At 71.7% G+C, this 110,373-nt stretch carries 108 protein-coding genes, 2 tRNA genes and 1 riboswitch (2 of these 111 only partly in view); of the genes, 58 read left to right on the top strand and 52 right to left on the bottom strand.

Translation table 11 applies throughout. The features are described from left to right. The 16 genes from ACESM1_RS03675 to ACESM1_RS03600 form a co-directional block, all read right to left on the bottom strand. Window positions 1-2,651, bottom strand: the 5' portion of a protein-coding gene (locus ACESM1_RS03675) for a PAS domain S-box protein (RefSeq protein WP_372617819.1). The gene continues 166 nt to the left of window position 1, outside the view; 2,651 of the gene's 2,817 nt are visible here — the first part of the coding sequence; its start codon is at window positions 2,649-2,651; its stop codon lies beyond the left edge, outside the window. A 177-nt stretch (window positions 2,652-2,828) separates the two neighbouring features. Further along, window positions 2,829-3,626 carry an FAD binding domain-containing protein gene (locus tag ACESM1_RS03670; RefSeq protein WP_372617817.1) on the bottom strand — a complete coding sequence of 266 codons (798 nt, stop codon included), beginning with the start codon at window positions 3,624-3,626 and terminating at the stop codon, window positions 2,829-2,831. A gap of 12 nt (window positions 3,627-3,638) precedes the next feature. Beyond that, window positions 3,639-6,029 carry a xanthine dehydrogenase family protein molybdopterin-binding subunit gene (locus ACESM1_RS03665; RefSeq protein ID WP_372617816.1) on the bottom strand — a complete coding sequence of 797 codons (2,391 nt, stop codon included), beginning with the start codon at window positions 6,027-6,029 and terminating at the stop codon, window positions 3,639-3,641. Between the two features lie 33 nt (window positions 6,030-6,062). Beyond that, window positions 6,063-6,566: a (2Fe-2S)-binding protein gene (locus tag ACESM1_RS03660; RefSeq protein ID WP_372617814.1), complete on the bottom strand. Its 504-nt coding sequence runs from the start codon at window positions 6,564-6,566 to the stop codon at window positions 6,063-6,065. An 87-nt stretch (window positions 6,567-6,653) separates the two neighbouring features. Further along, window positions 6,654-7,256, bottom strand: a complete 603-nt coding sequence (locus ACESM1_RS03655; RefSeq protein ID WP_372617812.1) for a CHRD domain-containing protein — start codon at window positions 7,254-7,256, stop codon at window positions 6,654-6,656. Window positions 7,257-7,370: 114 nt separating this feature from the next. Then, entirely contained in the window at window positions 7,371-8,414 is a 1,044-nt protein-coding gene (locus ACESM1_RS03650; protein WP_372617810.1) for an ABC transporter ATP-binding protein, read from the bottom strand. Further along, window positions 8,411-9,403 carry an ABC transporter ATP-binding protein gene (locus tag ACESM1_RS03645; RefSeq protein WP_372617808.1) on the bottom strand — a complete coding sequence of 331 codons (993 nt, stop codon included), beginning with the start codon at window positions 9,401-9,403 and terminating at the stop codon, window positions 8,411-8,413. Before ACESM1_RS03645 ends, ACESM1_RS03650 begins: the two co-directional genes overlap by 4 nt. Before the next feature lie 5 nt (window positions 9,404-9,408). Then, window positions 9,409-10,338 carry an ABC transporter permease gene (locus ACESM1_RS03640; RefSeq protein WP_411278356.1) on the bottom strand — a complete coding sequence of 310 codons (930 nt, stop codon included), beginning with the start codon at window positions 10,336-10,338 and terminating at the stop codon, window positions 9,409-9,411. After that, entirely contained in the window at window positions 10,335-11,276 is a 942-nt protein-coding gene (locus tag ACESM1_RS03635) for an ABC transporter permease (protein ID WP_372617806.1), read from the bottom strand. Before ACESM1_RS03635 ends, ACESM1_RS03640 begins: the two co-directional genes overlap by 4 nt. A gap of 64 nt (window positions 11,277-11,340) precedes the next feature. Next, window positions 11,341-12,939 (bottom strand): ABC transporter substrate-binding protein, encoded by a 1,599-nt coding sequence (locus ACESM1_RS03630; protein WP_372617805.1) that lies wholly within the window; start codon window positions 12,937-12,939, stop codon window positions 11,341-11,343. A 197-nt stretch (window positions 12,940-13,136) separates the two neighbouring features. Continuing rightward, entirely contained in the window at window positions 13,137-14,732 is a 1,596-nt protein-coding gene (locus ACESM1_RS03625; protein WP_372617803.1) for an ABC transporter substrate-binding protein, read from the bottom strand. A gap of 23 nt (window positions 14,733-14,755) precedes the next feature. Next, window positions 14,756-16,348 (bottom strand): ABC transporter substrate-binding protein, encoded by a 1,593-nt coding sequence (locus ACESM1_RS03620; RefSeq protein ID WP_372617801.1) that lies wholly within the window; start codon window positions 16,346-16,348, stop codon window positions 14,756-14,758. A 139-nt stretch (window positions 16,349-16,487) separates the two neighbouring features. Beyond that, window positions 16,488-18,092, bottom strand: coding sequence for an ABC transporter substrate-binding protein (locus ACESM1_RS03615; protein ID WP_372617800.1), 1,605 nt, complete (start codon window positions 18,090-18,092; stop codon window positions 16,488-16,490). 116 nt (window positions 18,093-18,208) lie between these two features. Further along, complete coding sequence (locus tag ACESM1_RS03610; protein WP_372617798.1) at window positions 18,209-19,822, bottom strand: ABC transporter substrate-binding protein; 1,614 nt, start codon at window positions 19,820-19,822, stop codon at window positions 18,209-18,211. A gap of 56 nt (window positions 19,823-19,878) precedes the next feature. Then, on the bottom strand, window positions 19,879-21,405 hold the full coding sequence (locus tag ACESM1_RS03605) for an aldehyde dehydrogenase family protein (RefSeq protein ID WP_372617796.1): 1,527 nt from the start codon (window positions 21,403-21,405) through the stop codon (window positions 19,879-19,881). Further along, window positions 21,402-22,214 carry an NAD(P)-dependent oxidoreductase gene (locus tag ACESM1_RS03600; RefSeq protein WP_372617794.1) on the bottom strand — a complete coding sequence of 271 codons (813 nt, stop codon included), beginning with the start codon at window positions 22,212-22,214 and terminating at the stop codon, window positions 21,402-21,404. Before ACESM1_RS03600 ends, ACESM1_RS03605 begins: the two co-directional genes overlap by 4 nt. A 178-nt stretch (window positions 22,215-22,392) precedes the next feature. Here ACESM1_RS03600 and ACESM1_RS03595 point away from each other — a divergent pair, with 178 nt between their 5' ends. From ACESM1_RS03595 to ACESM1_RS03580, 4 genes are read left to right on the top strand one after another with little or no spacing between them, the layout of a single operon-like run. Further along, entirely contained in the window at window positions 22,393-22,857 is a 465-nt protein-coding gene (locus ACESM1_RS03595; RefSeq protein WP_372617793.1) for a GtrA family protein, read from the top strand. Window positions 22,858-22,872: 15 nt separating this feature from the next. Further along, window positions 22,873-24,438 carry an exopolysaccharide biosynthesis polyprenyl glycosylphosphotransferase gene (locus tag ACESM1_RS03590; RefSeq protein ID WP_372617791.1) on the top strand — a complete coding sequence of 522 codons (1,566 nt, stop codon included), beginning with the start codon at window positions 22,873-22,875 and terminating at the stop codon, window positions 24,436-24,438. Between the two features lie 11 nt (window positions 24,439-24,449). Further along, window positions 24,450-25,469 carry a glycosyltransferase family 2 protein gene (locus tag ACESM1_RS03585; RefSeq protein ID WP_372617790.1) on the top strand — a complete coding sequence of 340 codons (1,020 nt, stop codon included), beginning with the start codon at window positions 24,450-24,452 and terminating at the stop codon, window positions 25,467-25,469. Further along, entirely contained in the window at window positions 25,466-26,509 is a 1,044-nt protein-coding gene (locus tag ACESM1_RS03580) for a glycosyltransferase family 2 protein (RefSeq protein ID WP_372617788.1), read from the top strand. The genes ACESM1_RS03585 and ACESM1_RS03580 overlap by 4 nt, the downstream gene beginning before the upstream one ends. Here the strand turns inward: ACESM1_RS03580 and ACESM1_RS03575 are convergent. Both ACESM1_RS03575 and ACESM1_RS03570 read right to left on the bottom strand, forming a co-directional pair. Continuing rightward, entirely contained in the window at window positions 26,480-27,220 is a 741-nt protein-coding gene (locus ACESM1_RS03575) for a WecB/TagA/CpsF family glycosyltransferase (RefSeq protein ID WP_372617786.1), read from the bottom strand. The genes ACESM1_RS03580 and ACESM1_RS03575 overlap by 30 nt on opposite strands. 17 nt (window positions 27,221-27,237) lie before the next feature. After that, a complete protein-coding gene (locus ACESM1_RS03570; RefSeq protein ID WP_372617784.1) occupies window positions 27,238-28,470 on the bottom strand; it encodes an outer membrane beta-barrel protein in 1,233 nt (410 codons plus the stop codon). Between the two features lie 353 nt (window positions 28,471-28,823). On the opposite strand from ACESM1_RS03570, the gene ACESM1_RS03565 reads away from it, so the two are divergent. The 5 genes from ACESM1_RS03565 (at window position 28,824) to ACESM1_RS03545 (ending at window position 33,736) form a co-directional block, all read left to right on the top strand. After that, entirely contained in the window at window positions 28,824-29,165 is a 342-nt protein-coding gene (locus ACESM1_RS03565) for a hypothetical protein (protein ID WP_372617782.1), read from the top strand. Window positions 29,166-29,170: 5 nt separating this feature from the next. Further along, entirely contained in the window at window positions 29,171-30,925 is a 1,755-nt protein-coding gene (locus ACESM1_RS03560) for a type I secretion system permease/ATPase (RefSeq protein ID WP_372617780.1), read from the top strand. Window positions 30,926-31,007: 82 nt separating this feature from the next. Next, the gene (locus tag ACESM1_RS03555; RefSeq protein ID WP_372617779.1) at window positions 31,008-32,396 is read left to right on the top strand and encodes an HlyD family type I secretion periplasmic adaptor subunit; all 1,389 of its coding nucleotides are present in this window, start codon (window positions 31,008-31,010) and stop codon (window positions 32,394-32,396) included. Between the two features lie 58 nt (window positions 32,397-32,454). Next, a complete protein-coding gene (locus ACESM1_RS03550) occupies window positions 32,455-32,820 on the top strand; it encodes a hypothetical protein (protein ID WP_372617777.1) in 366 nt (121 codons plus the stop codon). 13 nt (window positions 32,821-32,833) lie between these two features. Then, window positions 32,834-33,736 carry a glycosyltransferase family 2 protein gene (locus ACESM1_RS03545; RefSeq protein WP_372617900.1) on the top strand — a complete coding sequence of 301 codons (903 nt, stop codon included), beginning with the start codon at window positions 32,834-32,836 and terminating at the stop codon, window positions 33,734-33,736. A gap of 16 nt (window positions 33,737-33,752) precedes the next feature. Here the strand turns inward: ACESM1_RS03545 and ACESM1_RS03540 are convergent, their stop codons facing one another. Next, on the bottom strand, window positions 33,753-34,823 hold the full coding sequence (locus ACESM1_RS03540) for an acyltransferase family protein (protein ID WP_372617775.1): 1,071 nt from the start codon (window positions 34,821-34,823) through the stop codon (window positions 33,753-33,755). A 63-nt stretch (window positions 34,824-34,886) separates the two neighbouring features. On the opposite strand from ACESM1_RS03540, the gene ACESM1_RS03535 reads away from it, so the two are divergent. Then, the gene (locus ACESM1_RS03535) at window positions 34,887-36,266 is read left to right on the top strand and encodes an O-antigen ligase family protein (protein ID WP_372617774.1); all 1,380 of its coding nucleotides are present in this window, start codon (window positions 34,887-34,889) and stop codon (window positions 36,264-36,266) included. Beyond that, the gene (locus ACESM1_RS03530) at window positions 36,263-37,312 is read left to right on the top strand and encodes an acyltransferase family protein (RefSeq protein ID WP_372617772.1); all 1,050 of its coding nucleotides are present in this window, start codon (window positions 36,263-36,265) and stop codon (window positions 37,310-37,312) included. Before ACESM1_RS03535 ends, ACESM1_RS03530 begins: the two co-directional genes overlap by 4 nt. 6 nt (window positions 37,313-37,318) lie before the next feature. Here ACESM1_RS03530 and galE read toward each other — a convergent pair whose 3' ends face one another. Both galE and ACESM1_RS03520 read right to left on the bottom strand, forming a co-directional pair. Then, window positions 37,319-38,317, bottom strand: a complete 999-nt coding sequence (galE, locus tag ACESM1_RS03525) for a UDP-glucose 4-epimerase GalE (RefSeq protein ID WP_372617770.1) — start codon at window positions 38,315-38,317, stop codon at window positions 37,319-37,321. A gap of 4 nt (window positions 38,318-38,321) precedes the next feature. Further along, entirely contained in the window at window positions 38,322-40,589 is a 2,268-nt protein-coding gene (locus ACESM1_RS03520) for a polysaccharide biosynthesis tyrosine autokinase (RefSeq protein ID WP_372617768.1), read from the bottom strand. A 218-nt stretch (window positions 40,590-40,807) separates the two neighbouring features. Here ACESM1_RS03520 and ACESM1_RS03515 point away from each other — a divergent pair, with 218 nt between their 5' ends. The 14 genes from ACESM1_RS03515 (at window position 40,808) to pcaB (ending at window position 53,962) form a co-directional block, all read left to right on the top strand. Beyond that, a complete protein-coding gene (locus ACESM1_RS03515; RefSeq protein ID WP_372617766.1) occupies window positions 40,808-41,371 on the top strand; it encodes a polysaccharide biosynthesis/export family protein in 564 nt (187 codons plus the stop codon). A gap of 125 nt (window positions 41,372-41,496) precedes the next feature. Further along, entirely contained in the window at window positions 41,497-42,366 is an 870-nt protein-coding gene (gene mepA / locus ACESM1_RS03510) for a penicillin-insensitive murein endopeptidase (protein WP_372617764.1), read from the top strand. Window positions 42,367-42,500: 134 nt separating this feature from the next. After that, window positions 42,501-43,307, top strand: a complete 807-nt coding sequence (locus ACESM1_RS03505; protein ID WP_372617762.1) for an ABC transporter ATP-binding protein — start codon at window positions 42,501-42,503, stop codon at window positions 43,305-43,307. Next, window positions 43,300-44,202, top strand: a complete 903-nt coding sequence (locus ACESM1_RS03500) for an ABC transporter permease (protein WP_372617760.1) — start codon at window positions 43,300-43,302, stop codon at window positions 44,200-44,202. Before ACESM1_RS03505 ends, ACESM1_RS03500 begins: the two co-directional genes overlap by 8 nt. Before the next feature lie 94 nt (window positions 44,203-44,296). Further along, window positions 44,297-45,178 (top strand): 2-dehydro-3-deoxygalactonokinase, encoded by an 882-nt coding sequence (locus ACESM1_RS03495; RefSeq protein ID WP_372617758.1) that lies wholly within the window; start codon window positions 44,297-44,299, stop codon window positions 45,176-45,178. After that, window positions 45,169-45,789: a 2-dehydro-3-deoxy-6-phosphogalactonate aldolase gene (locus ACESM1_RS03490; RefSeq protein WP_372617756.1), complete on the top strand. Its 621-nt coding sequence runs from the start codon at window positions 45,169-45,171 to the stop codon at window positions 45,787-45,789. The genes ACESM1_RS03495 and ACESM1_RS03490 overlap by 10 nt, the downstream gene beginning before the upstream one ends. 66 nt (window positions 45,790-45,855) lie before the next feature. After that, window positions 45,856-46,905 carry a TRAP transporter substrate-binding protein gene (locus ACESM1_RS03485; protein ID WP_372617754.1) on the top strand — a complete coding sequence of 350 codons (1,050 nt, stop codon included), beginning with the start codon at window positions 45,856-45,858 and terminating at the stop codon, window positions 46,903-46,905. A 49-nt stretch (window positions 46,906-46,954) separates the two neighbouring features. Then, window positions 46,955-47,461, top strand: coding sequence for a TRAP transporter small permease (locus tag ACESM1_RS03480; protein ID WP_372617752.1), 507 nt, complete (start codon window positions 46,955-46,957; stop codon window positions 47,459-47,461). Further along, the gene (locus ACESM1_RS03475) at window positions 47,428-48,783 is read left to right on the top strand and encodes a TRAP transporter large permease (protein WP_372617750.1); all 1,356 of its coding nucleotides are present in this window, start codon (window positions 47,428-47,430) and stop codon (window positions 48,781-48,783) included. The genes ACESM1_RS03480 and ACESM1_RS03475 overlap by 34 nt, the downstream gene beginning before the upstream one ends. Before the next feature lie 49 nt (window positions 48,784-48,832). Next, window positions 48,833-50,041, top strand: coding sequence for a 3-oxoadipyl-CoA thiolase (pcaF, locus tag ACESM1_RS03470; protein WP_372617747.1), 1,209 nt, complete (start codon window positions 48,833-48,835; stop codon window positions 50,039-50,041). 105 nt (window positions 50,042-50,146) lie between these two features. Further along, window positions 50,147-51,307 (top strand): alpha/beta fold hydrolase, encoded by a 1,161-nt coding sequence (locus tag ACESM1_RS03465; protein ID WP_372617746.1) that lies wholly within the window; start codon window positions 50,147-50,149, stop codon window positions 51,305-51,307. 51 nt (window positions 51,308-51,358) lie between these two features. Continuing rightward, window positions 51,359-52,063 (top strand): protocatechuate 3,4-dioxygenase subunit beta, encoded by a 705-nt coding sequence (pcaH, locus tag ACESM1_RS03460; RefSeq protein WP_372617744.1) that lies wholly within the window; start codon window positions 51,359-51,361, stop codon window positions 52,061-52,063. Window positions 52,064-52,066: 3 nt separating this feature from the next. Further along, window positions 52,067-52,609 carry a protocatechuate 3,4-dioxygenase subunit alpha gene (gene pcaG, locus ACESM1_RS03455; RefSeq protein ID WP_372617742.1) on the top strand — a complete coding sequence of 181 codons (543 nt, stop codon included), beginning with the start codon at window positions 52,067-52,069 and terminating at the stop codon, window positions 52,607-52,609. Between the two features lie 3 nt (window positions 52,610-52,612). Beyond that, window positions 52,613-53,962: a 3-carboxy-cis,cis-muconate cycloisomerase gene (gene pcaB, locus ACESM1_RS03450; protein ID WP_372617740.1), complete on the top strand. Its 1,350-nt coding sequence runs from the start codon at window positions 52,613-52,615 to the stop codon at window positions 53,960-53,962. On the opposite strand, the gene ACESM1_RS03445 is transcribed toward pcaB, so the two are convergent. Next, window positions 53,954-54,313 carry a response regulator gene (locus ACESM1_RS03445; protein WP_372617738.1) on the bottom strand — a complete coding sequence of 120 codons (360 nt, stop codon included), beginning with the start codon at window positions 54,311-54,313 and terminating at the stop codon, window positions 53,954-53,956. The two genes, pcaB and ACESM1_RS03445, sit on opposite strands and share 9 nt — an antisense overlap. A 198-nt stretch (window positions 54,314-54,511) precedes the next feature. Between ACESM1_RS03445 and ACESM1_RS03440 the strand changes: the two genes are divergently transcribed. The 10 genes from ACESM1_RS03440 to ACESM1_RS03395 are packed head-to-tail and all read left to right on the top strand — an operon-like array spanning window position 54,512 to window position 66,357. Further along, window positions 54,512-56,659: a thiamine pyrophosphate-dependent enzyme gene (locus ACESM1_RS03440; protein WP_372617736.1), complete on the top strand. Its 2,148-nt coding sequence runs from the start codon at window positions 54,512-54,514 to the stop codon at window positions 56,657-56,659. Continuing rightward, the gene (locus ACESM1_RS03435) at window positions 56,656-58,179 is read left to right on the top strand and encodes an indolepyruvate oxidoreductase subunit beta family protein (RefSeq protein WP_372617734.1); all 1,524 of its coding nucleotides are present in this window, start codon (window positions 56,656-56,658) and stop codon (window positions 58,177-58,179) included. Before ACESM1_RS03440 ends, ACESM1_RS03435 begins: the two co-directional genes overlap by 4 nt. Before the next feature lie 35 nt (window positions 58,180-58,214). Beyond that, entirely contained in the window at window positions 58,215-59,192 is a 978-nt protein-coding gene (dctP, locus tag ACESM1_RS03430; RefSeq protein ID WP_372617733.1) for a TRAP transporter substrate-binding protein DctP, read from the top strand. Window positions 59,193-59,196: 4 nt separating this feature from the next. Continuing rightward, a complete protein-coding gene (locus ACESM1_RS03425; protein ID WP_372617731.1) occupies window positions 59,197-59,706 on the top strand; it encodes a TRAP transporter small permease in 510 nt (169 codons plus the stop codon). Continuing rightward, the gene (locus ACESM1_RS03420) at window positions 59,703-61,013 is read left to right on the top strand and encodes a TRAP transporter large permease subunit (protein ID WP_372617729.1); all 1,311 of its coding nucleotides are present in this window, start codon (window positions 59,703-59,705) and stop codon (window positions 61,011-61,013) included. The genes ACESM1_RS03425 and ACESM1_RS03420 overlap by 4 nt, the downstream gene beginning before the upstream one ends. After that, the gene (locus ACESM1_RS03415; RefSeq protein WP_372617727.1) at window positions 61,001-61,465 is read left to right on the top strand and encodes a MarR family winged helix-turn-helix transcriptional regulator; all 465 of its coding nucleotides are present in this window, start codon (window positions 61,001-61,003) and stop codon (window positions 61,463-61,465) included. The genes ACESM1_RS03420 and ACESM1_RS03415 overlap by 13 nt, the downstream gene beginning before the upstream one ends. Further along, window positions 61,462-62,238 carry an alpha/beta hydrolase gene (locus tag ACESM1_RS03410; RefSeq protein WP_372617725.1) on the top strand — a complete coding sequence of 259 codons (777 nt, stop codon included), beginning with the start codon at window positions 61,462-61,464 and terminating at the stop codon, window positions 62,236-62,238. Before ACESM1_RS03415 ends, ACESM1_RS03410 begins: the two co-directional genes overlap by 4 nt. A 26-nt stretch (window positions 62,239-62,264) precedes the next feature. Then, complete coding sequence (locus ACESM1_RS03405) at window positions 62,265-63,587, top strand: aromatic ring-hydroxylating oxygenase subunit alpha (protein WP_372617724.1); 1,323 nt, start codon at window positions 62,265-62,267, stop codon at window positions 63,585-63,587. Next, the gene (locus tag ACESM1_RS03400) at window positions 63,584-64,039 is read left to right on the top strand and encodes an aromatic-ring-hydroxylating dioxygenase subunit beta (RefSeq protein ID WP_372617722.1); all 456 of its coding nucleotides are present in this window, start codon (window positions 63,584-63,586) and stop codon (window positions 64,037-64,039) included. Before ACESM1_RS03405 ends, ACESM1_RS03400 begins: the two co-directional genes overlap by 4 nt. Beyond that, a complete protein-coding gene (locus ACESM1_RS03395; protein WP_372617720.1) occupies window positions 64,036-66,357 on the top strand; it encodes a xanthine dehydrogenase family protein molybdopterin-binding subunit in 2,322 nt (773 codons plus the stop codon). The genes ACESM1_RS03400 and ACESM1_RS03395 overlap by 4 nt, the downstream gene beginning before the upstream one ends. A 1-nt stretch (window position 66,358) precedes the next feature. Here the strand turns inward: ACESM1_RS03395 and ACESM1_RS03390 are convergent, their stop codons facing one another. From ACESM1_RS03390 to ACESM1_RS03335, 12 genes are all read right to left on the bottom strand, one after another. Further along, the gene (locus ACESM1_RS03390) at window positions 66,359-67,117 is read right to left on the bottom strand and encodes a 2-keto-4-pentenoate hydratase (protein WP_372617718.1); all 759 of its coding nucleotides are present in this window, start codon (window positions 67,115-67,117) and stop codon (window positions 66,359-66,361) included. Window positions 67,118-67,162: 45 nt separating this feature from the next. Further along, on the bottom strand, window positions 67,163-67,858 hold the full coding sequence (locus tag ACESM1_RS03385; protein WP_372617716.1) for an endonuclease/exonuclease/phosphatase family protein: 696 nt from the start codon (window positions 67,856-67,858) through the stop codon (window positions 67,163-67,165). A 6-nt stretch (window positions 67,859-67,864) separates the two neighbouring features. Further along, a complete protein-coding gene (locus ACESM1_RS03380; protein WP_372617714.1) occupies window positions 67,865-68,404 on the bottom strand; it encodes a hypothetical protein in 540 nt (179 codons plus the stop codon). 127 nt (window positions 68,405-68,531) lie between these two features. Continuing rightward, window positions 68,532-69,608: a histidinol-phosphate transaminase gene (hisC, locus tag ACESM1_RS03375; RefSeq protein WP_372617712.1), complete on the bottom strand. Its 1,077-nt coding sequence runs from the start codon at window positions 69,606-69,608 to the stop codon at window positions 68,532-68,534. Window position 69,609: 1 nt separating this feature from the next. Beyond that, window positions 69,610-70,236, bottom strand: coding sequence for a carboxymuconolactone decarboxylase family protein (locus ACESM1_RS03370; RefSeq protein ID WP_372617710.1), 627 nt, complete (start codon window positions 70,234-70,236; stop codon window positions 69,610-69,612). 11 nt (window positions 70,237-70,247) lie between these two features. Further along, window positions 70,248-71,495, bottom strand: a complete 1,248-nt coding sequence (locus ACESM1_RS03365; RefSeq protein ID WP_372617709.1) for an NAD(P)/FAD-dependent oxidoreductase — start codon at window positions 71,493-71,495, stop codon at window positions 70,248-70,250. Next, window positions 71,496-72,392 carry an amino acid ABC transporter permease gene (locus tag ACESM1_RS03360; protein ID WP_372617708.1) on the bottom strand — a complete coding sequence of 299 codons (897 nt, stop codon included), beginning with the start codon at window positions 72,390-72,392 and terminating at the stop codon, window positions 71,496-71,498. Between the two features lie 4 nt (window positions 72,393-72,396). Beyond that, window positions 72,397-73,260, bottom strand: coding sequence for a transporter substrate-binding domain-containing protein (locus ACESM1_RS03355; protein WP_372617707.1), 864 nt, complete (start codon window positions 73,258-73,260; stop codon window positions 72,397-72,399). A 25-nt stretch (window positions 73,261-73,285) separates the two neighbouring features. After that, a complete protein-coding gene (locus ACESM1_RS03350; protein ID WP_372617706.1) occupies window positions 73,286-74,119 on the bottom strand; it encodes an amino acid ABC transporter permease in 834 nt (277 codons plus the stop codon). Then, window positions 74,109-74,744: a hypothetical protein gene (locus ACESM1_RS03345; protein ID WP_372617704.1), complete on the bottom strand. Its 636-nt coding sequence runs from the start codon at window positions 74,742-74,744 to the stop codon at window positions 74,109-74,111. The genes ACESM1_RS03350 and ACESM1_RS03345 overlap by 11 nt, the downstream gene beginning before the upstream one ends. 77 nt (window positions 74,745-74,821) lie before the next feature. Then, the gene (locus ACESM1_RS03340) at window positions 74,822-75,805 is read right to left on the bottom strand and encodes an isopenicillin N synthase family dioxygenase (RefSeq protein ID WP_372617703.1); all 984 of its coding nucleotides are present in this window, start codon (window positions 75,803-75,805) and stop codon (window positions 74,822-74,824) included. A 23-nt stretch (window positions 75,806-75,828) separates the two neighbouring features. Next, window positions 75,829-77,028: an NAD(P)/FAD-dependent oxidoreductase gene (locus ACESM1_RS03335; RefSeq protein WP_372617701.1), complete on the bottom strand. Its 1,200-nt coding sequence runs from the start codon at window positions 77,026-77,028 to the stop codon at window positions 75,829-75,831. Window positions 77,029-77,030: 2 nt separating this feature from the next. Between ACESM1_RS03335 and ACESM1_RS03330 the strand changes: the two genes are divergently transcribed. Next, entirely contained in the window at window positions 77,031-77,816 is a 786-nt protein-coding gene (locus ACESM1_RS03330) for a creatininase family protein (RefSeq protein ID WP_372617700.1), read from the top strand. Here ACESM1_RS03330 and ACESM1_RS03325 read toward each other — a convergent pair. The 3 genes from ACESM1_RS03325 to ACESM1_RS03315 are packed head-to-tail and all read right to left on the bottom strand — an operon-like array spanning window position 77,807 to window position 80,318. Next, the gene (locus ACESM1_RS03325) at window positions 77,807-78,214 is read right to left on the bottom strand and encodes a Rid family hydrolase (protein WP_372617698.1); all 408 of its coding nucleotides are present in this window, start codon (window positions 78,212-78,214) and stop codon (window positions 77,807-77,809) included. The genes ACESM1_RS03330 and ACESM1_RS03325 overlap by 10 nt on opposite strands. After that, window positions 78,193-78,993, bottom strand: coding sequence for a transporter substrate-binding domain-containing protein (locus ACESM1_RS03320; protein ID WP_372617697.1), 801 nt, complete (start codon window positions 78,991-78,993; stop codon window positions 78,193-78,195). The genes ACESM1_RS03325 and ACESM1_RS03320 overlap by 22 nt, the downstream gene beginning before the upstream one ends. Continuing rightward, window positions 78,990-80,318, bottom strand: coding sequence for a Rieske 2Fe-2S domain-containing protein (locus ACESM1_RS03315; protein ID WP_372617695.1), 1,329 nt, complete (start codon window positions 80,316-80,318; stop codon window positions 78,990-78,992). Before ACESM1_RS03315 ends, ACESM1_RS03320 begins: the two co-directional genes overlap by 4 nt. Before the next feature lie 96 nt (window positions 80,319-80,414). Here ACESM1_RS03315 and ACESM1_RS03310 point away from each other — a divergent pair, with 96 nt between their 5' ends. After that, the gene (locus ACESM1_RS03310) at window positions 80,415-81,188 is read left to right on the top strand and encodes an amino acid ABC transporter permease (protein WP_372617694.1); all 774 of its coding nucleotides are present in this window, start codon (window positions 80,415-80,417) and stop codon (window positions 81,186-81,188) included. Between the two features lie 161 nt (window positions 81,189-81,349). On the opposite strand, the gene ACESM1_RS03305 is transcribed toward ACESM1_RS03310, so the two are convergent. From ACESM1_RS03305 to ACESM1_RS03290, 4 genes are all read right to left on the bottom strand, one after another. Beyond that, window positions 81,350-81,421, bottom strand: a tRNA-Thr gene (locus tag ACESM1_RS03305). A gap of 155 nt (window positions 81,422-81,576) precedes the next feature. Then, window positions 81,577-81,653 (bottom strand) — tRNA-Pro (locus ACESM1_RS03300). A 52-nt stretch (window positions 81,654-81,705) separates the two neighbouring features. Beyond that, window positions 81,706-82,188 carry a DUF192 domain-containing protein gene (locus tag ACESM1_RS03295; RefSeq protein ID WP_372617692.1) on the bottom strand — a complete coding sequence of 161 codons (483 nt, stop codon included), beginning with the start codon at window positions 82,186-82,188 and terminating at the stop codon, window positions 81,706-81,708. Further along, window positions 82,185-83,315, bottom strand: coding sequence for an acetoin utilization protein AcuC (locus tag ACESM1_RS03290; protein WP_411278355.1), 1,131 nt, complete (start codon window positions 83,313-83,315; stop codon window positions 82,185-82,187). Before ACESM1_RS03290 ends, ACESM1_RS03295 begins: the two co-directional genes overlap by 4 nt. Window positions 83,316-83,389: 74 nt before the next feature. Then, a riboswitch (TPP riboswitch) is annotated at window positions 83,390-83,493 on the top strand. Here ACESM1_RS03290 and ACESM1_RS03285 point away from each other — a divergent pair. From ACESM1_RS03285 to ACESM1_RS03270, 4 genes are all read left to right on the top strand, one after another. Continuing rightward, the gene (locus ACESM1_RS03285) at window positions 83,479-84,252 is read left to right on the top strand and encodes an ABC transporter ATP-binding protein (protein WP_372617689.1); all 774 of its coding nucleotides are present in this window, start codon (window positions 83,479-83,481) and stop codon (window positions 84,250-84,252) included. It overlaps the preceding riboswitch by 15 nt. Beyond that, complete coding sequence (locus ACESM1_RS03280) at window positions 84,249-85,004, top strand: ABC transporter permease (protein WP_372617687.1); 756 nt, start codon at window positions 84,249-84,251, stop codon at window positions 85,002-85,004. The genes ACESM1_RS03285 and ACESM1_RS03280 overlap by 4 nt, the downstream gene beginning before the upstream one ends. Beyond that, window positions 85,004-85,966: an ABC transporter substrate-binding protein gene (locus tag ACESM1_RS03275; protein WP_372617685.1), complete on the top strand. Its 963-nt coding sequence runs from the start codon at window positions 85,004-85,006 to the stop codon at window positions 85,964-85,966. The genes ACESM1_RS03280 and ACESM1_RS03275 overlap by 1 nt, the downstream gene beginning before the upstream one ends. 60 nt (window positions 85,967-86,026) lie before the next feature. Beyond that, window positions 86,027-86,512, top strand: a complete 486-nt coding sequence (locus tag ACESM1_RS03270) for a DUF188 domain-containing protein (protein WP_372617684.1) — start codon at window positions 86,027-86,029, stop codon at window positions 86,510-86,512. Between the two features lie 4 nt (window positions 86,513-86,516). On the opposite strand, the gene ACESM1_RS03265 is transcribed toward ACESM1_RS03270, so the two are convergent. From ACESM1_RS03265 to ACESM1_RS03250, 4 genes are all read right to left on the bottom strand, one after another. Then, complete coding sequence (locus ACESM1_RS03265; protein WP_372617682.1) at window positions 86,517-87,296, bottom strand: FkbM family methyltransferase; 780 nt, start codon at window positions 87,294-87,296, stop codon at window positions 86,517-86,519. After that, window positions 87,293-88,000, bottom strand: a complete 708-nt coding sequence (locus tag ACESM1_RS03260) for a family 16 glycosylhydrolase (RefSeq protein ID WP_372617680.1) — start codon at window positions 87,998-88,000, stop codon at window positions 87,293-87,295. The genes ACESM1_RS03265 and ACESM1_RS03260 overlap by 4 nt, the downstream gene beginning before the upstream one ends. Before the next feature lie 174 nt (window positions 88,001-88,174). After that, window positions 88,175-89,095 carry a methylisocitrate lyase gene (prpB, locus tag ACESM1_RS03255; protein ID WP_372617678.1) on the bottom strand — a complete coding sequence of 307 codons (921 nt, stop codon included), beginning with the start codon at window positions 89,093-89,095 and terminating at the stop codon, window positions 88,175-88,177. Window positions 89,096-89,151: 56 nt separating this feature from the next. Then, window positions 89,152-90,570, bottom strand: coding sequence for a sodium:proton antiporter (locus ACESM1_RS03250; protein ID WP_372617676.1), 1,419 nt, complete (start codon window positions 90,568-90,570; stop codon window positions 89,152-89,154). A 142-nt stretch (window positions 90,571-90,712) separates the two neighbouring features. Between ACESM1_RS03250 and ACESM1_RS03245 the strand changes: the two genes are divergently transcribed. From ACESM1_RS03245 to ACESM1_RS03215, 7 genes are all read left to right on the top strand, one after another. Next, entirely contained in the window at window positions 90,713-91,408 is a 696-nt protein-coding gene (locus ACESM1_RS03245; protein WP_372617674.1) for an SRPBCC family protein, read from the top strand. 7 nt (window positions 91,409-91,415) lie between these two features. Next, window positions 91,416-92,309, top strand: coding sequence for an AAA family ATPase (locus ACESM1_RS03240; RefSeq protein WP_372617672.1), 894 nt, complete (start codon window positions 91,416-91,418; stop codon window positions 92,307-92,309). Between the two features lie 79 nt (window positions 92,310-92,388). After that, on the top strand, window positions 92,389-93,612 hold the full coding sequence (locus ACESM1_RS03235; protein WP_372617670.1) for a vWA domain-containing protein: 1,224 nt from the start codon (window positions 92,389-92,391) through the stop codon (window positions 93,610-93,612). Further along, window positions 93,612-93,944, top strand: coding sequence for an XdhC family protein (locus ACESM1_RS03230; RefSeq protein WP_372617669.1), 333 nt, complete (start codon window positions 93,612-93,614; stop codon window positions 93,942-93,944). The genes ACESM1_RS03235 and ACESM1_RS03230 overlap by 1 nt, the downstream gene beginning before the upstream one ends. Before the next feature lie 145 nt (window positions 93,945-94,089). Further along, a complete protein-coding gene (locus ACESM1_RS03225) occupies window positions 94,090-94,788 on the top strand; it encodes an XdhC family protein (protein WP_372617667.1) in 699 nt (232 codons plus the stop codon). A gap of 168 nt (window positions 94,789-94,956) precedes the next feature. After that, window positions 94,957-96,603 carry an NTP transferase domain-containing protein gene (locus tag ACESM1_RS03220; RefSeq protein WP_372617665.1) on the top strand — a complete coding sequence of 549 codons (1,647 nt, stop codon included), beginning with the start codon at window positions 94,957-94,959 and terminating at the stop codon, window positions 96,601-96,603. Window positions 96,604-96,637: 34 nt separating this feature from the next. Continuing rightward, entirely contained in the window at window positions 96,638-97,060 is a 423-nt protein-coding gene (locus ACESM1_RS03215; RefSeq protein WP_372617663.1) for a YciI family protein, read from the top strand. A 29-nt stretch (window positions 97,061-97,089) separates the two neighbouring features. On the opposite strand, the gene ACESM1_RS03210 is transcribed toward ACESM1_RS03215, so the two are convergent. Then, window positions 97,090-97,914, bottom strand: a complete 825-nt coding sequence (locus ACESM1_RS03210; RefSeq protein WP_372617661.1) for an alpha/beta fold hydrolase — start codon at window positions 97,912-97,914, stop codon at window positions 97,090-97,092. Window positions 97,915-97,928: 14 nt separating this feature from the next. Then, window positions 97,929-98,351, bottom strand: a complete 423-nt coding sequence (locus ACESM1_RS03205; protein ID WP_372617659.1) for a hypothetical protein — start codon at window positions 98,349-98,351, stop codon at window positions 97,929-97,931. 106 nt (window positions 98,352-98,457) lie between these two features. On the opposite strand from ACESM1_RS03205, the gene ACESM1_RS03200 reads away from it, so the two are divergent. Beyond that, complete coding sequence (locus tag ACESM1_RS03200) at window positions 98,458-99,309, top strand: helix-turn-helix domain-containing protein (RefSeq protein WP_372617657.1); 852 nt, start codon at window positions 98,458-98,460, stop codon at window positions 99,307-99,309. Here ACESM1_RS03200 and ACESM1_RS03195 read toward each other — a convergent pair. Both ACESM1_RS03195 and ACESM1_RS03190 read right to left on the bottom strand, forming a co-directional pair. Beyond that, entirely contained in the window at window positions 99,222-100,898 is a 1,677-nt protein-coding gene (locus tag ACESM1_RS03195) for a tetratricopeptide repeat protein (protein ID WP_372617656.1), read from the bottom strand. The two genes, ACESM1_RS03200 and ACESM1_RS03195, sit on opposite strands and share 88 nt — an antisense overlap. Further along, window positions 100,895-102,160, bottom strand: coding sequence for an amidase (locus ACESM1_RS03190; protein WP_372617654.1), 1,266 nt, complete (start codon window positions 102,158-102,160; stop codon window positions 100,895-100,897). The genes ACESM1_RS03195 and ACESM1_RS03190 overlap by 4 nt, the downstream gene beginning before the upstream one ends. Window positions 102,161-102,243: 83 nt before the next feature. Between ACESM1_RS03190 and ACESM1_RS03185 the strand changes: the two genes are divergently transcribed. Genes ACESM1_RS03185 through ACESM1_RS03165 form a run of 5 tightly spaced genes read left to right on the top strand, consistent with a single transcriptional unit; the run spans window position 102,244 to window position 105,740 of the window. Further along, complete coding sequence (locus tag ACESM1_RS03185) at window positions 102,244-102,765, top strand: hypothetical protein (RefSeq protein WP_372617652.1); 522 nt, start codon at window positions 102,244-102,246, stop codon at window positions 102,763-102,765. 50 nt (window positions 102,766-102,815) lie between these two features. Further along, window positions 102,816-103,133 (top strand): hypothetical protein, encoded by a 318-nt coding sequence (locus tag ACESM1_RS03180; RefSeq protein WP_372617650.1) that lies wholly within the window; start codon window positions 102,816-102,818, stop codon window positions 103,131-103,133. Between the two features lie 25 nt (window positions 103,134-103,158). Further along, on the top strand, window positions 103,159-104,415 hold the full coding sequence (locus ACESM1_RS03175; protein ID WP_372617648.1) for an MFS transporter: 1,257 nt from the start codon (window positions 103,159-103,161) through the stop codon (window positions 104,413-104,415). Window positions 104,416-104,433: 18 nt separating this feature from the next. Beyond that, a complete protein-coding gene (locus ACESM1_RS03170) occupies window positions 104,434-105,408 on the top strand; it encodes a Gfo/Idh/MocA family protein (protein ID WP_372617646.1) in 975 nt (324 codons plus the stop codon). A 29-nt stretch (window positions 105,409-105,437) separates the two neighbouring features. Further along, window positions 105,438-105,740 (top strand): hypothetical protein, encoded by a 303-nt coding sequence (locus ACESM1_RS03165; RefSeq protein WP_372617645.1) that lies wholly within the window; start codon window positions 105,438-105,440, stop codon window positions 105,738-105,740. Between the two features lie 103 nt (window positions 105,741-105,843). On the opposite strand, the gene ACESM1_RS03160 is transcribed toward ACESM1_RS03165, so the two are convergent. Further along, entirely contained in the window at window positions 105,844-106,494 is a 651-nt protein-coding gene (locus ACESM1_RS03160; protein ID WP_372617643.1) for a LysE family translocator, read from the bottom strand. Between the two features lie 286 nt (window positions 106,495-106,780). Between ACESM1_RS03160 and ACESM1_RS03155 the strand changes: the two genes are divergently transcribed. Next, complete coding sequence (locus tag ACESM1_RS03155; protein ID WP_372617642.1) at window positions 106,781-107,131, top strand: RidA family protein; 351 nt, start codon at window positions 106,781-106,783, stop codon at window positions 107,129-107,131. 316 nt (window positions 107,132-107,447) lie between these two features. Beyond that, window positions 107,448-108,191, top strand: coding sequence for a CHAP domain-containing protein (locus ACESM1_RS03150; protein WP_372617640.1), 744 nt, complete (start codon window positions 107,448-107,450; stop codon window positions 108,189-108,191). Between the two features lie 111 nt (window positions 108,192-108,302). Here ACESM1_RS03150 and ACESM1_RS03145 read toward each other — a convergent pair whose 3' ends face one another. Then, entirely contained in the window at window positions 108,303-108,917 is a 615-nt protein-coding gene (locus ACESM1_RS03145; protein WP_372617638.1) for a cysteine dioxygenase, read from the bottom strand. Window positions 108,918-108,982: 65 nt separating this feature from the next. On the opposite strand from ACESM1_RS03145, the gene ACESM1_RS03140 reads away from it, so the two are divergent. Both ACESM1_RS03140 and ACESM1_RS03135 read left to right on the top strand, forming a co-directional pair. After that, complete coding sequence (locus ACESM1_RS03140) at window positions 108,983-109,483, top strand: cupin domain-containing protein (protein ID WP_372617636.1); 501 nt, start codon at window positions 108,983-108,985, stop codon at window positions 109,481-109,483. Further along, window positions 109,483-110,202, top strand: coding sequence for an FkbM family methyltransferase (locus ACESM1_RS03135; protein ID WP_372617634.1), 720 nt, complete (start codon window positions 109,483-109,485; stop codon window positions 110,200-110,202). Before ACESM1_RS03140 ends, ACESM1_RS03135 begins: the two co-directional genes overlap by 1 nt. Here the strand turns inward: ACESM1_RS03135 and ACESM1_RS03130 are convergent. Further along, window positions 110,151-110,373, bottom strand: the final stretch of a protein-coding gene (locus tag ACESM1_RS03130) for a hypothetical protein (protein WP_372617633.1). It continues 272 nt past the right edge of the window; only the last 223 of its 495 coding nucleotides appear in the window; the start codon falls outside the window, past its right edge; its stop codon occupies window positions 110,151-110,153. The genes ACESM1_RS03135 and ACESM1_RS03130 overlap by 52 nt on opposite strands.

Genomic DNA, 110,373 nt, shown 5'->3' with positions numbered 1-110,373 from the left:
GCCGGCGCCCCCTCCAGCACCGGGCCGCCGCGCTCGATCCAGCTCAGGCGCAGCCCCGTCTCCGCCGTCGCCTCCCAGGCGATCGCGACGGTGCCGGCGGCGGTGGAGAGGGCGCCGTATTTCACCGCATTGGTCGCCAGCTCGTGCAGCGCCATCGCCAGCGGCTGCGCCGCGCCGGCGCCGAGCGCAACCGGCGGACCGTGTAGCGTCACCCGCTCCGCCCCGCCCGGCGCGGCGGCACGGTGGGGCGCCATCTCCTCCTCGATCAGCTCGCGCAGCTCGGCGCCGTCCCAGCCCTCACGCGCCAGCAGGTTGTGCGCGCGCGCCATGGCGGCGATGCGGCCGGTCACGGCGGCGCGGAACTGCTCCGGATCCGCATCGCGCGTCAGCCCGACGATCGCCTGCACGACCGCCAGCGCGTTCTTCGCGCGGTGGTCAACCTCGCGCGCCAGCAGCAGCTGGCGCTCCTCTGCCCGCCGACGGTCGGTGACGTCGTAGTTGATGCCGCGCACCAGCACCGGGCTCCCCTCGGCGTCGCGCACCACCTCGCCGCGGCTGGCCAGCCAGCGCATCTGGCCGTTATCGGCACGGATGATGCGGAACTCGTACGCGAAGCGGCTGATCGAGGGGTCGGCGCGCATCGCCGCCCGCCGCACGGCATGCGTCTCGCGCTCCGCCGGGTGCAGCAGCGCCAGGTGCTCGCCGGCCGTGACCAGGGGGCTGCGGCCTTCGGGATCGAGGCCGTAGAGGCGGAACATCGAGGCCGACCAATGCGCCGTCTCGCCAGGCATGACGCGTTCGAACACGCCGACCTCGGCCGCCTCCTGCGCCAGGCGCAGCCGCGCCTCGCTCTCGGCCAGCGCCGCCTCGGCCTGGCTGCGGCCGGTGATGTCGGTGGCCGAGGGGATCAGGTGCGTCACCCGGCCGGCGGCATCGAACAGCGGCGCGATCTGGAAGTCGATCGTCATCCGGCTGCCGCCGGCCATCCGCACCGCGACATCGTAGCGCGAGGCCTCGCCGGCGGCGGCGCGGGCGCAGGCCTCGCGCAGCCGGGCCTGCACCGCCGCATCGTGGGCCCACCAGTAGCAGTCCCAGAACGGCACGCCGCGCACATCGGCCAGCGTCAGCCCGGCGGCCTCGAGCGGCGCGCGGTTGGCCTCGAGCAGCGTGCCGTCCGGCGCGAGCACGCCGACGAAGACGAAGAGGTTGTCCAGCACCTGGCGCAGCCGCGCCTCGCTCTCGGCCAGCCGGGCGGCGGCGGCGTGTTCCTCGGTGACGTCGCGGAAGAAGGCGACGATGCCGCCATCCTCGCGCGGATGGCTCTCCACCCGGAAGCGGCGGCCGCGATGTGGCAGGTCCGCCTCCGCCACGGCGCGCTCCCGATGCCGCATGGTCTGGCCGCAGATGGCGGCGATCGGACTGCCGACCAGTTCGGGCAGCGCCTCCCACAGGATCCGCCCGGTCAGGTCGGCGCCGTCGCCCAACGCCTCGGCGGCACGGGTGTTCAGGAATCCGATGCGCCACCGGGGGTCCAGCACGACGACCCCCTCGCCGGTCGCCTCCAGCACCGCCGAGAGATCGCGCTGCCCGGCCTGGGCGCGGTCGCGCAGTTCCGCCCCGCGCGCCAGCGATGCCGCCACCAGCCAGCCGAGGCCGATCACCACCCCGACCGCGATGCTGAACAGCGCCGCGTTGCGCATGAGCCGCTGGCGGAACGAGGCCAGCGCGTGCGTGCGCGGCAGCGCCGCCGCGGCAAGCACCGGGCCCGCATTGCCGGCAAGGCGCCAGGCGACCATCAGTGTCTCGCCCTCGGGCAGCCGCACCTTGAAGCGGCCGGCCTGCGCCTCCCCGGCGGCGGCGGCGCGCAGCACGGCGGCGGTTGGCGCGAAGCGTGCGGCGGGCGGCGGGCCGGCGGCCGTGTCCAGGCCGCCGGGCAGCGGATGCAGCATCAGCGGTGCGCCGTCGGCGGTGCGGAACAGCCCGACCCGCCCCCTCTCGCCCAGGCCGAGGGTGCGCTGGAAGCGCTGGAACTCCCCGGCACGCATCGCCGCCTGCACGATGCCGAGAAGGACGCCGCCGCGGTCGCGCACCGCGCGGTTGTAGCTGAAGAACCAGGTGCCGCTGGCGCTGTCGCGCAGCATCGGGGTCAGGTGGCTGACCGCCCCCGCGCGCAGCGGCGCGTAATAGGCCCTGTCGGCGAAGCTGGCCGGCGGCGGGCTCGGGTCCAGCGTGCTGGCGACCAGGTTGCCGGCCGCATCGAGCACCTTGAGCGCCTCGATCTGCGGAGCGTGGCGCAGGATGGCGACGAAGTCGGCATGGCCGGCATCGCGGAAGGCGCCCGGGCCGTCGCGGCGCATGGCGTCGCCGACCCGGTCGGCGACGAGCCGCGCGGCAGCGAGGCTGCGATCCGCATGCTCGGCCGCGCCGAGCGCCGCCTGCTCCGCAACCGCCCAGCCCTCCTCCAGCGCCGAATCATGGTCCTGGCTGGTGACGCCGGCGAAAACCAGGACGAGGAGCAGCAGCACGGCGCCGAGCAGCGCCGCAAGCCGGCGGCCGGCCGGCCCGAGGGTCGGCAGCCGGCGCACCGGACCGGAAGCGCCGGCCGGCGCATGCGCAGGCCGGCGGTCGGCAGCAGGCCCAGTGTCCGGCATGGCTCCGTCCGCACGCGGCTTGGTTCGGGTTGGCTCCGCGCCAACGCCCAAGGCGGCGACTCATGCCCTCAACGCGCGTCGGTGGCAATGCGCCAGCCGAGTTCGCGCCCCGGCTCCTGGCATCCGGACTTCACACGTAGGTGATCCCGGCGCCGAGGGGGCGCCGGGGAAGCGGGATCAGCCCGCGTTGGCGACCGCGCGCTTGGCCATCACCGTGACCAGATGCGCGCGATACTCGGCGCTGCCATGGATGTCCCCGTTCATCATGCCGGCGTCGAGCTTGATGCCCGCCACCGCGTCGGGCGACCAGTTGGCGGCGAGCGCCGCTTCCATCTCGGTGGCGCGGAAGGCACCGCCGGCGCCGGCGCCGTTCACGCCCACCCGCACGCCGGCCGGCCCCTTGGCGACGAAGACACCGGCCATGGAGTAGCGGCTGGCCGGGTTCTTCATCTTGGCGTAGCCGGCCTTCTCGGGCACCGGGATGTGGACGGCGGTGACGATCTCGCCGACATCCAGCGCGGTGGCGAACATGCCCTGGAAGAAGTCGTCGGCGCTGATCTTGCGCTTGTCCGTCTGGATCGTCGCGCCGAGTGCCAGCAGCGCCGCCGGGTAGTCGGCCGAGGGGTCGTTGTTGGCGACCGAGCCGCCCATGGTGCCGCGGTTGCGCACCTGGGTGTCGCCGATCGTGCTGGCCATCCAGGCGAGCGCCGGGATCGCGGCTTTCACCTCGGCGGAGGTCGCGACCTCGTAGTGCTTCGTCAGCGCGCCGATGACGATGGTGTTGCCCTCCCGCTTCACGCCGCGCAGTTCGGCGATGCCGGAGAGGTCCACCACCGCGCTCGGCTTGTTCAGCCGCAGCTTCAGCGCCGGCAGCAGCGTCATGCCGCCGGAGATGGCGCGCGCATCCGGGTCCGCCGCCAGCAGCTTCACCGCGTCGGCGACCGAAGAGGGCTTGTGGTAGCTGAAGTCATACATGGTGGGGCTCCCTCACTCCGCCGCCATGCGGCGGCCGCCATTGATGATGTTCCAGATCTTCGCCGGCGTCGCCGGCATCTCGATGTGGCGCACGCCGTACTCCTTCAGCGCGTCCACCACGGCATTCATGACCGCGGGCGGCGAGCCGATCGCACCCACCTCGCCGCAGCCCTTCACGCCAAGCGGGTTGTGCGTGCAGAGCGTGGTGTGCGTGGCCACGCTGACCGGCGCCAGATCGTCCGCGCGCGGCATGGTGTAGTCCATCATGGAGCCGCTGATCAGCTGGCCCTGGTCGTCGTAGATGGCGCTTTCCAGCAGCGCCTGGCCGATGCCCTGTGCGATGCCGCCCTGCACCTGGCCCTCGACGATCATCGGGTTGATGACGCGCCCGACATCGTCCACCGCAGTGAAGTTCACCATCGAGACCTTGCCGGTGTCGGGGTCGATCTCGATCTCGGCGATGTGGCAGCCGCCGGGGTAGGTGAAGTTCTTCGGGTCGTAGAAGGCGGTCTCCTCGAGACCCGGCTCGATCTCCTCGATCGGGTAGTTGTGCGGCACGTAGGCGGCGAGGCTGACGTCGGTCAGCGTCTTGGTCTTGTCGGTCCCCGCGACGCGGAAGGTGCCGCGGTCGAACTCGACATCCTCGACGCTGGCTTCCATCAGGTGGGCGGCGATGCGCTTGCCCTTGGCGATGATCTTGTCCATCGCCTTGAACATCGCCGAGCCGCCGACCGCAAGGCTGCGCGAGCCGTAGGTGCCCATGCCGAACGGCACCTTGGCGGTGTCGCCATGGACGATGTCCACATTCGCGACCGGCACGCCGAGCCGGTCGGAGACGAGCTGCGCGAAGGTGGTCTCATGCCCCTGGCCGTGGCTGTGCGCGCCGGTGAGGACCGTCACGCTGCCGGTCGGGTGCACGCGGATGGTGCCGACCTCGTAGAGGCCCGCGCGCGCGCCGAGGCTGCCCACCACTGCCGAGGGGGCGATGCCGCAGGCTTCGAGATAGGTGCTGATCCCGATGCCGCGCAGCTTGCCTTTCGCGGCGGCCGCCGCGCGCCGTGCCTCGAACCCCTTCCAGTCGGCCGCTTCCAGCGCGGCATCGAGCGTCGCGAAGTAGTTGCCGCTGTCGTATTGCAGCGCGACGGGCGTCTGATAGGGGAAGGCGTCCACCGGGATGAAGTTCTTGCGCCGGAACTCGACGCGGTCGAGGCCAAGCTCGGCCGCCGCGACATCCATCAGCCGCTCCAGCAGATAGGTCGCCTCCGGCCGCCCGGCGCCGCGATAGGCGTCCACCGGGACGGTGTTGGTGAACACCGCCTTCACCTCGGCATAGATCACCGGCGTGGCGTACACACCCGCCAGCAGCGTGGCGTAGAGATAGGTCGGCACGCAGGGCGCAAAGGTGGAGAGATAGGCGCCCATGTTGGCGTGGGTGTGGACCTTGAGGCCGAGGATCTTTCCCTGTGCATCCACCGCGAGTTCGGCCTTCGACACATGGTCGCGGCCATGCGCGTCGGACATGAAGGATTCCGTGCGCTCGGCGGTCCACTTGATCGGCCGCCTCACCTTGGCGGATGCCCAGGTGACGATCGCCTCCTCGGCGTAGTGGTAGATCTTGCTGCCGAAGCCGCCGCCCACATCGGGTGCGACCACGCGCAGCTTCGATTCCGGGATGTTGAGAACGAAGGCGCCCATCAGAAGCCGGATCACATGCGGGTTCTGGCTGGTGGTGTAGAGGGTGTAGTCGCCGCTCTGCGCATCCCATTCGCCGATCGCCGCGCGCGGCTCCATCGCGTTCGGCACCAGGCGGTTGTTGGTGGTCTCGAAGCGGATGACCTTGTGCGCGCCCGCGAAGGCCGCTTCCTGCGCCGCCTTGTCGCCGATGTGCCAGTCGTAGCAGAGGTTGCCGGGCGCCCCCTCATGGATCTGCGGTGCGCCGGGCTTCAGCGCCTGCTCCATCGTCGCGGCGGCGGGCAGCGGGTTGTACTCCACCACGATCGCCTCGCCGGCGTCGCGCGCCTGCTGCTTCGTCTCGGCGATCACCACGGCGACCGGATCGCCGACATGGCGCGCCTTGCCGACCGCGATCACGGGATGCGGCGGCTCGGCCATCGGCGAGCCGTCCTTGTTGTGGATCTGCCAGCCGCAAGGCAGGCCGCCGATCTTCTCGGCCGCCATGTCCTCGCCGGTGAAGATGGCGAGCACGCCCGGCATCGCCTTCGCCGCCGCGATGTCGATGCCCTTGATCTCGGCATGGGCGTGCGGGCTGCGCAGGATGAAGGCGTGGGTCTGGCCGGGACGGTTGATGTCGTCGGTGTACTGCCCGCGGCCGGCGAGGAAGCGGAAATCCTCCTTGCGCCGGACGGAGGCGCCGATGCCCTCGAAGGGCGCTGCGACGTTCATTGTTCTGTTTCCTCCCCGATGCGCCTTCGGCGCTTATTCGGCCGCCCGGGCGAGTTCGCTGCGGCGGCCCTGCATCACATCGGCCGCGGCGGCAATCGCCTTGACGATGTTGTGGTAGCCGGTGCAGCGGCAGATGTTGCCCTCGAGCCCCTCGCGGATCTCCTGCTCGGAGAGGCCGCCCGGGTGCTTGTTCACCAGGTCGATCGCCGACATGACCATGCCCGGCGTGCAGAAGCCGCATTGCAGGGCGTGATACTCGCGGAACGCCTCCTGCATCGGGTGCAGCGTGCCGTCGGCCGCGGCCAGACCCTCGATGGTGGTCACGTCCGCGCCCTCGCACTGCACGGCGAGGATGGTGCAGGCCTTGATGCTGTCGCCACCCATGTGCACGACGCAGGCGCCGCACTGGCTGGTATCGCAGCCGACATGCGTGCCCGTCAGGCGCAGCTTCTCGCGCAGCAGCTCGACCAGGAGCGTGCGCGCCTCGACCTCCACGGTGTGTTTCGTGCCGTTGACCGTCAGCGTCACCTGCGGCATCGCGCGTCTCCCTCGGATTCCCGGGCTGCCCCCGCCATGTGGGGGCAGCGTTTCGATTGGGGAGAGTCGCCTTCGCCCGGCCGGCCGTCAAGCGGCCGGAGTGCGCCGCCGGCGAAGAGCCGCGAAGCCCGCCAGGCCGACCGCGAACAGGCCAAGAGAGGCCGGCTCCGGCACGGCGGTGAGGAAGCCGCGGATTTCGCCGCCGCCGAAGGTCGAGCTGTGGATATTGATGTAGGCGGTGCCTGCGAGCATCCCGGCAATCAGCGCCGCCTCCGCCCCCGCCGGCGTGCCGCCGCCGGAACCCGTCAAGAACCCGGCAGCATAGGTCGCGGCAGCCTCGGTGTCGAAGCTGTTGCTGTAGGTGCCGGCCATGAACCCTGGCAGGAAGCCCGTCAGCGTGCCGGGCGTGACCGCCACGCCGACCGTCCCGGTGCCGGGAGAGGCGGTGCAGCAATGGATATGCGCCACCGTCGTCACGCCGGACAGGCCGCTGAAATCGAAGCTCACCGACAGCGTGTTCGCGACCGGATCGACGACGACCGTGCCATTGCCGGACCCCGTCGCGCCAGGCGCCTCCGGCCCCAGCACGGTGGTGAACACCATGGGCGCGGCCGCGGCCGTCCGGAGGGGCGTGAGGCCGAAGCCAAGCCCGAGCAGCATCGCCGCGCTGCCGTAGAGAACCGCTCGCATGCCGATGCACCCCTGTTTGCCGGCGGCACGCTACATGATTCGTAACCGCGAACGGAACATCACATTATCGTATCGCATGCCGGGTGCCGTAGGCAGCGCCCCCCGGAGGCGGGCTTACGCCACCGCGAGCAGCGCCGCGCCCTTGGATCCCGCCAGCGGGTTCTCCGCTGCCGGCCGGTCATGCAGGTGGCAGGCGGCGACATGCCCCGCGCCGACCGCATCCGCCACGGTGCGCAGCGGGGGCTCCTCCACCCGGCAGCGGTCGAAGGCGTACTGGCAGCGGGTGTGGAAGCGGCAGCCCTTGGGCGGGTTGATCGGGCTCGGCACGTCGCCCTTGAGGATGATCCGCTCCCGTGCCGCACCGGGCTCCGGCACCGGCACGGCGGAGAGCAGCGCCTCAGTATAGGGGTGCTTCGGCGCCGCGAAGAGGCTGCGCTTCGGCGCCACCTCGACGATCTTGCCGAGATACATCACAGCGACGCGATGCGTCATGTGCTCGACGATCGCCAGGTCATGGCTGATGAACAGCAGCGCCAGGCCGAGCTCCTTCTGCAGATCCTGCAGCAGGTTGACGATCTGCGCCTTCACCGAGACGTCGAGCGCGGAGACCGCCTCGTCGCAGATGATCAGGTCGGGGTCGGCCGCTAGCGCGCGCGCGATGCCGATGCGCTGTCGTTGGCCGCCGGAGAATTCGTGCGGCCAACGGTTCACCGCATCGCGCGGCAGACGGACCTTGTCCATCAGCGCGGCGACCTTCTCCTCGAGGTCGGCGGCACTGCGGGCCAGGCCGAAATTGCGGATCGGCTCGGCCAGGATGTCCCGCACCCGCATGCGCGGGTTGAGCGAGCTGAACGGATCCTGGAACACCACCTGCATGCGCCGGCGCAGCGGCCGCAGCGTGCCGGCGGCCATGTCGTCGATGCGCGTGCCGTCCAGGATCACCTGCCCGGCGGTGATGTCGAACAGGCGCAGCAGCGCCTTGCCGACGGTGGACTTGCCGCAGCCGGATTCGCCGACCAGTGCCAGCGTCTCGCCCTTCGCGATGTCGAAGGAGACGCCGTCAACCGCATAGACATAGCCGGTGGTGCCGCCGAGGAAGCCGGCGCGGATCGGGAAGTGCTTCTTGAGGTCGTTGACCTGCAGCAGGGGGGTGCTCATGCCGCGAGGGCTCCCTCACGCGGTGCGTAGTGGCAGGCGGCGACATGCCCCGGCGCCTTCTGCTCCAGCGCCGGCGCGACTGCGGTGCAGAGATCGGTCGCATGCGGGCAGCGCGAGGCGAAGACGCAGCCCGGGATCTTCGCCTTCAGGCTCGGCACCAGGCCGGGAATCTCGGCCAGCCGCGTCTCATGGCCGGTCAGCGAGGAACCGAGCTTCGGCACGGAGCCGAGCAGCCCCTGCGTGTAGGGATGGCGGGGGTTGCGGAACAACGGGCCGACCGGTGCCTCCTCCACCTTCTTGCCGGCATACATCACGACCACCCGCTCCGCGACCTCGGCCACCACGCCGAGGTCGTGGGTGATCAGCACGATGGCCGCGCCCACGGTGTGCTTCAGGTCGCGCATCAGGTCGAGGATCTGCGCCTGGATGGTGACGTCGAGTGCGGTGGTCGGCTCGTCGGCGATCAGCAACTTCGGATTGCAGGCGAGCGCGATGGCGATCATCACCCGCTGGCGCATGCCGCCAGAGAGCTGGTGCGGGTATTCCTTGACGCGCCGCTTCGCTTCGGGGATGCCGACGAGGTTCAGCATCTCCACCGCGCGGTCCTCGGCCTGCTGCCTGGACAGCCCCTGGTGCAGGCCAAGCGTCTCGCCGATCTGCCGTCCCACGGTCAGCACCGGGTTCAGGCTGGTCATCGGCTCCTGGAAGATCATGCTGATGTCGTTGCCGCGGATCTGGCGCATCTCGCGATCCGACAGGTCCAGCAGGTTCTTCCCGTTGAGCCGCACCGCGCCGGCGATCTTGCCCGGCGGTTCGGGGATCAGGCGCAGGATGGACATGGCGGTGACGGACTTGCCGCAACCGCTCTCGCCGACGATCGCCAGCGTCTCACCCGATTCGACGTGGAAGGAGACGCCGTCCACCGCACGGTTGATGCCGTCCGGCGTGCGGAAATGGGTCTGGAGGTTCTCGACCTCGAGGAGCGCCATCTGTCTTACAGCCTCTTCGCCATGCGCGGATCGAGGGCGTCGCGCAGCCCGTCGCCGAGCAGGTTCACCGCCAGCACCGTGATCGAGAGGAACACCGCCGGGAAGAACACGATGTAGGGCTTCACCTGCCAGAGCGCACGGCCCTCGGCCATGATGTTGCCCCAGGAGGGGATGATCGGCGGCGTGCCGGCGCCGATGAAGGAAAGAATGGCCTCGGTGATCATCGCCGAGGCGCAGATATAGGTGGCCTGCACGGTCAGCGGCGCCAGCGTGTTGGGCAGGATGTGGCGCAGGATGATCACCGGCGTGCGCGTGCCCGCCGCGACCGCGGCATCCACATAGGGCTGCTCGCGCAGCGAGAGCACCACGCCGCGCACCAGGCGCGAGACGCGGGGGATCTCCGCCACCGTGATCGCCAGGATAACGTTGCCGACCGAACCCCGCGTCAGCGCCATCAGCGCGATCGCCAGCAGGATGGAGGGGATGGACATCATCCCGTCCATGATCCGCATGATGATCGCATCCGCCACCCGGATGAAGCCGGAGACCAGCCCGATCGCGAGCCCGATCAGCGAGGCGAAGAACGCCACCGCGAAGCCCACGGTCAGCGAAACTCGCGTGCCGTAGAGCACGCGCGAATAGACGTCGCGGCCCAGCATGTCGGTGCCGAACCACCACCGCTCCGAAGGCTCGCGCGTGCGCAGCGCCGGCGCCAGCGCGGTGGGGTCCTTGGTGAACAGGAAGGGCGCGAACACCGCGACGCCGATCATCAGCAGCACCAGGAAGCCGCCGATGGCGATGGTCGGGTTGCGCCGCAGGAAGCCGATGAAGCCCTTCTTCGGCTTCACGGGCGGCATGATGTCCGGCATCGGGGCCGCGGCCGCGACCTCATGCGGAAGGGTGGCGGCGCCACCCGGGGCGAGGAGCGTGCTCAATACCGGATCCTCGGATCGAACAGGGTGTAGAGCAGGTCGATGACCAGGTTCACCAGCACATAGACGAAGCTGAACAGCAGGATCACGCCCTGGATCACCGGATAGTCGCGCCGCAGGATCGCGTCCACCGTCAGGCGGCCGAGGCCGGGAATGGCGAAGACGCTTTCCGTCACCACCGCGCCGCCGATCAGCAGCGCGATGCCGATGCCGATCACCGTGACGATGGGCACCGCGGCATTCTTCAGCGCGTGCACGAACAGGATGGAACGCTGGCCGACGCCCTTGGCGCGCGCGGTGCGGATGTAGTCCTGCTGCAGCACTTCGAGCATGGTCGCGCGGGTGATCCGCGCGATCAGTGCGATGTAGACCGACCCCAGTGCGATCGAAGGCAGGATCAGGTTCTCGAGCCAGGGCCAGAAGCCCTCGGCGAAGGGCGTGTAGCCCTGCACCGGCAGCAGGTCCCACTCCAGCGCGAAGTAGTAGGCGAGCAGGTAGCCGACGACGAAGACCGGCACCGAGAAGCCGAGCACCGCGAACGCCATCACCGCGCGGTCGATGAGGGTGCCCTGCTTCCAGGCCGCCACCACGCCCATCGGCACCGCGATGCTGATCGCCAGGATGAGCGTGACCACCATCAGCGACAGCGTCGGCTCGATCCGCTGCTGGATCATCCGGCTGACCGGCAGGTTGGTGAAGATGGAGACGCCGAGATCGCCGCGCAGGATGTCCCAGACCCAGGCGCCGAAGCGCACGAGGTAGGGACGGTCGAGGCCGAGGCTCTCGCGGATACGCTCGACATCCTGCGGCGTCGCCTGGTCGCCGGCGATCACCGCGGCCGGGTCACCCGGCGCGATGTAGAGAAGGGAGAACACGAACAGCGCCACCACCGCCATGACGGGGATGGTGGCGAGCACGCGCCGGACGACGTAAGCGAACATCTAATCCTGCCTGCTCTGCAAAGGGCCGCTGGACGACACAAGCGCCGCCCGGCGGCCCCGGCACTTACGACTTGGAGACGCCCCAGAAGAAGGGCAGCGGCCCCTTCTGGATGCCGCTGACATTGCTGCGCCAGCCCTGGTAGGTGAGGAAGAAGCCGGTGGGCGCGTAGACCACATCCTCCATCGCCGCAGTGTTCACCTTGGCGATGGCCTGCTTCTCCGCATCGAGGTTCGGCGCGGCGAACCATTCGTCGATCGCCGCCTCGGTCGCGGTGCTGGTCGGCCAGCCGAACCAGGCGCGGTCACCGGTGCCGCGCACCGCGTTGTAGGAGGCGGGGTTCACGCAATCCGCGCCGGCATGCCAGGTATGGAACATCGCCCAGCCGCCCTGGTCGGGCGGATTCTTCATGGCGCGGCGCTGGCCGACGGTGCCCCAGTCGGTGGCGATGAAGTCCACATTCATGCCGAGCCGCTTCAGCAGGTCGGCGGTGACGTCGCCCTGCGTCTTGGTGATCGGCTGATCCTGTGCGACGAGGCAGGTGACCGGCTGGCCCGAATAGCCGCTCTCCGCCAGCAGTCGCTTGGCCGCATCGAGATCCCGGCGACCCTTCAGGATATCGCCGCCAGCCTCGGTGTAGAGCGGCGTGCCCGGCGTGAAGAACCCCGGCAGCGGCTTCCAGAGGTTGTTGTCGTCACCCACCAGCGCGCGCATGTAGTCCTCCTGGCTCATCGCCATCAGGATCGCGCGCCGCGCCTTCACGTTGTTGAAGGGCGCATGCAGGTGGTTCATCCGGAAGCTGCCGATGTTGCCGAGCGGATCGGCGATGTCCACCTGGATCCGGCGGTTGCGGCGCAGCACCGGCACCAGGTCGGAGATCGGGTTCTCCCACCAATCCACCTCGCCGTTCTGCAGCGCGGCGGAGGCGGTGGCGGGGTCGGGCATCACCACCCATTCCACCCGGTCCACCATCATGCGCTTGGCGCCGGCGAGCCAGGAGCCGGCATCCTCGCGCGGCTGGTACTGCTCGAACCGCGCGAAGGCCGCGCTCGCGCCCGGCACCCATTCATCGCGCAGGAAGCGCATCGGGCCGGAGCCGACATACTCGGCGATCTGCTGGAACGGGTCGGTCTTCGCGATCCGCTCCGGCATGATGAAGGCGATCGGCGTGTTGGTCTTGCCGAGCGCCCAGAGCATCTTCGGGAAGCCCTGCTTCAGCGTCCACCGCACCGTGCGGTCATCCACCGCTGCGAGCTCGTCCTGGATGGCGCGGATCATCTGGCCCATCGGGTCGCGCACGGCCCAGCGCGTCAGGCTCGCGACCACGTCCTTCGCCAGCACCGGCTCGCCGTCATGGAAGCGCAGGCCGGGGCGCAGGCGGAAGGTCCAGACCTTGAAGTCCGGCGAATGCTCCTCGGCCTCGACCATCTGGCGGCGCGGGGTCAGCGTGTTGTCCACGCCGTACAGCGTGTCCCACACCATCGCGGAGGCGTTGCGGACCACGTACTGGGTGCCCCAGATCGGGTCGAAATTCGCGAGGTTGGCCTGCGGCACGAAGCGCAGCCGGCGGTTGGCGGCCTGGCTGAAGGCTGGGGCGGACAGCCCGGCGCCCGCGGCGACCGCGCCGGCGGCAACACCAGCCTTGAGGAAGGATCTGCGATCCACTGTGTTATCTCCCACGTCTCTTCTGCCCCGTTCGGGGCAAACTGCCCTAATCCTGTGCGGCGCGCCAGCGTCCCGCCGTCACGAAACGGCAGCGAAGGCGGGGGCACCACGACTCCGGCTCCTCACCCCAGCACGCGCCGTGCCACGCGCGCGCCGCTGCATGCGGGCGCCCGCCACGATACTCCAGCCACCCGGGTTCAGGCGCGACGCACGCCCCAGAACAGCGCAGGGCCACCCTTCACGACACCGGTGATGCTGCGCCTGTAAGCCATGGAGGGCAGCACCTGGCCGAGGGGGATGAACGGCACCTCCTGCCAGACCACGCGCTGCATCTCCTCGGCGATGCGGCGCTCGGCGGCGAGGTCGGGCGCCTCGAACCAAGCCTCGCGCAGTTCCTCGAGACGCGGAATGGTCGGCCAGCCGGCCCAGGCAGGCGCGCCATGGCCGCGGATCGGCTGGTGGCTGCCGGGCACCGAGACATCGAGCCCTTCCCAGGTGGTGCAGAACAGGCTCCAGCCGCCCTGGTCCACCGGGCCGCGATTGGTGCGGCGCTGGATATGCGTGCCCCAGTCCATCGCCTGCAGGTCCACATTGAAGCCGACGCGGCGGAGCAGGTCGGCGGCGACTTCTGCCAGGCTCTGCAGCACCGGCAGGTCGGTGGCGGAGAGCATCACCACGCGCTCGTTGCGGTAGCCGGCCTCGCGCAGCATCCGCCGTGCCGCCTCGATGTCGCGCGGCGCGCTCAGCACCTCTAGCCCGGCATCGTTGGCCAGCGGCGTGCCGGGCGTGAAGGCGCCCGCCGGCACGCGGAACAGCGAGGGGTCGGTGCCCATCGCGGCGTTCATGAAGGCGGTCTGGTCCACCGCCGGCAGCAGGGCGCGGCGCACCGCCGGGTTGTCGAAGGGCGGATGCAGGAAGTTGAACCGCATCACGCCGAGGTTGCCGGCGGTGTTCACCAGATCCACCGTGATGTCGCGGTTGCGGCGCAGCAGCGGCAGCAGGTCCGGCAGCGGCGTTTCCCACCAATCCGCCTCGTTGTTCTGCAGCGCCGCGGACGCGGTGGAGGGATCGGGCATGACGATCCATTCCACGCGGTCGAAATGCACGACCTTTCCGCCGGCGAGGAAGTCCACCGGCTCCTGCCGCGGCTGGTACTGCGCGAAGCGTTCATATGCCACGCGATCGCCGGGGCGGAACTGATCCGCGAGGAAGCGGAACGGACCGCTGCCGATCGTCTCGGTGATTTGCGTGAAGGGATCGGTGCGCGCCACCCGCTCCGGCATGATCGCGCACATGTTGGCCGAGGGCTTGCCGAAGGCGAAGGCGAGGCCAGGCCAGGGCTTCTTGATCCGCATCTCGAACCGCGTGTCGTCGACCGCGCGGATCTCATCAAGCAGCGCGTCGAGCCGCTGGCCGAGCACGTCGCGCTTCGCCCATCGGCGGATCGAGGCGACGCAGTCGGCGGCGCGCACCGGCTCGCCATCGTGGAAGCGCAGGCCGGGGCGGAGCGTGATGGTCCAGCGCCTGCCGTCATCGGTGATCTCGTGGCCCGCGGCCATCTGCGGCCGCGGGCGGAAATCCGAACCGAGCCCGTAGAGCGTGTCGTACACCATCAGCCCGTGGTTGCGGACCACGACGGCGGTGGACCAGATCGGGTCCAGGCTGGCGAGGTTCGCCTGCGGCACGAAGCGCAGCGTGCGCGCCGCGGCGCCCTGCGCGATGGCCGGCGCCGATGGCAGGGCCGGCATCGCCGCCCCCGCCGCGATCCCCGCCAGCAATGTGCGGCGCTTCATCACCTTCCCCCTTCGATGATTGCTCAGGCCCGCTTGATGTCCCAGAAGATCGCGAACCCTTCAACCCTGTCCGTCAGGTTGCGGTTCAGGGCGGTGTTCTGCATGTACGATCCCAGCGGGATATACGCGACCTCGTCGAGGGCCACCTGCTGCATCTCCCGCGCGATGCGCTTCTGCACGTCGAGGTCGGGCGCGACGAACCACTGGTCGCGCAGCTCCTCGAGCCGCGGGATGGTCGGCCAGCCGAACCAGGCATTGCGCCCGTTCCCGCGCAGGGGATAATGCCCGGCGGGATCGAGGAAGTCGAAGGAGGCGAAGGCGGTGCAGAACACCGACCACCCGCCATTCTCCAGCGGCTCCCTGCTCGCGCGGCGCTGCACCACCGTGCCCCAGTCGGTCAGCACGGGGTCGAAGTTCACGCCCAAGCGGCGGAACATGTCCACCGCGACCTGCGTCATCGCGGTCGGTGCCAGGATGTCGGTGGAGCCGATCAAACGGATGAGCTGGTCGGTGTAGCCGGCGTCCTTCAGCATCTGCTTCGCGCGGTCGATGCTGCGCGGCCCGGTCAGCACATCCATGCCGGCATCGTTGGCCAGCGGCGAGCCCGGCGTGAACAGGCCGGTGCCGGTGCGGTACTGGCTCTCCTCCGGGCCGACGATGGCGATCATGAAGTCCTTCTGGTCCACCGCGGGCAGGATCGCCTGCCGCATCTCCTTCTTGTCGAAGGGCGGGTGCAGGTGGTTCAGGCGCATGATGCCGGTCAGCGGCAGCGGGTCGATCGGCTCGACCTTCACGTTGCGCTGGCGGCGCAGCAGCTCCTGGATCTCCGGCGGCGGCTGCTCGTACCAGTCGATCTCGCCGGTCTGCAGCGCGCCGGCGGAGGTCGCGGCATCGGTGATGATGTGCCACTCCACGCGGTCGAAATGCACGAGCTTCGGCCCGGCGGTCATGCCCTCGGCGTTCACCGGCGTCGGGCTGTACTCCGGGTTGCGCTCATAGACGACCATGCTGCCGGAGTTGAACTCGTCCGCCTTGAAGCGGTACGGGCCGCTGCCGATCGTCTCGCGGATCTGGGTGAAGGGATCGGTCAGCGCGACCCGCTCGGGCATGATGAAGGGGATCGGCGCGCCGAGGTTGCCGAGCGCCTGGGCGAGCAGGGGGAAGGGCTGCTTCAGCCGGAACTGCAGGCGCCGGTCGTCGACCGCCACGAGCTCGTCGGTGAAGTCGTTGAGCTTCTGGCCCATCGGGCTGCGCCGCATCCAGCGCTTGAGGCTGGCCACCGCGTCACGCGCCAGCACCGGCGTGCCGTCGTGGAACTTCGGGCCCTGGCGGATGGTGATGGTAACGACCCGGCCGCCATTCTCGTCCGACATGCCCTCGGCCATCTGCGGCTGGGCGCGGAACTGCCCGTCGATGCCGTAGAGCGTATCGTAGATCATGTAGCCGTGATTGCGGGTGATGTAGGCCGTGGTCCAGATCGGGTCGAGGACCGCGAGATTGGCCTGCGGCACGAACTTCAGCACGCGGCTGCGCGCCGGCTGTGCGATGCCGAAGCGCGGCAGCGCGGCGAGGGATGCGCCGGCGGCGGCGCCCTTGACGAGGTCGCGTCGGTTCACGTGGATGCCTCCCATTGCATTGCCGCAGATGGGATCATCACCTCGCGGGCTTCGCAAGCCCCGGAATGCGAAGCGCCGCCGCAGGTCCCCCCGCGGCGGCGCCCATCTCTCGCCCTCGTCTCACGCGTGCGTGTGGCCGTCAGGCGCTGCGCTGCACGTTCCAGAACAGCGGCAGGCCCTTCAGCACGCCGGTCAGGCCGCGGCGATAGGCTGTCGCCTGGAAATACTGGCCGAGCGGCAGATACGGCACCTCCTGGAAGGCCACTTCCTGGATCTGCCGCGCCACCTGCTGCTGCGCGGCGAGGTCCGGTGCGTCGAACCAGGCCTGGCGCAGCTCCTCGATGCGCGGAATGGTCGGCCAGCCGAACCACGCCTGCTGGCCGTGCCCGCGCAGGCTCTGGTGGACGCCAGGGTTGAACATGTCCACGCCCGACCAGAAGGTGCAGAACATGTTCCAGCCACCGCGCTCCGGCGCCTCCTTGCTGGCACGGCGCTGCACCACCGTGCCCCAGTCGGTCGAGACATAGTCCACGTTCATCCCGGCGCGGCGCATCATGTCGTTCGCCACCTGCGCCAGCGCGTTGAGGCTCGGGAAGTCCGAGGCGGCGATCAGCACCACCTTCTCGCCGTTGTAGCCGGCGGCAGCGAGGTCGCGCTTCACCTTGTCCATGTCGCGCGGCGCGGTGATCGCCTCGAGCCCCGCATCGGAGGCGAGCGGCGTGCCCGGCGGGAAGAAGCCCACGCCTTCGCGCCACAGGCTACGATCGGTGCCGATCACCGCCGTCATGAAATCGGATTGCTGCACCGCGCCGAGCAGCGCGCGGCGCACCGCCGGCTTGTCGAAGGGCGGGTGCAGATGGTTGAAGCGGGCGATCGCCATCAGCCCGGTCGGGTCCGGGATCTCCAGCGTCACGTTGCGGTTGCGGCGCAGCAGCGCCTGGAGGTCGGCGGTCGGCTGCTCCCACCAATCCATCTCGCCGTTCTGCAGCGCGGCGGCGGCGGTCGCCGCATCGGGCGTGACGTGCCACTCGACGCGGTCGAAATGCACGCGCTTCGGACCCGCCGTCCAGGAGGCGTCGCCGCTGGCGCGCGGCACGTAGTCGGCGAAGCGCGTGTAGACCACGCGGGCACCGGGCACGCGCTCATCGGCAGCGAAGCGGAACGGGCCGGAGCCGATGAGGTCGCCGGTGATGGGCCGGTTCGGATCCTGGCTCGCCAGCCGCTCCGGCATGATGAAGCAGACAGGGGTGGAGGGCTTGCCCAGCGCCTCGAACAGCAGCGGGAAGGCGCGCTTCAGGCGCCAGGTGATGGTGCGGTCGTCGGCGGCGGCGAGCTCGTCCACCTGCGTCATCAGCACTTGGCCCAGCGCATCCCTCGCCGCCCAGCGGCGGATCGAGGCCACGGCGTCCCGCGCGCGCACCGGCTCGCCATCGTGGAACTTCAGCCCCTCGCGCAGGCGCATGGTGATGCGCTTGCCGTCATCCTCGATCGTGTGGCCTTCCACCATCTGCGGCTGCGCCGTGTAGTCGGCGTCAAAGCCGTAGAGCGTGTCCCAGATCATGTAGGCGTGGTTACGGGTGACGTAGGCGGTGGTGAGGATCGGGTCCAGCACCGCCACATCCGCCTGCGGGATGAATTTCAGCACCCGCGCGGCACCGCCGGTGCCCTGCCCGAGCGCGGGCGCGCCGATGGCCGAGGCGCCGATCAGCGCCCCCGTGCCGCCAAGGAGTTGGCGTCGCAGCATCGAAGTGAGCCTCCTGATGGGCCGGCGCAGGCTGCCCGCGCCGGCGGCCGATCATCAACCGCAAGCCGGCGTCCCGCGCAAGGGGCGCGGGACAGTGCGGCGTGCAACCTTCGGTATCAGGCCCGGCGGATGTTCCAGAACAGCGGCGGCTGACCCTTGAGCATGCCGGTGAGGTTCCGGCGATAGGCCGTGGGCTGGTAGTACATCCCGGTGGGGACATAGGGCACCTCGTCGAAGGCGATGCGCTGCATCTCCGTCGTCGCGGCCTTCGCGGCGGCCTCGTCCGGCGCGTCGAACCAGGCGTTGCGCTGCTGCTCGATGGCGGGGATGGTCGGCCAGCCCGGCCAGGCATTGGCGCCATGGCCGCGGATCGAGGCGTGGCTTGCCGGGTTCCAATGGTCCACGCCGGACCAGAAGGTGAAGAAGCCGCTCCAGCCGCCCTGCTCCAGCGGGTTCTTGCTCGCGCGGCGCGCAACGAGCGTGCCCCAGTCCGTGCTGACCAGGTCCACGTTGAAGCCCATGCGGCTGAACAGGTCGGCGCCGACCAGGGAGGCCGCGTTGATCGAGGCGAGGTCGGTGGCGTTCAGCACCACCAGCTTTGCGCCCATGGCGCCGGCCGCCTGCAACTCGGACCGCGCGGCATCCACGTTCTTCTTCAGCCGGTCGAGCCCGACGGCGGAGGCCGAAGGGCTTTCCGGCGCGAAATAGCCGATGCCCTCGCGCCGCAGGTTGGGCCGGCCCTGCACGCCGGTTTCGCCGATCACCGCGGTCATGAAGTCGATCTGGTTGATCGCGGTCAGCACCGCGCGGCGCACCGCGGGGTTGTCGAAGGGCGCGGTCAGGTGATTGGGGCGGAAGATTCCGATCAGGCCGGAACTGTTGATGATGTCCACGGCGATGTTGCGGGCATTCGCGCCGCGCATGAAGACGGGGAAGAGGTCCGCCGTCGGCTGCTCCCACCAGTCGATCTCGCCGGATTGCAGGGCGGCCGCCGCCGTCGAGTGGTCGGGGATGATGTGCCACTCCACGCGGTCGAAATGCGCGACCTTCGGTCCGGCCGTCATGCTCGGCTGGCCGCCGGAGACCGGCACGTAGTCCGGGTTCCTCGTGTAGGCCAGGCGCGAGCCGGGCACCCATTCGCTGGCGACGAAGCGATAGGGCCCGCTGCCCACCGCCTCCGTGATGTTCTGGAACGCGTCCACATTCGCCAGCCGCTCCGGCATCACGAACAGGCAGCTTGTCGTGACCTTGGAGAAGGCCTCGATCATCTTCGGGAAGGGGCGGTTGAGGCGGATGGAGAAGACGCGGTCGCTCTCCTCCTTCATCTCCGCCACGCGCGCTATCAGCTCCTGGCCGAAGGCGTCGCGCTTGCCCCAGCGCGCGATGGAGGCGACGCAGTCGCGCCCGCGTACCGGCGTGTTGTCGTGGAACTTCAGCCCCTCGCGCAGCGTGAAGCGCCAGAGCAGGCCATCATTCTCGACGACATGGCCCTGCACCATCTGCGGCTGCGCCTCGAAGCGCTCGTTCATGCCGTAGAGCTGGTCGAACACCAGGAAGGCATGGTCGCGGGCGACGAAGGCGGTGTTGGTGAAGGGATCGATGTTGCCGGGGTTGGCGTGCGGCACGTATTTCAGCGTCCGCGCGGCTGCGGGCTGCGCGATGGCGAAGCGCGACAGACCGGCGGGTGCGGCGGCCAGGGCCGCGCCCTTCAGCAGCTCGCGTCGAAGCATGGAGGTCTCTCCCAGGGTGCGGTTGCGCCAAGGCTAGCCGGGGCGGCGGGTATTCCTCAATAGCCCGTTGGCCGGTGCCCGAAGCCGAGCGCCGGCGCCGCCGCCGTGTCCACCCAGACCGCCTTGGACTGGGTGTAGGCCTGCAGCGCCTCGATGCCGGAGGAGCGGCCATGGCCTGAGGCGCCGAAGCCGCCGAAGGGCGCGCTGACATGGATGGTGCGGTAGCCGTTCACCCAGAAGGTGCCGGCCCTGACCGCCGCCGCGACGCGATGCGCGCGGCCGACATCGCGGGTCCAGACCGCGCCCGCCAGGCCGAAGCCGGTGGCGTTGGCCAATGCGATCGCCTCCGCCTCGTCCGCGAAGGGAATCGTGGCGACGACGGGGCCGAAGATTTCTTCCTGGGCCACGCGCGCGGCGTTGGTCACGCCGGCGAGGATGGTCGGCGGCACCCAGAACCCACCTTCGGGCAGCGCCGCATCGCGCGGCGCGGCGAGCAGCTGCGCACCCTCCTGCCGCCCGGCCTCGATCAGCGCGGCGACGTGGGCGAATTGCCGCGCATTGCAGACCGGCCCCGCCTCGGTCGCGGGCTCCAGCGGGTCGCCGAGCGCAATGCGCCGTGACGCCTCCGCCAGGGCCGCGACGAAACGGTCATGCAGGCTGCGGCTCACCAGCAGGCGCGAGCCGGCGACGCAGCTCTGGCCGGACCCCGCGAAGATCGCCTGCTGCGCACCCTGCACCGCCAGCGGCAGGTCGGCATCGTCGAACACGATGTTGGCGCTCTTGCCGCCAAGCTCCAGCACGCAGGGGATGGTCCGCGCGGCGCAGGCGGCGGCGATGCGCGCGCCGGTGGCGGGTCCGCCGACGAAGGTCACCATCGCGACCTCCGGCGCCGCCAGCAGCGCCGCGCCGCTGGTGCCGCCTAGCCCCGCCACAACCTGCACGAGACCCTCCGGCAGTCCCGCCTCCAAGGCGAGCCGCGCGAAGGCGAGCGAGGTCAGCGGCGTGTATTCGGAGGGCTTCAGCACCACCGCATTGCCCGCCGCCAGCGCCGGCAGCACGTTCCACCCGCAGGTGAAGAGCGGCGCATTCCACGGTGTGATCGCCAGCACCACCCCGAAGGGCTCGCGCCGGACATAGACGAGGTGGCCGGAAGGCACGGGAATGGTCCGCCCCTCGATCTTGTCGCACCACCCCGCCCAGTACTCGGCCATCTCGGCAACTCGGAAGACTTCGCCACGGCAATCGCGGATCGGCTTGCCGGTGTTGGCGCATTCGAGTTGCGCCAGCGCCTCCGCCTCGCGCCGCACCAGCGCGCCGAGCGCCCACAGGCGGCGACCGCGCTCGGCGGCGGGCAGCGCGATCCAGCCGCGCTGCGCCTTCGCCGCACCGGCGGCGGCGGCGCGCGCGATCTCACCGCCGGCATCCGCATAGTCGAGCAGCGCGCCGCCGGTCGCCGGATCCTGCAAGGCGATCGCCGCGCCCTGCCCTTCTTGGATCGCGCCATCCACCAGGCTGCCGACGCGCCCTCCGAGCAGCGCCTGCACCCCCTGCCGCACGACGGCGGCGGCCGCGAAGGCGTTCACGCCTGCGCTCCTTCCAGGATGGCGGCGACCAGGCGGTTGAAATCCTCGGCATCGCCGACCGGCGCCTCCTCCCACACCGCGGCGGCGCGGGCGCAGGCGGCCGGGTCGGCGCCGACGGCGCGAGCGAGATCGAGTGCCAGCCGCACATCCTTGCGCATCAGCCCGGCGGTGAAGCCGGAATCGAAGGCGCCGGAGAGCACCCATCGCGGCAGGTTGACCTCGGTCGCGGCGGAGCGGCCGGAGGCGGCGTTGACCACCGGCAGCAGCGCCTCGGGCGACACGCCCGCCAGCGCGCCGAGGCGCAACGCCTCGCCGGCGACGACCAGATGCGTCGCCACCAACAGGTTGTTGACCAGCTTCGCCACCTGCCCGGCGCCGGGGCCGCCGACATGGACGATGCGCGCCGCGACGCGTTCCAGCGCCGGGCGCGCCTGCTCGAGCGCCGCCGCCTCGCCGCCGAGCATCAGCGTCAGCGTGCCCGCCGCCGCGCCGGCCGGGCCGCCGGAGACCGGCGCATCGAGATAGGCATGGCCCGCCTCCGCCACCCGGCCGGCGAAGCCGCGCGCGGCGAGCGGCGAGATGGTGGAGGTGTCGGCGATCACGGCGGCCGGCGGCAGCACCGGCAGCAGCGCGTCCAGCACGGCAGCCACCGCCTTCTCCTCCGGCAGGGAGAGGATCACGACGGGAGCCGCCGCCTCCTCCAGCCGCCGGACGCCGGAGCGCGCCGGGTCGAGGTCGAAGCCCGCGACTTCCGCCCCGGTCGCGGCGAGCCGCCCTGCCATCGCCGCGCCCATCCTCCCGAGGCCCACCAGCCCGATCCGCATCCATCCACCTGCCCAGCTCTTGTGCGCCGCACCCTTGCAGCCCCGTCCCTTGCCGTCCAGGCAGGCCACGTCCAGGTCACGGCCACGCCTTCCTTCCGTCACCAGAGCGTGGTTTGAGAGGCATCGCGGTACGCGGCATGCTGCGCCGCAGCAGAGGAGCCCGATGTCCGACCTCGCCCTCACCCACCGCCTTGTCGTGCTGATCGGGGATGCGCGCAGCCGCACGCTGCTGCAGTTCCTGCGCTTCGGCGTGGTGGGCACCATCGGCTTCGTGGTGGATACCGCGGTGCTCTATGCGGGGCTGGCGGCCGGTTTCGGGCTTTATGGTGGGCGGGCGGTGTCCTACCTGGCGGCGGCGACGACAACCTGGGCGCTCAACCGAGCCTGGACCTTCCGCGGCCTGGGCGAGGGCGCGGCACTGCGGCAATGGGGGGTCTTCGTCCTCGTCAACCTTGTCGGCTTCGCATTCAACTACGGTACTTACGCCGCGTTGGTCGCTGGTGTGTCCTCCGTCGCACAGCATCCGGTGATCGGCGTCGCCGCCGGGGCCCTGGCGGGGATGAGCGGAAACTTTCTCCTGTCGCGACGTTTCGTCTTCGGTGCCGTCAAACGCGCACCGGACCCCTGACCAAGATAGCCACGGATGCGCGCAGCGACCCCCAAGGCCGATACGAACCTGCGCCCCAAGGGCACCCTCTCGGAACCGGGAGTGGTGCGTGGCGCGGAGGTTGTCCATCCCTTCCCCGGCACCGACCTCGCCGGCGTCCGGCCGCTTCGGCCGGGACTCCACGAGGCTGCCTTCACCCGGACCGCTGCGAACGACGCGCTGCGGCGGCGACCCCGGCCGCTGGCGCCGGCGCTGTTGGCCGCGCTGGTCATGCTGCTCGACATGGCGGTGCTGGTCGCCGCCGGCCTGGGTGCGGATGCGCTGACCGACCCGGGCTTCGCGCGTCACACCGGCGTGACGCTGCTGGCGGCCTCGCTGACGCTGGGATGCGGCTTCATGACCGGTGCCTACGCGCATCCGCTCCTGTTCAGCGGCCGGCGCCAGTTCCGCCGGATCGGCACCGCGGGCCTCGCTGCGCTGGCGGTGACGCTCGCGGCGGCGGCCGCCTTCGGTGCACTGTGGCGGATCACGCCGGATTGGCTGGCGGCGGCCTTCGGCATCGCCGGCTTCGGCCTGCTGGTCGGCCGCGCCGGCACCGCCGCGATGATGCGGCGCATGCCGCGCACCGCCCGCCGCACCGCCATCCTCGGCGCCGGCCCGCAGGCCGCGCGCCTCGCCGCCGCGCTGCGCCGCGACCCCGCCGGCCTTGATCTGATCGGGCTGGCGGATGAACGCGGCGGGCGCGGCGTGGAGCCGCCTGCCGGCCTGCCGATGCTCGGTGGCCTGGCGCAGCTCACCGCGATGATCCGCCGTGGCGAGCTCGACGTGGTGGTGATCGCGCTGCCCTGGTCGTCGGAGGGGCGCATCAATGCGCTCGTCGAGCAGCTCTCCGCGCTGCCGGTCGAGCTGCGGCTGGCGCCCGACCTGATGGCGGCAAGGCTCGGCCAGGAGGGCGAGCCGGTGGTGCCGCCGCTGCTCTGCGCACGGCCGATCTCCGGCGTTTCCGCGCTGCTCAAGTTCGTGTCGGACTACCTGCTGGCCGGCACGGCGCTGGCGGTCGCGGCGGTGCCGATGCTGCTGATCGCGCTGGCGGTGAAGCTCGACAGCCCCGGCCCGGTGCTGTTCCGCCAGCGCCGCACCGGGTTCAACGACCAGTTCTTCGATGTCTTCAAGTTCCGCACGATGTACGAGGACGAGACCGATCACGAGGCGATGCGCCAGGTGCTGCACGGCGATCCACGGGTGACGCGCGTGGGCGCCATCCTGCGGCGCACCTCGCTCGACGAGCTGCCACAGCTCTTCAACGTGCTGCGCGGGGAGATGAGCTTCGTCGGCCCGCGCCCGCACGCGCCCGGCACCCGCGCCGGCAACCGCCGCTTCGACGAGGTGGTGGCCAACTACGCGGCGCGCCACCGGGTGAAGCCCGGCCTCACCGGGCTGGCGCAGGTGCGCGGCTTCCGTGGCCCCACGCCCAGCGAGGACCAGATCCTCCGGCGGGTCGAGAGCGACCTGGAATACATCGCACGCTGGTCACTCTGGCTTGATTTCATCATCATCCTGCGCACCTTGCTGGTGGTGGTGCGCATGCGGAACGCCTGCTGAGGGGCGTGGACATGCACACCCTCGGGGAGTGGCGCATGCCGCAGGCGGAGCAGGTCGCGGGCGAGGCCGAGCAATGGGAGGAGGCGGTGCGCCCCGCACCGCGCATCGCCGTGCTGGTGCCCAGCTACAACGAGGAGGTGGCGATCCCGCGCGTGGTCGCCGGCTTCCGCTCGGCGCTGCCGGAAGCCACCGTCTATGTCTATGACAACAACAGCAGCGATCGCACGGCGGAGGTCGCCGCCGCCGCCGGTGCGGTGGTCCGGCGCGAGGCGCAGCAGGGCAAGGGCCATGTCGTCCGCCGCATGCTCGCCGATATCGAAGCCGACGTGTACGTGATGGTGGATGGCGACGACACCTACGACGCCACCGCCGCGCCGGCGATGATCCGCCTGCTACTCGACGGCCGGCTGGACATGGTGACCGGCGTGCGCGTGACCGACGCGGCCGCCGCCTATCGCCGCGGACACCGCTTCGGCAACCGTGCGCTGACCGGCATCATGGGTGCGGTGTTCGGCAATCGCGTGAGCGACATGCTCTCCGGCTATCGCGTGTTCTCCCGCCGCTTTGCGAAGTCCTTCCCCGCCCTCGCTTCCGGCTTCGAGACCGAGACGGAGTTCACCGTGCACGCGCTGGAACTCCGCCTGCCGGTCGGCGAGTTGCCGACCGCCTATCGCGAGCGCCCGCCGGGCAGCCATTCCAAGCTCAACACCTGGCGCGACGGGTTCCGCATCCTGCGCATGCTGGCGCTGCTGGTGCGGCGGGAGCGCCCGCTGGGCTTCTTCGCCACCGTCGCGCTCGCGCTCGCCACGCTGAGCATCGGGCTGGCCGTGCCGCTGCTGCAGACCTGGCTGGAGACCGGGCTGGTGCCGCGGCTGCCGACCGCGGTGCTCTCCACCGGGCTGATGCTGCTCTCCTTCCTTTCGCTCGCCTGCGGGCTCATCCTGGATACCGTCACGCGCGGCCGGCTGGAGGCGAAGCGGATGGCCTATCTGGCCATCCCCGCGCCCGATTTTCGCCTGCCGCCGCGATGAAGACGACACCATTGCCGCAGGGCGCGCAGCACATCGCCGGCGCAGCAGCCCCCACGGGCGCGGTGGACGCGGATGTGATCATCCTGGCCATGGACCGCGCGGAGGAGACCGTCGCCGCCATCGCCTCGGCGCGGGCGCAGCGTGGCGTCGCGAAGCATGTCTGGATCGCCGACCAGGGCAGCCGGCCCGAGGCGCTGGCCCGCCTGGCGGAGAGCGTGCGCGATGCCCCGGACGCGACGCTGGTGCGGCTTGACCGCAACCACGGCGTCGCCGGCGGGCGCAACCGCGCCACCGCGCTCGGCGCCGCTCGGGTGGTCTTCGCGCTCGACAACGATGCCGAATTCGCCGCGCCGGAGACGCTGGCGCGCGCGGTGGCGGCGCTGGATGCCGAGCCCGACATCGCCGCGGTCGCCTGCCGCATCCTGGTGCATGCGACGGGCGAGGAGGACCTTTCCTCCTGGGGCTATCCGCTCGGCCTGCTGCCCCGCGCGGCGGGCAGCTTCGATGCCGCGACCTTCGTCGGCGCCGGCCACGCGCTGCGTCGCGCCGATTTCGCGGCGGCCGGCGGCTACGACGATTTGCTGTTCTTCACCTGGGAGGAATTCGACCTCGCGCTGCGCCTGATCAACATGGGCAGGCGCATCCGCTACCGCGGCGACATCGCGGTGCGCCACAAGGTGAGCCCGGAGGCGCGCGTCGGCTGGACCGGCACGCGCTGGCACCACTTCGTGCGCAACCGGCTCTACGTGGCGATGAAGCACGGTGCGCATCCGCTGGCGCTGCTGCCGCGCTTCCTCGCCTACCAGGTCAAGGGCGCACGCAACGGCGTGCTGGCCCAGGGCCTGCGCGCGGGGCCGGAGGCGCTGGCGATGGCGCGCCGCTTCCGGCGGCAGCCAGGCAGCGAGCATCTCTACGGCGTGACGCCGCACGCGCGCGACTATCTTGCGCGCACCGATGCGGCGCATCGCGGCGGCCTGCTGCGGCGGCTGCGCGGCGAGGTGCTGGGTGGCCTACCCGCGCTGCGCCCGACGCCGCGCTGAACGCTCCCGCCACAGCAGCGCGAGCAGCGCCGGGTCCTCCACCAGATAGCGCCGCGCCAGCCGCCGCGGGTCCTGCGCCAGCCGCCAGGCCCATTCCACGCCCGCCCACTGCATCAGCCGCGGCGCGCGCCGCTCCTCGCCCGAGAGGAAGCGCAGGCTGGCGCCGACGCAGAGCGCGGTGCCGGTGGCGCCGCCGCGATGCGCCACCGCCCGGGCCACGATCTCCTGCCGCGGCGAGCCGACGCAGAGGAAGGTGAAGCGGGCCCGCGCATCGCGCACGAAGGCGATTGCCGCCTCCAGCGCCGCCGGATCGGTGTCGAAGCCCATCGGCGGATCGTGATGGACCACGTCGCGCAGGCCGAAGCGCGCACGCACCGCCGCCACGGTCGCCGCGGTGCCGCCAAGGATCGCGATGCGGTCATCGGGCGCCACCACCTCGCCCAACAGCCGCGCCGTCAGGTCGCTGCCGGGGACCACCGGCGGGGCCGGAAGCCCCAGTGCGCGCGCCAGCCGCGCCACCACCCGGCTGTCGAGAAGGCGCCAGGCCGCCTCGCGATAGAGCGGCCCGTAGCGCTCAGGCTCACGCGCCAGCCGCACCAGGTGGTCGGCGTTTGGCGTCACAAGGTAGGCGAAGGGCGCCCCGGCGGGGCGCGCCGCCAGCATCGCAAGGACCTGCTCCGCCGGCAGCGCGTCGAACTCCAGCCCGAGCATGGCGATGGCCTCGCACGTCAGAGCGCGATCCGCAGCCGCAGCAGCACCAGGTTGCGGTCGTACTCGTCGATCCCGGCGGAGGAATCGAGCCGCCGCGTGTGCTGGTAGGACCCGACCAGCGCGAGGTTGCGGTTGATCAGCCAGCGCGCCTGCAGCAGCGCGTAGCCATCCGTGGACTGCTCGTCGGGCTCTTCGTATTCGCGCCGGTTGGCGCCGACCTCCGCGCTGAGGATCACGTTGCGCAGGTATTCGTGATCCACCCGCACCTGCCCGCGCGTGCGGGTATAGGCGACGGCGTCGTTCCGGATCGACTCCTCGATGGTGCGGCGGAAGCCGGCCGACAGCGTCGTCAACTGGGTCGGCTGGTACGTCACCTCGCCCTCGAAGGCTGGGCCGGAGAGGTTGGGCAGGCCGGCGCCCTCGTAGTCGCGTTCGCGGTAGCCGATGGCGCCGCGGAACGCCCAGATGCCGTCGAAGTCATAGGTGAAGCCGGCCAGCACCTCCCAGGTCTGGCTGTCCCGGGCGCGCTGGGCCGTGTTGTCGTAGGTGATGTCCTGGTAGCGGGTGATCAGGGTCACGTTGCGGCCCGGCGACAGCTCGTAGCTGAGGCCGAGCGCCGCTGAGGCGGAGTCGAAGTCGAAGCGGGAGATCTCGCCGGGCCGGGGCGCGCCGGGCGCGGTCGCCGGGCCGAGGTCCACGTCGTCGAAGCTGTAGCCCCGCCAATTGCCGAGCAGCAGCACGCCGAGCCGGTTGAAGCGCGTCTGCCCCTGAAGCTGCGCCTCGTTGTAGGTGTAGGGGACCGGGCGGGTGATATTGCCCTGCTGCAGGTCCACGCTGTCCACCTCGAGGTGTTCCTGCACCCGGTTGAGGATCAGCTGGACATTGGTGTCCGGGGTGATGTCGTAGCGGCCGAAGGCGCCGATCGCGTAGTCGGTCCAGTCCTGCCGGCCATTGTCGATGTATCGGCGCTGCTCGACTCGGCCGGTCAGGCCGAGCGCATGCGTGGTCCAGTCGGAGCGCGCACTGGCCTCGGCACCCAGGGTGGCGAAGAAGTCCCCCTCCCGGTTGCGGCGCGTGCCGAACAGGTTGTCGTCGTAGCCAAGCCCGAGCTCGGCCGCCGCATCGACACGGAAGCCGTCGAGCCGGACGCCGAGGGGATCGAAATCCTCCCGGGCGCGATCGGCTACGGTGACGCCCCGGGCGGCCTCCCCCCTCGGCACCCCCTGCGCCGCCGCCAAGGCCGGCAGCATCACAAGCGCCAGAGCAGTCCCGAAACGTAAGCGATGCGCCTGCAAATCAAGCACTCCTTTTGTTGGTGCCCCCGAGCCGGCGTGCTACCACACCACCCGCAAAGCGTCTCATCAACGGAACGGCAACCCCTGCTGACGATGATTTTATGACAGAACGTCCCCAGGATGCCATGATGGCGTCGCCTTCCGGCAAGATTCCTGACAGTACGGAGGACGGGACGTTGCCTGGCCCTGCTGGCGCGCCGCGCCTGAACATCCTTCCCACACAGGGAGGGTCGGCGCCACCCCGGCCGGCCGAGGTCCTGCCGATCGGGCCCTCCCTGGCCGAATTCCGGTCCGGCGAGGAGAGCCGGTTGCGCGACCTGCTGGCCTTCGCCATGGCGGTGGAAGCCGGCCGGCCGCTCGGCAATGACGGGGTGGAGGTGTTGCGCCGTCGCGCCGATGCCGAACTGGAGGCATACGCCTTCCGCGTGCTGCACAATCAGGTCGAGGCGATCCGCCTCGAGGCGGTGAAGGAGCAGCTCGGCCGCGTGCGGCGGGGGCTGTCGTTCCGCGGCGCGCTGCTCGCGAACCTGTTCGCGCTGGCCATCGCCGGCGCCGCCGTGCTGGTGGCGTCCCGGCTCGACCCGCAGATCTTCACCCGGCTGGCCGACCAGCTCGCGCAGCTCGTTGCGCAGCTCACCGCGAGGTTCTGAGCACCATGCTCCGCCCGATGCCCATCAATCTCGGCCAGGGGGACCGGCCGGCCGAGACCGTGCTGTCCAAGGCCGTCAGCGCCTGCCGGCAGCAGTTCATCGCCGTGGCGGTGTTCAGCGGCATGGTCAACCTGCTGCAGCTGACCGTCTCCATCTACATGATGCAGGTGTTCGACCGCGTGCTCTCCACGCGCAGTCTCGATACGCTGTATTATCTTACCGCCATCGCGATGTTCGCGCTGCTGGTGATGGCCGCGCTGGACGGGCTGCGCGGCCAGGTCATGCAGCGCATCGCCGGCTGGATCGAGGGCAAGGCCGCGCCCGAGGCCTTCATCCGCGCCATCGAGAGCCAGCTGCGCAACCGCCCCTATCGGATGGAGGCGCTGCGCGACCTTTCGATGACCCGGAACTGGCTCGGCTCGCCGGCCGCGCTGACGGTGTTCGACGTGCCCTGGGTGCCGATCTTCCTGGCGGTGATCTTCATGCTGCACCCCATGCTCGGCGCCATCGCGCTGATCGGCGCGCTGATCCTGTTCCTGCTGACCCTGGCCAATGAGTGGGCGACCGGCGCGCTGGTGCGCCAGGCCTCGACCGGCGCCATCGCCAGCCAGCGCCGGGCCGAGAGCATCGTCCGCAATGCCGAGGTGATCGACAGCATGGGCATGGCCCCGGCGGTGATGCATCACTGGCGGGAGGGCCTTTCCGCCTCGCTGCCGCCGCAGGAGCGCGCGGCGGACCGTGCCGCCTTCCTGCTCTCCTTCACCCGCTTCTTCCGCCTTGCGGTGCAGGTCGCGGTGCTCGGCTTCGGCGCCCTGCTGGTACTGGAGCAGGAGCTGACGGCGGGCGCCTCGATCGCCGCCTCGATCATCATGGGCCGCGCCCTGGCGCCGGTGGAGCAGATGATCGGCGGCTGGAAGCAGCTGGTGCAGGCGCGCCAGGCCTATCGACGCCTGCTCGGCTTCCTCTCCCTGCCGCGGCTGCGCCCGCCGGGGATCGCGCTGCCGGAGCCGACCGGGCGGATGTCGGTGGAGCGGGTGACCTTCGGCTTCCCGGGCCAGCCGGTGGCGATCATTAAGGGCGTCTCCTTCGGCCTCGCGGCGGGGGAATCGCTGGCGGTGATCGGTCCCTCGGCGGCCGGCAAGACCACGCTGATCCGCCTGCTGATCGGCACGCTGCAGCCCTCGGCCGGCACCGTGCGGCTGGACGGCGCGGACGTGTTCACCTGGATGCGTGAGGATTTCGGCCGCTATGTCGGCTATCTCCCGCAGGATGTGGAGCTGTTCGACGGCAGCGTGCTGCGCAACATCGCCCGCATGGGCGAAGCCGAGCCCGAAGCGGCGTTCGAGGCGGCGCGCATCGCCGGCTGCCACGAGATGATCCTGCGCCTGCCCCAGGGCTACGACACCGAGATCGGCGATGGCGGCCAGCACCTGTCGGGCGGGCAGCGGCAGCTGATCGGTCTCGCGCGGGCGCTGTTCGGCAACCCCAAGCTGGTGGTGCTGGACGAGCCGAACTCCAACCTGGACGGCGACGCCGAACAGGCGCTGATCCGCGGGCTGGAGGAGCTGAAGCGGCGCGGCACCACGGTGATCCTGGTTTCGCACCGCCCGACGCTGGTGCAGGGCGTGGACAAGGTGCTGCTGATGCGCGACGGCGCCGTCGAGGCCTTCGGGCCGCGCGCCGAGGTGCTGAAGCGGCTGGTGCAGCAGCAGAGCCGCCCGGCCGAGGTGACCTCCCGCGCGGAGGGCGGCACGCGGTGAAGGGGCCCGTCGTTCCGGCCGGCCTGCCGGCATGCGCTGACTGCCTGTGTGAAGCGGCCTGCCGGGCCGCGGGAGTTTTCTGATGGCCGAAACCCTGTCGCTGCCACGCAACGCGCTTGTCCCGAAGCCTGCCGGCGCGCCTCCCGCCCTGTGGAAACCGGCGCAGGAGCCGCTGATCCTCGACGCGCCGCGCCCGCGCACCCGGGTGCCGGTGCTGCTCGGCCTCGCGATCGTGTTCCTGTTCGTCGTCGTGCTCGGCGGCTGGGCGGCGCTGACGCCGCTGGCCGAGGCGGCGATCGCCCCTGGCCTGCTGAAGGTGGAAGGCACCCGCCGCACCGTGCAGCATTTCGAAGGCGGCATCGTGCGCGACATCCTGGCGCGCGACGGCGACGTGGTGCAGGCGGGACAGGTGCTGATCCGCCTGGAGCAGCCGCAGGCCGCGCAGCAGACCGAGACGCTGCGCAGCCAGCGCTGGGCGCTGATGGCGCAGGATGCGCGGCTGGTCGCCGAACTCGCCGGCGCCGAGACGGTCCGCTTCCCCGCCGAACTCACCGCCGCCCCCGATCCGCGGGCGATGGATGCGGTGGCCGGCCAGCGCGCGCTTTTCGAAGCGCGGCGGGTCGCGCTGAACAGCCAGATGCTGGTGCTGCAGTCCCGCATCGATCAGTTCGAGGCGACCATCCGTTCCTCCGCCTCGCAGCGTGATGCGCAGCAGCGCATGCTGCTGCTGCTGCGCGCCGAGGAGGAGAACACCGCCACCCTGCTGCGCCAGGGCCTGGCGCGGCTGCCGCAGCTTCTCGCCATCCAGCGCCAGGTCGCCTCGACCGAGGGCAACGTCGCCGACCTCGGCAACCAGATCGAGCGCAGCCGCGCGCAGATCGAGGAGTCGGAGGGCGAGATGCGGCGCCTGCGCGACGACCGCGCGCAGGAGGCCTCGACCGAGCTGCGTGAGGTTCGCGTGCGCCTGGCCGAGACCGAGGAGCGGCTGCGCGCCGCCGAGAACGTCTCCACCCGGCTCGAGATCACCGCGCCGGAGGCCGGAACGGTGGTCAACCAGCGCATCTTCACCATCGGCGCGGTGGTGCGGCCGGGCGACCCGGTGATGGACCTGGTGCCGCAGCAGGACCGGATCATCGCCGAGGTGAACGTCCAGCCGAACGACATCGAGGTGATCCATCCCGGCCTGGTGGCGGAGGTGCGGCTGCCCGCCTTCAAGCAGCGGCTGGTGCCCTACCTGCACGGGCGCGTGATCTTCGTCGCCTCCGACGTCACCGAGGACGAGCGGCGCGGCACCGCCTACTACCGCGTCCATATCGAGATGGACGAGGAGCAGCTGCGGCTGCTGGACGGGGTACAGCTGCGTCCCGGCATGATGGTGGAGGCGCAGATCCGCACCGGCGAGCGCAGCTTCGCACGCTACCTGCTGCAGCCTGTCTTCGACAGCTTCCACCGGGCCTTCCGCGAGCAGTAGGGGCGGACCGCACCGGGACGGCCCGGCCGCGCAACGCGCCGGGCGCGGACACATCGCCGTGCCCCTCCTGGCGACGCGGACCGCACTTCGCCATAACGCCAGCAAAGGAACTCTGCAGATGACCGGCACCCCCATCCTCTTCGGCGACGGCGTGATCGACGTGCACATCGCCAACGGCGTTGCGCGCATCACCATCGGCACCACCACGGGCCAGCAGGACGCCAAGCCGACGCCGTCGGGCATGCTCGTCGTGCCGGTGATGCAGCTTCCGGTCTTCGCGCGCGTGATGGCCGAGGTGACCCGCCAGGTGGAGCAGCGCGCCAAGGAAGCGGCGGCCCAGGCACAGGCGAAGGCGGCCGGCAATGCCGACGGCGGGGCGGGCGCCGGCGATCAGGTCGCGGGCGCGTTCCGCTTCAACGGCTGAGCGTGGCGCGGTGATGCCTGCGCCGGGCGTTGCCGCCATTGTCTGCACCCATGCGCGCCCCGATTACCTCGCTGCCTGCCTCGACGGGCTTGCCGGACAGCAGGGTGCCGCTCCATCCGTCCTCGTGGTGGACAGCGCCTCGCCGGCAAGCGCGGCGGCGGAGATCGCAAGGCTCGCGGAGCGCGCCGGCGCGCGCCTGATCCGCGCGGCGCGGCCGGGGCTGTCACATGCGCGCAACCTCGGCCTGGCAGCCGCGGGCTGCGAGTGGACCGCCTTCCTGGACGATGACGCCGTGCCGGAACCCGACTGGGCCTGCCGGCTGGAGGAGGCGATCGCCGAGCTGCCGGAAGGTGGCGCCGCGCTTGGCGGCCGCATCCTGCCGCATTGGGAAGGCCCGTTGCCGGAATGGTGGCCGGCCGCGCTGCGCGGCGTGCTGACCATCGTGGAATGGGAAGGACGCGGCGAGGAAGGGCGCGACCTGCCGGAGGGCGTCGCCGTCTATGGCGCCAACATGGCCTTCCGCACCGATGCGCTGCGCGATGTCGGCGGCTTCCCGGAGGAGCTCGGTCGCGTCGGGCGCCGGCTGCTCTCGGGCGAGGAGGTGGAGGTGCTGGACCGGCTGCGCACGCGCGGGCTGCGCGTGTTCTATGACGGGCGCGTCACGGTGCGGCACAGCATCCAGCGGGAGCGGCTGCGGCCGAGCTGGCTGCTCTCCCGCCTGCACTGGCAGGGCGCGACCGATGCGCTGCGCGACCATCGCCAAGGCATGTTGCGGCGCGCGCCGGGCGCGGCGGCAAAGCTGCTCCTGCAGGCGCCGCTGCTGCTCTGGCCGCGGCGCTCGTGCAGTCTGCTCCGCGCCCGCTGCGGCGCCGCCTACAACCTCGGCTACCTCCGCGGCGTCCTGCAGGGCGGCTGAGGCGAATCGCGCGGGGTCATGCGACCGGGCGCTCGCGCCCGGCCGCGATCGGCTCCAGCAGCCGCGCCGCCGGCTGTTCCACCAGCCGCCAGGCGAGCCAGCCGAGCAGCATCGTCGCCGCCAGCCCGATGCCCATCAGGGCCAGCCGCCCGGCCTGGCCGGGATCGGCCAGGCGCAGCACCAGCACCAGCGCGGCCTCGACGAAGATCCAGCAGAGATAGACGCCGAAGGAGGCCTCGCCGAGCCGCCACAGCAGGTCCCGCGGCGGCCTCGGCGCCGGCGGCGCCATGCCGAGGCGTGCGACCAGCGCCGCCAGCCCCGCCACCACCAGCACGTCGAGCGTCAGCCAGAGGCCGATCGGGGCCAGCAGCAGCGCCGCCCCCGTCGCCAGCGGCGCGGCGACCGCGCGCGCCACCACCAGCCGCGCCAGCGCGATGCCGAGCAGGAACTCCAACCCGAAGCGCACCAGGCCGAGATGCAGGGTACGGTTGAGGTCGGCACCGTCCGCGCCGGCGCCGAGCCAGGCGAGGCCGCCGAGGCAGGCAGCGGCCAGCGCCCAGCAGGCCGCCTCCCCGCGCCCGAGCATCGCCGTCAGCACCAGCGGGAAGGCGAGGTAGCCCGCCCAGATCGCCGACAGCGCCCAGGAAGGGTAGTTCCAGGCGTGGAAATCCGTGGTTTCCCACGCGTTCAGCAGCAGCGCCTGCATCAGCAGTTCCCAGCCGCCGAAGCGCTGCGGCTCGTTCACCCGCAGGCCCGCCGTCGCCGCGCCGGCGACCAGCAGCGCCAGGGCGGCGAGATGCAATGGGAAGATGCGCGCGGCGCGGCGGCGGACGAAATCCGCCCAGCCGCGCAGGCCGAGCGGGGGCCTGTGGCGATAGCCGAGATACAGCGCAAAACCCGATAGGACGAAGAAGCCATCCACCCCGAGATAACCCTTGAGCGCCACCCGCTCCGCCACCGGAATGCCGGCAAGGGCGCGCAGCGGCAGTTCCAGGTGGTACACCAGCACCCAGCCGATCAGCAGCACGCGCAGCCGCGTCAGCGCCGCGAGCCGTTCCGGCTTCCCCTCCCTCGGCCTCTCCCCCATGCCGATCCTCCTGACCGAATGATGATTGGGCCATTGCGGCCGCGCGTGGCAGAACGCCATGGCATGCGCACCGTTCCGCCCGCGCTCCTGACTGCCCTGACGGCGCTGCTCGCCATCACCGGGCTCCTGATGGCCGCGATCGTCGCGCCACAAGCCGCGCTGGCATTGCTGCCCGCGGCGGCGGCACTGATGATCGCGCTGCTGTTCTATGAGGCGCCGCTGCTGGCGGTCGGCCTGCTGGTCGGCTGCTACGGGCTGGCGCTCGACGCCCAGCTCGACATGATGGCGGCCAGCGGCGCCGGCGGCGGCGTCGGCATGCTGGGCTCGGCGGTGGTGAAGGTGATCCCCTTCGCGATCGCCGCAATGCTCTGCCTGCGCTACGGCTTCGCGCCGGCGATCAACTGGCCGTTCCTGGCCTTCACCCTGGTGGCGGTGGTCAGCCTGGTCATCCTGCCGATCGGCCGGATCTCCACCTTCGGCGAGATGGTGCGCAGCTTCGTCGGCTCCACCGCGCCCTTTGTCCTGGCCTTCGCGGCGGCGCCGCGGCGGATCTGGTCGGCGCTGTGCAAGGCGGTGGTGCTGGTGCCGGTGATCAGCGCGGCGGTCGGGATTCTGATCTGGCCGACCGGCCTGCACGATGCGTTCGACCAGAACTGGCGCTTCCAGGGGCTGCATTCGCCGCCCTTCCTGGCCGGCTTCTGCGTCACCGCGGTGTTCGCCGCCACACTCGAATATCTGCGCGGCTTCCGCACCCGCTGGCTGGTGCTGGGCGGTGCCGCGCTCGGCATATTGTTCGCCACCCAGGCGCGCGCACCGCTCGGCGCGGTGCTGCTGTTCCTGCTGCTGGTCTTCGCGCTGTCCGACCGCCGGGTCTTTCCGCTGAAGCGCAAGCTCGACCTGGCGATGGGCGGGATGTTGCCGGCGGCGGTGGTGCTCGGCCCGCTCCTGGTGCTGGCGCTGGACCGCTTCATCAATGCGGAGGGCTACGAGGTGTTCTCGGGCCGCGACGTGATCTGGCCCTACTTCGTCGAAGCCATCGAGAACCGGCCGCTGCTCGGCTACGGGCTCGGTGCCGGCAAGCTGATCGTGGACCCCGAGGATCCGCAGATCCGCCTGATCGGGTCCTCCGCCGCGCACAACGAGTATCTGCGGATCGCCGTGGATGCCGGTATCGTAGGCGGTGCACTAATCTTCGGCTCGATCATCGCCTGGGTCTGGGGCGGTACGCGCAGGGTGGCGGCGACCGACCGGCTGGTGCTGCGCTGCGCCCTGGCGGGTGCGCTGCTGCATGCCGGCTTCGACAGCACGCTGATCGCCAGCACGGCGGTGATGCAGTTCAGCTGGTTCGGCGCCGCGCTGGCGCGCGCACGGCTGGAACGGCCCGCCTCTCGCGACCGCGAGGCGCTGCGGGAGGCGCTGGCACGCCGGGCGGCCGGCGGTTGAGCGCCACGGCGCCGGCGGAAGGCGCGCTGGTGGCGGCGCAGGCGGGGCGCAGCGCGGCGCGCGAGCGGCGGCTCGACCTCGACCGCGCCAAGGGGGTGGCGATCCTGCTGGTGGTGGTCGGTCACATCGTCGCCGCCGCGCCGCCCGTCGGCGCCGAGTGGTACGACTGGCTGCGCTATGCCATCTACCGGTTCCACATGCCGTTCTTCCTCTACCTCAGCGGCTACGTCGCCTGGCTGAGCGGGGCGCTGAGCACGCCGGATTCGGCGATGCCGCGCTACACGCTGCGCCGCGCGCAGCGGCTGCTCGCGCCCTTCCTGCTGCTCGGCGTGGTGGTGCTGCTCGGCAAGCTCCTCGCCGAGCGCTTCGTGCATGTGGACAACCAGCCCGCCGGCCTGCTGGCCGGGCTGCGCGACCTGGTGGTGACCACCGAGGACAGCCCGGCGACCTTCATCTGGTTCCTCTGGGTGCTGTTCCTCTGCTCCGTCGTGGCACCGCCGGTCTGGCGCCGCGTCGGCACGGTCGGGCTGCTTGCCGGCGGCGTGGTGCTGCTGGCGGTGGAGCTGCCGGATATCTTCTACCTCGAGCGCTTCGCGCGCCATGCGCTGTTCTTCGCCGTGGGCGTCGCGGTGGCGCAGCACGAGGCGCGGCTGCTGCCGCGCTTCGCCGCCCTGCAGCCGCTGTGGTGGGCGGTCTTCCTCGCGAGCCTGGCGGCGGCCATGCTGGGCTGGCTGCCGGGCGACTGGTCGCTGCTGGTCTGCGGCCTCGCGGCGATCCCGGCACTGCACGGGCTGATGCTGGCGCCGGCCGCGGCACGCCAGGGCTGGGCGCTGCTGCTCGGGCGGTTCACCATGGCGATCTACCTGTTCAACGTGATCGCGATCGGCGTCGTGAAGGCGGTGCTGCTGAAGGCGGGCGTGCCCTGGACGGCGGCGGGCTTCTGGATCCATGCGCCGGCGCTGACCGCCGCCGGCGTGGTGCTGCCGATCCTCGGCAAGGTGCTGGTGCTGCGCCGGCTCCCCGCCCTCGACCGGATGACGGACTGAACCCGATCAGGCCGCCGGCCGATCGGCATAGCCCTTCGGATGCGCCGAATGCCATGCCCAGGCGGTGCGCACGATGTCCTCGAGCGCCGGGAAGCGCGGCGACCAGCCGGTGTCCGCCCGCAGCCGTGCCGAGGAGGCGACCAGCGCAGCCGGATCCCCCTCCCGCCGCGGGCCGAGGCCGTGCGGCACGGGCCGGCCGCCGATCGCCGCCACCGTCTCCAGCACCTGCCTCACCGAATAGCCGGTGCCGTTGCCGAGGTTGTAGCGCACCGAGCGATGATCCAGCAGCGGCAGCACGCGCAGATGCGCATCCGCCAGGTCCGCCACATGCACATAGTCGCGGATGCAGGTGCCGTCCGGGGTGTCGTAGTCCGTGCCGAACACCGTCAACGGCGCGCGCGTGCCGAGTGCCGCGCCGATCGCCAGCGGCACCAGATGCGTCTCCGGGTCGTGGTCCTCGCCGGCGCGGCCATCGGGGTCGGCGCCGGCGGCGTTGAAGTAGCGCAGCGCGGCGAAGCGCATGCCGTGCACGCGCTCCGCCCAGGCGAGGGCGCGCTCGCAGAGCAGCTTGCTCTCGCCATAGGCCGAGGCGGGCTCCAGCCGCTGGTCCTCGTCGATCGGGATGCGCTCGGGGAAGCCGAACAGCGCGGCAGTGGAGGAGAGCACGAATTTCCGGCAGCCGGCCTTCGCCGCCGCGCCGGCCACCGCGGTCACATTGGCGAGGTTCTCGCCGATGTAGCGCATCGGCTCGCGCATGCTCTCGCCGACCAGGGAGAGCGCGGCGAAGTGCAGCACCGCGTCGAAGGGGCCGAGGGCGAAGGCGGCTTCCACCGCCTTCGGATCGTCGCAGCGCCCGGCGACCAGCTTCGCACCCGTCGGCACCGCGCCGCGATGGCCCTTGGAGAGGTCGTCCAGCACCACGACCTCATCGCCGCGGTCGAGCAGCGCAAGCACCGTGTGGCTGCCCACATAGCCGGCGCCGCCGGTCACCAGGTAACGGCCCAACAGGCTACTCCCTGAAATACCCGCTGTAGCGCGGGTGGTAGACCTCGCTGTCGGCATAGCCGGAGCGGCGATGTGCCTTCGCGTCCACCTGGGTCAGCGCGGCGCCGACGATGCGGGCCTTCGCGTCCTCCAGCAGGGCGAGCGAGTTGCGCACCACCGAGCGCGGGGTATCGCGCCACTTCACGCAGAGCAAGGTGGCATCCGCAAGGCGGGCGACGACGCGGGCATCGGCCATCGCCAGCGCCGGCGGCGCATCCATCACCACCAGGTCGTAATCCTGCCGCACCCGCTCCAGCAGCCCGGCCATCGCCTCCGACATGAACAGGCCGAGCGAATGAATCTCCGCCGCGCCGGCCGGGATGTAGTCCAGCGCGGTCAGGTGGTCGCGGCGGAGGATCTGCTCGTATTCGGCCTGGCCGAGCAGCAGGTCGGTGATGCCCGGCGCGCCCTCGGCACGGAACACCTTGCCGATCGAGGGCAGGCGGATGTCGCAATCCATCAGCAGCACCCGCTCGCCGTTCATCGCCGCCGAGCGGGCGAGCGCGACCGCGGTGGTGGTCTTGCCCTCGCCCGGTCGCGCCGCGGTGATCACCACCACCCGCGGCGGGTCGCTGCCGAGCCAGAGCGAGGCGCGCAGCGTCCGCATGCTCTCGCTGAACGGGCTGAGCGGCTTGCGGGCGACGTAGTCCTCCACCCGGTGCCGCCCGAGCACGCCGCGGCGCAGCGACGGCACCAGCGCCAGGCAGGGCAGGCCGAGCGCCGTGCGGATCTCGTCGCCGCTGCGGATCGTGCTGTCCGCCTGCTCCAGGAACCACACCAGCAGCAACCCGAACAGCACGCCGAGCGCGGTCGCCGCCACCACGAACAGCATCGGCTTCGGGAAGGAGGGGGTGCCGGGCACGGTGGCGGAGGAAAGCACGCGGGCATCCGCCTTCTCGATCGCGGTCTGGCTGACGGTGGACTGGCTGCGTTCCAGCACCGCGCGCAGCAGGCTGCGGGAGGCCTCGGTCTCGCGCTCCAGCGCGTTGAGGCGGATCTCGGCGCCCTGGTTCTGGTTCAGCCGCGCCTCCTGCTCGCGCAGGCTGGTCTCCAGGCTGGCCACGCGTGCCCTGGCGGTGCGCGCCTCGGCATCCAGCGCCGAGACCACGCGGGTGGTCTCGGCCGCCACCGCGCGCTGCGCCGCGGCCAGCCGGCCGGCGGCGGCGCGCACATCGGGGTGTCCGCTGCCGAGGGTGGCCTGCAACCGGTTCAGCTCGCGCTGCGCCTCGTCCCGCGCAGTGCGCTGCGCCACAAGGTTGGCGGAGCCGAGCGCCGTCAGGTCGGTGGCGCCGGCGCCACCGCGCGCCGCGCCCAGCCGCGCCTCGGCGCCGGCCAGCTGGTTGCGCGCTTCGACGAGATCCTGGGTGATGCGGCTGATCTGTTCCGTCTGCAGCCCGGCGTTGACGCCGGTGCGCAGGCCGGTCTGCGAGCGGATGGCAGCGATCTGCTCCTCGTTGCGCGACACTTCCCGCCGCAGCGCCGTGATGCGGCCGTCCAGCCATTCATTGGCGCGGCGCACCGCGTCGAACTTCGCGTCGAGCTGGTCGGAGATGTAGAGTTCGGCGGCCAGGTTGGCGGCCGCTGCGGCCAGTTGCGGATCGCGCGAGGTGAACTGGATGCGCAGCACCCGGCTGTTGCGCACCACCTGCACGTCGAGCCGACCGAGCACCGCCTCGGCCGCCTGGATCACGGCGCTGTCATGCGGCGGCACATCGGCGATGGGTTCGGGTGCAATCAGCTCCGCCAGGTCCGGGGAGACCTGCGCGGCGGCATCGGCCAGGCGCGTGCGCAGCCGGAAGGCCGGCCCGTCGGCCCGGTCGCGGTCGCGCAACCACCAGGCGAATTCCGGCCGCTCCGTAAGACCGAAGCGCTCCACGATCCGTCCGGCCACCGCCAGCGAGCGGATGATCTCCACCTGGGAGGCGAGGACGGCATCGGTGGTGCTCTCGTCTCGCAGGATGCTCTGCAGCTCACGGGCCGAGTAGTCGGTGGGTTCGAACATCACCGTGGTGGAGGCGGTGTAGCGCGGCGTCATGTTCTTCGCCGCGATGAAGGCGACCAGGGGGAACAGCAGCGCGCAGACCACCAGCACCGCGCGGCGGCGGCGCAGCGCGCCGAGCAGGGCGGTGAGGTTGAGGCCCTCCGGCTCGATCACCGGCGGGGGAGGGGCGGAGCGAGGAGCCGGGCGCCGTTCAGCGGGCGCTCGGGTGTCGGCGACAGGACGGTCGAGCATCGCGGTGGAACTCCCCCCAGGCATCGCGGTTCACATCCCCGGCGGGGGGGATCGTGGCGCCCTGCGATCAACCGTCCGGCTCGGCACCGGTTCCCGACGCGCGGGAACAACACCGTGATGAGCCGGTATCGCAAGGAAACGCAAAGGGCGCGCCTGCGTCCCGCTTCGGCGCGAACGTTCACGACGTTCGCCAACGCTGGAGAGAGAGGACAACACCCATGACCACCCGCCGCCTCGCGCTGCTGTTCCCCCTTGTCGCTCTCGGTGCCTGCACCACCCCGGGTGCCGACCTGCCGGCGCTGCCGGACGCGGAGCGCACCGCCTATCGGCTCGGCCCGGAGGACGAGGTGCGCGTCACCGTGTTCAACGATCCCCGTCTGACAGGGGAGTTCAAGATCTCGGATGCCGGGGTGCTGGCACTGCCGCTGGTCGGCTCGATCCAGGCCGGCGGCAGAACGGTTCCGGAGGTGGAGCGCGAGATCGAGGCCGTGATGGCGCGCCGCAACCTGTTCCGCGATCCGGAGGTGGCGGTGAACGTCATCGAGTACCGCCCGGTGTTCGTGCTCGGCCAGGTCGAGCGCGGCGGCAGCTATCCCTATCAGCCGGGGATGACGGCGCTCTCGGCCGTGGCGGTGGCGGGCGGCTTCAACTACCGCGCGTTGCGCGACTATGTCTCGGTGACGCGGGTGGGAGAGGATGGCCGGGCACGCGAGTTCCGCGCCAACAGCCGCGCGTTGCTGCAGCCGGGCGATGTGGTGACGGTGTTCGAGCGTCGCTTCTGAGTCGCCGCGCGACGATGTGGCGCGCCCTCCCGCGGTGAAGCCGCGGGAGGGCTCCGGGCGGCGGCTCGGCGGTGGGCAGACGAAACGGCACTGGCCTTCCCGGCGGGCCGGGCTAGCGTAGGCGGGTGATCCGAATCCTGCTCCGGGCCGTCATCGGCGTGCTTCTGGCCACCCAGGCCACTGCCGCCGAAGGCCCACTTGCACGCGCAGCCGACTGGGCCGCCCTCGCCCGCCCCTCGGCCGGCCCGTCGCGGGTGATCGGCGGCACCGGGCTCGGCTGCCTCGCCGGCGCGGTCGCCCTGCCCGCCGAAGGGCCCGGCTGGCAGGCGGTGCGCATCTCGCGCAACCGCCATTGGGGGCACCCGGCGACCATCGCGCTGGTGGAACACGTCGCCGGCCGGGCCCGGGCCGTCGGCCTCCCCGACCTCTGGATCGGCGACATCGCCCAGCCGCGCGGCGGGCCGATGCCCTGGGGCCATGCCAGCCACCAGACCGGGCTCGATGTGGACATCTGGCTGGACCTGCGGGCCAAGCCGCGCGTGCCGGCGGCGCAGCGGGAGGACCTCGCCATCCCCTCGCTCGTGCTGGCGGACGAATCGGGCGTGGACCCGGCGCGCTGGACAGCCCGCCATGCGCGGCTGATCCGCATCGCCGCCGAGGCGCCGGACGTGGACCGGCTGCTGGTGAACCACGCGATCAAGCGCCGGCTCTGCGCCGAGCATCGCGGTGAGTCCTGGCTGCGCCGGGTGCGGCCCTGGCGCGGGCATGACAGCCACATGCATGTCCGCCTGCGCTGCCCGCCCGGCAGCCCCGATTGCCGCGACATCGCCCCGCCACCGCCCGGCGATGGCTGCGACGCCAGCCTCGACTGGTGGCTGACGCCGGAGGCGCGTCGCCCGCCCAGCCGCCCGCCCTCCGCACGGCCCGCCCCGCCGCCTCGCCTGCCGCTGGCCTGCGCCGGGGTGCTCCACGCGCCATCCGCGCCCATTCGCTAGGCACGGCGCCCACCGATCGGGCTGGATTCGCGGCGATGCTGCGCCGCGTCATGCTCCTGGCGGGTGGCGCGCGTCTTGCGCACCCCTCCTCCATTGACGCACATGTCCCTGGCACAGCCGGGCAGGGGGATCGAATGGAACGGCCTTTCGTCGAGATCGCCGGCGTCGCCATGCGCTATGGCGGGGTGGAGGGCACGCTGGCGCTGCAGGGCACCAGTATGAACGTCGCGAAGGGCGAGTTCATCGCGGTGGTCGGGCCATCCGGCTGCGGCAAGTCCACGCTGATGCGCCTGGTCACCGGCCTCTGGCCCGCCACCGCGGGCAATGTGGTGGTCGCCGGGCAGGAAGTGGCCGGGCCGCTCTCGATCGCCGGCATGGCGTTCCAGAACCCCACCCTGCTGCCCTGGCGCAACATCATCGACAACGTGATGCTGCCGCTCGAGGTGGTGGAGCCGCATCGTCGCCTGCTGTCGCGGGAACGCGCGAAATACGACAAGCAGGCGAAGGATCTGCTGGCGCTGGTCGGCCTCGGCGGCTTCGAGCAGAAGTTCCCCTGGCAGCTCTCGGGCGGCATGCAGCAGCGCGCGAGCCTCTGTCGCGCGCTGATCCACGAGCCGGCGCTGCTGATGCTGGACGAGCCCTTCGCCGCGCTCGACATCTTCACGCGCGAGGATCTGTGGTCGGTGCTGCAGGATGTCTGGATGGCGCGCAAGCCCACCGTGATCCTGGTGACGCACGACCTGCGCGAGGCCGCCTTCCTCGCCGACCGGGTCCTGGTGATGTCCTCCCGCCCCGGCCGGATCATCGCCGAGCGGGTGGTGGACTTCCCCCGCCCGCGGACGCTGGAGGACACCTACAAGCCGGGCTTCGTCTCGCTCGTGCACGACCTGCGCGAGTACATCAGCGCTGCCCGCAAGGGCGAGGAGGTGGCGAATGCCTGACGACATGCCCCCCCGCCCGGCCACCACCCCCGCCTCGGCACCCGGCGATTCCGGCATGTCGCCCGAGGCGCTGCGCCGGCTGGAGGCGATGGCCGCCGCCGCGCGCCGCCGCCGCCGCCTGCAGGCCTGGCTGCCCTGGCTGGTGATCGTCGGCATGTTCGCCGTCTGGGAAGTCGTGGTCCGCGGCTTCGCGCTTCCGGAATTCGTGCTGCCCGCGCCCTCCTCCATCGCCGCGAGCATGGTGAAGTGGTGGTGGCCGCTGCTCGACAATTCCTGGCAGACGCTGATGACGACGCTGATCGGCTTCGCCTTCGCCATCGTCTTCGGGCTGCTGCTGGGGATCGCGATCGGCAGCTCGACGCTGCTCTATCACGGGCTCTACCCCCTGCTGATCGGCTTCAACTCGGTCCCGAAGGTGGCGGTGGTGCCGATCCTGGTGATCTGGTTCGGCATCGGCACCGTGCCGGCGGTGATCACCGCCTTCCTGATCAGCTTCTTCCCCATCGTGGTGAACGTCGCCACCGGCATCGCGACGGTGGAGCCCGAATTGCGCGACGTGCTGCGCGCGCTCGGCGCACGGCACACCGATATCATCCGGAAGGTCGGCCTGCCGCGGGCGATGCCGTATTTCTTCGCCTCGCTGAAGATCGCCATCACGGTCGCCTTCGTCGGCTCGATCATCGCGGAGACGGTGGCGGCCAACAAGGGAATCGGCCATCTGATGATCCTGGCCAGCTCGCGCTTCGACGTGCCGCTGGTCTTCGCCGGGCTGATGGTGACGGCGGTGATGGGTGTCGCGATGTATCTCGTCGCGGTGGCGATCGAGAACCGCACCACCGGCTGGGCGACACGCGGGCAGAACGACCAGCAGCAGGTGCAGTTCGGCGGGCTGTGATCCTGCCGGACCGCCCCCCGGCTTGGGGCGCGGCCCCCGCGCCGCCCCCCGCCCCGGGCTGCCGCGGGGCCCCCCGCGCCCCAAGGCTCGGGGGATGATCGGCATCGATTGGGGCACCACCAGCCTGCGCGCCTACCGGCTAGGGCCGGAGGGCGCTGTCACCGACCGGCTGGACCGGGCGGGCGGCATTCTCACCGTGGCCGAAGGCGGCTTCCCCGCCGCGCTGCGTGAAGCGGTCGGCCGCTGGCTCGCGGACGGGGAGAAGCGCGTGCTGCTCTGCGGCATGGTCGGCAGCCGGCAGGGCTGGGTGGAGGCGCCCTATCTGCGCTGCCCCGCCGGCCCGGCCGAGATCGCCGCCGCGACCGTCCCCGTGCCGTTCGAAGGCGCGGAGGTCCGCCTCGTCCCCGGCCTCACCACCGAGGACCGTGACGGCATCCCGGACGTGATGCGCGGCGAGGAGACCAAGCTGGTCGCCCTCGCCAACCGCCTGGACGACGCCCAGGCCTGCCTGCCCGGCACGCACAGCAAATGGGCGCGGCTCGAGGCTGACCGCGTGGTGCACTTCACCACCCACATGACGGGCGAGGCCTTCGCCGCGCTCTCGCAGCACACCATCCTGGCCCGCACCAGCACCGAGGGGCCGCACCGGCCGGAGGCCTTCGCCCGCGGCGTGGCAAGGGCGCGCCAGCCCGGCGGGCTGCTGCACCACCTGTTCGGGGCCCGCACCCTGCACCTGATGGACCGGCTGGAGCAGACGGAGACCCGCAGCTTCCTCTCCGGCCTGCTGATCGGCCACGAGATTGCCGCCGCCGCGGCAGAGACCGGCGCCACGCAGGTGGAGCTGGTGGGCGCGGAGACGCTGGCCGATCTCTACGCCGAGGCGCTGCGGCTTTCCGGCATCACGGTGCGCCGCCACGAGCCGGACCTGGTCGCCGCCGGACTGCACCACATCGGAGGGAGCCTCGGATGGGCGTGAAGGATTTTCTCCAGCGCTGCCCGCTGGTCGCCATCCTGCGGGGCGTGAAGCCGGAGGAGGTGGAGGCGATCGGGGACGCGCTGATGGCGGAGGGCATCGCCATCATCGAGGTACCGCTGAACTCGCCGGAGCCGGTCGAGAGCATCCGCCGGCTCGCGGCGCGGTTCGGCGATCGCGCGCTGGTCGGCGCCGGCACGGTGCTCGACCCCGCCGATTGCGCGCGCATCGCCGCGGCCGGCGGGCGACTGGTGGTGACGCCGCATGCCGACCCGGAGGTGGTGCGCGCCGCGAAACAGGCCGGCATGTTCGCCGTGCCCGGCTTCTTCACCCCTGCGGAAGCCTTCGCGCTGCTGAAGGCCGGCGCCGACGCGCTCAAGCTGTTCCCCGCCGAGGCCGCCTCGCCCGCCGTGCTGAAGGCGCTGCTGGCGGTGCTGCCGAAGGGCACGGCGATCCTGCCGGTGGGCGGGGTCGAGGCCCGCAACCTCGCCCCCTGGCGGGCCGCCGGTGCGGCCGGCTTCGGCATCGGCAGCGCCATCTACAAGCCGGGCGACAGCGCGGCGACGGTGGCGGCGAAGGCGCGCGCCCTGGTGGCGGGCCTTGGCGGCGCTTGAACTGCGCCGCGCGCGCATCTATTGCGGAAGACAAGGCGCAACGCCGCCCAGGGAGGTAACACAACCATGATCGCTCGCCGCTCGCTTCTGCTGGCCGGGGCTGCCGGCCTTGCCGTGCCCGCGCTGGTGCGCCCCGCTTCGGCGCAGGAGGTCACGCTCCGCCTGCACCACTTCCTGCCCGCAGTCTCCAACGTGCACCGCCACTTCCTGATGCCCTGGGCGCAGAAGATCCAGACCGAGAGCCAGGGCAGGCTGCGCATCCAGATCTTCCCCTCCATGCAGCTCGGCGGCGCGCCGCCGCAGCTCTACGACCAGGCACGCGACGGCGTGGCCGACATCATCTGGACGTTGCCCGGCAACACCCCCGGCCGCTTCCCGCGGATCGAGGTGTTCGAGCTGCCCTTCGTGCCGCACCGCCTCGCCACGCCGAATGCCAAGGCCGTCTGGGAATTCACCCAGACCCATCTGCGCGACGAGTTCCGGGAGGTGCACCCGATCACCGTCTGGGCGCATGACGGCGGCTCGATCCACTCGAACCGGGAGGTCCGCCGCATGGAGGACCTTCGCGGCCTCAAGCTGCGCTTCCCGACGCGCCAGGCAGGCGAGGCGCTGGGCGCCCTCGGCGCCGCGCCGATCGGGCTACCGATCCCGCAGGTGCCGGAGGCGCTGAGCCAGCGGGTCATCGACGGTGCCGTGGTGCCGTGGGAGGTCGTCCCCTCCATCCGCCTGCAGGAGCTGGTGAAGAACCACACCGAGATCCCCGGCACCCCGACCCTCTACGCGGCCACCTTCATCCTGGCGATGAACCCGGCGAAGTACCAGGGGCTGCCGGCCGAGCTGCGCCAGGTGCTGGACGCCAATTCCGGCATGGTCGCTGCCGAGATGGCGGCGAAGGTCTGGGACGAACAGGGCCCGGTGGTGCGCCGCATGGTCGAGCGTCGGCGCGACAACAAGATCGTGCAGATCTCCAACGCCGAGAAGGAGCGCTGGATGATCGCGACCCGCCCGGTGATCGACGCCTGGATCGCCGGCTCGCGCGAGAAGGGCTTCGACGGCGCGGCGCTGCTGGCCGACGCGCGCGGGCTGATCGCCAAGCACGCCGCCGGAGTCTCCTGAGGCGCGCCTCGGCGCAGCCGGCGATCCACCGTTGCAGGGAGAGCCGGCCGTGACCGGGACCGATGCCCGCTCCGCCCCGCCCGCCGGCGCGGTGCCGTGGCTGGCGCGCGCGCTGGCCTTCCTCGGCGGCGCCTCGCTGCTGGTCGCGGCCTGCGTGACCACCGTTTCGGTGGTGCTGCGCTGGGTCACCGACCATCCGATCCGCGGCGATTTCGAGATCGTCTCCATCGCCGGCGGCGTCGGCGTGCTCGGCTTCCTCGCCTATGGCACGCTGATGCGCACCAACATCCTGGTGGACAGTTTCTCCGGTTGGCTGCCGGCGCGCGTGAACGCGGCGGTGGATGCATCCTGGATGGTGGTCTGGGCGGCGGTGACGCTCTGGCTGGCGGAGCGCATGGCGGTCGGCGCGCTGGAGACACTGCGCAGCGGCACGCGCACGATCGGGCTGCTGGCGCTGCCCTACTGGTGGGCCATCGCGATCGGCGCGCTGTGCTTCGGCGCGACCGCGCTGATGGCGCTGTGGTGGGTGCCGCGGCTGCTGCGCGGCCGGGCGTGATGGCGCCGGAATTCGTCCTCGCCGCGACCGGCTTCGCGGTGCTGCTCGGCCTGATCGCACTGCGGGCGCCGGTCGGGCTGGCGATGCTGCTGGTGGGCATCGGCGGCTATGTGCACATCCTGGATTGGGCGGCGCTCGGCAACTACATGAAGACCACGCCGTACCACCTGTTCGCCAACTACACGCTCTCGGTCATCCCGTTGTTCATCCTGATGGGCGCGCTGGCCGAGCGCGGCGGGCTGGCGCGCGACCTGTTCGCCGCGGCGAATGCGCTGGTCGGGCGCAAGCCGGGGGGAATGGCGATGGGCGTGATCGGCGCCTGCGCCTGCTTCGGCGCGGTCTGCGGCAGCTCCGTCGCCACCACCGCCACCTTCGGCCGCGCCGCCCTGCCGGAGCTGCGCCGCTACGGCTATGACGCCGGCTTCTCCACCGGCACCATCGCGGTCGGCGGCACGCTCGGCATCCTGATCCCGCCCAGCGTGATCCTGGTGGTCTATGCGATCAGCACCGAGCAGAACATCGCCAAGCTGTTCATGGCCGCGCTGATCCCGGGCGTGATCGCGGTCAGCCTCTACATCCTGGCGATCGCACTGGTGGTGCGGCTGCGCCCCGGCGTCGGCCCGCCCGGCCAGGTGCCGAGTGCCGCGGAGAAGCGCGAGGCCTTCCTCAACGTCATCCCCGTGCTGCTGATCGCCGTGGTGGTGGTCGGAGGCATCTATGGCGGCGTCTTCACGCCCACCGAGAGCGCCGCGGTCGGCGTGATCGGCACGCTGGCGGTCGGCCTGGCGCGGCGGACGCTGAGCGGGCGGCAGATCCGGGAAGCCCTGTTCGCCAGCGCCGAAACCACGGCCATGATCTTCGTCATCCTGCTCGGCGCGGAGGTGTTCAACGCCTTCCTTGCGCTGTCGCAGGCGCCGGACCTGCTGGCGCTGTGGATCACCGAGCAGGAGTTCCCGCCCTATGGCGTGCTGGTGCTGCTGCTGGTGGCCTACATCGTGCTCGGCGCGGTGATGGACGAGCTGGCGATGATGCTGCTGACGCTGCCGGTCTTCTTCCCGGTGGTCACCGCGCTCGATTTCGGCCTGACCACCGAGGAGACGGCGATCTGGTTCGGCATCCTCGTGCTCTGCGTGGTCGGCATCGGGCTGACCGCGCCGCCGATCGGGCTGAATGTCTTCGTCATCTCCAGCCTTGCGCGCGACGTGGCGATCACCCGCACCTATCGGGGCGTGCTCCCCTTCCTGGGGATGGACCTGATCCGGCTGGCGCTGCTGGTCGCCTTCCCCGCCCTCTCGCTGTGGCTGGTCAACGCGCTCAGTTGACGCCGGGCCTGCCGAGGGGCACGAAATCCTCGACAGGAGGAACACTGCCATGGCCGATGCCTTTGTCTGCGACGCCGCCCGCACGCCGATCGGGCGCTATGCCGGCGGGCTGAAGGAGGTCCGCGCCGACGACCTCGGCGCGGTGCCGATCAAGGCGTTGATGGAGCGCAACCCCGATCTCGACTGGGCCGCGGTCGAGGACGTGGTCTATGGCTGCGCCAACCAGGCCGGCGAGGACAACCGCAACGTCGCCCGCATGGCCGCGCTGCTGGCCGGCCTGCCGGAGAGCATTCCCGGCAGCACGATCAACCGGCTCTGCGGCTCCGGCATGGATGCGGTGGGCATCGCCGCGCGCGCGATCAAGGCGGGCGAGGCCGAGTTGATGCTCGCCGGCGGCGTCGAAAGCATGACGCGTGCCCCCTTCGTGATGGGCAAGGCGCAGGAGGCCTTCTCGCGCAACGCGGAGATCTACGACACCACCATCGGCTGGCGCTTCGTCAACCCGAAGATGAAGGCCGCGCACGGCATCGATTCCATGCCGGAAACGGCCGAGAACGTGGCGCAGGAGTTCCAGGTGTCGCGCGCCGACCAGGACGCCTTCGCCTGGCGCAGCCAGCAGCGCGCCGGCAAGGCGATCGCAGGCGGCCGCTTCAAGGAGGAGATCGTTCCCGTCTCGATCCCGCGGCGCAAGGGCGACCCTGTCGTGGTGGACACCGACGAGCACCCGCGCCCCGACACCACGCTGGAGGCTCTGGCGAAGCTCGGCACGCCGTTCCGCAAGGAGGGCGGCACGGTGACCGCCGGCAATGCCTCCGGCGTCAATGACGGCGCCTGCGCCATGCTGGTCGCCAGCGAGGCGGCGGCGCGGCGCCATGGCCTCACGCCGCGCGCGCGCGTGGTGGCGACGGCCACCGCCGGCGTTCCGCCGCGCATCATGGGCTTCGGCCCCGCCCCTGCGGTGCGGAAGGTGCTGGAGAAGGCCGGCCTCCAGCTCTCCGACATCGCGGTGATCGAGCTGAACGAGGCCTTCGCCGCGCAGGCGCTGGCGGTGACGCGCGATCTCGGCCTGCCGGACGATGCGGAGCATGTGAACCCGAATGGCGGCGCCATCGCGCTCGGCCATCCGCTCGGCATGTCCGGCGCGCGGCTGGTACAGACGGCGGTGGCGGAGCTGCACCACCGGCAGCAGCGCTACGCGCTGGTGACGATGTGCATCGGCGTCGGCCAGGGCATCGCCATGGTGCTCGAGCGGGTCTGACGAGCTGCAACTCCCTCCCCCGCATGCGGGGGCCGCGGCACTGCCGCGTCGCCGAAGGCTGGTCGGGGCGGGGGAAAGCCCCTCGCCCCTCACAAGGAACCTGACATGTTCCTCCATCTCGCCGACTTCGTCGCACACGCCCTCGACGAAGGCCCGCCACGACCGGCGGAGGACAGCGAGCCTCCGGTGCTGATGCTGCACTCCATCGGCACCTCGCTGCATGTCTTCGACCCGCAGGCCACCGCGCTGGCGCGCCACCACCGCGTCATCCGCATGGACCTGCGCGGCCACGGCCTCAGCTCCGCCACGACCGGCGACTATTCCATGTCGCTGCTCGCGCGCGACGCGCTGGCGCTGCTGGATGCGCTCGGCGTGCGCACCGCGCATGTCGTTGGCCTCTCCATCGGCGGCCGCGTCGCGCTGCAGATGGCCGCCGAGGCGCCGGAGCGCGTCGCGAGCCTGGTGCTGATGGACACCGCCGCCGAATTCGCGCCCCCCGAGGTCTGGCAGCAGCGCATCGAGACGGTGCTCGCCCAGGGCACCGCCGCGCTGGCGGAGGTGGTGATGCCGCGCTGGGTGGTGGACGCGTCGCTCGCCTCATCTCGCGGCCTCAGGCGCATGCTGCTGGCGACCGATCCGCTGGGCTATGCCGGCGCCGCCGCGGCGCTCCGTGATGCGCGCGCCACCGAGCTCGCCGGCCGCATCGCCTGCCCGGCGAGCGTGATCGTCGGCGAGCGCGACATCGCCACGCCGCCCGCACTCGCCGAGGCACTGCGCGACATGATCCCCGGCGCGACGCTGACGGTGATCCCCGAAGCCGCGCATCTGCCGACGCTGGAGCGCGCGGAGCCGGTGACGGCCGCACTCCTCGGCCACTTCGCCGCGCTCGCGCCGCAGCCTGGCGCGGAGGGCGGGCTGGCCATCCGCAAGGCCGTCCTCGGGGAGGCGCATGTGGCGCGTGCTCAGGCCGCCGCCACCCCGCTCGATGCCGCGTTCCAGGAGTGGATCACCGCCAATGTCTGGGGCGGCGTCTGGGCACGTCCGGGCCTGACGAAGCACCAGCGCAGCCTGCTCTGCCTCGGCATGATGGCCGCCCTCGGCCGGCACGAGGAGTTCGAGCTGCATGTGCGCGCCACCCGCCGCACCGGCGTCACCGCCGATGAGCTCGCGGAAATCCTGCTGCAGGTCGGCGCCTATGCGGGTGTTCCCGCCGCCAATTCCGCGCTTAAGATCGCCCGGCGGATCCTGTCGGAAGAGGCCGGCTGAGCCTGCCATTCCGGGAAGGATCCCGCGGAAGGCGACCAAGGAAGCCACACGGTGAGCGATCCCATCCCCTATCGCCGGCCCGATCCGGCGACGCAGCCGCCGCTGGATGCTCCGGCCTATGGCAGCACGCACAGGCGCCACCCGAAGCAGGCGCTGCTGCGCATCCCGCACACGCTGACCGAGACCACCGCGCCGCGCTTCGACCCCGCGCGCTATCCGGCGCATGCCGACATGAGCCAGGTGAACGGCAAGGCCGCGCTCGGCGAGCGCATCATCGTCGCCGGTCGCGTCGTGGACGAGGATGGCCGCCCGCAGCGGGGCGTGATGGTGGAGGTGTGGCAGGCCAATGCATCGGGCCGCTATCACCACCCGCGCGACCAGCACGACGCGCCGCTCGACCCGAATTTCGAGGGCCGCGCGCGGATCTTCACCGATGACGAAGGGCGCTACAGCTTCACCAGCGTGAAGCCCGGCGCCTATCCCTGGCGGAACCACTGGAACGCCTGGCGGCCGATCCACATCCATTTCGGCCTGCACGGCGCCGGGTTCGCGCAGCGCATGATCACGCAGATGTATTTCCCGGGCGACCCGCTGCTCGACCTCGACCCGATCTTCCTCGCCACGCCCGACAAGGCGGCGCGGGAGAGGCTGGTCTCGAAGTTCGACCTGGAGATCACAAGGCCCGAATGGGCGCTCGGCTACCGCTTCGACATCGTGCTGCGCGGCCGCGAGGCCACGCCCTTCGAGAAGGCCTGAGCGATGACCGCGGCAACCGCCTCGCAGACCGCCGGCCCCTATTGGCACATGATCGACTTCCCCGAATGGGCGGACCTGCTGCGCGCCGGCTCGGGCAATGAGGCCGTGCAGGGCGAGCGCATCACGCTCACCGGCCGCATCACCGACGGCGACGGGGCTGCGGTGGCCGACGCGCTGGTGGAGATCTGGCAGGCCGGGCCCGATGGCCGCTTCGAGGATGGCTTCCACGGCTTCGGCCGCAGCGCGACGGATGCCGATGGCGTATTCCGCTTCGCCACCCTGAAGCCGGGCCCGGTGCCCGGCCGCGGCAATGCGACGCAGGCGCCGCATATCGAGATCGCGATCTTCGCGCGCGGCCTGATGCAGCACCTGGTGACGCGCGCCTATTTCGAGGGCGAGGCGCTGAACGCAAACGACCCGGTGCTGGCGCTGGTGGACGATCCCGCACGGCGCGCGACGCTGGTGGCGAAGCCGGAAGGCAACGCCGTCTGGCGGCTCGACATCCGGCTGCAGGGCGAAGGCGAGACCGTCTTCCTGGATGTCTAGGCGATGACCGTGAACCCGGCCGATGGTCCGGTCTATTCCGCCGTCTACGGCTCCGACGCGATGCGCGCGATCATGGGCGAGCGCGCCTATCTCGCCGGCATGCTGGCCTTCGAAGCGGCGCTGGCACGTGCGCAGGCCCGCCTCGGCCTGATCCCGGCCGAGGCCGCGACGGCCATCACGCAGGCCGCCGATATGGACCGCCTCGACCTGCCCGCACTCGCCGCCGCAACGCGCAACATGGGCTTCCCCACCGTCGGCCTGGTGAAGCAGCTTTCCGCGCTGGCCGGACCGGAAGCCGGGCGCTGGACGCATTGGGGCGCCACCACGCAGGACGTGCTGGACACCGCACTCGTCCTGCAATTGCGCGAGGCGATCGCACTGTTCGCCGACGACCTCGACCGGCTGATCGCCGCGCTCGCCAGGCTCGCGCGCCAACACCGCGGCACGGTGATGGCCGGCCGCACCCATGCGCAGCAGGCGCTGCCCATCACCCTCGGCTACAAGGTGGCGCTCTGGCTCGATCCGCTGATCACCATGCGCGAGCGTCTCGGGGAAATCCGTCCGCGCGTGCTGCGCGTGCAGTTCGGCGGCGCGGTCGGCACGCTGGCCTCGCTCGGCGCCGAAGGCCCGCGCGTTGCATCGGAGTTGGCGCAGGAACTGGGCCTCGCTTTGCCCGCGATCACCTGGCATGTCGCGCGCGACGGCATCGCCGAGTTCGGCTGCTGGTGCGGCCTGCTCGGCGGCGCGCTGGCGAAGCCAGCGACCGATGTGCTCTGGCTGATGCAGTCCGAGGTGGCGGAGGCGAGCGAGCCCGCCGCACCCGGCAAGGGCGGCAGTTCAACCATGCCGCAGAAGCGCAACCCGATCGGCTGCGAATACGTGCTCGCCCAGGCGCGCGCCGCGCAGGCGCTGATCCCGCAGCTGCTCGGCGCGATGGCGCATGAGCATGAGCGCGGCGCCGGCCCGATGCAGTTGGAGCATCTCGCGCTCGGCCAGATCCTGCTGCTGACGCATGGCGCGCTGGCGACGCTGCTGCCGATCGCCGAGGGGCTGGAGGTGGACGTGGCCCGCATGCGCCGCAACCTCGACGCCGGCGGTGGGCTGATCATGGCCGAGGCGGTGATGATGGGGCTGGCCCCTCAGCTCGGCCGCGGCGTCGCGCATGACGTGGTGCACCATGCCTGCGACACCGCGATCGCACATGGCATCGGCCTTGCCGAGGCGCTGGCGCGCGAGCCCCGCGTGGCGGCGGTGCTGGACGCGCCGGCGATCGCGCGGCTCACCGATCCGGCGGGCTATCTCGGCGCCGCGCAGGCCCTCACCGATGCGGTGCTGTCGCGGCGCTCAGTGTGAGGCGATCGCACGGTCGAGCGTCGCGACCGCGCAGGAGAGGCTGAAGGGTTTCGCCAGGAAGGCCGCATCGGGCAAGGCGCGCTGCGGATCGGGCTCGCGGTAGCGGCCGGAGGCATAGACCACCGGCAGACCCGGCCGTAGCCGCCGCGCCGCGCGGGCCAGCGCGAAGCCATCGGCGCCGGGCAGGTTGATGTCGGTCAGCAGCACCGACAGATCCTCATGTGCCGCGACCATGCGCAACGCCGATTCGGCATCCTCCGCCTCCAGCACCTCGAACCCCGCATCGGCCAGGGCCTCGGCGAGCGTCGTGCGCACCAGGGGGTCGTCCTCGACGAGCAGGAGCAGGGGCATCCGGGCACGGCCCTCCTCCCAGGCCGCAGGTATACAAACTGCTCTGCCCGCCGCAGATGTCGCGTGACACTTGCGTGAGCCGTCGCGCATCGGGAAGGCCAAGCATTGCGGGACCGGGACGGACGCGATGCTTGCAGCCAGCGTCGGCAGCGGGATAGGATGCTTGCATTCGGTTATATCCCGCGTCCGGGGGGCGTCATGGAAAGGTCCTTCGCGAAGGAGGTCGCGCTGCTGCGCCGCGGCCAGGGCGAGATGTTCGAAGGCGAAGGCATCCTCGCCATCGCCAAGGCGCTGCTGCAATCCGGCGTGAGCTACGTCACCGGCTACCAGGGCGCACCGGTCAGCCATCTGATGGACGTCTTCGCCGATGCGAAGCCGCTGCTCCAGGAACTCGGCGTGCATTACGAACCCGCGGCGAACGAAGCCGGCGCGGCGGCAATGCTGGCGGCCTCCATCAACTACCCGATGCGCGGCGCGGCGGTGTGGAAGAGCACGGTCGGCACCAACGTCGCCTCCGACGCGCTGTCCAACCTGGCCTCCGCCGGCGTGCGCGGCGGCGTGGTGATGGTGGTCGGCGAGGATTACGGCGAAGGCGCCTCCATCATCCAGGAGCGCACGCACGCCTTCTGCATGAAGTCCTCGATCTGGCTGCTGGATCCGCGCCCGGACCACCCGCGCCTCGTCGAGTTGATCGAGCAGGCCTTCCAACTTTCGGAAGCGAGCTCAACACCGGTGATGGCGGAGGTGCGCATCCGCGCCTGCCACATGCGCGGCCGTTTCACCGCCAAGGACAACGTCACGCCGGCGATCTCCACGAAGACGCCGTTGACGACGCCCGATTTCGACTACGGACGAATCTGCCTGCCGCCCAGCACCTATGTGCAGGAGCAGGACAAGGTGAACCGCCGCTTCCCCGCCGCGCGTGCCTTCATCGCGGCTAAGGGCATGAACGAGGTGCTGGACGGCGATCTCGACGAGGTCGGCATCATCGTGCAGGGCGGCCACGCCAACACGCTGCTGCGCGCCCTCGCGCGGCTCGGCCTGGCGGATGGCTTCGGCGCCAGCCGCATCCCCGTGCTGGTGCTGAACGTCACCTATCCGCTGGTGCCCGAGCAGGTCACCGGCTTCTGCGCCGGCAAGCGCGCCGTGCTCGTCGTGGAGGAAGGCAACCCGGACTACCTGGAACAGGCCATCGCCGCCGCACTGCGCGAGGCCGACCTGAACACGAGGATCGTCGGCAAGAAGGTGCTGCCGATGGCCGGCGAATACACCGCCGAGACGGTGCTGAAAGGTCTGGCAAGATTCCTGGAAGGCGCGGTGCCGCGCGGTGTGGATCTGGAACGGGTCGGCGAGGTGCTTGCCGCCTCGCTCTCGCCCGGCGAGCGCGCGCGCGCGCTGATCGGCGCGCCGCTGCCCGCGCGCCCGCCCGGCTTCTGCACCGGCTGCCCCGAACGCCCGGTCTTCGCGGCGATGAAGCTGGTGCAGAAGGAACTCGGCCAGGTGCACGTCGCGGCCGATATCGGCTGCCACTCCTTCGCGACGCTGCCGCCTTTCAACATGGGCAACTCCATCCTCGGCTACGGCCTGGGGCTGTCTTCCGCCGCGGCGGTGGCGCCGATGTTCGGCGAGCGGCGCACCATCACCGTGATGGGCGATGGCGGCTTCTGGCACAACGGGCTTTCCACCGGCGTCACCGCCGCGCTGCAGAACCGCACCGACGGCGTGCTGGTGGTGATGGACAACGGCTACACCAGCGCGACCGGCCAGCAATTCATCCCCTCCAGCACTGCCGATGAAGGCGCAACGCGGCCGCGCATCTCCATCGAGCAGGCGCTGCGCGCCATGGGCGTGACCTGGGTGAAGACCCAGGGCACCTATGTCGTGAAGGACATGGTGAAGACGCTGCGCGAGGCGCTGACGACGAAGGAGAAGGGCCTCAAAGTCATCATCGCGCAGCAGGAATGCCAGCTCGCGCGTCAGCGCCGCATCAAGCCGCAGATCGCCGCCGCGCTGAAGGCCGGCAAGCGCGTGGTGCGCACGCGCTACGGCGTGGATGCGGCGACCTGCACGGGCGATCATTCCTGCATCCGGCTCTCCGGCTGTCCCTCGCTGACGATCAAGGAGAACCCCGATCCGCTGCGGCGCGATCCGGTCGCCCATGTCAACAACGACTGCGTCGGTTGCGGGCTGTGCGGCGAGGTGGCGGACGCAGCGCAGCTCTGCCCCTCCTTCTACCGCGCCGACATCGTCGGCAATCCGACGAAGCGCGACCTTTGGATCGCACGGCTGCGCCAGCGCCTCATCGCGCGGCTGCAGCACTTCGCCGAATGGCGCGCCCCGGCATGAATGCCCGACCCGTCACACTGCTGATCGCCGCGATGGGCGGCGAGGGCGGCGGCGTGCTGACGGATTGGATCGTCGGCGCGGCGCAGCGCGCGGACCTGCCGGTGCAGGGCACCTCCATCCCCGGCGTCGCGCAGCGCACGGGCGCGACAACCTATTACGTGGAGCTTTGGCCGGAGACGCACGCGGCATTAGGCGGGCGGCATCCGGTCTTCGGCCTCGGCCCCTCGCCCGGCGACGTGGATGTCGTGGTCTCGACCGAGCTGGTGGAGGCCGGACGCTGCTGCGAGCGTGGCTTCGTCTCGCCGGACCGCACCACGCTGATCGCCGCCGCCCGCCGTGTCTTCGCCACCAGCGAGAAGGCGGCCATGGGCGATGGCCGCTTCGACGCGGAGCGCGTGATGCGCGCACTGCGCGAGTTGCCGCGCCAGGCGCTGCTGTTCGACCCGGACCGCCTGCCGGACGCGGCGCGTGGCGTCTCGCTCAATGCGCTGATGCTGGGCATGGTTGCCGGCAGCGGGCGCCTGCCGATCCCGCTCGACTGCTACCGTGACGCGATCCGGGCGGGCGTTGCGGCGGAGGCGAACCTGCGTGGCTTCGAAGCGGGACTGGCCCTCGCTGCCGCGCCGCCATCGCCCGCTGCGGAGACGACGCGCGCGCGCCCGGGTCTTGCCGGGCTGCTCGACCAGGCGGCGTCCGATCTGCCGCCGGAAGTGCTGGCGGTGGTGGACATCGCGTTGCCGCGCCTCACCGAGTACCAGTCCGAGCCCTACGCGCGGCTGTACATGGAACGGCTGCGCAGGATCCTCGCCGTGGATCCGGCGCCGGGCGGGCTGCATCGCCTCTCCGCCGAGGTGGCGCGGCACCTCGCGCTCTGGATGGCGTACGAGGACGTGATCCGCGTCGCGCAGCTCAAATCATCCAGCACGCGGTTCGCCGAGGTCCGCGCCGAGGTGCGCGCGAAGCCGCACGAGCCGGTGCAGGTGACCGAGTTCCTCAAGCCGGGCGTGGAGGAACTGGCCTCGCTCCTGCCGCCTGCTCTTGGCCGCCGTGTGGTCGCCTGGGCCGAACGCACCGGCCGTACGGAGCGCGTGCATGTCGCCATGCGCGTGCGCAGCGACACCGTGCTCGGCTTCCTGCGCCTCTTCCTGCTCGCGCGCCTGCGCCGCTGGCGCCCGCGCAGCCTGCGCTTCGCCGAGGAGCAGGCGGCGATCGAAGCCTGGCTCGCCCGCATCGCCGCCGCTGCCCAGCGCGGCGAGCATGCGCTGGCGCTGGAGATCACGGCCTGCGCGCGGCTGCTGAAGGGCTATGGCGAGACGCATCGCCGCGGCCGCAGCGCCTTCGCGCTGGTGATGGCGCAGGCGGTGGACAGCGCGCGGCCCGGCGATCCTGCGGCCGCCGGCCGCGTGGCGCGGGCCCGCGAGGCCGCGCTGGCCGACCCCGAGCACCGGACGCTGGCCGCGACGCTGGCTGCCATCGCCGCCGAAGCCGCGCCAGCACCTCTGGCGCGCGCCGCCGAATGACCACAGAATCCGACGAGACGGGGAGACGATCCAACATGATCCGACGCAGGACGATGCTCGGCGGCGCGCTGGCCGCGCCGCTGGTGGCGGGCGCGCGTGACGCCGCAGCCCAGGAGGTGACGCTGCGCGCGGTCAGCGCCTTCCAGGAAGGCACCGCCTTCTCGCGCCCCTTCGAGGCGTTCATCGCCAAGGTGAACGAGGAAGGCCGCGGGCGCATCCGCATCACCTTCATCGGCGGCCCGCGCGCCATGCCGCCCTTCGAGCAGGGCAACGCGCTGCGCAACGGCGTGGTGGACATGATCAACGCCACCGCAGCCTTCTACGAACCGCTGCTGCCGGAGGGTGCGGCGCTGAAGCTCGCCACCAACGACTGGGCGACGGTGCGGCGCAACGGCGGCGCAGCGCTGATCAACCGGCTGCACAACGAGAAGGTCAACGCGCAGCACCTGGCGCGCCATGGCGACGCCATGCCCTTCCACCTCTATTTGACGCGCGAGATCAGCGGGCCGGACCTGCGCGGCCTGACCATCCGCACCTCGCCGGTCTATCGCGCCTTCTTCACGGCACTCGGCGCGAACCTGGTGAATACCGCGCCGGGCGAGGTGTTCACCGCGCTCGAGCGCGGCGTGGTGCAGGGCTATGGCTGGCCGGCGCACGGCATCTTCGATCTCGGCTGGCACGAGCGCACGAAATTCCGCGTGGACCCGCCCTTCTACCGCGTGGAGGTCAACATCCTGGTCAACCTCCGCCGCTGGAACGGGCTGAACGAGGCGCAGAAGGCGGTGCTGACCAGCGCCGCGGAGTGGGTCGAGGCAGGCGAGGCCGAGCGTTCGCGGCAGGCGATCGCGGCGGATTACGCGCGCATGCAGCAGGCCGGCATCCGGGTGATCGAATTCACCGGCGAGGCCCGCGAGCGATGGCTGAAGGCCGCGCAGGATGCCGGCTGGGACGAGGTCTCCCGCATCACCCCGCAGCACGCGGCGGAACTGCGCCGGCTGCTCTCCGGCGGCTGAGCGCGTGGCGCGGATCTGGGGCTGGCTGCTTGCGGTTCCGGCGGCGATCGCCGGTGCGCTGGTGCTCGGCATGGTGCTGCTGATCACCGCCTCCGTCACGCAACGCGCGCTGACGGGCGCGGAAATTCCGGGCTCGGTCGAGCTGACGGAGATCGGGCTCTATCTCTCCGCCGTGCTCGCCGCACCCTGGCTGCTGCACAAGGGCCAGCACATCCGCGCGGACCTGCTCGGGCCGGCGCTGCCGCCAGCGGGCGCGCGGCTGCTGGAGGCCGCGTCCGACCTGCTCGGGCTGGCCGTCTGCCTGGTGCTGGTCTGGGTCTCCTTCGGCGCGGCGGTGGAGTCCGCGGCGACAGGCGGCGTGGTGCGGCGGACCATCACCTATCCGGAGTGGTGGCTGGCGGCGCCACTGCCGCCGGTCTTCGCACTGCTCGCCGCCGAGTTCGTGGCGCGGCTGCTGCACCTGGCCCGGGATCCCGGCGCGCCCCGGCGCGACGAGACGCGCTCCGTCGCATGATGGAATGGCAGGATGCGGCGCTGCTCATGCTGGGCGGCGTGACCGCGCTGATCCTGGTCGGCCCGCCCGTGCCCTTCTGCTTCCTGGCCATCAACCTCGTCGGCGCCTGGCTGTTCCTCGGCGGCGAGTTCGGCTTGCAGCAGCTGGTGCGCAACGGCATCGCGTCGCTGACCAATTTCTCGCTGACGCCGATTCCCTTCTTCGTGCTGATGGGCGAGGTGTTGTTCCGCTCCGGCGTCGCGCTGCGCGCCATCGATGCGGTGAACCGCGCCATCGCGGCGGTGCCCGGAAGGCTGGCGGTGGTGGCGGTGGTGGCGGGCACGATCTTCTCCGCGATCTCGGGCAGCACCATCGCCACGACGGCAATGCTCGGCGCGCTGCTGTTGCCGCAGATGCTGGCGCGCGGCTATGAGCGGAAGATGGCGATGGGACCGATCATCGCGATCGGCGGCGTGGACATGCTGATCCCGCCCTCGGCGCTGGCCGTCCTGCTCGGCAGCCTCGCCGGCATCTCGATCTCCGGGCTGCTGATCGGGGGCGTGGTGCCTGGCTTGATGCTTGCGGCGCTTTTCATCGGCTGGATCGTGCTGCGCGCCGCGCGCGATCCCTCACTGGCGCCGCGCGATCCCGGGCCGGAGGGCGGGGCGACGATCCGGCCGCTCATCATCCATGTGCTGCCGCTGGTCGCGATCTTCGCCGCGGTGGTCGGCACCATGGTGGGCGGCATCGCGACCCCCACCGAAGCCGGCGCGGTCGGCGCCTTCGCGACGCTGGTGGTAGCCGCGCTCTATCGCGGGCTGACGCCGCGCGCACTGGTGCAGGCGCTGGCGGGCACGGTGGCCGTCTCGGGCGCGATCCTGTTCATCCTGCTCGGCGCCATCACCTTCAGCCAGGTGCTGACCTTCTCCGGCGCCGGCAACGGCATCGTGGAGGTGCTGCGGGCGTGGGAGCTGGCGCCCTGGCAGATGGTGCTGCTGATGATGGCGGTGCTGGTGGTGCTCGGCTGCTTCCTCGACCAGGTCAGCATCATGATGATGACCATTCCGTTCTTCGTCCCGGTGGCGCAGGCGCTGGGGCTCGACATGATCTGGTTCGGCGTGCTGTTCCTGATCTGCATGCAGATCGGCCTGCTGACACCGCCCTTCGGCCTGCTGCTCTTCGTGATGAAATCCGCCGCTCCGCCCGATGTGCGGATGCGTGAGATCTACGCCGCCGCCGCGCCCTATGTGGCGTTCAGCGCGGCGGTGCTGCTGCTGGTGTTCCTGTTTCCGCCACTCGCCACGGGGCTCGCCGCATGGCTGCTCTAGATCTCCGCACCACCGAGGCGGAGCCCGAATTGCTGCCTTTCGCGCTGAACCGGCTGATGGCCGGCTGGAACGCGCGGCTCAGCGCGCGCCTGGAAGCGCAGGGGCTCAGCTTTCCGCAATGGCGCGTACTGATGGTCGCCGCCCGCGCGCCCGCTGCCCTGACGATCATGGAATTGTCTGCGCGGACGCTGGTGCCGCACTCCACGCTGTCCCGCCAGGTCGCCGCGATGGAGCGCCAGGGCTTGGTGAAGCGCGCGCCCTCGCAGGACGATGCGCGGGCCGTGCGCGTCGTGCTCACGCCGCGCGGGCGCGCGCGCTACCGCGAGGCGCTGCCGCTGGCGCTGGAGGAGGTCGAGGCCGGGCTCGCCAGACTGGCTCCGGAGGAGGTTTCGGAGCTTCGCCGCATCGTCGCGCGCATCGCGGACTCGCTTGGGCTGGAGGGCGGCGCATGAGCCCGGCGCAAAAGGTCTGGCTGGACTACGACCAGGCGGCGCTCGATGCCGCATACGACCAGCGCGCCTGGTGCGCCGACGTGCCCGCCTGGCTGGCGCGCTACAAGGCGGATACCGAGGCCGCGCGCGCGAAGCTGCGGCCCGAGACCTCCTCCTACGGCCCGCACCTGCTCGACCTCTACCCCGCACGCGCGCCGCGCCGCGGACTGCATTTGCACGTCCATGGCGGCGCCTGGCGCGCGCAGTCGCGCGAGGATGCCGGCTTCGTCGCGCCGGCCCTCTCGGCGGCGGGGTTCGACGTCGCCGTGCCGGATTTCGGCGCGTTGCCGGCGACGCGGATGCCGGATGTGGTGGAGGAGTTGCGGCGCTGCGTCGCCTTCGTCACCCCGCGCGGACCGATCCACATCTCCGGCCATTCCTCCGGCGCGCATCTGGCTGCCGTTCTGGCGACGGAGCTGCCCTTCGCGTCGGTCACGCTGATCTCCGGCGCCTATGATCTGGCGCCGGTGCTGCTCTCCTCGCGCCGGGATTATGTCCGGCTGACGGCGGAGGAAGCGGATGCCCTCAGCCCGTTGCGCCACGCCGCACGCATCACGGCCCCGGTGCTGATCGCCTGGGGCACGCGGGAGAGCCCCGAATTCATCCGGCAGGGCGAGGCGATGGCGGAAGCCACGCAGGCACGACGTTTCGTGCTGGACGGCGTGCATCATTTCGCGGCCCCCTACGCGCTCACCGAGGGCCCGCTGCATGCGGCGCTGCTGTCGCTGGCATGACGCAGCAGCAGAGAGGAGGACACTGGATGGACAGCCTGCCGCCTTCGCCGGGCGACATCGCCCGGCTTGTTCAGCCGGGCCGCGTGCATCGTGCCGCCTATATCGACCCGGCAATCTTCGACCTGGAGATGCGTCTGATCTTCGGCCGCGCCTGGCTCTATCTCTGCCATGAGAGCCAGGTGGCCGAGCCGGGCAGCTTCTTCACCACGGTGATGGGGCGGGAGCCGGTGATCGTCTCGCGCGACCGCGGCGGCGCGCTGCACGTGCTGTTCAACCGCTGCACGCATCGCGGCGCGAAGCTCGCCACCGACGAGACCGGCACCGCAAAGCGCTTCGTCTGCTGCTATCACGGCTGGGCCTTCGAGCTGGACGGAAAGCTTGCCGAGGTGCCGCTGCCGGAAGGCTATGGCGGCATGCCGGGTGCCGATGGCTCGCTCGACCTGGTGCGCGTGCCACGCGTCGCGACCTATCGCGGCTTCATCTTCGCGAGCCGCGCCAAGGAAGGACCTTCGCTTTCAGACTGGCTCGGCCCGATCGCCAGCTCCTTCGACGACATGGTGGATCGCGCTCCGGGCGGCGTGCTGGAGGTGGCGGGCGGCGTCTCGCGCCACGCCTATGACGGCAACTGGAAGCTGGTCATCGAGAACCACAACGACACGCTGCATCCGCGCTTCGTCCACGCCTCCTCGGTCGCCGCGGCGCGCGACCAGAGCGACGCGGTGCACAGCGACGGCGCAGGCGAAGTGCAGATCAAGCAGATGCGCCAGAACGGCGCACCGGCGCATGTGTGGGAAGCGCTCGGCATCTGGACGACCGAGTGGGGCCATTCCTTCATGGGCGACTACCACACCGATGCCCGCATGGCCGCGCGCGGCGAGGAAGATCCGGTGGAGCGCGAGTACCGCGAGGCGCTGGAGAAGACCCACGGCGCCGAGCGCGCGCGCGAGATCATGGGAGTGACGCGCTTCAACAGCATCGTCTATCCGAACCTGTCCTTCATGTCGCGCTTCCGCCAGCTGCGCGTGGTGCAGCCGGTCAGCGTGAACCGCACCGTGGTCGTCACCTACACCTTCCGCATGCCACTCGCGCCCGAGCGCATGTTCCGCGACAGCATCGCCTTCGCCAACGTGGTCAACGGCGCCGGCAGCCTGGTGCTGACCGACGACCTCGAGACCTATGCCCGCGTGCAGGACGGCCTGGCGAGCCAGGGCGGCGACTGGGTGGATGTGCAGCGCGGCCTCGGCGGCGATCAGGACGAGGCCAATGGCATGCTGCGTGGCCAGACCGGTACCAGCGAGATCCACCTGCGCGCGCAGTTCGCCGCCTGGCAACGCTGGATGACGCCATGAAGACCGGGCTGCAGGAACTCGTCATCCGCGAGGCCGCGCTGCTCGACGCGTGGAAGCTCGACGAATGGCTCGCCCTCTACGCGCCGGAATGCGCCTATTGGGTCCCGACCGAATGGGACCAGGAGAGCCCGCACACCACGATCAGCCACATCTACGACGATCGCCGGCTGCTGGAGACGCGCGTTCGCCGCTTCAAGCACGCGATGTTCCATGCACAGAAGCCGCCCAGCCGCACGCTGCGCAGCTGCACCAACTTCCGCGCCGGGCCGGAGCCGGACAGCGTCCTCTGCACCTACGAGGTCGCGGAGTTCCGCAACGGGAAGCACCGCCGTTATGTCGCACGCTGCCGACACGATGTTCTGCGCGGCGCGCACGGCCTGCTGATCACACGCAAGCGGCTCGACCTGCTGGACTGCGATGCCGTGCAGGACGGCATCTCGATCATCCTGTGAGCGACATCTGGCGCATCGGCGGCGCGCCCCGGCGCGTGGAGGATGCGCGGCTGCTGCGTGGCCTCGGGCGCTACAGCGAGGATGCGGTACCCGCTGGCGCTCTGCATGCCGCGTTCCTGCGCAGCCCGCATGCCGCGGCACGGATCGGCGCGCTCGGAACCGCGGCCGCGCGCGCCCTGCCCGGCGTTGTCGCGGTGCTGACCGGTGCGGATCTCTCCGGCGTCACCCCCCTGCCCTGCCTGGTGCCCCGCAGCCTGCCGGATGGCGCGCCCATGCCGCGGCCGCCCTGGCATGCGCTGCCGATCGGTATCGCGCGCCATGTCGGCGATGCGGTCGCGATGGTGGTCGCGACGAGCAGCGCCGCCGCGCGCGACGCGGCCGAAGCCGTCGAGGTCGCGTGGGAACCGCTGCCCGCCGTTACCGACGCCGGCGCCGCGCTCGCGGAAGGCGCGCCCGAGGTCTGGCCGGGCTTGCCGGCCGGCAATCTCTGCTTCGAGTTCCGGCTCGGCGACCATGCAAAGGTCGCAACGGCCATCGCCGCGGCGCCGCATGTCGTTGCCTTCGATGCGCGCATCAGTCGCGTCTGCGGCGCGGCGATGGAACCGCGCGCCGCGATCGCCGAATGGGACGAGGCGGAGGGCCGTTTCACGCTGCGCACCGGCACGCAGGGCCCGCATGCGCTGCGCGACCTGCTGGCCGCCGCGCTCGGCGTGCCGATGGGTGCGATGCGCGTGGTCTCGCCGGAGATGGGCGGCGCCTTCGGCCTGCGCAGCCATCCGACGCCGGAGCATCTCTGCCTGCTCTGGGCGGCGCGCGCGCTGCGCCGGCCGATCCGCTGGACCGCCGACCGGACGGAAGCGATGCTCTCCGACCCACATGCGCGCGACACCCACAACCGCATCGAGCTGGCGCTGGACGAGGACGGCATCTTTCTCGCGCTGCGCGTGACCAGCATCGCCAATCTCGGCGCCTATCTCGTCACTCTCGGCCCGCACAGCAGCACCAACAATCTCGGCGGGCTGGCGGGCGTGTACCGCACGCCGGTGATCGCCGCGACGGTGCGGGGCGCCTTCACCAATACGCAGCCGCTCGCGCCCTACCGCGGCGCCGGGCGTCCGGAAGCGACCTATGCGATCGAGCGCGCGATCGACATCGCAGCCGCGAAGCTCGGCCTGGATCGGATGGAGATCCGCCGCCGCAACCTGATCCCCGCCGAGGCGATGCCCTGGCGCACCGGCTTCGTCTTCACCTATGACAGCGGCGATTTCGCGAAATCCATGGCGATGGCGGAGCAGGCGGCCGACCTCGCCGGCTTCGCGGCCCGCAAGGCGGCAAGCGCGGCGCGTGGGAAGCTCCGGGGCTTGGGCATCGCCAATGCCATCGAGATCAGCGCCGGCCCGCCGGGCGCACCGATGGCGGAAGGCGCGGAGCTGCGCATCGCGGCGGATGGCGGCGCCACGCTGCTGCTCGGCACGCACAACCACGGCCAGGGGCACGAGACCGCCTTCCGCCAGATCCTCGCCGACAGGCTCGGCCTGCCGCCGGAGCGCGTGCGCATACAGGCCGGCGACAGCGACGCACTGGCCTATGGCCGCGGCACCTTCGGCAGCCGCAGCATCGTCGCCGGCGGTGCGGCGACCATCGCCGCCATCACGCGCATCGTCGAGCATGGCAAGCGCATCGCAGCGCATCTGCTGGAGGCCTCGCCCGCGGATATCGAGTTCACGCCCGGCCGCTTCGCCATTGCCGGCACCGATCGCGCGGTGACGCTCGACGAGGTGGCGCGCGCCGCCTATGCGCCGGGCCAGCGGCCGCCGGGCGAGGATGTCGGCCTTGTCGCGCAGGCCGCCGTCGCGCCTGCCGACGCCACCTTCCCGAATGGCTGCCATCTCTGCGAGGTGGAGGTGGACCCCGAGACCGGCGAGGCGCGGCTCGACCGCTACACCGTGGTGGACGATGTTGGCACGGTGGTGAATCCGCTGCTGCTGAAAGGCCAGATCCAGGGCGGCGTGGCGCAGGGCGCGGGCCAGGCGCTGACGGAGGAGATGCGCTTCGACGCCGGCGGCCAGATGCTCAGCGCCAGCTTCATGGATTATGCCATGCCGCGCGCTGCCGACCTGCCGGAGATCGCGGTGCTGTCCAATCCGCAGCCGACGGCGACCAATCCACTCGGCGCCAAGGGCGCGGGCGAGGCCGGCACGGTGGGCGCGCTGCCGGCGGTGGTCTCCGCCGTCTGCGACGCCATCGGCGTCTCGCATCTCGACATGCCGGCGACGCCGGAGCGCGTCTGGGCCGCGCTCCGGCTCCGCGGGCCGTAGGTCAGAGGTCCACGACGACCTCGCCGAGCCCCTCGAAGCCGCCCACCACGCGCTGGCCGCCCTCGACGAAGAGCAGGCCGGTCCAGCTGCCGGTGGTCACCACCTGGCCGGCTTCCAGATGCAGGCCGAAGGCGTGCAGGTGGTTGGCCAGCCGCGTCAGCGAGAGCAGCGGATCGCCCGCGGGGTTGCTGCCGCGCTTCTCCACCTGCACCACGCCGCCGGCACTCTGCCGCACCGTCAGGTCGTTCAGGTCGCGCGAACGCCAATCCGGCACCTCCGCACCGCAGACCAGGCCGCCATGGGCGATGTTGTCGGCGATGTTCGTCAGCAGCGGCACCGCGTTCATGTCGGCATAGCGGCTGGCCACCATCTCGATCGCGGGGAAGCAGGCGGCGATCGCCTCCACCACCTCCTCGCGCGTCCAGGGCGTGCCGCGCGGCTTCAGGTCGCGGCCGAGGCGGAAGGCGACCTCCGTCTCGATGCCGATGCGCCCGCCCGGGGCCACCTGCCAATGCGTGGGCGAGCTGCGCAGCCCGGCGGCGTTCAGCAAGGCGGCGGAGGGCGGCTTGCCCTCCGGCGTCGCGCATTTCCAGCCGCCGATGCGCCCGCCCATGCGGCGCAGCACCTCGCGCTGGATCGCCCAGGCGGCGGCCTCGTCCGCCGGAGCGGCCGCGCCGCGGCCGGCCCTCGGCCCGGCGCCGTGGCGCACGGCAAGCAGCATCTCCGCGGCGCGAAGGATGTCGGGGGAGGTGTCGGGCATGGCCTCGTCTCGTGCTCTGGCGCCCCCATGATGGGGCCGTTGCGCTCAGAGATGAAGCCGCGCCACCAGCGGCAGGTGGTCGGAGGCGCGGCGCGCCAGCTTCGTGTCGTGCACCGCAAGCGCCCGCACCAGGCCGGGCCGGTCCGCCATGATACGGTCGAGCGAAAGCCGCGGCCGCAGCGCCGGGAAGGTCGGCGCCGGCGGCGGCACGCCGAAGCGCGCGGCCAGCACCGCCAGCGCGGACCCTTCGGCGCGCCATTCGTTGAAGTCGCCGAGCAGCAGCGTCGGCAGGCCCGGGCCGGCGCCGGTTTCCATCGCCGCCAGGATCGCCGCCGCCTGCTGCCGCCGATGCGCGCCGCCGAGGCTGAGATGTGTCGCGATCAGCCGGAACGGACCGCCGCCGAGATCGAGCTCCGCCAGCACCGCGCCGCGCGGCTGCATGCCGCCGAGGCACAGGCCGAGCGGCGGTCGCAGCAGCAGCGCATCCCGCCGCACCAGCACGACATTGCCGCGCCAGCCCTGCTCGCCCGTGCGCCCGGTCACCGCCAGCGGCACCAGGCCCAGCTCGCGCTCGATGGCTTCGGAGTCGAACATGCCGCGGGCGGGACGCAGCCAGTGCTGCGCCTCCTGCAGTGCAATCACGTCGGGCCGGATCTCGGCGAGAACGTCGAAGGCGCGGCGCGGGCGGAACCAGCCGGCGGTCCCGCGGCAGCCATGCACGTTCCAGGTGGCGATCCGCATGCGGCGTCACCGCGCGGCGGCGCGCGGTGTCACGGCCGCCGCCAGCGCACTGCCGAGGGTTGTCAGCGCGATATCGGTCCAGGTGTCGGTCCAGTTGCCGATCAGGCCGGTCAGCCATTCGAAGACTTCCCAGGCGATGCCGAGCAGCAGGCCGAATCCCGCGCCGAGGGCGCCCAGCCACGCGGCGCCGCGCCCCCGCCCATCCGCCTCCAGCAGGGCCGCGAACACGGCGCCGACCAGCAGCCCGCTGGCCAGGTGCACCGCCTCGTCGTAGGGATTGCTGCCGTAGAACCAGCCGAGCCCGTAGCCCGGTGTCGAGATCAGGCTGGCGAGGATCGGCGCGGCATCATAGCGGCGCGGCAGCGCCTGAAGCCGCCAGGGCAGCTTCGCCATGCGCTCGCGCGGCGGCAGGATCAGGCCGAGGCAGCCGACCAGCGCCGCCACCGTGCCGAGCGCGGCGTTGCGCCGCTCCATGGTCCAGAGCCATACCGCAACCCCCGCCAGGGCGAGCAGGCAGAGCCAGGCGAGCCGCGACTGGCGCCCCATCCGCTTCCTCCTCCACGGAGGCCGCCTTGCCGTCCTCCCCAGTTTCCTGCGGGGGAACGCCCGAGGCGGGCGGCGGTGGCGCGGGCGGGGCGCTGTGGCGCATCACGCCGGCGCAAGCAATCGCCGATCAGCCGTGCAGCAAGGCGCGCAGCGCAGCGAGCAGCGCATCGGTTTCCGCCGGCAGGCCGATGGTGATGCGGATCTCGTTCGGGAAACGGGCATCGCGCCAGTCCCGCACCAGGATGCCCTGGGCACGCAGGGCGGCGATGACCGGCGCTGCCGGGCCGGGCAGGGTCGCCGAGACGAAATTCGCCGCCGAGGGCCAGACCTGCAGGCCGAGCGCCGCAAGCGCCTCGGCCAGCCGCGCACGCTCCGCCGTCACCGCCGCAACGTTGCGCGCCAGATGCGCGGTATCGGCCAGCGAGGCCTCGGCGGCGGCGAAGGCCGGCGCGGTGACGGCGAATTGCAGGCGGATGCGCTTCAGCATCTCCGCCGTCGCGTCATCGCCGCAAAGCGCGTAGCCGATGCGCAGCCCGGCCAGCCCGTGCGCCTTCGAGAAGGTGCGAAGCACCACCCAGTTGCCGGCACGCGCGGCCAGCGCGGCAAGCGCGTCGGCGCCGGGCGGGGCGAATTCCACATAGGCCTCGTCCACGGCCAGCAGCACGTCCGGCGGCACCGCCGCGGCGAGGCGCGCGAGGTCAACCACCGTCAGCGCACCGCCGGAAGGCGGGTTCGGCGTGCAGGCGAAGACCAGGCGCGTCTCGTGGCGGATGGCGGCGGCGAGCGCACCGACATCGTTCGCGCCGTCCCCCCACAGCGGCACGGCGATGGCCTCCGCACCCTGGATGCGCGTGCCCGAGAGGTAGCGCGGGAAGGAAGGCGCCGGCATGACGCAGGAGAGGCCCGGCTCCAGCGCCGCCTGGCAGAGCAGGTGGATCAGCTCGTCGCTGCCGGCGCCGAAGACGATGCGCGCAGCCGGCACGCCGGTGCGCTCCGCCAGCGCCGCGGCAAGGCGGCGTCCGGGAACGTCCGGGTAGCGGTTGACGCCGGCGCAGGCCGCCTGCGCCGCGGCGATGGCGCGCGGGCTCGGCGGATGCGGGCTCTCGTTCAGGTGCAGCGGCGCGAGGCCCGGCGCATTGGGCTCCGGCGGTGCGACATAGCTCGGCAGCGCGCGGATCCAGCCACGCGCCCAGGCCGCGTTCACTTCAGCGATGTTCCCATTCGTCGAGGTTGCCGGTGTTGGGCGGCGAGGTGCCGAGGATATCGCCCTGCGTCGTCACGCCGAGGCCGTTCAGCAGCCGGTTGGAGTAGTTGAAGTAGGCGCAGACCTGGTTGGCCTCGAGGATCTCGCCGTCATCCGCGCCGGCCTCGCGCAGCGCGAGGATGTCGGACTCCTCCATGCGCTGCGGTTCGAGCGTGAGCTTGCGCACGTAGTGCAGCAGCGCGAGCTCCTTGCCGCTGAACACCTGCTCCGGCTTCGCCGCGGCGAAGGCCCGGTAGATCGCCTGCGCGCGCGCCTCGTCCTGCAACAGTCGCGACAGGCCGGCGAAGTGGTGCGCCACGCTGTAGTCACAGCGATTGGACAGCGACGTATAGACGGCGAGGCATTCCAGGAACCACACCGGCATCGCATTGCCGGTGTGGTGCATCACCGCCTTGTAGATCGCGCTGTGCCCTTCCATCGTGTGCGGGCGCAGGCTGTGCGCCTTCATCACGTTGTCCACCAGCCCGCCCGGCCCCTTCACGCGGTCGTAGAGCGTGCGCAGATAGCCCTCGCTCTCGTCATAGGGGACCAGGCGGATCCAGGCGGGATTTTCGGCATCGGCGGGCATGGCGGTTCCTCTCAGGCGAAGCGTGCGGGATCGAAGGGGGCGAGGTCCAGGCCCGGATCGCGGTGGCGCAGCAGTCGCGCGACGATCTCGCCGGTCAGCGCAGCGAGCGTCAGGCCGTTGTGGCCGTGGCCGAGGGCGCAGACCAGCGCCGGCAGGCGCGGCGCGCGACCGATCGCGGGCAGGCCATCGGGCAGCGAGGGGCGCCGGCCCATCCAGAAGGTGGCACCCTGCGTGTTCAGGCCCGGCAGCAGGCGGCTCGCCTGCTCAACCAGGATCTGCGCGCGGCGCCAGTCCGGCGGCGCATCGGGCGCGGCGAGTTCCACCGTGCCGGCCAGGCGCAGCCCCTCGCGCATGCTGGTCAGTGCGTAGGAGCCGTCGCCATCCATCAGTTGCAGCGGCAGGGTGAGGCCGGGCTCGGGCAGCATGGCGTGGTAGCCGCGCTCGGCGGTGAGCGGCAGGCGCAGTCCTGCGCCACGCGCGAGCGCGCCGCCACGGATCCCGGCAGCGAGGACCGCCTGCGGCGCGACGAGTTGCGTGCCGTCGTCAAGGTGGATTGCCACACCCGTCGCCGCCGCCGCCACGGCGCGCACGCGCGCCACGCACCGTGCGCCGCCAAGCGCGAGGAAACGCGCGTGCATCAGCCGCACCACGGCGGCGGGGTCGTCCACATGGCCGCATTCCGGGATCAGCACGCCGCCCTGCATCGGCGCAAGGCCGGGCACCCGCGCGGCGACGCCGGCGCCATCCAGGTCCCGCACGCCGAAGCCGGCCGTGCGCCGCATGGCATGCGCCGGCGCGGCGGCGCGGAACGCAGCCTCGCTGCGATAGGCGTAGAGGATGCCGTCCCAGTGCAGATGCGACGAGACACCCGGCACGCGCTGCGCGAGCCGTCGCCACGCATCGCCGCTATCGGCGAACAGCGTGCGCAACGCCGCATGCACCTGTGCCAGCCGGTGCGGCCGCGCATTCAGCGCGAAGCGGGCGAGCCAGGGCGCGAGCGCGGGCAGGTCGCGCCAGCGGATGGAAAGCGGCGCCAGCGGATCGCGCAGCATGCGCGGCACCGCCCGCAGCGTCGCCGGCGTGGCCATCGGCACCACGGCCGAGACGGTGATGCCGCCGGCATTGCCGAAGCTCGCCGCCGCTTCGCTCGCCGCGATTGGCACCGGGTCGATCAGCAACGTCGCCAACCCGGCCTCCTGGCAGGCCAGGGCACAGGCGACGCCCACCGCGCCGGCGCCGATCACCGCAACTTCCGCCATTCAGTTGCGCAGGGCGAAGCGCCGCTCGAGCCGTGCGGCGAGGGCCGAGAGCGTGGCGCAGATGATGAAGTAGAATGCCGCGACCACCAGCCAGGTCTCGAAGACGCGGTTGGTCGTCGCCGCCACCTCGCTGCCGAGAAAGGCGAGGTCCTGGATCGAAACCAGCGAGACGATGGACGAGTCCTTCACCAGCGACACCGCCTGCCCCGCCAACGGCGGCACGGTGCGCGCGATCGCCTGCGGCAGGATCACCAGCCGCAGCGTCCGGAAGCGGGAGAGGCCCAGCGCCTGCGACGCCTCCCACTGGCCGGCGGGCAGGGATTGGATGCCGGCGCGCACGATCTCTGTGACATAGGCGCCCTCGAACAGGCCGAGGCAGATGATCGCGGCGATCACGCCGGCGGCGAATTGCGGCGGGCCGAAGAACAGCTCGATCCACCCGAGTGTCGCGGGATCCTGCCGCCGGATCCAGTCCTCCACGCCCAGCGCGGGCAGGATCTGGCTGGTGACGAAGAAGTAGAAGACGAAGATGAAGACCAGCGGCGGGATGTTGCGGATGGTCTCGACATAGAAGCCAGCCACCAGCCGCGGCAGCAACGCGCGGGCGGTGCGCGCGACACCCATGGCGACGCCCACAAGCGCCGCCAGGATCGCCGCCCAGAAGGAGACGCGGATGGTGGTCAGCAGCCCCTGCAGCAGCAGGTTCGCCACCCAGCCGCGCTCCGCGTCCTGGCGGGCGATGAAGCCCCAGACCGGCGCCCAGTTCCAGCGGTAGTCGAGCGCCGCACCGGCGCGCCAGGCGAGGAAGCCGAGCGTGCCGGCGACCGCGGCGATGACCACGGCATCCAGCACGCCCAGCCGCGGGCGGCGCGCATAGGGGCCACCCGGCAGGTCCATCCGCTCAGCCCGGCAACTGGTCGCGCCAGCTGCGCGCGTTGAACCAGAAGATCTGCTTCTCCTCCAGCCAGCCATCGAGCTGGCGCAGCAGGATCCAGTTGTTGAGGAAGTTCAGCGCATCCGGATCGGACTTCCGCACCGCCATCGCGTCGGCCTGGCGGACGAAAGGCTGCTCGAACGGCCGGAACAGCGCATCGGGGTTGTCGAGCGTCGCGAAAAGCGGGCGGGGCACGGTGCCGACCATCGCATGCGCGCGGCCGTTCACCACTTCCAGGATCGACTGCGCGTCGTCGTCGAACTGGCGCAGCGTCGCGCGCGGCATCAGGCGCTGCGCGGCCGCGATGGCCGAGGTGCCGCGGCGGCCGACGATGGTGATGTTCGGCCGGTTGTAGGCCTCCAGCGTCGTCATGCCGTCCGCCAGGCGCTTGCTCGCCGCCATGTCCACGCCGGTCGCGGAATAGGGGCTGGTGAAGTTGGCGTTGAGGTTGCGCTGCGGCGTGATGGTCATGCCGCCGATGATCGCGTCGAACCGGCCGGCCAGCAGCGCGGGGATGATGCCGTCCCAGGCGGTGGGCACGAACTCCGCGCGCACGCCCATGTCCTGCGCCAGGCGGGTGGCGACGTCGATCTCGTAGCCGATCAGCTCTCCCGCGCGGTTGCGGAAAGCCCAGGGCACGAAGGTGGACATGCCGACGCGCAGCGTGCCGCGGCGCTTCACCTCCTCGACCATGGAGGTGGCGGCAAGCGCAGCGCGCGCATCGTTGCCCTGCGCGGCGGCAGGCCGCCCGAAGGCGAAGGCGCCGAGCGCGGCGAGGCCCCCGGCGGCAGGGGCGAAGAATCGGCGGCGAAGGCCGGATGTGTCGGTCATGGTTGTCTCCCTCTCGTTGTGGTGGTCACGCCATCGCGCCCTTGAGCCGCCGTTCCAGCAGCCCGACGCCGAAGGACAGCAGCACCGTGACACAAAGATAGAGTGCCGCCACGGTGAGCCAGATTTCGAAGGTCATGAAGGTGTCGCTGATGACGTTGCGGCCCTCGTTGGTCAGGTCGAACACCGCGATCACGCTGACGATCGCCGAGTGCTTGATCAGCGAGACGCCGAGCCCCGCGAGCGGCGGCAGGATGATCCTCAGTGCCTGCGGCAGCACGATGAAGCGGTAGGCCGTGCGCCGCGAGAGGCCCAGCGTCCAGGCGGCCTCCCACTGGCCCTTGCGCACCGCCATGATGCCGCCCCGGAAGATCTCGGCGGCGAAGGCGCCCTCGAAGACGGCCAGGCACAGCACCCCGGCCCAGAAGCGCTCCAGCCCGAGGATCGGAGCAAGGATGAAATACACGAGGTAGAGCTGCACCAGCAGCGGCGTGTTGCGGATCGCCTCGACATAGGCCACCACCAGCCAGCGGCCGGCGACCGAGCCCGAGAGCCGCAGCAGCGCGGCGCCGAGGCCGATGACAACGGTCAGCACCAGCGCCAGGGCGCTGATCTGCAGCGTCACCAGCAGGCCCTTCAGCAGCGGGCCCGCGTACACTTCGCCGTCGAAGACCTGGAACAGGTAGCGCGGCACGCGGTACCATTGCCAGTTGTAGCCCATGTTGCCGGCGCCCTCGACGAGCAGCCAGCCGAGCAGGAAGAGGAACAGCGCGAACTGGAAGACGTCCAGCGCCGCCTTGCGCAGCCGCCGCGCGCGCAGCCCGGTGGGTTCGCGGCGGGTGATGCGGGCTTCACGCCTCACGCGGCGGCAGACGGCGCGGCGGGCGCGCAAAGAGGCGTTGCACCATCGGCGCGAAGACGGCGAGCGGCGCCTCCGGCAGGCCGGGCAGGATCGTGCCCTGGTCGAAGCGCGCCACGAAATCGGCGGTGGCCGCGAAATGCGGATGCCCGCGCCAGCGCTCGCGTGCGTGCTCGTCGAACGCCTCGTCGGGGTGGTCGTGGCAGTGATGCGCCAGGAAGTGCTGATGATGCTCCAGCAGCCAGCGGCTCGCGTCCGACACGTACGGCCCGAGCAGCGCGGCGGCGAAGGGCCCGTGGTTGGTCGGGCAGAGCGTGAAGCCGATGTCGTGCAGCAGCGCGACCACCACGTATTCCTCGTCGCGCCCGTCCTGCAGCGCCGCCGTGGCCGCCTGCACGCAGTGGCGGAAATTGTTCACCTGGTAGCCGAAGCTCGGATCGGCCGCCGAGGCCTCCAGCACGCGCAGCACATGCGCGGCCTGCTGCTCGGCATCGAAGACGCGCCGCTGCTCGCGCAGGCGCAGCCACTCCGGCGTGCCGAAGGCGTCGAGCTCCGGCGGCTCCACATAGCGCATCCCGTCGCGCAGCAGGGGCGAACGCGCAGGATCGCCCCGGAAGATGCGGGTCATGTTCCCCTCCTCTCCGGCGCCGTCCCCCCAGGACAGCATGCCGAAGGCGCCGGCGCGGAGCAACGAGTCGCGTGGCATCAACTGCCTGGCGCGCGGTACTTGAACGCCTTGTCGAAGCGCCCGACCACCCATTCGCCGCAGGCGATCGGCGGGTATTTCGCTTCCGACGGATCGTCGAGCAGGTCGCGCGGGTCCACCACCGCGTGGAAGGCGGGGTCGAAGAACACCGCCGCGCTCTGCCGCGTCTTGCCGGAGGTGTTCACCACGCGGTGTGGGTTGCTGCGGAAGCGGCCATTGGTCCAGCGATGCATCAGGTCGCCGATGTTCACCACGAAGGTGCCGGGGATCGGATGGGCGGTCACCCATTCCTTGCTGGTGCCTTTCACCTGCAGCCCGCCGGTCATGTCCTGCGTCAGCAGGGTGAGCCCGCCGTAATCGGTATGCGGCGCCACGCCGAACTGCGCGGCGCCGAGATCGGGCGGCTGCGGCGGGTACCAGATGGCCGAGCCGCGCGCGAGCGGCCGCGCGAAAGGCTCGGCGAAGAACTCCATGTCGCGGCCGAGGCTGAGCGCCAGGCCGCGCAGCACCGCATGGCCGGCCTCGAGCACCGCCTCGTACCAGTCGTAGAGTGCGTCGTGCAGTTCCGGCAGTGCGCTTGGCCACTGGTTCGGCCCCATCAGCGGCGTGCCGGCGGCGACTTCCGGATCGTCCTCGGGCAGTTCGAGGCCCCAGACGAAGCTTTCCTTCAGGTCGGCCTTGGCGGTGCCGTACATCTTCGCGCCGCCATGGCCGATCCAGCCGCGATGCCGCTTGTTCACCGTGACCTCGGCCTTCTGCTCCTCCGGCAGGGCGAAGAAGCGGGCGGCGGTGGAGAATACGCCCTGTGTCAGCGCGTCGGGCACGCCGTGGCCCGAGATGTAGAAGAAGCCGATGCGCTCGCTGGCTTCGCGCATCGCCGCGCCCACCGCCGCGGCGCCGGCCGCGTCGCGCGCGACCAGGGGCGCGATGTCGAGCACCGGGATCTCGTCCACCGCGATCTCGCGCGCCGTCGCATAGGCCATATCCGGGTCTCCCGCTTGTGCGCCTACGATCCCGCGCCGGCGGCCGCAAGGGAAGCCTCCCCCTCGCGTCCCGCGGCCCAATGGGCCAACTCCGCCGCCGCGATCCGCTCCTCCAGCGCCGCAGCGAGGCCGAGCGCCACCAGCGGCGCCAGCTTGAAGCCATGCCCGGAACAGGCCGAGGCCAGCCAGGCGCGCGGCCCCGCCTGGCGCAGCACGAACCGGTCCTCGGGCGCCATGGTGTAGAGGCAGTGGCGCACCCCGAGCACGCGGTGCCGCGCGAAGCCGACAATGGCGATCCGCCCGGCATCGAGCAGCGCCGCCTGCCGAGCCGGGTCGGGCGGCGCATCGGGCGCGCCCGGCGTGTCGGTGGCATAGTCGCCGATCTTCAGCCGCGCGCCTTCCCGCGGCGGCAGCACATAGACGCCGCCGGTCGCATGCCCCGGCAGCCGGCAGAGCAGCAGCGGCGCCTGCCCCCAGGCCGCGGCCAAGTCGTCCGGCGGCTGCAGATAGGCGACGGTCTGCAGCGAGACGCGCAAGCCGCTCGCCGCGGCGAGGTCCGGCAGCAGCCGCGGCGCCCAGGCGCCGGCGGCGACCACCACCTGCTCCGCCGCCACGCGTTCGCCGCCCGCCAGCCGCACGCCATCGTCTTCGACGGCCGCCACCTCCGCGCCGCCGCGCAATGTGACACCGAGACGGGGAAGCAGCGCGGCGAGGTCATCCAGGATCGGGCGCGCCAACAGGATGCCCGAGCCGTCCACCTCGACGGCGCGCAACAGGCCTTCTCGGTTCAGCACCGGGATCGCGTCCAGCGCGGCGTCATCCAGCCGGCGGAAGCCGAGCCCGGCCGCCGCCTGGGTGCGACCGACCGCCGCCTCCCAGGGTCCCTCCGCGCGCAGCGCATAGACGGCGCGGCAGGGCACCAGGCGGTCGGCGCCGGTCTCGGCGAACAGCGCGCGCCAGGCGGCGAAGCCGGCCGGCATCATCGCCGCATAGCCTTCCAGCGTGCCATAGGCATGGCGGATGATGCGCCCCTCGTCGCTGGAGGAGGCGCGCGCATCCGGCACCGCGCCCGCTTCCAGCACGGTGACCGCATGGCCGCGGCGCGCCAGCGCCCAGGCGGTGCAGAGCCCGAGCACGCCGGCACCGATCACTGCGATACGCCGCGGACGGGGCGTTGCGGCGCGGGGGATCAGGGCGGCAATCTGTCGCGTCAGGGGGAGCATGGATGCGTCTCGATCGGATGAGTTGGCCGGAGGTGGAGCAGCGCCTCGCCACAGGACGTCGCGGCGTGATCCTGCCGCTCGGCAGCCTGGAACAGCATGGCGCAGCCGGCGCGCTGGGGACCGATGCGATCTGCGCCGAGGCGGTGGCGCTGCGCGCGGCGGAGCTCGCCGGCGCCGTCGTGCTGCCGCTGCTGGCCTATGGCCCGGCCCAGTTCAACCTCGGCTTCCCCGGCACGGTCAGCCTGCGCCCTTCCACGCTGAGCGCCCTGCTGTTTGATGTGCTGGCGAGCCTCGGTCGCACCGGCTTCTCCCGCGTGCTGCTGCTGACCGGCCATGGCGGCAACACCGCGCCGGCGCTGGCAGCGATCCAGGAGGTGCTGTCCGAAGTCTCGCTCGGCCGATTGGCGTTCCCGCATCCGCTGAGCGCGAAACTCCGCGCCTGGTGGGAAGGCCCACGCTGCGGCGCGCTGCGGCAGAACCTCTATGGCGCGCGGGAGGGCTATCACGGCACGCCGTCCGAAATCGCCATCGCGTTGCACGTCACCGGAGCGCAGCCCGGTGCGTGGCCGCCCTACCGCGCGCTGCCGCCCGATCCGCTGGTGGATCTCGGCGGCGACCGGCACGAGGACGCGGTGCGCCACCGCGCGCGCTACCCGGAAGGCGTGGTCGGCGCCGACCCTTCGCTGGCGCGACCGGAACATGGCGCCGCCTTCCTGCAGGCTGCGGCGGAAGACGTCGCCGAGATCTTCCTGGCCTTCGAATCCGCGCCCGATCCCGCTCATTCCTGACGGAAGGCGGTCGCCTCCACCTCCACGGTGATGCCCGGCGCGAAGAAGCCGGTCATGTAGACCCAGCCGAGCGCCGGGCGGATGTCCTTGAACACCTCGCCATGCGCGCGGCCCGACTCCTGCCAATGCGCGGGATCGGCGACGTAGATGCGCGTCTTCACCACATCGGCGAGCGTCATGCCGACGCCCTCCAGCGCCTCCCGCACCAGGTCGAGGCAGGCGAGGGTCTGGCGATGGACATCGCCGGGATGCAGCACCGCGCCGTCCGGCCCGCAGGGGCTGCACAGCGCGGTTTCCGCATAGGGGCCCACCCGCACGGCGCGGCTGTAGCCGCAGGCCTTCTCCCAGGGCCGCCCGGTCTCGTGGTGGCGCCGCGTCACGCCTGCGCCACGTTCCATTTGCGGTTGATCTCGTCGAAGAAGCCGCTGGCGGTGCGGATGGTGATCCAGGCGTTGAGGAAGTTGGTGAACACCAGATCGTTCAGCGGCGCGAGGAAGGCCATCGGGATCGGGTTGCGCGGCTGGTTCTGGAAGATCGCGACCAGGTCCGGATATTCCTTGGTCAGGAAGGCCGCCTCGATCAGCGAGGACATCGTCGCGTCCACCCGGCCGCCGAGCAGTTCCTGCCAGTCGCGCGCCGGGCTTTCCACGCGCCGCAGCGTGGCGTTGGGCAGGCCGGACTGCACCCAGGTCTCCATCGTGGTGCCGAGATTGGTGCCGATGGTCACGCTGCGCTGGTTCAGCGCCTCCCAATCGGCGAAGCGCGTGGCGTCGCGCCGGCGCACCAGCGGGACGAAGGCGTTGCGGCCCCAGGGGATGGTGAAGCTGGCGGCCATCGCGCGCGGCACCGACATCGAGGTGCCGGTGAACACCACGTCGTACTGGTCCGCCACCAGCCCGTTGATCAGCGTGCGCCAATCGGTGGCAATGAACTCGGGACGCACATTCATGTCGCGCGCCAGCTGCTGCGCCGCCTCGATCTGATGGCCGCGGTACTCGCGGCTGGCGGGGTCGCGGAAGCTCATCGGGTTGAAGTCGCCGGTGGTGCCGAAGCGGATGCGCCCCGAGGACTGGATCGAGGCGAGCTTGCCCGATCCCGCAGCCTGCGCCTGCGCCTGGATCGGCAGGGCGAGCGCCGCGGCGGCGGCGGCCGCGGCGGGAAGGTGACGCCGGTTCATGCAGATGTCTCCTCGTTGGGCAGGCTTGTGCCGCGTGCGGCGGCAGATATCGCTGCGCGCCGTGCCTCGCGCGGAAGGCCGGCGCTCTCCAGCACGGCGCGTGCCACCGCCGCGCCATGCGCGCGCAGCAGGGCGCGGTCGTCGGCGGCCGGCGGCAGGCCGGTGACGGTATCCTGGCAGAAGGTGGCGAGCACGCCGCCCGCCGCCGCCACCGGCTTCGCCTCGGCGCGCACCGCCCGGCGCAGCATCCGGCGGAGCATCGCCACGCCGCGGTCGCTGCCCGCCAGATGCTCCAGCGCATGCACGGCGACGGGGCGCTGGCTGACCTGCGCATCGTAGTCGCCCGGCCGGCGCTGGCGGTCGGCATAGGTCGCCGAGGCGTCCTGCCCTTCGAAGTCGATGCGTCCCAGGCCGATCTCCGCCGGCCGGTCCTTGCCGTTCGGATCGAGATGGGCGCCGAGATGCCGCCAGCCGATCTGCAGGCTCGCCGTGTCGTCCACCGGCACCACCCACCGTGTCATCCCGACGCGCTGGAACGCCTTCTCGGCCGCCGCATCCTCCCAGATCGCGCCGGTCTGGTTGAGGTTGGGCAGGATGCACTCGACGGTGCGGGTCCAGACCATGCCGCCCCAGCGCCGCGTCTGCACGTTCATCATGCCGAGCGGCGTCGGGGCGAAGTCGAGCTCCTGGTCGGCGGCATTGGATTCGTCGAAATGCGCGCCGGCATTGCGCGCATGCAGCCACACCACATGGACGGGGTCCTGGCTGTTCTCGTACACCTGCAGCCAGTTGCAGGGAATCTCGAGCAGGAACGGCGCCAGCGTCACGCCCGGCTCGTCCTCCACATCGAGCACCGGCGGCGGCGGCACGGCGGCCGGGTCGCCCAGCCAGGCAAAGACCAGCCCATGCTTCTCCACGGCGGGGTAGGCGCCGTGGCGCAGCGTCTCCCGGATGCGGCTGGTCGGCGGCTCGGCGGGAGTCGCGAGGATCGTGCCGTCCAGGTCGTAATGCCAGCCATGATAGCAGCAGGAGATCCCGCGCGGCATGATCCGCCCGAACTCCAGGCTGGCGCCGCGATGGCTGCAATGGCGATGCAGCACGCCGATGCCGCCGGCGCCGTCGCGGAAGGCGACCAGGTCCTCGCCGAGGATGCGGATGGCCAGCGGCAACTCGCCGAGCTGCGACGAGAGGCAAACCGGCTGCCAGGCCGCGCGCAGATATTCGCCGCAGGGCGTGCCCGGCCCCACGGCGGTGAGCTCCGGATCGGGCGCCGGCACCTCGCGCCGATGCCGTCCGTGGTAGCGGGCGGAAAGGTCGCCCTGCATCCGGCGCCTCCCTGAATGGATGTTGCGACTTGCGCGGTTCGCCCACGGTGCGACATTCGCCGACGCGGCGCAACGCCGGCACGAGGGGAAGTCGGGATGGGGGTTTTCCAGGGCCGCGCGGCGCGCGCGGCGATGCTGCTCGTCCTGCTGCTGCCGCTGGCGGGCTGCGGCGGCAACTGGGGCTGGCACGTGGTGAACCCGACCGATCCGCGCGGCCAGGCCAACCTGACCTTCATGCTGTCCGGCTTCTGGGCGACGGTCTCGCTGTCGCTGGCGACGATGGTGCTCTCGATCCTGCTCGGGCTCGGCGTCGCGCTGATGGGCATGGCGAAGTGGCGTGCGTTGCGGTGGACCAATCGCGGTTATGTCGAGTTGTTCCGCTCCATCCCGATCCTGGTGATGATCCTCTGGGTGTTCTATGGCCTGCCCGTGGTGCTCGACATCCGGCTGGATGTCTTCGTCGCCGCGATGCTCGCCATCGCCATCTGCGATTCCGCCTTCGAGGCGGAGATCTTCCGCGCCGGCATCCAGAGCGTGGAGCGCGGCCAGCGCGAGGCGGCGATGGCGCTCGGCCTGTCGCCCTGGCAGCGGATGCGCTTCGTCATCCTGCCGCAGGCGATCCGCCGCGTGCTGCCGCCGATCGCCAACCAGTTCATCTACGTGGTGAAGATGAGCTCGTTGGCCAGCGTGATCGGCTACCAGGAGCTGACGCGCAAGGCGAACGAGCTGGTGGTCACCGTGTTCCGCCCGCTCGAGCTCTACAGCATCCTGATCCTGGAATACCTGGTGCTGATCCTGCTGATCTCCTCGGCGGTGCGCTGGCTGGAACGGCGGATGGGCGCCGACCAGGCGCACCGGCCATCGGGCTGAACGGGAGCGCAGCCCCCCGCGCTGCATGCAGTCCGGTGGCCGCGAGAGGAGGCAGGGAGGCCGAGGTGGAAGACGCGTATGCCGGACCGTCGCGCGACGACATCCTCAACGGCGAGCTCTTCCGCTTCGAGCAGGCCGAAAACGTTTCGGGCGCAGAGGGATGCCGCGTGTCAGGATTGAACTGACGACCTACCGATTACAAATCGGTTGCTCTACCGCTGAGCTAACGCGGCGTAACCCGGTTCTAGCTTTCCCGGATTGTGGCGACAACCGGCAGATCGAGGGGTCCGGAAGCCGGGATCGGCCCGCCGGGACTGCACCCGGTGCGCCATGTGCCTCCGGGAGGTCGCCAGATGCGACTCGGCGGCGCAAAAGGCTCCGGGAAGAATGGTCGGGGCGGCGGGACTCGAACCCACGACCTCCTGTACCCAAAACAGGCGCGCTACCAGGCTGCGCCACGCCCCGATGCCAGCGGCAACCTAGGGGCAGCCCCGCCGGCCGGCAAGGCGGGCGACGCTCAGGGCGCGGTGCCGAACATCGGGTGCAGCACCCGGTCGCCGACACGGATGTCCAGCTTCTCGGTGATGCCGCCCTGCAATTCGAGCGTGGCGCGCACCGGCCCGCGGCTGTCCACCGGCGTCAGGCTCAGCGGCACGGTGCGCTCGGCGATGCGGTGGATGCGGCCATCGGCGGCGATGAACACCATGTCGAGCGGCACCAGCGTGTTGCGCATCCACATGCTGCTCTCGCGCGGCGCGCCCCAGTCGAAGATCATGCCCTCGTCCGGCTTCACCTCGCGGCGGAACATCAGCCCCACCATCTGCTGGTCGGGCGAGAGCGCCATCTCCACGGTGAAATCGAGCCTGGTTCCATCGCGCTTCACGATGGTGAGCCGGTCGGTGGGCAACCGCGGTTGCGGCTGGTCCACGCCCGGCTGCGCCTGGGCGGCGCCGGCGGCGAGCGTGGCGAGGGCGGCGAGAAGCGGTCGGCGGAGCATCATGCCGCCGACCATGGCACGGGCACCCCCGGCTCCGGAAGGTCGCGCAGGGTCAGTGCCGCGAGCGCGCGGATCTCCGCGCGCACCGGCCCGGGGCGCGGCGGGTCGGCGAGCGTGGTGAACCAGTGCTCCGGCGGGTTGCGCCCGGCGGCGCGCGACCACGCCAGGCGCCGCAGCACCGCCTCGGCCTCCGGCGGCAGTCGCGGCGGGATCGGCAGCCGGTTGAGCACCGCCCAGACGCCGGCCCAGCAGCGCGCCACCGACCAGGGGTTGTATCCCCCGCCGCCCAGCACGATCAGCCTCGGCGCCAGTTGCATCACCGAAGCCACCACGGCGCGGTGCGCGGCGTTGGAGAGCGCCAGGCGGGAGAGCGGATCCTCCTCCACCGCGTCGGCGCCGCACTGGATCATGATCGCCTGCGGGCGCAGGTGGCGGATCACCGGCAGGATGGCGTGGCGCAACAGCCACTCCATCTCCGCATCGTTGAAGCCTTCGGGCACCGGCAGGTTGCGCGCATGCCCGCCGGCGCGATCCTCGGCGCGGCCGGTATGCGGCCATCGCCCGGCCTCGTGGACCGAAAGGGTGAACACCCGCGGATCGTCGTGGAAGGCCAGTTCCACCCCGTCGCCGTGATGCGCGTCGAGGTCGAGGTACAGGATGTTCGTCAGCCCCTGGTCCAGCCAGGCCAGCAGCCCGAGCACCGCATCGTTGAGGTAGCAGAAGCCGCTCGCGCGGTCCGGCATGCCGTGATGCGTGCCGCCGCCCGGGACATGCACGGTCCCGCCTGCGGCCGTCAGCCGCGCCGCCAGCAGGGTGCCGCCGGCGCCGGTGGCGGGGCGGGAGAACACCTCGCGATAGACCGGGTTGCCATGCGCGCCGATGTGATGCCGTGCGCGCGCCTCGGCGCTTACCGCCTGCTCGGCCTCCGCACGCATCAGGGCGGCGATGTACTCCGGCGTGTGGAAGCGGGTGAGTTGGTCCGGCGTGGCGCGCGGGCTGTCCACGTATTGCGCCGGGCCCACCCATCCCAGCGCCCGGATCAGGTCGAGCGTGGTGGAGACGCGCGGGATGGCCAGGGGGTGCTTCGGCCCGTAGGTCGAGCCGCGGTAGATCTCGGAGCCGATGAGCAACGGACGGGTCACCCGGCCTGACATGCCACGCCCGCCGCCCCTTGCAAGCCATCGCTGCGGGCCGCATAGATCCGTCACACATCGGGGGGAGCCCATCGGGGGCTGAGAGGCGGGCGACCGCGACCCCACGAACCTGATCCGGGTCATGCCGGCGAAGGGAACGGTGTCCGCCTTGCCTGCCAATGGGCCTGCCATCGGGCGCTCGCCCGCACCGGGATTCCGTATCCACCTGCCGCAGGGCTTCGCGCTCGGCGGCGAGCCCGTGCTTGCGCCCTGCACGCTGGAGGCCGCGGCCGGGCACTGCACCGCGCTGCTCGGGCCTTCGGGATCCGGCAAGACCACGCTGATGCGGCTGGCGGCCGGGCTCCTCGACCTGCCGCAGGGCGCGACGGTGGAGGCCGGCGACGGGCGCCCCCTTGCCGGCCGCATCGCCTGGATGGCGCAGGCCGATCTGCTGGTTCCGTGGAAGGATGCACTCGGCAATGTGCTGCTCGGCGCGCATCTGCGTGGCGAGCGGCCGGATCGCGCCCGCGCCCGCGCCCTGCTGGCCGAGGTCGGGCTCAGCGCCGCCGATGCCGGGAAACCGCCCGCCGCGCTGTCGGGCGGCATGCGCCAGCGCGTCGCCCTCGCGCGGACGCTGATGGAGGACCGGCCCGTCGTGCTGATGGACGAGCCCTTCTCCGCCGTGGACGCGCCGACGCGGCACCGGCTGCAGGACCTCGCCGCGCGGCTGCTCGCCGGTTGCACCGTGCTGCTGGTCACCCATGACCCGCTGGAGGCGCTGCGCCTCGCCGACCGCATCCTGGTGCTGGCCGGCACGCCGGCGACGCCGATGGAGGTGGCGGTGCCCGGCGGCACGCCGCCGCGGCCGGCGCGCGAGCCGGCGCTGCTCGCCGCGCAGGCCGCGCTGCTCGAACGGCTGGCGGAGGCAGCATGATCCGCGGCCTTGTCGCCGCCGCCGGGCTGGTCCTGCTGTGGCAGGGCTTCGTCTGGATCACCGAGGTGCCGCCCTTCCTGCTGCCCTCGCCCTGGCGCGTGGCGCAGGCACTGGTCGCGCGCGCCGACAGCATCGCGGGCCATGCGCTGGTCACCGGCGCCGAGATCCTGGCCGGCCTCGCGCTCGGCGCGCTGCTCGGCAGCACCATGGCGCTGACGCTGGCCGCCTGGCGCGGCGGGCGGCGCTGGCTGCTGCCGCTGCTGGTGATATCGCAGGCGATCCCGGTCTTTGCCATCGCGCCGCTGCTGACGCTCTGGTTCGGCTTCGGCATGGCGAGCAAGGTGGCGATGGCGACGCTGATCATCTTCTTCCCCGTCGCCACCGCCTTCCACGACGGGCTGCGCCGCACCGACCCGGGCCTGCTGGACCTGGCGCGCACCATGGGCGCGACGCGCGGCGCGGTGCTGTGGCGCGTCAGCGTGCCGGCGGCGCTGCCTGCGCTCGCCTCCGGCCTGCGGGTCGCCGCGGCGGTGGCGCCGATCGGCGCCATCGTCGGCGAGTGGGTCGGGTCGTCGGCCGGCCTCGGCTACCTGATGCTGCACGCCAATGGCCGCAGCCAGACCGATGTGATGTTCGCCGCGCTGTTCGTGCTGATGCTGATGGCGCTGGCGCTGTGGTTCACCCTGGACCGGCTGCTGCGCCGGGCCATCCCCTGGCAACCCGACAGCCTGCTTTCCCTGGAGAGGTCCTGATGCTGCATCGTCGTGCGCTGCTTGCCGCCTCGCTGCTCGCCATCCCCGCGCTCGCGCGCGCGCAGGGCAGAAGCGAGCAGATCACCCTGCTGCTCGACTGGTTCATCAACCCGGACCACGCGCCGATCATCGTCGCGCAGGAACGCGGCGATTTCGCCCGCGCCGGCCTCGATGTGCGGATCATCGCCCCGGCCGACCCCAACGACCCGCCGCGGCTGGTCGCGGCCAGGCGCGGCGATATCGGCGTGTTCTACCAGATGAACCTGCACCTCGCCGTGGACCAGGGGCTGCCGCTGGTGCGCGTCGGCACGCTGGTGGGGACGCCGCTGGCGACGCTGACCGTGCTGCGCGACGGGCCGATCCGCAAGCTCGCCGACCTGCGCGGCAAGCGCATCGGCTACTCGGTCGCCGGCTTCGAGGAAGTGGTGGTCGGCACCATGCTGGAGAGCGTCGGGCTGCGCCTCGAGGACGTGCGCCTGGTCAACGTGAATTTCGCGCTGTCCTCTGCGCTGATGTCGGGCCAGGTGGATGCCATCGTCGGCGGCTACCGCAACTTCGAGCTGCATCAGCTCGACATCGAAGGCCGTCCCGGCCGTGCCTTCTTCCCCGAGCAGCACGGCCTGCCGATCTATGACGAGCTGATCTACATCGCCCATCGCGACCGGGCGCGGGACCCGCTGCTGCGGAAGTTCCTGGACGCGACCGAGGCGGCAACCCATTTCATCGTGAACAACCCCGAGGAAGCCTGGCGCATGTTCATCGCCGGCCCGCGCCGCGAGCTCGACAACGCGCTGAACCAGCGCGCCTGGGCGAGCACCGCCAACCGCTTCAGCCTCGCCCCCGCGGCGCTCGACCGCAACCGCTACGCGCGCATGGCGCACCACCTGGCGGAGCGCCGGCTGATCCGCAGCGTGCCACCGCTCGACAGCTACGCCGTGGAGCTGCCGGTGGCCGCGCGGTGACGCCCTTCGATGACCGAAGGGCGCAGGCGCCTCGGCGCCGAGCACCGGAGGTCTGAATTGATGGGCCAGACAACCAAGCCGCGCATGCTGGTGGATGCCGATGCCTGCCCGGTGCGCGAGGAAGTGCTGCGCGTCGCCGGGCGGCTCGGCTTCGAGGTGGTGTTCGTCACCAACGGCTCCCGCCCGATCCGCCCGCCCGGCGTGCCCTGGGCGCGCATCGTCATGGTGACGGAGGGCGCCGACAAGGCGGATGACTGGATCGCCGAGCAGGCGACGCCGATCGATGTCTGCCTCACCGCGGACATCCCGCTCGCCGCACGTTGCCTGGAGAAGCGCGCCTTCGCGCTGAACTTCAAGGGCCATCCCTGGACCGAGAACAACATCGGATCCGCGCTGGCCGGCCGCGCGATGGCGCAGCACCTGCGGGAGATGGGGATGGGCGGCGGCCCGCCGCCGATGGCGCAGGCCGACAAATCGCGCTTCCTCAACGCGCTCGACGCCATGGCCCAGGCCGCGCTGCGCCGCGCGCGCGAGGCGGCGGGCTGAGCTCCTACTGCAGCTGCTTGCCGACCAGCGCCGCCTTGTCGTCGGTCATGAAGAAGCTGTTGAGCGTGCCGCCGCGGTCGTGGTGGAACACCTGCTCGCGCGCATCGAAGGCATAGCGGCGATAGCCGCGCGCGGCGAGCCAGGCGATCAGCTCATCCTCCGGCCATTCCAGCAGCAGCACCGGGCGATGCGCCTCGATGGTGCGCTGCCCGCCTTGCAGCACCTGCAGCTCCGTCCCCTGCACATCCACCTTGATGAAGAAGGGCTCCAGGCCGAAATCGTCGAGGCGGCGGATGCGGCAGCGCACGGTCTCGATGGACAGCTTCGCCGGATCGAAGCCGATCAGCGTGCGCTCGTTCAGCCAGGACGCCGCCGCCTCCCGGTCGGTCGAGGCCAGGCCGTCGAAGACATAGCCGCGGTAGCTCGGGATGTGCAGGCTGAACTCACCCTCCGCGGCGCCGAGGCCGACCGGTTCGATCCGCACCCCCGGCACCTCCGCGAAGCGGCGCTTCAGCGCCGCGGCGAGCTTCGGGTTCGGCTCGAAGGAGACGATGCGCGGCCGCGTCGCGCACATGCGGATGGCGGTGATGCTCTGGCCGCGGTTGGCGCCGATGTCGAGGTGCAGCCGTCCTTCGCCACCGAACAGCCGCAGCGCGCGGAAATCGGCCTCGAACGGGATGCCGGTCAGCCGCGCCAGGCGATCCTGCGCGGCCGCCTTGATGTCGCCGAGGGCCGGGAAGAAGGTCTGTGCCGTGCGGAGCACGCGCTGCGCCGAACGCATCATCGCCGCGAACTCCCGGGCTCTGCCTGTTGCGCGCCCATCCAGCGCACGTATTTGATCTCGGCCACCCAGGGATCGGGCGTGTGGCGATCGGGCGCGCCGCCGTGCCACGTCTCGCTCGCGCCCGCGACGAAGCCCTGCAGGCCGATGCTCATGGGGATGTCGGGCACGTTCTCGGTGAAGACGTGCCGCGTCTGGCCGTCGATGCGGTACTCCAGCCGGCGACCGGGATGCCAGATCGCGCCGTAGCAGTGCCACTCCGTCGCATCCACGTCGCTGAAGCGGTTGTCGTAGCGATGCCGGCCGGCCGCGTCCTTCCAGTGGATCGTCGTCATCACCTGCTTCTTGTCCACGCTCGGCACCTCGACCAGGTCGATCTCCGGCGGCCAGACCGTCCCGCCGTTGCGGTCGAGCTGGGCGGGCCAGAGCAGCAGCGCGACGCCGACGCCGCGGCCCGCCGGCAGCCGCGCCTGGATGTCCACCTGCCCGCCGAGCCAGCCATGGAAGCCGGTCGGCTCCATCCCCATCGAGATGCCGCCCGACTTCCACCGCCCGTTGTCGCGGAAGGAGCGGATGCGCAGGCCGTCATTCACCTCGATGCCGCGGTGGTCCCAGTCGAAGGCGTTGTTCCAGTAGGCGCTGCCGCCGAACATGATCTGCCATTTGCGCCGGTCGAGCGCGCGGCCTCGGAAGTCGTCCTCGAACACCTGTGATCGTCTTTCCCATGGTGGATCTGCGCGCGAGGCGACAGAAGCCGTGCCGCGCCCGGAAGTTCCGGCGGGCGCGGCCCACAGGCAATGCACAGCATGGTGAGTGGCGCAGCGGCCGGATGGCCGCGCGCCTGCGGCATGACGCGTCCGAGGGTCACATGAGCAGGGCGATCAGCCCTGCGGCATGCCCTCGGGGATGATGGTCTTCGTCAGGCTCGCGTCGAGCGCCTCGTAGTCGTGGTAGCCGATGGCCGCGTAGAGCTGCGCGCGGGTCTGCATCTCGTCGAGCATCGCCATCGTGCCGCCGGTCTCGCGGATGGTGGCGTAGAGCTTTTCCATCGCCTTGTTCGCCACCCGCATGTGGCTGACCGGCCAGATCACCATGCCATAGCCCAGCGCCTCGAACTCCTTGGCGGTGAGGAAGGGGGTGCGGCCGAACTCGGTCATGTTGGCCAGCAGCTTCACGCCCGGCATGCGGCGCGCGAACTCGGCGAACATGTCGCGGCTGTGCAGGGCTTCCGGGAAGATGCAGTCGGCACCCGCTTCCAAGTACAGCTTCGCGCGGTCCACCGCCGCGTCCATCCCCTCGCTCGCCACCGCATCGGTGCGCGCGATGATGACCAGGTGCCGCCGTGCCTTGCGGGCGGCCGCCACCTTCGCCGCCATGTCGCGCGCATCGGCCAGCTTCTTGTCGTTGAGGTGGCCGCACTTCTTCGGCAGCAGCTGGTCTTCCAGATGCACCGCGCCGGCGCCCGATTCCTCGAACACGCGGACCATGTGCATGACGTTCAGCGCCTCGCCATAGCCGGTGTCGCCATCCACCAGCATCGGCAGGCCGGCGGCGCGCGCCACCTGGCGGATGTAGAAGGCCACCTCGTCCACCGTGATCATGCCGAGGTCGGGCAGGCCCATCGTCGCCGACATCGCAGCACCCGACATGTAGAGGGCATCGAACCCGGCCTGCTTCGCCAGCACGGCGGCGATGCCGGTGTGCGCACCGGGCATCTGCAGGATCTCCGGCCGATCGAGCAGCTTGCGGAAGCGCAGGCCCGCGGGCTCGTTGGGCAGGTCGTCGCCGATCACATAGGGCATGGCTTGGCTTTCCTCTGTTCAGAACGGGCCGGTTCGGGCCTGCGGCCCTTCGGCCTTCACGCGAAGAAGATCAGTGTCACCAGGAAGAAGAGCGGCAGCAGGAACAGCGCCGCCCAGGCGCAGTAGCCGAAGAAGGAGGGCATGCGCACGCCGTTCTCCTCCACGATCGCCTTGACCATGAAGTTCGGCGCGTTGCCGATGTAGCTGTTGGCCCCCATGAACACCGCGCCGCAGGAGATCGCGGCCAGCGTCAGCGCGCCTTCCACCATCAGCCTCGCCGGGTCGCCGCCGGCCAGCTCGAAGAACACGATGTAGGTGGGTGCGTTGTCGAGGAAGGAGCTCAGCACGCCGGTCAGCCAGAAATACACCCAGGGGACGGGGTTGCCCTCGGCGTCGGAGATCAGCGCGACCAGCGGTGCGGCGGCGCCCGCGCTGCCCGCCCGCAGGATCAGCAGCACCGGCGCCATGCAGACGAAGATCGCCGCGAACAGCTTGGCCACTTCCAGGATCGCGCCCCAGGCGAAGCCGTTCGCCTCCCGCAGCCGCAGCGAGGTGAAGCGCACCGAGATGGCGGTGATCACCAGGAACAGCAGGATGCCGATGGCGCGCTCCACCTCCATGGACTGGCCGAGGATGTAGATGCTGCCGAGCTTCACATAGCCCATCGCGATCACCACCGAGACGGTGGCCACCACCAGCCACACGTTCAGCCAGCCCTCGATGCCGAGCTTCTCCCGCCGCTCCAGCACCGGCACCACCGGCTTCTCCCGGCTCCAGGCCCAGGTGTCGAGCAGCCAGTAGACCGACAGCAGCGCCACGGCGCAGAACAGGTACTCGTGGAACAGGTGGGTGGTCGGCCAGAAGAAGGAGACACCGCGCAGGAAGCCGAGATACAGCGGCGGATCGCCCACCGGCGTCAGGCTGCCGCCGATATTCGCCACCAGGAATATGAAGAACACGAATGTGTGGGTCTTCTGCTTGCGGAACGCGTTGGCGCGCAGCACCGGGCGGATCAGCAGCATCGCCGCCCCGGTGGTGCCCATCAGGCTGGCCAGCGCCGTCCCGATCGCCAGCAGCGCGGTGTTGGTGGTCGGCGTGCCGACCAGCGAGCCCTTCAGCAGCACGCCCCCGCCCGCCGTGTAGAGCGCCAGCAGCAGGGCGATGAAGGGGATGTATTCCAGGACCATCACATGGGCGAACTCGTACCAGGCCGCGCCCGGCCCGTAGGTCGCCGCCAGCGGCACCAGCAGCAGCGCCGCCCAGCCGGCGGCGATCTTGCCGTAATGGTGGTGCCAGAGATGCGCCGCGAACAGCGGCATCAGCGCGATGGACAGCAGGATGCCGACGAAGGGCACCGCCCAGAGCAGCGAAAGCTCGGCACCCGAGACGCCGCCGGCAGCCTGCGCCCCGCCCGGCAGCATCGCCGCCCCGGCCGCCAGCACGCCCACGGCTCCCTGCCAGACCCTTCCCCGCATCCAGAGCGCTCCGCAGTACGAAATCAGGGCAAGGCCTTAGCCCGTCCGGCCCGCCACGTCACGATGGGGCGAAACCCGGGCCTTTCCGCCAGCGCCGATGCAGCCTAATTACCTGCCCCGACCGGATGAGGGACTGAACCATATGGAAATGACCGGCGAGCGGCGCATCGCTGCCCCGCGTGAGCGCGTCTGGGACGCCCTGAACGACCCCGAGGTGCTCAAGGCGTCCATCCCGGGCTGCGAGAGCGTCGAGCGCACCGCCGAGGATCAGTTCCAGGCCAAGGTGGCGGTGAAGCTCGGCCCGATGTCGGCCCGCTTCGGCGGCAAGGTGACGCTGTCCAACATCAACCCGCCGGAATCCTACACCATCTCCGGCGAGGGCCAGGGCGGTGCGATGGGCTTCGCCAAGGGCGGCGCCGACGTCGCGCTGGAGGAGGTCGGGCCGGAGGAGACGGTGCTGCGCTACAATGCCAAGGCGCAGGTGGGCGGCAAGATGGCCCAGCTCGGCGCCCGGCTGATCGACAGCACCGCCAAGTCCATGGCCGACCAGTTCTTCGACCGTTTCGCCGCACATGTGGCCCCGCCGGTCGCCGCGGTCGCCGGCACCGACACCGAGTTCCTCGGCGATCCGGCCGGGCTGCGCAGCAGCCCGATCACCCATCACGGCGTCGCCCCGGTGACCGGACAGGTTCCGGGCGAGCGCTCGCCGCCACCGGCAGCGCCGAGCGATTTCCTGCCGATGCGGGTGCTGACCTCGAACTTCCTGGGCTTCCCCTTCCAGGTCTGGTTCGGGCTCGCCGCCATGGCGGTGATCCTGCTGCTGATCTTCGCAAGCTGACCCCGGCATGACCCCCGCCTCGGTGGAGGAGACGCAGAAGCTGCTGGCGGAGGGCGGCTATGTCGCCGACCGGCAGCTGGCCACCACGGTGCACCTCGCGCTGCGGATGGGCCGGCCGCTCTTCCTGGAAGGCGAGCCCGGCACCGGCAAGACCGAGATCGCCAAGGTCCTCGCCGCCCAGCTGCCGCGCCGGTTGGTGCGGCTGCAATGCTATGACGGCATGGACCTGGCCTCGGCGGCCTATGAGTGGAACCATGCCCGCCAGCTGATGGCGATCCGCCTCGCCGAGGCATCCGGCGAGGCGACCGACCGGGCAGCGCTGGAGCGCGGCATCTACGACCGCCGTTTCCTGCAATCCCGCCCGCTGCTGGATGCGCTGGAGGGCGAGCCGGCGGTGCTGCTGATCGACGAGCTGGACCGCGCCGATGAGCCCTTCGAGGCCTTCCTGCTCGAGATCCTGGCCGACTTCCAGATCTCGATCCCCGAGCTCGGCACGGTGAAGGCAACGGTGCCACCGGTGGTGGTGATCACCTCGAACCGCACGCGGGAGGTGCATGACGCGATCCGCCGGCGCTGCCTCTACCATTGGGTGGACTACCCCGATGCCGCGCGGGAGCGCGCGATCCTGAAGCTGCGGGCGCCGGGCGTTGGGGATCGGCTCTCGGCGCAGGTGGTCGCCTTCGTGCAGGCGGTGCGCGGCGCCGACACCTTCAAGCCGCCGGGCGTTGCGGAGACCATCGACTGGGCCGCCGCGCTCGCCGCGCTGGACGCCAAGGAGCTGGAGCCGGCGCTGGTGGACGAGACGCTCGGCGCGCTGCTGAAATACCAGGACGACATCGCGAAGATCCGTGGCGCCGAGGCGGCGAAGCTGGTCGCCGAGGCCAAGCAGGCCGCGGCGTGAGGCCGTTCTCCGCGCGAGATTCCCTCCCCCGCGGCGCGGGGGAGGGCTAGGGTGGGGGGAGACCCCCCTCGCCGGCCGCATGATCCCCCCCAAGACCTCCCTCACCCTCCGCGCGCCCACCCCCGCCGGCGCCCTGCTGCCGAATCTCGCCGCCTTCGGCCGCATGCTGCGCCGCGCCGGCCTGCCGGTCGGCCCCTCGGAGATCCTTGCCGGCGCGGCCGCGCTGGAAGCCGTGGACCTCGGTGACAAGCACCAGGCACATGCCGCGCTGCGCGCCACCATGGTCCACCGGCACGAGCATTTCCTGCTGTTCGACCACGCCTTCGCCCTGTTCTGGCGCGACCCGGAGGCCGGCAGGCACGCGGCGGCCATGGCGCTGCTCGACGGCTTCAAGGAACCGCCCAAGCCGCCGCCCACCTCCCGCCGCCTGGCCGAGGCGATGCGCGGCGACCGCCCGACCCCGCCGAAGCCGCCCGAGCCGAAGGAGGAGCAGCAGCTCGACCTCACCTTCACCGTCAGCGACCGCGAACGCCTCCAGACCATGGATTTCGAGGCGATGTCGGCAGAGGAGATCACCGCCGCGAAGGAGGAGATCCGCAAGCTCGTGCTGCCGCTCGATGCCCGCCCGACCCGGCGCTTCCGCGCTTCCCACATGGGCACCCTGGCCGATCTGCGGCTGACCGTGCGCGACAGCTTGCGCACCGGCGGCGAGATCCTGGACATCTCCCGCCGCCAGCGCATCACGCGCACGCCACCGCTGGTGGTGCTGTGCGACATCTCCGGCTCGATGTCGCGCTACGCGCAGATCCTGCTGCACTTCATCCATGCGGTGACCAACGACCGCGATCGCGTGCACAGCTTCCTGTTCGGCACGCGGCTGACCAACGTCACCCGCCAGCTGAAGCACCGCGACCCGGAAGCCGCCTTCGAGATGGTGAGCCATGCGGTTCCCGACTGGTCCGGCGGCACGCGCATCGGCGAATCGCTGGAGCGCTTCAACCAGCTGTGGTCGCGGCGCGTGCTCGGCCAGGGCGCGGTGGTGCTGCTGATCACCGACGGCCTGGATCGCGAGGGCGCGAAAGGCCTGTCGGATGCCACCGACCGGCTGCGCCGATCCTGCCGCCGGCTCGTCTGGCTCAATCCCTTGTTGCGTTACGCGGGCTTCCAGCCCAAATCCCAGGGCATCCGTGCCATGCTGCCGCATGTGGACGAGTTCCGTCCGGTGCATAATCTGGCAAGCCTGCGCGAGCTGGTCGCGGCCCTGTCGGACCGGCATGCGGGGCGAGGAAGGGAGTTCGCGTGATGAGCGAAGCGCAGCCCGACAGCGAAGACATCCTCGGCATCGCCGAACGCTGGCTCGCGGCCGGCGAGACGGTGGCACTCGCGACGGTGGTGGAGACCTGGGGTTCCTCGCCGCGGCCGGCGGGATCGCGCCTGGCGGTGACGAATTCCGGCAGGCTCGCCGGCAGCGTCTCCGGCGGCTGCATCGAGGGCGCGGTGGCGGATGTCGCGAAGCAGACCATGGCGAGCGGCACGCCGCAGCTGCTGGATTTCGGCATCAGCGACGAACGCGCCTGGGAAGTCGGCCTCGCTTGCGGCGGCAAGTTGAAGGTGTTCGTGGAGAAGCTGGGTTGACGCTTTTCGTGCCCTCAGGTGCCGGGCGCGGCCTCCGGCCGCTTGGCTCGTCATGCCGAAGGCATGCGTGCCGACATGACGCACTGGCGGCGGACCGCATTCGCGGCCTCGGGCAGCTTCGCTGGCCGCCACGGAAGGTCCCTTCATGACACCTGAACTGCTCCAGCGGTTGCAGGCCGCGCGCGCCGCCAAGCATCCCGTCGCGCTGCTCACGCGCCTGCCGGACGGTGCGCAGCTGCTGTTCCCGGAGGATGCGGCTTCGCCGGAGCTGGCGGCGGAAGCGCGGGCGGCTCTCGATTCCGATGCCGCGCGCAATGTCGCGCTCGGCATTGAGCAGTGGTTCATCCACCCCCACAACCCGCCGCTGCGCCTGATCGTCATCGGCGCCGTGCACATCGCGCAGGCGCTGGTGCCGATGGCGGCCGGACTCGGCTTCGCCGTCACCGTGGTGGACCCGCGCCGCGCCTTCGCCACCGAGGAACGCATGGGCGGGCGCGTGACCATCTCGACCGAATGGCCCGACGAGGCTATGGCCGCGCTCGCGCCGGATTCACGTACTGCCGTCGTCACGCTCACCCACGACCCGAAGCTCGACGATCCCGCGCTCGAGGTCGCGCTGCGCAGCCCGGCCTTCTACATCGGCGCGCTCGGCAGCCGTCGCACCCATGCCAAGCGCATCGCGCGGCTGACCGAGGCGGGGCTGACGGAGGCGGAACTCGGGAAGATCCACGCTCCTGTCGGCCTCGATATCGGTGCGGTCACCGCACCGGAGATCGCGGTCTCCATCGTCGCCCAGATCGTGGCGTCCCGCCGTGGCGGCCCGAAGAAGAAAGCCGATGCATGACCTTCGGCCCCACTCCGCTGGACGCGGCGCGTCGCCGCCATGCGGCGCTGAACGGCGGCCGCGCGCCGAGGACGCACTGCGCATGATCTTCGGCCCCACTCCGCTGGACGAGGCGCGTCGCCGCCATGCGGCGCTGAACGTCGGCCGCGCGCCGAGGACGCACTGCGCATGATCTTCGGTCCCACTCCGCTGGACGAGGCGCGCGGCGCCATCCTCGCGCACACCGTCCGCCTGCCGGGACGCGTGCTGAAGAAGGGCACCGTGCTGGACGAGGGCGCGCTCGCCGCGCTGAAGGAAGCCGGCAAGCGCGACGTGATCGCCGCGCGGCTCGAATCCGGCGACGTGCCGGAGGACGAGGCCGCAGACCGCATCGCCAACCTGCTGATGGCGCCGCTGGTCGCGCGGTCCCGCGCCTCCACCGGCCGGGTCAACCTGTTCGCCGAATCCGCCGGCCTGTTCACCGTGGATGCCGCGCTGGTGGACCGGCTGAACCAGGTGGATGAGAGCGTCACCATCGCCACGTTGCCGGACCGCAGCGTGGTGACGGCGAAGGAGATGCTGGCCACCATCAAGATCATCCCCTTCGCCGTGCCCGGCAACGTGCTGGCGGTGATCGAGGCGATGGCCAGGGGCCGCCAGCCGGTCACCGTGCAGCCCTTCCGCCCGCTCAGCGTCGGGCTGGTGCTGACCGAGTTGCCGGGCGTCAAGGAAAGCGTGATGGAGGGCGCCGTCGAGGCGACCGCCGCCCGCGTTGAATCCCTGCTCGGCACGATGCTGCCGGTCGAGCGTGTGCGGCACGAGGAAGCGCCCGTCGCCGATGCGCTGACGCGGCTGCGCAAGGCTGGTGCCGAGTTGCTGCTGATCGCCGGCGCCTCGGCCGTGGTGGACCGGCGCGATATCGGCCCCGCCGCGATCGTGCGGGCCGGCGGCGCGATCGAACATTTCGGCATGCCGGTGGACCCCGGCAACCTGATCTGCCTCGGCCGCATCGGCGAGGTGCCGGCGATGGTGCTGCCCGGCTGCGCCCGCAGCCCGAAGCTGAACGGCTTCGACTGGGTGCTGCAGCGCATCTTCGCCGGCCAGCGCGTCACCGCACGCGACATCATGGGCATGGGCGTCGGCGGCCTGCTGAAGGAGATCGAGGCGCGTCCCCTGCCCCGGGCCGACGCGCCGCGCACGCCGGTCTCGCCGATCGCGCCGCGCCGCGCGCGGCAGGTCTGCGCGCTGGTGCTCGCCGCCGGCCGCTCGCGCCGGATGGCGCCGCTGAACAAGCTGCTGGTGCCGGACAGCAAGGGCGTGCCGATGATCGCCCGCGTGGTGGACAATGTCCTCGCCTCCCATGCGCGGCCGGTGATCGTCGTCACGGGCCATGAGCGCGAGCGGATCGAGGAGGCGCTGGCCGGCCGCCCGGTGCTGTTCGCCCATGCCGACGACTATGCCGAGGGGCTTTCGGCCTCGCTGAAGGCCGGGCTGCGCGCGGTGCCGCCCGAGGCGGAGGGCATGCTGGTCTGCCTGGGCGACATGCCGCTGGTGAGCGGCGAGATGCTGGACCGCCTGATCGGCGCCTTCGACCCGGAGGAGGGCCGCGCCATCGTGCAGCCCACCTATCGCGGCAAGCAGGGCAATCCGATGCTGTGGTCGCGCGAGTTCCTGGCCGACATGCTGACGATCAGCGGCGATGTCGGCGCGCGCCATCTCGCCGCGCGGAATGCCGAACGGCTGGTCGAGGTGGAGATGGCCAGCGACGCCGTGCTGCGCGACTTCGACACCACCGAGGCGCTGCGTGCCCTGCCGGAATTCGCGGGGAAGCGATAGCGCCCGGCCTTCCCTCGAGCCACGGAGACGGACGATGCGCGTCATGGTCCTGGTCAAGGCAACAGCGGAAAGCGAGGCGGGGATCATGCCCTCGCCCGAGCTGCTCCAGGCGATGGGCCGCTACAACGAGGAACTGGCGAGCGCCGGCATCCTGCTGGCCGGCGAAGGGCTGAAGCCATCCTCGCAGGGCCGGCGCGTGGCCTTCGACGGCCCGAACCGCACCGTGCGGGAGGGCCCCTTCGCCGCGACGGGCGAGCTGGTTGCCGGCTTCTGGCTCTGGCAGGTCCGCGACATGGATGAGGCGGTGGAGTGGGTGAAGCGCTGCCCCAACCCGATGCCCGGCCCGAGCGAGATCGAGATTCGCCCGGTCTTCGAGGCCGCCGATTTCGGCGACGCCCTGCCGCCGGAGGAAGCCGCGCGCGAGGCCGCGCTGCGCGAACGCCTGGGCGGAAGCTGAGGGGGCGGCGCCACCCCCACGCCTCCGACCTACCCCTTCACGAGCGCCAGCAGGTCCGCCGAAAGTCGCGCTGCGTGGCTGAACGGCACGCCATGCGGTGAGCCCTCGTACACCAGCAGCCGCGCCCCCGGCACCAACGCGGCGGTGCGGCGGCCGGTCAGCTCCAGCGGACAGGTCTGGTCGCATTCGCCCTGGATCACCAGCACCGGCAGGTCCAGCGCGCGCAGCTCCGCCGTGAAGTCGGTCTCGCTCAGCGCCCGGTGGAAGTCGAGCAGCGCCGGCAGCGAGGCCTGCAGCGCCAGGCCGCGCACCCAGTCCAGCATAGCCTGCGAGACATGCGGCCCGCCGAAGGGCCGTGCCGCCTGGTCCAGCCAGGCTGGGAAGTCGCGCGCCAGCTCCGCGCGCAGCGCCTCCAGCATGGCGGGATCGAGGCCCTCCAGGTTGCCCTCGCGGCGGACCAGCAGCGGCGTGGTCGGCCCGATCATCGCCAACCGCGCGACACGGCCGGCGCCGTGGCGCGTGAGGTAGCGCACCGCCTCCCCGGCCGCGCCCGAGAAGGTGACGAGCGTCGCCCCCTCGATCGCATGCGCCGCCAGCACCTCCGCCAGATCGTCGGCGAGCGTGTCGTAGTCGTAGCCCACCGGCGGCGCGGCCGAACGGCCATGGCCGCGGCGGTCATAGGCCAGGCACCGCAACCCGGCGGCCGCGAGCGCCTGCATCTGCGCGAACCAGGAGTCGCTCGGCAGCGACCAGCTCGCCAGGAACACCACGGGCGGCCCGGCGCCGAGCTCGCGGCGGAACAGCGCCACGCCGTCGCGGGTGACGACATGGCCGGTGGGCAGGATGGTCGGCATGTCGCGCGCCTCCCTCATGCCTGCGCCGGCCGGGCCTCGGCCCGCCGCAGCGCCGTTGCCTGCAGCCCCGCGAGCCCGAGCACCGCCGCCGCCTGCGCCAGCACGAAGGCGATGCCGAGGCCGCTCGGCGCCAGGCCGAACAGCCCCGCGCCGGCCAGCAGCAGCAGGCTGTCGGCCACCCAGACCAGGTTGACGGCGATCACGGCGCGCAGCGCGGCGCGCCGGATCTCCGCCGATGTGCCGAGCCACACGAGCCAGCCGGCCCAGGGCAGCAGCGCCAGCCCGGCGCCGCGCAGCAGTCCCTCCGGCAGGCCGAGCGGCGCGGCGAGCGGGCCGGCGGCGCCCGCCAGCAGGACGCCCATCGCGCCGCTGGCGGCTGCGTCCCCGAGCAGGGCGAGGCGCAGCAGCTTCGTACGGGGGATGGTGGTGTCGGTCATGTCCTCCTCCATCGCTTGGACGCCGCCACCCTGCCCCCCTGTGGAAGGCGATGCGATTACGCGCGAGGTCATCGGCGCCGGGCGCGAGCCGCCCTAGCTTCGGGGCATGGCCAGCCTCTCCCGCTCCCCCTCCTCCGTCCCACCGGTCGGTGCCCTGCTGCGCGGCTGGCGCCAGCGCCGCCGACGCAGCCAGCTCGACCTGGCGCTCGATGCCGAGGTCTCGCAGCGGCACCTCAGCTTCATCGAGAGCGGCCGCGCCGCACCGAGCCGCGAGATGGTGCTGCGCCTGGCCGAACAGCTCGAGGTGCCGCTGCGCGAGCGCAACGCGCTGCTGCTCGCCGCCGGCTACGCGCCGGCCTTCGCCGAGCGGCCGCTCGACGACCCGGCGATGAAGCCGGCGCGGCAGGCCGTGGAGCTGATCCTCAAGGCGCACATGCCGCACCCGGCGCTGGCGGTGGACCGCCACTGGCGGCTGGTCGCCGCCAATGCGGCAATCGCCCCGCTTCTTGCCGGCGTCGAGGACCAGGCGCTGCTGGCGCCACCGGTGAACGTGCTGCGGCTCAGCCTGCATCCGCGCGGGCTGGCGCCGCGCATCGCCAATCTCGGCGAGTGGCGCGCGCATGTGCTGGAGAGGCTGCGCCGGCAGGTGGCGGCCAGCGCGGACGCCGCGCTCGCCGCGCTGCTGGTGGAACTCGCCGCTCTGCCGGCGCCCGAAACCGCGGCGCCGAGCCATCCCGGGCTGGAGCCCGGCGGCGTTGCGGTGCCGCTGTTGTTCGATGGCCCGAACGGGCGGCTGGCGCTGCTCTCCACCACCACCGTCTTCGGCACGCCGGTGGAGGTCACCCTCTCCGAGCTGGCGATCGAGGCCTTCTACCCCGCCGATGCCGAGACCGCGGCGCGGCTGCGGACGCTGGAATCGGAAGCCGGCCGCCAATCCGCCGCGCGGTCGAACTTGTAGGCCAGGCGGTCTGCCGGCGTGCTGAGATGCCGCAGCAACGCCTTGCCCATCAGGCGAACCCGCGCGGGATCGGCGGCAATGAGCCGCGTCACCAGGCCCGGGCCGGTGGTCCCCCACACCCAGAACCGCGCGCCGGCCTTGTGGCGCAGCAGCGACCGCACGGACATCCGCAGCGCCCGCTGCATCACGGCGTTGCCCGGCCGGGCGACGAGGGGCGCATTGTAGGCGTAGAATGGCAGTTCGTCGGAGAAGCTGACGACGAGTCCCCGCGGCGGGACGACCGCCAGCACACCGAGCCACGACCTCCGGCAGAGATCATCCGCATCCGCCCACAGCCCGCCTTCGCGCGCCAGCACGGCGTAGCGGAGAAGGTCCGCTTCGACGGCGGGGGCCGGGCAGGCGTCGAACGCCGCGGCCGCCTCATCGCCATGATGCGTCGCGAGGTAGGCGCGCGCCGTGGCGCGATGGAAGTGCAGGCGGCGCAAGCCGGGATGCGCCGCGGCCCAGCTCGCCATCACCTCGGCGACGTCGTCGGGTGGCGCCTCGCGGTCCCAATACTGCACCAGCGGCACGTCGCCGGCAGCGGGCGGTTCCGCCGGCAGGTCGGCGACGCCCAGCGGGGCAGGGTCGCCGCGCAAGGCGAGCGCAGTGAGCCGCAGGCGGGGGACCAGGCTGCGTTGCGGCAGATCCGCCGGCGCCGCCGACGAAAGCCGCTCGAAGCGATCGATGTCGCCGGCCAGGATCATGATCCGCGCCCGCAGCAGGGCGACGCGCTCATCCGCCAGCGCATCCGGCGACGCGGCGAGGACATCGCCCGCCGCCGTGGCCTCGCCGCGCTGCATCAGCCACGTGGCGACCTCCAGGCGCAGCGCCGGCGGCGCCTCCGGCGCAAGCGCGATCGGCGGGACCGCGACGGGCTCGGGCCAGGCGCGGCGCTCCGCCAGGCAGGCGCCGAGCCAGGCGGCCTCGCCATCTTCGGGCAGCCGGCGGAGCGCGGCGGCCGCGGCGGCGAGCCTGCCGGCCCGGATCAGGTACCGGACCAGCCCGGCCGCGTCCCCGGCCAGCGGTGCGGTGCGGCGCGCCAGCCTCGCCCGTGCCTCGCGCCGGGCGGTTTCGATGCCTCTCGCCGCCCAGTCTTCGACCTGCCGCCACCAGCCGGGAAGCGGCCGCGGCAAGGGAGCCAGCGCTTCCCGTGCGAGGTCGGGCCAGCCCAGATCCACCAGGGCGCGGCCCAGCAGCAGGCGTGCTTCCTCGTGCTCCGGCCGCAGCGCGAGGACGGCACGATAGGTCTCCGCCGCCAGCCGGTCCTGGCCGAGCCCGGTGCGGATCCGGCCGATCATCATCAGCGCCTCGATCCGCGTGACCGGATTCGGCCCGGGACCGGCCGCCCGGGTCGCGAAGCGCAAGGCGGCGACCGGGTCGGGCCGGTCGAGCAGGCACCTCGCCGCGAGCAGGGCGGCGGGCGCCGACATGCCGCTCGGCTCGCCAGGTCCCAACACCGCCAGCGCTTCCGCCAGCCGGGCCTCGTCCGCGAGTGCGGCAGCCTCCTTCAACCGCTCCGGCGGGCGGATCGGCGGCGGCAGCTTCAACCGATGGCGGCCTGCATCCAGCGCGCCACGGCCAGCACCGTCGCATCCTCGCCGATCCGCCCGACCAGCTGCACGCCGAGCGGCAGTCCCCTCGGCCCGCTGCCGGCCGGCACCGTGACATTCGGTCCCCACAGCGCGGTCCAGAGCAGGTTGAAGGCCGGATCGCCGGTCCAGCCGAGCCCCTCCGGCGCCTCGCCGGGGGCGGAGGGGGTCAGCAGCGCATCGAGGCCCTCGGTGAGACCGGCGAAGGCGTCGATCGCCGCGGTCTGCGCCAGCCGCGCCTCCCGGAACTGCGACAGCGGCAGGCTGCGCGCCCAATCCATCTTCTCCCGCAGCACCGGGGAGAGTTGCGCGCGGGCGCTGGCCAACTCCCAGCCCAGCGCCTGCAGCGTCTCCATGTTCATCACCACCGGGTGCAGTTCCGCCGCGCGCATCAGCACCGGCGGCAGGGCGAACTCCACCACCTCCGCGCCGGCCTTGCGGGCGGCCTCGGCGGCGCGCTGCATCAGGGCCACCGTCTCGGGCGCCGCCTTCGACGGGTCCGGCCCGAGCGTCACGCCGAGCCGCGGCGCACGCTCCGGCTTCGCCTCGGGGTCGCCGTAGTGCCGGCCGGACATGGCGGCCATCGCCAGCGCGCAATCGGCGACGCTGCGGGCCATGACCCCGATGGTGTCCAGGCTCTCGCTCATCACCTTCATGCCGGCGCGGTGCAGCGTGCCGTAGGTCGGCTTGAAGCCGACCACGCCGCAGAAGGCGGCGGGGCGCACGATGCTGCCGGCGGTCTGCGTGCCGAAGGCCAGCGGCAGCATGAAATCCGCCACAGCCGCCGCCGAGCCGGAGGAGGATCCGCCGGGCGTATGTGCCGCATTGCGCGGGTTGCTCGTCGCGCCCGGATGTCGCGTGGCGAACTCCGTGGTCACGGTCTTGCCCATGATGACGCCGCCGGCCGCGCGCGCCGCCGCCACCGCCGCCGCATCGCCACGCGGCCGCCAGCCCGCCCAGATCGGTGAGCCGTACTGGCTCGGCATGTCGGCGGTGTCCAGCACGTCCTTCACGCCGAAGGGGATGCCGTGCAGCGGCCCGGGCCGCGCGGCGGCGGCGTTGCGGCGAGCCTGGGCGGGGTCGAGATGGACGAAGGCGCGCACCGCGGGCTCGCGCCCGGCGGCACGGGCCAGGCAGGCCTCCATCAAGTCGGCGGCGGAAAGGCGACCGGCGGCGATCGCGCGGGCGGCCTCGGTGGCGGTCAGGCGGTTCGGTTCCATGCCGCGATCTTGCGTCAGCCGCGCACGGTTGCGAAGCCGTCCAAACCCTGGCGCAGCCTGCCCGTCCGCCCCACATTGCGGCGATGCCCGACAGCGCGATCCGGGTGGCCGAGGACGCCGCGGGCGCCCTCGCCTACGCCGTCCCTTGCCCGCCCGAATCGCTGCCGGCCGTCCAGCCGGAGGCGCTTCTGGCCGCCTGGCAGGCCGCCCGTGCCGGCGCGGCTGCCGGCCGCTGGGGGCCGCCGCGCACCCTGCTGTTCCACCGGCCGGGCGACGAGCCGACCGTGCTCGCCATCGCCGACCGCGATGCCCGCTGCTGGGCGGAGGCGGTGGACCGCGGTGCCGACCTCGGCACGCTGCCCGGGCTGGCGCTCTGCCTGCGGTTGCTGGCACTGGTCGAGGTGATGTCCCGCGCCGGCCGGCCCGCCGGGGGGGAAGCCGCCTGGCTCGCCGGGATGTTCGACGTCACGCCCCAGGGGGTGGACCTGCACCCTGCCCTGCTGCGCGCGGCGGCTGCCATGCCGCTGGATCATGCGGCGAGGTTCGACGCGGAGGCGCTTCGGCGTCTATTGTCGCGCGGGATCGCGGCGCGGGCTTCCGCCTGAGCCGTCCACCGCCTGCCCTGACCCGTCGTCCTGTTCCGGAACTCGTCCCGATGCCTCGCGCCGCTGTCCTGCTGCTGCCCGCCCTGCTCGCCGCCTGCGCCGCGCCGCTGGGCACCACGCCGCTCGGCGGCGCCGCCCGCGGCGAGCGCGATGCGCGCTACGAGGCCTGCCGCGCCGAGGCCACCCGCCTGGTGCAGTACCGGGAGCGCGGCCAGACCATGCGCAGCGACGAGACCGAGAGCGGCCGCGGCACGGTCACCGTCGCCCCCTTCGGCCGCGCCGAGAGGGACCGGATGATGGCGCAGATGGAACGCGACCGCATCATCGAGGAGTGCCTGCGCGCCGCCCCGGACGGAGGCGGGCGCTGAACGCGGGGCGCCGGTGGCGTCCCGCATGCCCTCGCTCGGCGGCATCGGCCGGGCGCTTTCCCATCGCGACTCGCGGATCTTCTTCGGCGCCTCGCTGACCGCCTGGACCGGCCTGTGGATGCACCGCATCGCGGTGTCCTGGCTCGCCTGGCAGCTCACCGGCAGCGCCTTCTGGGTCGGCGTGGTCGCCTTCTGCGACCTGGCGCCGGCGGTGATCGTCTCGCCGCTGGCCGGCGTGGCGGCCGACCGGGTGGACCGGGTACGGCTGGCGATGCTGAGCCAGGGGGCGATCGCGCTCCAGGCCGGGCTGCTGGCGGCGTTGACCGCCAGCGGCCACATGACCATCGGCATCCTGCTGGTGCTGGAGGTGATCGGCGGCGCCGCCGGCGCCTTCGCCCAGCCGGCGCGGCAGGTGCTGATGCCGGCCATCGTGCCGCGCGCCGATTTGCCCGCCGCGGTGGCCTGCAACAGCTTGATCTTCAACGTCGCGCGCTTCATCGGCCCGGCGCTGGCCGGACCGGTGATCGCGGTCTTCGGCGTGGTGCCGGCGATCGCCGCCAATGCCGTCGGCTATGCGCTGGCCGCGCTCACCATGCCGCTGCTGCGCATCGCGCCGGGCGAACGGCGCGGCCAGGCGAGCACGCGCGGGGTGTGGGGCCAGGTCGCCGACGGCATCACCTATGCAAGGCGCCATGCCGGGCTCGGCCCGCTGCTGCTCTACGCGGCGCTGGCCGCCATCCTGCTACGCGGGGTGCAGGAGATCCTGCCGCCCTATGTGGACCGCCTGTTCGGCCGCGGCGCCGAGAGCCTGGCCATCCTCACCGCCTGCTTCGGCGTCGGCGCACTGATCGCCGGCCTCCTGGTGGCCGGGCGCGGGCGGCTGACCGGCACCACGCGGCTCGCCGTCTGGGGCGCGCTGGCGCAGGCGGCGGCGACAGTGGGCTTCGTCGCCACCGGCTTCTTCCCGCTCGGCATGCTGAGCGCGGCGCTGATCGGCGCCTTCTCCTCGGTGCACGGCATCAGCGTGCAGACTCTGCTGCAGAGCGCGACCGACCCGCATTTCCGCGGCCGGATGCTGAGCCTCTGGGGGTTGATCTCGCGCGCCTGTCCCGCCATCGGCGCGCTGGCGCTGGGCGCGGCAGGCGAGGCCTTCGGGCTGCGCCTGCCGGCGCTGGCCGCCGCGGCGATGTTCCTGGCGGTCTTCGCCTGGGGGCTCACGCGGCTGAAGCGCATGGAACAGGAACTGGAAGGCGCCGCGGCCTCGCCGCCGGCGCGATCCTAGGAAGGGTATGGGACCGGGATGCTGAACGCGGCGATCGTGGGCATGGGCCGCTGGGGCCGCGTGCTGGTGGACAGCGTCCACGGCAGGAACGACGCGGGCATCCGCTTCGTCGCCGGCTCCACCGGCACGCCGGAGAAGGCGCGCGACTACGCCACGGAGAAGGGCATCCGCCTGCATGACAGCTACGAGGCGGTGCTGGCCGACCCCGATGTGAGGGCCGTCGTGCTCGCCACGCCGCATGGCCAGCACGCCGCGCAGGTGATCGCCGCGGCGAAGGCGGGCAAGCATGTGTTCGTCGAGAAGCCCTTCACCCTCGCCAAGGCCGATGCCGAGGCCGCGGTCGCCGCCTGCCGCAAGGCCGGGCTGGTGATGGCGCTCGGCCACAACCGCCGCTTCCTGCCGGCGGTGGCGCGGATGAAGGCGCTGCTGGCCGAGGGCGCGCTGGGCACGCTGCTGCATGTCGAGGGCCATTTCAGCGGCCCCGGCGCGCTCGCCTACAAGCCTGGCATGTGGCGCGCCGACCGGCAGGAGAGCCCGCTCGGCGGCATGGGCGGCATGGGCATCCACATGATCGACATGATCATCAACCTGGCCGGCCGCTTCCGCGAGGTGACGGTGCGCAGCCATGCCCGCGTCTCGCCGACCATCGACGACACCACCGCCATGCTCGGCCTGCTGGAAAGCGGCGCGACGGTGGGCTTCGCCACCCTGTCGCTGGCGCCGCGCCACTGGCGGGTGGCGCTGTTCGGCTCCAAGGGCATGGTCGAGCTGATGGGCCATGAGCGCCTGACCTTCACCCCGCTCGAAGGCGAGGGCTGGGTGAAGGACTACCCGAAGACCGATATCGAGGCCGCCGAACTCGCCGCCTTCGCCGCCGCGGCGCGTGGCGAGGCGCCCTATCCGCTGCCGGTGGATGAGGCGATCCACGGCGTGGCGGTGTTCGAGGCGATGATCGGCGCCGCCACCTCCGGCAGCAGCTACGCCGTGGCGTAGGAGGCGGCCTGTCTGGTATGGTGCGCGCCATGCGCACCGCCCGCCGAAGCCTGCTCGCCTGCCTGCCGGTTGCGTTGGCGCCAGCGGCTGCCCACGCCTTTCGGCTGGAGGAGGCGAGCGCGGAGACGGCGGCGGAATACGGTGCTTCCGCCTGCGGCCAGCCCCGGCTGCACGAGGAGTTGTTGGCGGAAGTGGAGCGCGGGCTCGATGGCCGCCCGATGCCGCCGGAACTCGCCCCGCGCCTGGCCGAGCTCACCCGCTGCCCGTTCTGCGGCTGCGCAGTGGCCGGCGCGCCTGACCATGGCGAGTTGCGCGAGCCGGAGCCGGGCTGAGCCGCTCCCTTTCGGAGCCAGTCTCGGAAACCGCGACGGACCGTCTCGGTCCAGCCCGGCGGTGCTCGGCCGGTAAGCTCGAGACCGCAGCGTCGCCCAGCGATCAGGTGGCAGGGCGCTTCGCCAGCGAGAGGCCGATGCCCAGCGCGATCATCGCGGCTCCCGACGCCTCGCGCAGGCGGCGGATCAATGCGGGACGCGCTGCCGCGCCATCACGGATGCCACTCGCCGCGAAGGCCACCACGATGTCGGCGAGGGTGTTCAGCGCAACCGAAACGAAGCCGAGCACCACGAACTGCAGGGCGACATGGCCTGCGGCCGGGCTCACGAACTGCGGGATGAAGGCGAGGAAGAAGGCTGCCGTCTTCGGGTTCAGCGCCTCGACCAGCACGCCTTCACGGAAGGCGCGCCGCGGCCCGATCGCCGGCACCGCAGATCTTCCATCCGGACCCGTTGCCGCAGCCTGGCGCGCGGACTGGATCGTGCGCAGGCCAAGCCAGACCAGGTAGCCCGCCCCGATCAGCTTCAGCACGGTGAACAGTTCCGCGCTGGCGAGCACGATGGCGGAAACGCCGAGACTGCCCGCGAGGACATGGACCATGCCGCCCAGGCCGGTGCCGATGCTGGAGGCAACGCCCTCCGCCCGACCGCCGGCGAGCGTGCGCGCGGCGACGTAGAAGATGCCCGGCCCGGGCGTGACCGCGAGCACGAAAGCCGCCGCGACATACAGGGCGAACTGGGGCAGGTCTGGCATCGCCACGGGCCTCCGGGTCGGATCGTCGTAGGGTCGCGTCGTCCGCAGGCGTGAGTCTGTCCTGCAGGCAGCGAGGTCGAGCATCTGCCGTGAACGCGAACGGAAGATGCCCTACCGGATCGCGGGCCCCGCGCGAAGCCGGGACTGCACGCGGCGCTGGAAGCGCACCGACGCGCTGGCGCCGTGTTCCTCCGCGATTCGCCCTTGATCCGCATGGCGCCCCGTCTTGCCGCGCTGTCATGCGACGCCTAGACAGCGCGCGCCCCCTCAAAGGAAAGGCCGACGCATGTCCAAGATCACCCGCCAGGGCAGCAACCAGATCCTCTCGTCCTCGGTCGAGTACCACAACTTCGTCTATCTCGCCGGCATGACCGCCGATGACCTCTCGAAGGACATCACCGGCCAGACGCGGGAGGTGATCGCCAAGATCGACGCCGCGCTGGAAGCCAACGGCACCGACAAAACGCGTCTGCTGCAGGCGCAGATCTGGCTGAAGGACATCCGGGACCGCGACGAGATGAACAAGGTCTGGGTGGAGTGGCTCGGCGATGCCGGGCGCCCGGCGCGGGCCTGCGTGGAAGCCAACATGGCCAGCCCGCGCCACCTCGTGGAGATCATGGTCACCGCCTGCCGCTGAGCCCGCACGGCCTCCGCCGGCATGCCGCAGTGGCATGCCGGCGATGCAGCGCCTTCGGGACTCGCGCCGGGTTTTCTGTTTCGCCTGTTTCGCGTGTTGCTTCCAGGCCGCAACACTGTGTCATCGCCGCGGGAAGTGTTTCGCCCTAGGACAATTTCCCGAAGCTGCGCGCTCCGCTACAGCCGCCGCCAGCAAATCACGGCAGGTTTCGCCGTGTAACGCCGCAGGTGGTTGGCAGCCGCCCGCCCATCCGGCTACCGCCTTGGTTCACGGACCCGTCAGGGTCCGCCAGGGGCACAAGGCCGGGGAGCACCCCATGCGGGCAGAATGCGCGCTTGCTGCTGTCTTCGTCCTGTTCGGGACCATCGCAGCCACATCCATCGCCGACGCCGCTGAGCGCGAGTCCTGGGAGATCCAGGTTGCCGCGGCAGCGCAGCCGCGCCCCGTGACGCTGCGCCAGGCGGCGCCGGGCCGGCCCGGTATCGCGCAGCCCGCCATGATGATCGGCGCCGGCACCCCGATCCTGCCCGTCTCCGCCACTTCCGGCCTGTCCTGCGTGCCCTTCGCGCGCATGGCGACCGGCGTCCAGATCACCGGCGATGCCCGGCTCTGGTGGCACAACGCCGCCGGCCGCTACCTGCGCGGGCAGCAGCCGGAGCGCGGTGCGGTGATGGCCTTCATGGCCTCGGGCGGCATGCGCCGCGGCCATGTCGCCGTGGTCAGCCGGGTGGTGGATGACCGCACCGTGCTGATCGACCATTCCAACTGGGCCGGCCCTGGCATCCGCCGCGGGACCGTGATGCGCGGCGTGCTGGTGGTGGACGTCTCGGACCGCAACGACTGGACCGCGGTGCGCGTGCAGGTCGGACGTGACCGCAGCGCACTCGGCCGCACCTATCCGATCCACGGCTTCATCTACAACCGCCCTGTGGGCGACCCCTCCGGCGAGCGGATCCTGACCGCCTCTGCGCCGGCCGCGGCCCCACTGGAGCTGGCCGAGGCCTCTTCCCCGCATGCCGCGCTGCACATGCGCCTCGCCGCCCAGGCACTCGCGGAGTAGGCGGAGCGCCGGAGCGCCTTCCGTCCGCATGCGTCCACCGCGTGTGTCCTGACGGCCTGATCGCAGCGCAGCTTCGCGCTTTCGAGCGATGCCGCCCCACCGCGATCTGCTCTACGCCGCCTCCGCCGACCGGTCCCACAGATTGGGCACTGCGGCGTTGCTGTAGCCGGAGACGAACAACCGCTCCGCGCCCGTCGCCGGGTCGAACACGCTGCGCCGCACGGCCCCGATATTCGCGCCATAGACGTGGATGCTGATCGAGGCGGCATCCGGCAGCGCATTCTCCACCACATGGATGTCGGAGAGGTTCGGGCTGACGGCCACCACTTCACCGGGCCGCAGCCGGTCCACCCGGCCGGCGATCATGGGGCACCGCGCTCCGTCGCACGACGGGGCCGGGGCGCCGGGGCGCATCTCGGTGGAGACCTCCTCGCCGCGCAGCATGCCGACCAGGCCCCAGACGGTATGGTTGTGCACCGGCGTGCGCTGGCCAGGCCCCCAGACGAAGGACACCACGCTGAACCGCTCCAGCGGGTCGCAATGCAACAGGTATTGGCGATAGGTCGGGCCGGCCTCGGCACAGGAAGCGGGCAGCCAGTCGTCATGCCGCACCAGCTCCGCGAGCAGGGCGCGCCCCTTCTCCAGCCATGCCGCCTCCGGCGCGCCAGCCTCCGCCAGCCGTGTCAGGGCGATCACGAAGTCGCGGAACCGCTGGATGCCCGCCATGCTATCCTCCCGAAAGGTGCCGGCGCCCATGCTACGCCGCCACCGGCACGCCGGGGAGAAGGATCATGCACGAAAAGCGCGCCGACGGGGCGGAACGCCTACTGCTGCCGCCCGACGGAGAAATTCCGAACAATGCGCACCTGCCGGTGCTGCTTCACCGCGGCGCTGTGCCCGCGGGCGACCCCGCCGCGGCCGAAACGCTGTTCGCCGGCCATGGCTGGCACCCGGCCTGGCGCAACGGCATCTACGGCTTCCACCACTACCACCCCAACGCGCATGAGGCGCTGGCCATCGCCGCGGGCAAGGTGCGGGTGCGGCTCGGCGGCGAGGGCGGCGTGACGCTAGAGCTCAAGGCGGGCGACGTGGTGGTGCTGCCGGCGGGCACCGGGCACCGCAGCCTCGGCGCCTCGCAGGACCTGCTGGTGGTCGGCGCCTATCCCCCCGGCGCCCCGCCGGAGCAGTACACCGGCCGCCCGGGCGAGCTGGCGCGCGCGCTGCGCGCCATCCCCGCCACGCCCGATCCGCCGACCGATCCGGTGACCGGCACGCCGTATCCCGCCGCCTGATGGACGAGCTCGGCTTCCACACGCGGCTGCACCGGCCCGGCACCATCCTCGATGTCGGCGCGCATGACGGGCTGCTGACGCTGCCGCTCTCCCGCCTGCCGGGCGCGCAGGTGCTGGCCTTCGAGCCGCTGCCCGCCGCCCATGCGCGGCTGCACGCGGCCGTGGTGGCGGCCTACGGCGCCATCCCGCCGCACATCAACCTGCGGCCTGAGGCGCTGGGCGCGGCGGCCGGCCGCCTGACGCTCTCCGTGCCGGTGCTCGACGGCGTACCGCAGGAGCAATGGGCGAGCGTCGCCAAGGATTTTTCGCAGTTCGCCTCAGTGGAGGCCGAGGCGCATGAGGTCGCGGTCATCACCCTGGATTCGCTCGGCCTCACCGACCTGCAGCACGTCAAGCTCGACGCCGAGGGCCATGAGCAGGAGGTGCTGGAAGGTGCGCGCCAGACCCTCACCCGCAGTCGCCCCGTGCTGACCCTGGAGCTCGAGGAGCGCCACCGCCGCGGTGCCACGCGCGACGTGCCCGCGCTGCTCGCCGCACTGGGATACGAGACGCGCTTCTGGCTCGACGGCGCGATGCGGCCGCTGGCGGCGTTCGATGCCGCGACGATGCAGGTGGCCTCCCCCGACCCGGCGGTGTTCGGCGCCTCCGATCCCTATGTCTTCACCTTCTACGCCTGGCCGGCGGAACGCGCGGCGGAGGTGCTGGCCGCCCTCGCGTGAGCCAGCACCGCCCGCAGCAGCACGAGGAAGCCGGCGGCAACCAGCACGAAGACCGTGGCGTGCCCGGCCTCCCAGCGGTTGCGCAGCCCGATCCAGCCGGGCGGCGGGCTGCCGGGAGCAGCGGCAGCGACCTCGGTGTTCACCGGCGCGACGATCAGCGCCCAGGCCGCG

Origin of the sequence: Falsiroseomonas sp., assembly GCF_041690465.1 — a bacterium.
Lineage (GTDB): Bacteria > Pseudomonadota > Alphaproteobacteria > Acetobacterales > Acetobacteraceae > Falsiroseomonas.
The sequence above is the reverse complement of the archived record's forward strand: the minus strand, read 5'-3'. Positions and strand labels throughout refer to the sequence as shown.

What these genes read in the sequence shown, in the direction of transcription:
- ACESM1_RS03220 (WP_372617665.1), top strand. Translation starts at nt 94,957, where the DNA reads ATGATCTTCGGTCCCACTCCGCTGGACGAGGCGCGCGGCGCCATCCTC.
- ACESM1_RS03540 (WP_372617775.1), bottom strand. Translation starts at nt 34,823, where the DNA reads ATGGGGGAGAGGCCGAGGGAGGGGAAGCCGGAACGGCTCGCGGCGCTG.
- ACESM1_RS03155 (WP_372617642.1), top strand. Translation starts at nt 106,781, where the DNA reads ATGTCCAAGATCACCCGCCAGGGCAGCAACCAGATCCTCTCGTCCTCG.
- pcaB (WP_372617740.1), top strand. Translation starts at nt 52,613, where the DNA reads ATGACCGTGAACCCGGCCGATGGTCCGGTCTATTCCGCCGTCTACGGC.
- ACESM1_RS03570 (WP_372617784.1), bottom strand. Translation starts at nt 28,470, where the DNA reads ATGCTGCCGGCCTTGGCGGCGGCGCAGGGGGTGCCGAGGGGGGAGGCC.
- ACESM1_RS03410 (WP_372617725.1), top strand. Translation starts at nt 61,462, where the DNA reads ATGAGCCCGGCGCAAAAGGTCTGGCTGGACTACGACCAGGCGGCGCTC.
- ACESM1_RS03435 (WP_372617734.1), top strand. Translation starts at nt 56,656, where the DNA reads ATGAATGCCCGACCCGTCACACTGCTGATCGCCGCGATGGGCGGCGAG.
- ACESM1_RS03490 (WP_372617756.1), top strand. Translation starts at nt 45,169, where the DNA reads ATGGGCGTGAAGGATTTTCTCCAGCGCTGCCCGCTGGTCGCCATCCTG.
- pcaF (WP_372617747.1), top strand. Translation starts at nt 48,833, where the DNA reads ATGGCCGATGCCTTTGTCTGCGACGCCGCCCGCACGCCGATCGGGCGC.
- ACESM1_RS03205 (WP_372617659.1), bottom strand. Translation starts at nt 98,351, where the DNA reads ATGACCGACACCACCATCCCCCGTACGAAGCTGCTGCGCCTCGCCCTG.
- ACESM1_RS03150 (WP_372617640.1), top strand. Translation starts at nt 107,448, where the DNA reads ATGCGGGCAGAATGCGCGCTTGCTGCTGTCTTCGTCCTGTTCGGGACC.
- ACESM1_RS03230 (WP_372617669.1), top strand. Translation starts at nt 93,612, where the DNA reads ATGAGCGAAGCGCAGCCCGACAGCGAAGACATCCTCGGCATCGCCGAA.
- ACESM1_RS03465 (WP_372617746.1), top strand. Translation starts at nt 50,147, where the DNA reads ATGTTCCTCCATCTCGCCGACTTCGTCGCACACGCCCTCGACGAAGGC.
- ACESM1_RS03370 (WP_372617710.1), bottom strand. Translation starts at nt 70,236, where the DNA reads ATGCCCGCCGATGCCGAAAATCCCGCCTGGATCCGCCTGGTCCCCTAT.
- ACESM1_RS03415 (WP_372617727.1), top strand. Translation starts at nt 61,001, where the DNA reads ATGGCTGCTCTAGATCTCCGCACCACCGAGGCGGAGCCCGAATTGCTG.
- ACESM1_RS03650 (WP_372617810.1), bottom strand. Translation starts at nt 8,414, where the DNA reads ATGAGCACCCCCCTGCTGCAGGTCAACGACCTCAAGAAGCACTTCCCG.
- ACESM1_RS03185 (WP_372617652.1), top strand. Translation starts at nt 102,244, where the DNA reads ATGCCCGACAGCGCGATCCGGGTGGCCGAGGACGCCGCGGGCGCCCTC.
- ACESM1_RS03660 (WP_372617814.1), bottom strand. Translation starts at nt 6,566, where the DNA reads ATGCCGCAGGTGACGCTGACGGTCAACGGCACGAAACACACCGTGGAG.
- ACESM1_RS03355 (WP_372617707.1), bottom strand. Translation starts at nt 73,260, where the DNA reads ATGACCGACACATCCGGCCTTCGCCGCCGATTCTTCGCCCCTGCCGCC.
- ACESM1_RS03275 (WP_372617685.1), top strand. Translation starts at nt 85,004, where the DNA reads ATGCTGCATCGTCGTGCGCTGCTTGCCGCCTCGCTGCTCGCCATCCCC.
- ACESM1_RS03665 (WP_372617816.1), bottom strand. Translation starts at nt 6,029, where the DNA reads ATGAACGTCGCAGCGCCCTTCGAGGGCATCGGCGCCTCCGTCCGGCGC.
- ACESM1_RS03520 (WP_372617768.1), bottom strand. Translation starts at nt 40,589, where the DNA reads ATGCTCGACCGTCCTGTCGCCGACACCCGAGCGCCCGCTGAACGGCGC.
- ACESM1_RS03135 (WP_372617634.1), top strand. Translation starts at nt 109,483, where the DNA reads ATGGACGAGCTCGGCTTCCACACGCGGCTGCACCGGCCCGGCACCATC.
- ACESM1_RS03670 (WP_372617817.1), bottom strand. Translation starts at nt 3,626, where the DNA reads ATGTATGACTTCAGCTACCACAAGCCCTCTTCGGTCGCCGACGCGGTG.
- ACESM1_RS03610 (WP_372617798.1), bottom strand. Translation starts at nt 19,822, where the DNA reads ATGCTTCGACGCGAGCTGCTGAAGGGCGCGGCCCTGGCCGCCGCACCC.
- ACESM1_RS03140 (WP_372617636.1), top strand. Translation starts at nt 108,983, where the DNA reads ATGCACGAAAAGCGCGCCGACGGGGCGGAACGCCTACTGCTGCCGCCC.
- ACESM1_RS03325 (WP_372617698.1), bottom strand. Translation starts at nt 78,214, where the DNA reads ATGGAACGTGGCGCAGGCGTGACGCGGCGCCACCACGAGACCGGGCGG.
- ACESM1_RS03575 (WP_372617786.1), bottom strand. Translation starts at nt 27,220, where the DNA reads ATGCTCGGGCTGGAGTTCGACGCGCTGCCGGCGGAGCAGGTCCTTGCG.
- ACESM1_RS03515 (WP_372617766.1), top strand. Translation starts at nt 40,808, where the DNA reads ATGACCACCCGCCGCCTCGCGCTGCTGTTCCCCCTTGTCGCTCTCGGT.
- ACESM1_RS03595 (WP_372617793.1), top strand. Translation starts at nt 22,393, where the DNA reads ATGTCCGACCTCGCCCTCACCCACCGCCTTGTCGTGCTGATCGGGGAT.
- ACESM1_RS03635 (WP_372617806.1), bottom strand. Translation starts at nt 11,276, where the DNA reads ATGTTCGCTTACGTCGTCCGGCGCGTGCTCGCCACCATCCCCGTCATG.
- ACESM1_RS03310 (WP_372617694.1), top strand. Translation starts at nt 80,415, where the DNA reads ATGGGGGTTTTCCAGGGCCGCGCGGCGCGCGCGGCGATGCTGCTCGTC.
- ACESM1_RS03320 (WP_372617697.1), bottom strand. Translation starts at nt 78,993, where the DNA reads ATGAACCGGCGTCACCTTCCCGCCGCGGCCGCCGCCGCCGCGGCGCTC.
- ACESM1_RS03145 (WP_372617638.1), bottom strand. Translation starts at nt 108,917, where the DNA reads ATGGCGGGCATCCAGCGGTTCCGCGACTTCGTGATCGCCCTGACACGG.
- ACESM1_RS03215 (WP_372617663.1), top strand. Translation starts at nt 96,638, where the DNA reads ATGCGCGTCATGGTCCTGGTCAAGGCAACAGCGGAAAGCGAGGCGGGG.
- ACESM1_RS03190 (WP_372617654.1), bottom strand. Translation starts at nt 102,160, where the DNA reads ATGGAACCGAACCGCCTGACCGCCACCGAGGCCGCCCGCGCGATCGCC.
- ACESM1_RS03340 (WP_372617703.1), bottom strand. Translation starts at nt 75,805, where the DNA reads ATGGCCTATGCGACGGCGCGCGAGATCGCGGTGGACGAGATCCCGGTG.
- prpB (WP_372617678.1), bottom strand. Translation starts at nt 89,095, where the DNA reads ATGCCCTATGTGATCGGCGACGACCTGCCCAACGAGCCCGCGGGCCTG.
- ACESM1_RS03295 (WP_372617692.1), bottom strand. Translation starts at nt 82,188, where the DNA reads ATGATGCTCCGCCGACCGCTTCTCGCCGCCCTCGCCACGCTCGCCGCC.
- ACESM1_RS03615 (WP_372617800.1), bottom strand. Translation starts at nt 18,092, where the DNA reads ATGCTGCGACGCCAACTCCTTGGCGGCACGGGGGCGCTGATCGGCGCC.
- ACESM1_RS03225 (WP_372617667.1), top strand. Translation starts at nt 94,090, where the DNA reads ATGACACCTGAACTGCTCCAGCGGTTGCAGGCCGCGCGCGCCGCCAAG.
- ACESM1_RS03590 (WP_372617791.1), top strand. Translation starts at nt 22,873, where the DNA reads ATGCGCGCAGCGACCCCCAAGGCCGATACGAACCTGCGCCCCAAGGGC.
- ACESM1_RS03385 (WP_372617716.1), bottom strand. Translation starts at nt 67,858, where the DNA reads ATGCGGATCGCCACCTGGAACGTGCATGGCTGCCGCGGGACCGCCGGC.
- ACESM1_RS03495 (WP_372617758.1), top strand. Translation starts at nt 44,297, where the DNA reads ATGATCGGCATCGATTGGGGCACCACCAGCCTGCGCGCCTACCGGCTA.
- ACESM1_RS03555 (WP_372617779.1), top strand. Translation starts at nt 31,008, where the DNA reads ATGGCCGAAACCCTGTCGCTGCCACGCAACGCGCTTGTCCCGAAGCCT.
- ACESM1_RS03345 (WP_372617704.1), bottom strand. Translation starts at nt 74,744, where the DNA reads ATGACCCGCATCTTCCGGGGCGATCCTGCGCGTTCGCCCCTGCTGCGC.
- dctP (WP_372617733.1), top strand. Translation starts at nt 58,215, where the DNA reads ATGATCCGACGCAGGACGATGCTCGGCGGCGCGCTGGCCGCGCCGCTG.
- ACESM1_RS03270 (WP_372617684.1), top strand. Translation starts at nt 86,027, where the DNA reads ATGGGCCAGACAACCAAGCCGCGCATGCTGGTGGATGCCGATGCCTGC.
- ACESM1_RS03250 (WP_372617676.1), bottom strand. Translation starts at nt 90,570, where the DNA reads ATGCGGGGAAGGGTCTGGCAGGGAGCCGTGGGCGTGCTGGCGGCCGGG.
- ACESM1_RS03240 (WP_372617672.1), top strand. Translation starts at nt 91,416, where the DNA reads ATGACCCCCGCCTCGGTGGAGGAGACGCAGAAGCTGCTGGCGGAGGGC.
- ACESM1_RS03440 (WP_372617736.1), top strand. Translation starts at nt 54,512, where the DNA reads ATGGAAAGGTCCTTCGCGAAGGAGGTCGCGCTGCTGCGCCGCGGCCAG.
- ACESM1_RS03535 (WP_372617774.1), top strand. Translation starts at nt 34,887, where the DNA reads ATGCGCACCGTTCCGCCCGCGCTCCTGACTGCCCTGACGGCGCTGCTC.
- ACESM1_RS03165 (WP_372617645.1), top strand. Translation starts at nt 105,438, where the DNA reads ATGCGCACCGCCCGCCGAAGCCTGCTCGCCTGCCTGCCGGTTGCGTTG.
- ACESM1_RS03380 (WP_372617714.1), bottom strand. Translation starts at nt 68,404, where the DNA reads ATGGGGCGCCAGTCGCGGCTCGCCTGGCTCTGCCTGCTCGCCCTGGCG.
- ACESM1_RS03655 (WP_372617812.1), bottom strand. Translation starts at nt 7,256, where the DNA reads ATGCGAGCGGTTCTCTACGGCAGCGCGGCGATGCTGCTCGGGCTTGGC.
- ACESM1_RS03160 (WP_372617643.1), bottom strand. Translation starts at nt 106,494, where the DNA reads ATGCCAGACCTGCCCCAGTTCGCCCTGTATGTCGCGGCGGCTTTCGTG.
- ACESM1_RS03585 (WP_372617790.1), top strand. Translation starts at nt 24,450, where the DNA reads ATGCACACCCTCGGGGAGTGGCGCATGCCGCAGGCGGAGCAGGTCGCG.
- ACESM1_RS03580 (WP_372617788.1), top strand. Translation starts at nt 25,466, where the DNA reads ATGAAGACGACACCATTGCCGCAGGGCGCGCAGCACATCGCCGGCGCA.
- ACESM1_RS03210 (WP_372617661.1), bottom strand. Translation starts at nt 97,914, where the DNA reads ATGCCGACCATCCTGCCCACCGGCCATGTCGTCACCCGCGACGGCGTG.
- ACESM1_RS03560 (WP_372617780.1), top strand. Translation starts at nt 29,171, where the DNA reads ATGCTCCGCCCGATGCCCATCAATCTCGGCCAGGGGGACCGGCCGGCC.
- ACESM1_RS03390 (WP_372617718.1), bottom strand. Translation starts at nt 67,117, where the DNA reads ATGCCCGACACCTCCCCCGACATCCTTCGCGCCGCGGAGATGCTGCTT.
- ACESM1_RS03545 (WP_372617900.1), top strand. Translation starts at nt 32,834, where the DNA reads ATGCCTGCGCCGGGCGTTGCCGCCATTGTCTGCACCCATGCGCGCCCC.
- ACESM1_RS03485 (WP_372617754.1), top strand. Translation starts at nt 45,856, where the DNA reads ATGATCGCTCGCCGCTCGCTTCTGCTGGCCGGGGCTGCCGGCCTTGCC.
- ACESM1_RS03500 (WP_372617760.1), top strand. Translation starts at nt 43,300, where the DNA reads ATGCCTGACGACATGCCCCCCCGCCCGGCCACCACCCCCGCCTCGGCA.
- ACESM1_RS03170 (WP_372617646.1), top strand. Translation starts at nt 104,434, where the DNA reads ATGCTGAACGCGGCGATCGTGGGCATGGGCCGCTGGGGCCGCGTGCTG.
- ACESM1_RS03175 (WP_372617648.1), top strand. Translation starts at nt 103,159, where the DNA reads ATGCCCTCGCTCGGCGGCATCGGCCGGGCGCTTTCCCATCGCGACTCG.
- ACESM1_RS03420 (WP_372617729.1), top strand. Translation starts at nt 59,703, where the DNA reads ATGATGGAATGGCAGGATGCGGCGCTGCTCATGCTGGGCGGCGTGACC.
- ACESM1_RS03405 (WP_372617724.1), top strand. Translation starts at nt 62,265, where the DNA reads ATGGACAGCCTGCCGCCTTCGCCGGGCGACATCGCCCGGCTTGTTCAG.
- ACESM1_RS03280 (WP_372617687.1), top strand. Translation starts at nt 84,249, where the DNA reads ATGATCCGCGGCCTTGTCGCCGCCGCCGGGCTGGTCCTGCTGTGGCAG.
- ACESM1_RS03505 (WP_372617762.1), top strand. Translation starts at nt 42,501, where the DNA reads ATGGAACGGCCTTTCGTCGAGATCGCCGGCGTCGCCATGCGCTATGGC.
- ACESM1_RS03360 (WP_372617708.1), bottom strand. Translation starts at nt 72,392, where the DNA reads ATGGACCTGCCGGGTGGCCCCTATGCGCGCCGCCCGCGGCTGGGCGTG.
- ACESM1_RS03335 (WP_372617701.1), bottom strand. Translation starts at nt 77,028, where the DNA reads ATGCTCCCCCTGACGCGACAGATTGCCGCCCTGATCCCCCGCGCCGCA.
- ACESM1_RS03200 (WP_372617657.1), top strand. Translation starts at nt 98,458, where the DNA reads ATGGCCAGCCTCTCCCGCTCCCCCTCCTCCGTCCCACCGGTCGGTGCC.
- ACESM1_RS03265 (WP_372617682.1), bottom strand. Translation starts at nt 87,296, where the DNA reads ATGATGCGTTCGGCGCAGCGCGTGCTCCGCACGGCACAGACCTTCTTC.
- ACESM1_RS03400 (WP_372617722.1), top strand. Translation starts at nt 63,584, where the DNA reads ATGAAGACCGGGCTGCAGGAACTCGTCATCCGCGAGGCCGCGCTGCTC.
- ACESM1_RS03645 (WP_372617808.1), bottom strand. Translation starts at nt 9,403, where the DNA reads ATGGCGCTCCTCGAGGTCGAGAACCTCCAGACCCATTTCCGCACGCCG.
- ACESM1_RS03315 (WP_372617695.1), bottom strand. Translation starts at nt 80,318, where the DNA reads ATGCAGGGCGACCTTTCCGCCCGCTACCACGGACGGCATCGGCGCGAG.
- ACESM1_RS03235 (WP_372617670.1), top strand. Translation starts at nt 92,389, where the DNA reads ATGATCCCCCCCAAGACCTCCCTCACCCTCCGCGCGCCCACCCCCGCC.
- ACESM1_RS03180 (WP_372617650.1), top strand. Translation starts at nt 102,816, where the DNA reads ATGCCTCGCGCCGCTGTCCTGCTGCTGCCCGCCCTGCTCGCCGCCTGC.
- ACESM1_RS03330 (WP_372617700.1), top strand. Translation starts at nt 77,031, where the DNA reads ATGCGTCTCGATCGGATGAGTTGGCCGGAGGTGGAGCAGCGCCTCGCC.
- ACESM1_RS03245 (WP_372617674.1), top strand. Translation starts at nt 90,713, where the DNA reads ATGGAAATGACCGGCGAGCGGCGCATCGCTGCCCCGCGTGAGCGCGTC.
- ACESM1_RS03365 (WP_372617709.1), bottom strand. Translation starts at nt 71,495, where the DNA reads ATGGCGGAAGTTGCGGTGATCGGCGCCGGCGCGGTGGGCGTCGCCTGT.
- ACESM1_RS03625 (WP_372617803.1), bottom strand. Translation starts at nt 14,732, where the DNA reads ATGAAGCGCCGCACATTGCTGGCGGGGATCGCGGCGGGGGCGGCGATG.
- pcaG (WP_372617742.1), top strand. Translation starts at nt 52,067, where the DNA reads ATGACCGCGGCAACCGCCTCGCAGACCGCCGGCCCCTATTGGCACATG.
- ACESM1_RS03445 (WP_372617738.1), bottom strand. Translation starts at nt 54,313, where the DNA reads ATGCCCCTGCTCCTGCTCGTCGAGGACGACCCCCTGGTGCGCACGACG.